We start from the raw sequence: 115,343 nt of genomic DNA, 5'->3' as shown, positions 1-115,343 counted from the left end.
AGCCTATCGGCCTGCGACGGTCTGACCGCCTGGAAATATAGCCCGGAGCCGTTCAGATCTCGGGCGCGCCCCGCCGACGGTGGGCGACAACCCGTGCCGGATTGCCGGCATAAACCGTCCAGGGCTCCAACGCCCGAACCGCGACGCCGCGCGCGCCCAGCACCGCGCCCTCCCCCGCTTCGGTTCCCGGCCCGACGAAGGCTTCGGCGGCAATCCAGGCCCTGCGACGCAGCACGATCGGCCGCGCCATCAGCGGAAAAGCTGTCTCATGGATATCATGCGTGCCGGTGCACAGATGCGCACGCTGTGACACGATGGCCAGCGCCTCGAGCGTCACCGGGGCGACATTGTAACAGATCACGCCCGGCCCCATCGAGGCGTTGCGTCCCATCGCAAGATTGCCCGGCCACCAGATGACTGTGCTGCCGTGCACGATGGCGGTCGGATCGAGTTTTGCGCCGAACAGGCGCAAGAGGAGGTTCCGCCAGGGGTGGAAGGGCGAAGGCGTCCAGGCTGCAAGGCAGCGCCAGGCGACGAGCCAAGCCAGCCGCATCAGCCGGAACCGCAGTGCGAATGTCGGACCACCAAGAAGCGGCGCCGCAAGGCCGGCAGAATCAAAACCGGGATCGTCATAACGGGACTTCATGAGTGCGCGATCCTCCCTTGCGCAAACGGATCGACACGGGCGTCAAGACTGCGCCGCCCGGAAACGACCGCCAGCGCCAGCGACGGCACGAGGAAGAGCACCATATGCACCCAGGCCATGACCACCCAGTCGGTCTGGTGCGACACGACGTGCATCGCCGGCACGACGGAAAGCATATAGACGAGCTGGCCGGCAGCCTGCCCCTCCTTGGCGCTGGCCCACAGGCGCGCCAAGAGATAGCTGACCAGGAAGAACTTCAGCGCGCCGAAATACCAGAAGGACTGGAACGCGTCGGCCATGCCGGTCTCCGTCGTCCCGGTCAGCGCATTGTAGTCGCGCGCCATGGCTGGCGTCTTCAGCATCAGGGACCGTTTGACCGTCTCGCCGACGAGCTGGGAGGGAACATAGTTGAACACCAGCCGGTTCCAGTGGAACTTGCCATAGTCGAATTCGAGCGTGTCAGCGGCATGATCGATGCGCAGGATCGCATTGCGCACCTCCAATCCCCCCTCATTCAAGGTCGCCCGGAAATTCGCGGCGACGTCGATCTGGCCGATGTCCTGCCAGATCGGGCCGGAATTCGCCCGCGTGATCGCCCGGTAGTCGCCCATGCTGTTCATCAGGAACGTGCCCAGCAGCACGCCGGCAAGCGCGAGCGTGCGGGGCGCCAGCCATCCCCGATGGAACCAGAAGGCGACGGCGAAGATCGCCACGAGCTCGATGGCTTCCGCCCGTTTTCCCGTGACGACGATGCGGTCGAGATAAAAAACGAGATCGAAGGCGACGATCGCGAAGGCGAAAAGCGATGTTCGTCTCGCAAGGCACAACACGCCAAGGGCAAGCCCATAGGTCATGAGCCGTGCGACGAACAGGTAGATCACCGGCACGCCGCTCATCTGGACGCCGACGACCATGTCGCCCGGCAGACGGCTCAGCTTGAAATAGAAATCGGCGCCGATGAGCGACAGCACCGCGGAGACGATCAGCAATCGTCGCTCACCGAAATTCCGGCGCAGGAAGGCGACCGGCCTGTGCGTCGAGGACCAGCCGAACCAAGTCGCCGCAAGGCACAGGATCGTGAACGCGACCATCCGTTCATAGGCGCCAGGCGGCAGGAACGGGTCATCCATCAGGCCGGGAAGCTGCGGCAAGAGAAAGCTGACGGCCATGACGCCGACGAGGAAGGGAAGCTGGTAGATCCGCCCCGGCGCAAGCATGCCCCACAGCAGCAGCAAGGCGACCGTCAGGCACAGGACGCAGGTCAACAACACGTTCACGGACAAGCCTCCTTGCCCTAGAAGGGCGGATCGCGAAGGGTCAACCGCCGGAAGGGGAAGCCTCGTATCCTCCCGCTTCCGACGGCGGTCGCAGGAAGGCAAGCGCTGCCCCCGACGAACGTTCAGACCGACAGGCCTACCTCCCGGCGCCGCAACTCTTCGGTCTTGATGACGATCATATATTCGTAGGCGGCAAGCAGCCGGCAGTAATGATACCCTTCCCGCCCATCGAGAAATCCGCCGCGCAGCACGTACATGTAGAGGAAACGCGCCGCCGGCCGGAACGGCAGGCGCATGGAAAGCTCCTTGAGGGCGCGTCGACGGACCTCCGGCACGCGGCTCGCGACGTCGCGCCACGGCACGCGCTTCTCGCGCAGGCTGATCACCGTTTCCCGCGCCTCCGAGGAGGAGTAGCGGTTGTGCTTCTCGTACCAAGCGTTCATGCCCTTGTTGAAGCTGTAGTGGATAAAATGCGCATTGAGGCGTCCTTCCGGCCCGTCGGCGAGGCAGCGCGAATGCGCGTCGCGCTCGTAGCGGACGCGATCGGGACGCACCAGCCGCGTGATCCAGGTCGGGTAGAGGCTGCTGTGCTTGATCCAGCGTCCCATGAACATGTTCTTGTAGCGGATGCGGAAGGAGCTTTCCGGCCGCGTCGGGTCACGGGCGATCGCCAACATCTCGTCGCGCAGGTCGGGCGGCGTCACCTCGTCGGCATCGGGCGTGTAGACCCAGGGATATTTGTACTCGATCGCCTTCAGCCCATAGGTGCGCTGGTGCGATTCCGTATCGTGAACCCTTTGGTAGACCCGGGCGCCGGCAGCCCGCGCGATCTCCACCGTCCGGTCGGTCGAATAGGAATCGAGCACCACGATATCGTCGCACCAATCCAGCGACGCGAGGCAGACGGGAAGGTTCTTCTCCTCGTTCAGCGTCATGATCAGCACGGAAATCGACATCGCGGTCCTCCTACGTCTGCAGCTTGACGGCCGGGCGGGCAGCCCCATGGGTCCGCCGATGTGCGGAGGTTTCGACGGCAAGAACGAAGATGCTGTGGGCAGCCGCGACGAACAGCAGGCCAGCCGCCATCACCGCGCCCGATACGCCAGACAGCAGGCCGATATAGCCGATGCCGCCGCACAGGAAGGAGATGAGAACAATGAGATAGCTGGTGGTCGCCGGTGTGAGGCCGCAGTCGATCAGCAGGTGGTGCAGGTGCCGGCGATCCGCCGACATGGGACTGCGGTGATCGAGCAGGCGGCGCACCATGAGGCTCAACGTGTCGACCACCGGAAGGATCACCAGCCATAGCAGGGAGGGGAAAGCCAGCCCCTGCGCGCCGTTCGACAGGCGCAGGATCAGATAGGCGATGATCGCGCCCAGCGCCGTGCTGCCGGCATCGCCGAGATAGACGGAGGCGCGAGCGCGCCAAGGGCTGCGCAGGTTGAAGAGGAGGAAGCCGCCGACCGCCGAAAGCAAGGCCGCGACCGGAAAGACGAGTCCGTCCTGACCGGCATGGAGCGCAAGAAGAAGAATCCAGACAAGGGTGGCGGCGGCACTGCCGCCGGCCAGACCGTCGATGCCGTCCACCATGTTCCAGGCGTTGATCAGTCCGACGACAAAGGCGATGGAGATGACAAGGAGGACCGCCTGACCGCCGAAACCTGCCACCGGCAACATGTCCCCGAACGAAATCCGCCCAAGCCCCTCGGCGGCGATCAGCGCCATGGCAATCAGAGCCTGGGCGGCAAACCGGAAGCGCGCTGGCAGGGCGAACCGATCGTCGGCAACCCCGAGCGTGACGACGAGCAGTGTCGCCGACCAGAAGCCCGGCCCGACATCCATCGTGTTTGCGGTGAACAGGCTGATGCCGGAAAAGGCAAGGAAGATCGCGATTCCACCGCACAGCGGAACGGCGCCCTCGTGGATCTTCCGGTGATCCGGCAGATCGAGAAGATGGAGCGGCGCCGACAGCCAACGTAACAGGACGACGAAAAAGGCACTCAGCGCGAGAGACACCGAGCTTTCGAGCAGCAAGACGATCATCTGAAGCCCCTGCTGTCGCGCCGATGCCCCAGCCATCAGCGGTCAAGGCTGCATGGGCGACAATGCAAGCATAGCGTTTGAAGCCCGGCTCCGACCATCTGGGCAAAAGACCGAAGCAGCGTGCGCGAAAGGAGGATTTCACCGGATGGTCACCGCCAACCTACCCCCTTTCCATCTCCCTCTTCTCCCTTTGGGGGAAGCCGCAAAACCAGGTGGTCTTCCGCCTGGGAACAAGCAACCGTCCGGAAGACGAGAAGCAGGCGCATTTCCGCAAACCCGAGCTCGGCATGATCTGCGACCATTGCGTTATAGGCGGCGGCATCGTGGGCCTGGCCACGACCATGCGGTTGCTCGAAACTGTTCGATTCTGCTCCCGCAGGTTACCGGGTTTCATGACAATGCAAACCTGGCGAACGGCAGACGTGCAACAAATCTCGTCATAAGCGATTGCTGTGGTCAAAGACGCACGAAGCCCCACACCGGTCGCGCCGGTGCTGAATTCGCTATCATGTCCCTAAAACGGCTTGGCTACCGCCAAGGCGGTAACACTTTATTTATGGAGACGAAAATTGGGATGGATGGTTCCGCCCTGTTGCAATGAGCCACCATCACCGGATTTCCGATCTTGCATCATGGCGACCCAAAACTCTCACCTGACTGGAGGACGTTTTTGGCGCGCAGAGAGCCATAAAACGGGGCGCCATCGGGCAAGCGGAACGAATGTCTGGATATCGCCCTACGCCGAGGCCTCACACAGCGAACGCCTCGCCCACCTGCTGCGTCCCTACCATCACCGCCTCAGGTCGAACGTATCCAGCGTCCTGAAGCCCTATCTACATTTTGTCCTCGGCATCGCCGCGATGATCGACGGCCGGTAGCTGCGCCGCGTGCTGATTGGGGAACTGCGGCTGCGTTGACGGGCCGTGACCAAATTACTCGTCGTTAACTTGGATCATCCCCGGCGACACACTTTGAAAGCTCTCGCGGCTGACGAGCCCGGCATCCTCCAGCGCCTCCATGTCGGGCAGATCGCGCAGCGTCTGCATGCCAAAGGCGGTGAGGAAGTGTTTCGTCGTGACATAGGTATAGGGCGCGCCCGGCGTCGGGCTGCGCGGGCCGGAGGCGAGGAGATTGGCGTTACGCAGGCTGGCGACCGTGTCGCGGCTGACCTCCTTGCCGAAAATCTTCGACAGGTCACTGCGGGTGATCGGCTGGAAATAGGCGATGGCCATCAGCACCATGGCCTCGAAGTCGGATAGCGCTGGCGCCGCACTCCGCGTCGACGCCTGCGACGCCCGGATCGCGGAAGCGTAGGCCGAGCGGCTTCGGTGCTGCCAGCCGCCGGCAACGGAGACGATCTCGTAGGGCCGGGAACGAAGTTCTTCCTGCAGATCGTCGATCAGGAGATCCACGCTGCAGTCCTTGCCGACGACACGCGCCAGCGTCTCGCGGCCGACCGGTTCGGCCGCGGCAAAGATCACCGCCTCGACACGCAACATCCATTCGCGCCAGCGCAGCTCCGGCGGCAGATCCACCAGTTCCCTATCCAGGAGGACTTCGTCCTCCGATGTCGATCTGCGGCCTCGTCGCGCGCTGGCCGTCTCCGGTTCGCTCATCATCACAACCCATAGATCCGGAACGAACTGCGGCCGGACAGTTCCCGCACGGCGCCAAAGCCCTCCAGACGGTCGAACAGCCGGGTCGCCGCCCAGCGCGAGAGATTGCTGCCGGGCGCCGAGGCGGCCACCGCGTCCTCATCGAGCAAGGCCTGGATGACGGCCCCGGCGCCTTTCGTGCGAACCCTTGGCGCGGCGGCACGCAGCGTCTCGGCGCGCCGCGCAATCTCGCTGGCGGTGCGCAGGGCCGCGCCTGTCGCCTCGGTGAGGGCAAGGCAGACGGCGCGGGCGAAGGCTGGTTCCCCCGGGCGCACACGGCCCCTGCCCCCCAGCGTCTTGAAGGCCGGCCCATAGCGCTCGGCCATCAGCAGCGGCACGGCAAAGTCCCATTTCAGCAGCGCAGCGATCAGCAGATCGGCCAGCGCCCAGGCGAGCGGTTCGGCATCCGGCCGCACCGCATGCAGGACCGTGACCAGGTCCCCCGCTGCAAGCGGCGCCGGGCGGCCCGATTGCAGCGCGTCGTCGGCGCGGGCGACAGCCTCGGCCAGCCGATCGTCCCAAGAAAGCCCCAACAGATCGGCAAGCTCAGCCACCGCTTTCGAGGAGAAAGCGGGTTTTCGGACAGAAAGCCTTTTGAAGGCTAAAAATACTCGACCGGCGGGGCCGGGATCGCCGCCGGCGGGCGTCAACAGAACGGCATCGCGCAGTGCCGCCTCATCCTCACTGCGGCCCACCAGCCGGACCGCGACGGCGGCACATTTCAGGGCCTGGCGCGCGCGCCAGCAGCCGGCCCAGACAGGCGCAGAGCGGACAAGATCATCGAGTGATTTCAACGCGATGCCGGCGGCGAAGGCGGCGGCAAGATCGTCCGGCTCGCGGCCACGCGGCAGGGTCCAGCCGGGCAAGGCGGCAATCAACGCCGGAGGGGAAACGGGGGAGTCAACGGTCGAATCCATGACCGATAGTATAGACCAAACGTGCGGATTGCGCCAACATTATGCGCAATAACCGCACGGCTCGTCTTTCCTATATAATAATCGATAAGATTGCATTATCGTTCGTTTTGTTCATTATAGAGGAATGACGCAAATAATCGACGAAAACAGCGAAAATCATGCTCTGGAGTGCTCTGCGCCGCCGCACAGCACGGCGGTTTCCGCGGGTGTTTCCCCGGCCGAGCTGTCGACCGACCTCCCCTCCCCTGTTCCGGCGAAGGCCGCCCTGCCGGCCCAGTTGCAGGACCTCACCGAACGCGCCCGCGGCTACGTCGAGGCCGCCAGCTCCGCCAACACGCGAAAAGCCTATGCCTCCGACTGGAAGCACTTTGCCGCCTGGTGCCGGCGGCAGAACCTGTCTCCCCTTCCCCCGGATCCAGAAATCGTCGGGCTCTACATCACTGCCTGCGCCTCCGGCAGTGCCGTTGGCACGGCGACGCGCAACAGTAAGCCGAACACCGTGTCGACCATCGAGCGGCGCCTCGCCGCCATCGGCTGGAACTGTGCGCAGCGCGGCACCCCGCTGGATCGCAAGGATCGGGCGATCGCCACCGTGATGGCAGGCATCCGCAACCAGCATGCAGCTCCGCCCCGGCAGAAAGAAGCCCTTTTGCCGGAGGACCTGATCGCCATGCTGGAAACGCTCGATCGTGGTTCGCTGCGCGGCATGCGCGACCGGGCCATGCTGCTCGTCGGCTTTGCCGGCGGGCTGCGCCGCTCGGAAATCACCGGGCTCGACCTCGGCCGCGACCAAACGGAGGACGGGCGCGGATGGGTCGAGATCTTCGACAAGGGCGCGCTGCTGACACTGCGTGGCAAGACCGGCTGGCGCGAAGTCGAGATCGGCCGGGGATCCTCTGACGCCACCTGCCCCCTCGTCGCACTGGAAACCTGGATCAGGTTCGCCCGGCTCGCCAAAGGCCCCCTCTTCCGCCGCGTAACCGGCAGGGGCAAGGATGTCGGACCGGATCGACTGAACGACCAAGAGGTCACCCGCCTCGTCAAGAAGACCACACTCGCCGCCGGCGTGCGGGGCGATCTTTCCGAGGCCGAGCGGGAGCAGCTTTTTGCCGGCCACTCGCTGCGCGCCGGCCTTGCCTCCTCGGCCGAGGTCGACGAGCGCCATGTGCAAAAGCAGCTTGGCCATGCCTCGGCCGAAATGACCCGCCGCTATCAGCGCCGGCGCGACCGCTTCCGCATCAACCTCACCAAGGCAGCCGGGCTATAGGCGTAGAATGCATCGAAGGGAAAAGCTATCGCGGAGCCTAGCGTAAGCGCGTCGCAGAATATCGGTGCAGATATGCCTCCGAAACTCGTGACTTTTGTCACAAGATGAACGAAAACTGCCACCTCTCACAGAACTACGGGGATTTTCATGGCAAGGATCGCGTCCTGTGTTTGTGGTAGCCTTCGCGTCACCTGTTCCGGAGAACCAAGCAAAATTTCATTATGTCATTGCCTGGCCTGTCAGAGGCGCACCGGCAGCAGCTATGGCGTCGCCGCGTTCTTTGCTCGTCATGATGTTCGGGTTGAGGGCTCGAGCACCTGCTATTCGCGGCAATCCGACAAGGGCTTCCCTGTGGATTTTCATTTCTGCCCTGAGTGCGGATCGACGGTCTATTGGGAACCTCAACGAATGCCCGACCTGATTGCTGTCGGAATCGGCTCTTTTGCGGATCCGAGCTTTCCCGCCCCCACCCAGACCGTCTACGGCGAGTATCGGCATACTTGGGTCAATACGGCTAACGTGTAGGCTTAGGCGATTAAGCGGTGCAACGCGAACATGCGGAATAGATATTCTTGGTGAATTAACTCGATCGATGTTGAAGCTGGTTCCTCCAATATGCTCCTGACGATATGGCTGGGTTTCATCAGGAAAATGAAGAGCGCGGTGCCCTGCACCGATCGAAAGTGAACGCCATGGATGAGACCACCGAGACGACAACAATCTCGAACCGTAGTGATTTCGCCCTTTGGGCCATCGAGCGAGCGAAGGCGATTGTCGCGGAGGAAGGCGGGAATCTCGCGATCGCCACCCGAGACCATGGCGACGACGAGATCGCAGCCTCGGCCAATGCGCTGGGCCAGGCGATCGTCAACGCCCTGCTGGAGGTCTTCGATGGCCTGATGGAAGAGTAGGTCCGAACGGCTACCGTTCGGCTCCGTCGTTGTCGTTGCCGCGTTGGCGTTCCTGCTCGGCGTGCCGGAGATTCTGCTCGCGCTGCTCGTCCTGAGCAGCCTTAGACCCAACAACGTGTTCCCGTGCCGCACGGGATGCGCGACCCGCGTCGATCGCTTGCTGCTGAGCAGCGATGGCGGGATCGACAGACGCTGGTTTTGGCCGATCGTGGGTATACGCCTCGTCGACGCGCGCCGGCGGCGGCGTGGCCCCTGTCCCTCCTGTATCGTTGACCGACCGCATGTGCTGCATCTGGATGTCACGTCGCTGTTCGGCAAACAGCGCAGAGATTTCCCGCCGCATCTCTTCTACGGCCTGGCGCTCGGCCCCGCTGTCGACCCTGGTTTCCAGCCGGTCCATGGATTTGTTTGCCCGCGCGACACGCTCTTCGAACTGCTCCAGCGATAGAGGCATGGTCTTTTCCTTTGGCTGTTGGATGTTGGCAATCAGGGATTTAGATTCGGCCAACAGGCCGCCGACCGGCCGCGCACCGGTTCTCGGTGCGAGCGCATCGAACCTGCTCTGCAGCCAGGGCGTCGGCGCGCCGTCCTTTTCTGAGCCAGCAGCCTCGACGGAGACATCGGCCCGCAACCCGTGTTTCAGCAGCCGGGCCTGCATGTCGCTGGTGACAGACCTAGTCTCAGCACCGGGGCCGAACTCATCATTTTCCTTGGCAAGCTCACGCTCGATTTTGCTGACGCTCGCTGTCGTGGGCATGAGAACATGAACCGTCTTGCTGTCGGCCGAAACGAGCTTGCTGTCCACGCCCACCACCCGCTGGACGATCGCGGTCATCGCGTCGCGGTCGACGGAATGCCCGATCACCACGCGAAGCAGGACGAAACCGTTGATGCGATCCATCGCGACCTGCACGGCATGGGCTTTGGCTGCGACCGCAAATCGGTCGGCCGCCGCGATCACCGATGACGCCGCCCCGGCCTTCTTTAACGTCTCTGCAGTTGCCTGCCATTTCGGGCCAAGTCCCAGGTTTCTGTTGGTGAGCGAGACGCGGTCGATGACACCAGCGCGTTTGCGCTCGACGCGCTTGCTCACGACCGGAGTCTTCAGATAACGAGGATCGTTCCTGCCGCGCTCATAGGCGCCGGCCTGCGCCTGACTGTACGGCCGGGTGGCCGCCAGGTCGGCGCGCTTGGTGGCGACCATCGCGATGCCTTGCTCACGCGCCTTGGCGGCGAACCGCTCGCGCCACTCGTACAGTTCCGGTTTGGTCAGCCGCAGCGCCTTGCCGATGTCATCGCGCGCCGAGATCATCGCGTGGACATGGACATGCTCGGTTTCCGGATGATGCGCGGTAATCCAGCGATGGCCTGCGACCTGCTCACTGAGGAAATCCCTTACTACCCGCTTCATCGCCTCCGGATCCGTTCCGGCCCGCGCCGAGAAGATGACATGGAAGGCATTGCGCGGCTCGACGGTGCGGATGTGGGAGGACCAGGCGCGCCAAACGCCATCCGCCTGTTCCTTGATATTGGAACCGCACTTGACTGCGTCGCCTTCACTGGTCGTCGCGCCCTTTTCGGTGCGCAGGAACTTTTCGAGGAAGTAGCGTCCGGACTTTTCCGAGACCGCGGCGCCGAGAATTCGTACCTCTGCGGAAACACCAGCGTCGGCCAGCCGGCGCCCAAAGTCGGCCTCGGCATTCTCAACTGTGCGGACCGGACCGGTCCCATTCTCACGGGCTTTGAGCGCATCGGCGATCTTCTTCGCCGGCAGGGCCGTCACCGCGTAGACCGAAACCATGCCGTACGGATGCCTGGAATAGAGGAAGGGTTTCGAACCAAAGGTAGCATTCAGGGCGTTGTGAAGCGCATCATCGTCGACCGTAGCGAGTAGGCTGATGGAAAGGGTCGCCAGCGCGTTGACCGCATAGGCTTCCCGGAAGTCCGTACCCCATCGGGCGAGCGCCGCCGCGCGATCCTCGCGACTGGCAATGGCGAGGCCATCCTGATCGTAGATCGGGATGTCGATCTTTTTCTTCTCGCCGCCTTCCTCCTCGACTTCCCGCATTCCGAGATACGTCATCAGGCCGGCAGCCGACGTCTGGCTCGACACGGTCGACGTCACCTTAATCACGACTGGCTGCGCCCCAGCGGCGAGCGCGGCACGGCTGGCGATCTCCGTTGCGGATCGGTCCAAGCTCATCGGTCTCACGGCGGTCGGCCGAGTCAGCCTGGAAACACCGGCATTTCCCCCTCCGCCGCCAGCGGATTTCGACATGTCCTCTTCCTCGTCCTGCTCCCGGTCGGCACCCAAAGCCCCCACCAGTGCGATAACGCCCCGTTGGGGTGCCTGTGGTACCTTAAGGAGAGACGCGATCGTCTGCTCGTTCGTTGCAAAGGGTCCTCGACGCGCCTTACTCGCGATCCCGGTTGGCGAAAATAGTTCTTGCGGCGCCCGCCTCCCCATTGCGATGCCCGTGGCCCGTCGCCGGCGATGTTCCTCTTCGTCGTCAATCAGCGACGATGCTCGATGGGCGGAGAACGCCTGGATTTTCCCGAGCAGTCCGGACCAGTCATGCACCACGGCCAGCCCTCCTCCGATCATGCCGACTGATCCGTAGCATCAGGTCGACGTCAGCCCTGAGCCGATACACCCGATCAAGGAGGCTGCGAAGCGCTGCGTCGAGATGCGGTTCATACCCGACGCGCCCTTCGTTCATCGCCCGGACCGCCTGGTTGAGGCTGATTCCGACACGTCGCAGCTCCTCATTGGTACCGCGCAGCATTTCAGCTTCGGCCGGTCCGACTGGGAGCGGAAGGCCCGCTTGATCGCGAAACAGTAGCCGGATCACATCACTCGCCGTGCGGCCATCCCCGCAAAGCGCGGCGAGCGCGTGCCGTTCTTCAGGCTTCAGGCGGACCCTGACCACTTCACTGCGCATCGTCCCCTTCCCACTTGCCAGTTTGCCGCAGGCGACCCGGAGCGCCAGAGGCGAGAACCCTAGCCCTGCCGGAGGCGGGGCGATGTCGAGTTTGTACCACAAACTTGACTATCCTGCCACAAATAAATAAACTATATTTTACTCCACACTCGCCTATATAGCATCAGGCTCTCCGGCGTGATCGACCTCCGCGCCGAAGCATAACTGAATCAACGTGGGCTGGCGTTCAGACCCCCAACGATTTCGATAACTCGGTCAATTAACCATTATGAACGGTTACTTAGCAAAGAGCAGCTATTCATCATCAACGCTCAATTGATGATTGCTCATTCATCGTTGTCCGTTGTCAGAAAGTGAGCGCCAGACACCTGCGGGTAACGGTTGTGTTGCAGAGGAAGATGATTGATGTAAACTATAGTTTATCTATCGAAGGAGCCACGATGATTGTCACTATCGCCAATCCAAAGGGCGGAACTGGAAAGACCACGCTGGTCCGGGCGTTGTCCGGAACCGCCGCCTACGCTGGCAATGACGTCTTCCTCATCGACGCCGACAGCCGCGCCAACACCATGCGCTGGGTCGCGATGTCGAAGCAGATGAACGTCTGGCCGGACCGGCTGGAAGCGGAAAGTTGCCTCGACCCTAACCAAATCTATGAGATGGCGCTGCAGCGCCAGCAGGAAGGCAAGTTCGTCTTTGTCGACATCGAGGGGACCACGAACGAAAACCTGTTCGCCGGTCTCTATTGCGCTGACATCGTGCTCATTCCGCTGCAGACGACCCAGGACGATGTGGTCGCCGGCATGCAGCTCGCGCTGAACCATATCCCGGTGGTCGAGGAAGACCAGAAGCGTAAGCTACCCTCGCTGATCGTCATCAACCAGCACGATCTGGTCACGGGTCGCGCCAAGGCTCACCAGCCGCTGCGCGAAATCTTACGGGAGAGCGGTGTCGCCCTCGCCTCTCGTCCAATCGCGCGGCGTGCGTCCTATCAATCGATCGGCGCCGCCGGTACGCTCCAGACACTTGCAAGACCCGATCCGAAGGCAATCGCCGAAATGGAGATGCTCCTCGGCGAACTGCTCACCCTCTACATTTCAGCAGTCAGCGAGGCAAAGCAATGAGCAGCGGACCGGACAGCAAGAACCTCGTCCTGGGGCTGATATCGACGGGCCGCGAGCGGCCATCGGTACGCGAAAAGGGCCCGCCGCCCACTTCCCCGGAAAAAGCCAAAGATGATAGCGGCCAGTCATCTACGCGCCCGGCGGTCCGGACACGGTTTCGCGACCTGGTCGCCAAGGGCGAGAGCCGCGATCCAATCGCCGGAAAGCGCATCCGGGACGCCGAGAAGGTCACGACCGGTATCCACATTCGGGCTGAAGTCCACAAGACGTTGAAGATCCTTGCCGCGATCGAGCGTCGCAAGTTCAACAGCTACATCGAGGAGGCGATCGACGACTATCTCGAGAAGATCGCAGACCGGATTCCGGACATCACGTAAGCTGGCGGATTTCGCGGCGATCATGCGCTTCGCTTCTCGCCTCCACCATTCGAACGCAGCGCGGCCATCAGCATCGGGCCGAGGCCGAACTCGCCGCGCGCGGCCTTGCGTGTAAGATCCCGGAGATAGCCGCCGGCCGAGTTGATGTGTTCGGCACGCTCAAGGATGCAGGCAACGGCGACCGCCGCGTTTTCCGGCCCCATCACCTCGCACGCCTCCTGATAGGCCGAGGGGCTGACGCCTAGCATCGACCGAACCACGACAGCCGCCGCCATAAGGTCGCGCCAACTGTGTACTTGGCCCCCAACGACATAATCGGCGATCTGCGGGCACGCCCTCAACACCAGTGGTAACGGGAATGCCTTCAGCGGCTCGGCAATCCGTCTCGATGTTTTGCTCGACATCTCGCCCTGCTCTTTTTCTGAGCGAGGTTCAAGTTCATGGGAGGATTCGGGATTTGAATTCTGTATGTGGCGGTCACCATGGTGGTCATTGACGCCCGCTTCTTCTGTTTTTAGCTGGATTTCCAATTGGTTGATGATCTCTTCGCGTAGAATCTCCATCTCATCGAGCACGGTGTCGACATCTTCACGGCGCGGCGCACGCGGAAGACGCGCCAGAAGCGCAAGGAACATCGCTTCGATCGTCTGCCAGTCGCCGTCGGCACCTTCTTCCATAGCTGCAGAGATGAGCTTGCGGACGTCGCGTCGGCAAAGCGACAACGCTTCCTTCGAACGTTTGAAGCGAAGGCGTTCTGCAGCAACCTGCTGCGCCAGGTTGGCGATCTCGGCAGCGCGCGCGAGTAGAGGGGCAAGGCTGAACCCGAAGGCGGACTCGATCTCCCCTCCCCTGCCGCGATGGGCATAACGCTTGCCGTTGGGGCTGTCGCGTCGCTCGATCAGGCCTGCATCCACAAGCGTGGCGAGATGCCGGCGCAGGGTCGTGCCCGTGATGCCATGCGCGCGCAACGACAGTTGATTGTTCGACGGAAAGACGACCAGGCCGCCACTCTCGTTGGAGAGTTCGTCGCTCGGATAGAAACTCAACAGCGCCTGCAGGACCGTAATCGATCGGTCTTGCAGACCGAAGACGTCCTTGGCCTCGCCAATGTCGTTGAAGACTTTCCACTTATTGACGGACTTACCCGGGGCGCGATCGGCCGTTTCGAGCTGACCTCTTACCAAGGCAAGCGTCATCGGCCGCCCGTGAGGCGTCGTTATACGTCCTGTCTGCATTTTCCTTCACCTCTCAAAAGGCAAAAGAAATCCACTCACCAAAACGGTGCCAAAGACTCTTGACTGTGATTCGTGGAAATGCGATTCTCTGGGTGCTTAGATCAGAGGAAGACTTCCACGGCGGTAACGCTTTGGGGGTCTTTTTCTTTTGCGGCGGTCTCTCCTTTCGACCGGTTGATCCTTTCGGCCGGCACTTCGCCTATTGCGAAGAGTCGGCCGCGTTAAACTCACGCATCAGCTCGGGCATGCGTTCTGCCAGCCACCGTGCAAAGCTGTTTTCTTTTTTCGGAATCGTGACGGTCGTTCCCGATGCAGTGGATTTCATGCGTACAAAAACGCGGTCGCCAAGCGCAAAATCGAGTGTTTCATCCGGAGCCTGCGCTTCCGCCTGAGACACCGGTGCGATGGCCGCGCGGACGGCAAGGGCGATGCGCCCCGCCCCATCCGCCTTCTGGAACTCCGCGCTGGCGATGATTTTTCGGACCGCATCGACGTTGCTCGCGTCCTTCAGCAACTCAGCAAACGCGGTCCATTTCGGGCGGCCGGCGGCCTGTGCGCGTCCGATTGCAAAGATGATGTCCTCCGGTACGCCCGACGTCACGCGGAACATCTGCGAAACCGCAACCTCCGAAAGGCCCATGATCGGCGCGATGTCACGCTGAGACAGGCCCGTGGCTTTCAATTGCACGGCCCACATCGCTTTTTCGATCCAGCTCAAATCCTCGCGCGGACCGTTCTCGAGCGTCTGCTCCTCAATGAGCTGGCGATCGGTCAGATGGCGCACATAGGCTTTGATCTTTATGGTTTCAGGGCGATCGGCCTCTGCCATGATGGCGAGAATGGCGTCGCGGCGGCGGCGGCCATACGCCAGCTGATAGTAATCGCTCTTGGTCGGATGCGGCCGGACCAGGACCGGGATCCTCTGTCCTTCCGAGGCTATCGATACTTTCAAGGCATCGAATTTTTCATCTGCTTCCGCATCGTACTCAAACCTGTCCTTGAACGGGGAAATCTCCACCTTCGTCGGGTCGAGGGAGACGATGACGTCTTCGTTGAGCTGCGACAGCGCCCGTCCCACATTGGAAATCACGGGCGACGAATGGCGTCGGATGAGGCCAATCGGATCTGTCCCTTCGCCGGCGGGTGTCGCATCGCCGCGACTTTCGGCATCTGCTGCCATTCGTTGGAGAATGCTTTTCTTCATGCGCTACGGCCCCAAACTTTGTGGATGAGTTCAAGGATTTCGAGATTGACACGGTCGGCGCTTTCAATGGCGCGCTTGAGCGCCTCCCGACCGACTTCGCCCGTTTCCAGCTCGTAGAGGGTCTTCTTGGCAACCGCCGCGCCCGCGATCGCGGTCGATTCCAACGCATCGGCAACGAGAACGTCGCTTCCGAACAGACGACGCATGACGCCCGCCATATACTTTTGCGGCCCGTCGTTGGGGTTTACGCGGGTCAGCAGGAAACGGAAGAAATCGTGATCGAACCGCGCGCCGAACTGCGCCAAGGTCTCGGCGAGATCGGAAATCATGATGAGGAACTGGTTGCACGACGCAACATCGAGCATGGCAGGATGCACGGTGATGATCAAAGACGTGGCGGCGTAAAGTGCTGCGAGCGTGGAGTAGCCAAGCGACGGGGGCGTATCGAGAATGACGATGTCATAGCGGTCCTCGACGCGCGCAATCGCGTTGTTGAGGCGCTCGAAGAAAAGTCCGAGATCGTCGCGATTTTTCTGCGTGAGATAGGACGGCGTGTCGAACTCGAAGTCCATCAGCTCGAGGTTCCCCGGCACCAGGTCGACGCCAGGAAAATAGGTGGTCCGGATAACGTCCGCGATTGAGCGCCGGTCGTTGTCGTACCGGATGGCGGCGTAGGCCGTTTCATTCTCGCCGAGGTCGAACTCGGGCTGGAGGCCGAACAACGCCGTCATCGACGCCTGTGGGTCGAGGTCAATGCAAAGAACCCGATAGCCTTGAAGGCCGAGGAAATGGGCGAGATGGATGGACGTCGTCGTCTTGGAGCTGCCGCCCTTGAAATTAGCCGTCGCGATGATCTGCAGTTTCTCGCTCCCGCGCCGGTGCGGTAGCAGGGTTTGCGCGTCGTCGGGGCGTAGCTCGGCAAGAAAGGCGCGCAGCTCTCTTACCTGCTCAACGGTATAGGTGCGCCGATTGTTGTCCGCCCGGTCGGGCACGGGCCCCTTCCCCTCGATGGTAAGCTGCCGCAAGGTGCTTTCCGGAACCTTCAGCAACCGCACGAGGTCGGTCGTCGAGAAGGTGCGCGCAAACGTCTTGCGCGCCGTCGGGGGATAGAAACCTTCGCGCATCTCATGCAGTTCGGCTGACAGCTTCGAGGTGTAGCTGCCAATCTTCGATGCGGTATCGTTGACGCTTCGAGAAGCCGGTTGAAGCATTTATTCCTCTTGACGGTTTTTGATGCGATACGCGATCATTTCCGTCATGGATGCCTGAGCCACTCCGATTCTACAAGGCGTTTTTCGTTAACGGAAGATTACGACGGAGTCGCGCGCGGTATGCTGCTGCCGACGGCTGGAGAGCCCGGCTTGACCGCGCTGGCAGTTTAACAGCTGTTAAGTCCCTCTCCTGCGCGCCCAACGATGATCGCCATCTTGAGGCCGCCTGACAGCAACTTAACAGCTGTTAAGCTCGCAATGGCACGACCAATACCCGAGTCGCATCTTGATTGGAATTTGAGTAGCCCCAACTCCCTGGGAGAGGGATAGGGGTTTGGGGAAAGGGAGGAGGGAACCGTTCCCTTTCCCCAACGCGTCCTTGGCAGCACCCGTCCTCTCGCCGCACCAGAGAAGCCTCCGCAAACTGTCCCACCTCGCACCATGGCGCCACCGGGCGGCCGGACCGAAAGACGGGTGTCAGCGAGCCATTTTCGGAGAAGGCCGGCCTGTCCTATCGACAGAGTGCGCCCGGCTTAGAGCAGGCGCAGTTGCCCCGCGCTCTCGATAACAGGTGTGGCGGAGGTGCTCGCACCGTCTGCCGAAGGTTGCGCGCCGACAGCGCGTACAGCCGCCGCCCTTGCCCCGTCGCTGATCTTTGTTTCCCCGAGCCTGGAAGACCATCCGCCCGTGACATGGGCAAGCGTGTGCCATTCCTCTCGAAACTTCATTGCCAAGGTGTCGCCCACAATGACGGCCGCAGGAATGTGCAAAAGGGAAAACTGGATATAGGCCATATGGACGGCACGAGGATCGATATCAACGGCGGTCACATGGAGAAGCTGTTGGTAGTTGACCCCTGCTTCCCGGATAGCCTCAGTGAGCGCGACGATCATCGCCCCGCTGCCCACGGCGGGGTCGTGCGCAAGCAGGAACCCGCGCGCCGAAATCGCATGCTGCATGTCTTGCGCGCTCCCGGCGATGACGCGGGCCATCAACTGGCAGACGGGATAGGGCGTATAGAATTGGCCCCTCGCCTTGTCATGCAGTTCCAAGGCGTGGAACGTCGCGCCCAAGATGTCCTGCGGCCCCTCCTCCAGCGCCATGACCACCTCTCCCATGATGTGCGAGAACGTCGCCATGGTTTCGCGCCCATATTTGCGGGCGATCTCAACGAACCGCGCTTCGCGGTTCGCAAACTGAAGCGGGTCCACAGCATTGCTCATGGTGATGGCAGTGCATTCGCACCAGTCGCCAAAGACGGTGTAGAGGTCATGCTTATAGCGGCAGGTTTCGAACAACTTGATGATGGAGTTGAGGCGGGCGGAGGTCATTGGGTACCTTTGACGGGCAGGGCCGCGGGCGCAGGGGACCCTTCGCAGCGGCACGCCCCTGCGCGTCAGCGCGGCTCATTTTCGAAAGACTGAGAGGAGAAAACAGGTCGCGCCGGAGACTGGCGCGACCCATCGCAGGCGATTACTCGGCTGCTTCTGAAAGCTGCGGGTCTTCGCCGTGGGGGTGCTCATCGACGTCGGACGGGCATTCGCCGTCATCATCGCCGATGACCCTTGCCATTTCGTGCTCCTGTTCGGCGCGCGCCGCGATCCGCACCGGCTTGGGGAGCCATCCGGTCCCCGCAATCTTCCGTTCGGCAAGCTCTACCGCCTCGGCCTTCTTCATGCCGGCAACGCCGAGTGCAAAGTCCTCGCCGACAGCTTGCGTGATCGCGTCCTTGATCCCTGCCTTGCTGATCCGGCCAAAGTAGTTTTCGCCGGTCGGGACGTACCACTGCGTCATGTCGACGTTGAGCGCCTGTGCCAGTCGTTCGGCATGGGCGCGCTGCGCCTTGCGCTCGAAGTGCGGGTGTTGCACAGCGTTGACAGATTTCGCAGCCGCATAGGCGAGGAGATCGAGAAGCGTCGATGACGGCTGCTCAAGGCACCATTCGAAAAGATCGTTCGGTCTGCCGGGAAGGATATGGCCGTAGTTTTCCTTGAGCTCGTCCAGAACTGTGATGCCCTTGCAGGCTGCCGGATCGGCAATGCTGTCCTCGAGCCGTTCGCTTTTCACCGTCAGTTCAAGCGACGTATAATCGTAGCCGCCAAAGTTGCCGAGGAGGCTCGCCAACAGGGTCTGCACCACAGCCGCGAGGGCGATGTCCGGATTATGGGCAAGCTCGGCCCGGATGGCGGCGGTCTTTTGCGCCGTTAGCTCCTGAACAAGGGGGGCGGGAATTTTGAAGGCCGGTTCGGGGTGCTGTTCCGGCGGCAGTGCAACCGTTGCCCTTCCGTCTTCCCTTTCGCCGCTCTCGCCTTCAAGCATTTCGCCGTCGGGCTCCTCGCCGTCGGCTTCGGGCCGAACAAGGCCACGCTCGATTTCGAGGTTGCCATAGTAGTCCATCGCCACATAGCAACCGGCGCTGGCGATGTCTTCCGACGTATAGGCTTCCTGTGCGGCCGTCAGCACCGCCAGCCGCGTCTGAATGGCCTTGATGCGCGGTTCGGTGCCGTCATCGCCCTCGCCGTCCTCGACTTGAGCAACCAAATCGTCATGTTCGGCTTCCAGCCGTTCCTCCTCAGCCCGTTCCTCGTCCGACAGCGACACAGCAACGGGATAGACCCGGTGCATATAGTGAGCATCGTGCGGGATGACCGGGCCGATCTCCACCCAACTCCAGCCCTCTGCGCGCAGCACCTCGGCCTCGGCTTCAAGCCGCTCGGTGACAAGCCGATCGACAAGGGCGACGTCTAGCGCATATCCGCCGTTGTGCTCATCGAACAGATCGCGCTTGACCGCTCCGCCGGCACCTTCATAGACGTCGAGCCCGCCGATGAATTTCATCCGCTTGTCCGTCGCTTTGACGGCTTCACCCTGCAACGCAGAACGAATGGTGCGCTGATCTCGGTTCCAGGACGGCAAACTGTTCCAAACATCCACCTGCCGTTCATGATCGTCGCACACGGTGAAGGCCGAAAGCTGCTGGAAGCTCATATCCTCATTTCGGTAGAGGTCGAGCAGGGTAGGCGAGACGCGCCCGAGCGCCATGCGCTTGCGGACCATCGTCTCCGTCGTTCCGAAACGGGCGGCGATGTCTTCGACGGATTTTCCAGCCTCGGCCATGACCCGGAAGGCCTCATATTCATCCACGGGGTGCATGGCCTCGCGCTGCAGGTTTTCGATCAGGCTGATTTCCGTGGCGTCATCGGCGCTGCGCTCCTTGCATTCGACCGGGTAGTCCTTTGAAATTTCGCCCGCCTCGGCCAGAAGGTTAAGGGCGGCAAGGCGCCGACCACCCGCGATGACATGATAGCGCCCGCGCTTGTCGCCCTTGCGGATGATGAGGTTCTGCAAAATGCGGTAGCCGTCCGCGCGGATGCTCGCGGCCATCTCCGTGATGCCGTCCGTGCTGTAAGTCTTGCGAACGTTCAAAGGGTCGCGGTCGAGCTTGTTCAGTGCCACGATAAGGGTGTCGTTTCCTGTCGTCGTGTTGGTCATGTTGATCTCCGTGATTTTTTGGTTTCCCGAAGGCAAAGCCCCTCGGGCGAAGCCTCCCGGTCTGTCCGGGGGTTGGCCTCTGCCATTCCCCGGACAGAGGGGGGAGGGCGTATGCCCGCCCCACGGCGGCGGGCGTACGGGTCAAGGGGTCGTGGCGGAGAAAAAACGGAAGGTTCGGCGCGCAGCGGTGAAAGCCGTTTATTTTCCGATACGACAAGCGGCTCGCCGCGCCTGCCCCTTGATCCGGACGGCCGGTGCTGTCAGGGCGAACCAGATCAAGCGGCCCGGCACGGGCCACGGCCATGGGTGCGCAGCGCCCGCCTCACAAGATCAAAAACGACCGAACCGCCGCGAAACCCGGATAGAACAGATAGGAAACAAACAGGCGCGGCATCCTTGATGCCTTGCGGGCTTGATCCGCCACCGCGCTGCTCTCGAAGAGCAGGCGACGCCGTTCGCGGAAGGGAGGGGAGGGGAGGGGAGGGGAGGGGAGGGGAGAGAGCATAGGCGCGCCGCCGCGATGTGAAACGAGCAGGCGCAGTCCTCGGAAGATGGAGAGCATCGGAGAAATCAGCATAGCGCCGCCCACGGGCGGGATTTCGGGAATTCTCGTCGCGCGAGAGCGGAGAGAGGGCAGCCGCAGGAGGCTCAGCATAGCGGCCCGCAGGGCGAGCCGGGACCGACTGCCCCCGCTCGCAGCGCTCCGCATGCAGGGGAGGGGAGGGGCGCGCGAGGGGTGGGGCTGCGGGGCACCCCTCGGCCTGGTCCGCGCCGCTCGACGCGGCCCCGACCAGGCAAATGACCGGGAAGGGCAATTTCTCGCAGGTGAGGGGAGGGAGCCTCTCTGCTGGCCTCGCGCCCTCTCAACGCGGTGCGACGTGGTCTCGGGCGTTCCCTAATCCTGCCTCTCGCCGGCCGTGTCTCTGTGCACGGCCTTTACAAAGCGAAGGCGGTTTGACCTTAGGGAGCGTGTCCCGCCGAAGGGGAATGGTCCCCCTCGGCAAGCTCGTGGTTCGGCCGCGGCCTCAATCCCACGGAATGACGGCGAGCAAGTCTTCGTCGTCCTGTCCCGGATAGCGGCCGAGATTGGCGTTAAGCCGCCAATGGCCGGTGTTGACGGAGAGGCTGAAATAGTCGCCCCCGCTCTGGTTCTTCTTCTTCCAGATGCCACCAATTTCGATGCGCCGTCCCCGCGGGGATGTGGCGAAGAGACGGTAGGCTGGTGCCCGTTCGTTGGTGCTGCTGTAGGCCTCGCCGGTGACGTCGAGATCGTAGGAAATGGAAGCGATGTTTCCACTGATGGTGTTGTCTTCATGGATACGGATGAAGTTCGCAAAGTCGGTCATGGCTTGTCTCCTGCGTTGCGTTTCCCGATGAGGAGGAGCCCCCCTCGGGCGAAGCCTTCCCGGTCTTTCCGGGGGAATGGCCTCTGACATTCCCCCGGACAGAGAGGGGAGGGCGGGAGCCCGCCCCGCGGCGGCGGCCGGGCGGATCAAGGGGTCGGGAAGGGGAAAAAACGGAAGGTTCGGCCGCAGGCGGAAAGCCGATTTTTCGCCGGCCCGACAAGCGGCCATGCCGCGCCTGCCCCTTGAGCCGAACGGCGGGCGATGTCATGGGCGGAGAGGAAAGTGCGGCCCGATGACGGGCCTCAGCGCCGGGCGCGCAGCACCCGGCCGGACAAGCGATCGTGACCGGTACCGGCGGAGACGGCCCAAGGCCGGCTTCGTGCGCGCATAGAGCGCGGCCGACCGGCCCGGGCGGTGGCCATGAGCAATCCCTTCAGGTGGGGCTAACGTCGGGGGCCGCGGAGGCGATGATCCATAGCCCCTACTAAGACGGAGCTCCGACACCAGCTGCAGCCGGTGCCGTTCGCGCGTGCCCTCTTCTCCGATACGCTTCTTTGCAGAGGACGTTTGTCCTGGATCCTCGTCCCGGAAGAGACGTCGAGCCTGATCTCGCGAACGGAGAGACAGGAGCACGGTCATGCAGGATATCCGGCCAGGCTAGGACAGGCGCTTCCATAGCGAAATCCTGAAAGAGGCGCCATCGAACCCGCATCCCGGCCTTTGTTGCACGATCCGCCCGGAAGAAATGGGTGCCAGCGCTGTTGGCGCGTTCGCTTGTAGCGATGCCGATATCCGCGATCGGTTCGGCGGAACGGGAGCCGGACGATTCCACCTTGATCGTCCGGGACCAGGGGCGGGAAGGGAGCGCGAGGGATGGGGCTCCGGGGCACCCCTCGGCCTGGCCCGCGCCGCTCGACGCGGCAAGGGCAGGCACCCGCCCGGCCAGCGCCGATCCCAAAAGAAGGGGAGGGGAGGGGGCGATGCGCCGCCGCAACCGACGGCGCATCCCGTTTTAGGTCACGCCTTCAGTGCGGCCATCCGTTCACCGAGCAACCACAGCGCTTTATTGAGTTTGATATCCTGATCGATGCCGTTGACGGCGCGGGACGTGACGCGGCGCGGCCTGCCGAGATCGTCGCGACCCACGCCACGCAATCCGCCCTTGATGGCGTTTTCCTGAACCACGTTCCAGGTCGTCCAGAGATCGTTGGCGCGATCGTCATGGCGGCGGGGTACAAGCAATTGCTCCGCCTTGATCGGTGTGATCGTCCCGCCTTCGTTGTCCGCGAAGCGCAGAACATGGGCGGCATCCGCGAGAATTCGCGCTTCCTCGGGACTCATGCGCAGGGTCGACCAATCCTGCGGGGCCGCTAGAGTGCGTTCGGCTTCACCGAGGACGCGATAGGTTCCCTCGATGACCTTGTGTTGCACGTCTCCGGAATGGCGGACCTTGATGGCGTCGATGGTGCCGGTCTGCGTCACCAGGGAATTGAGGCAGCGGATGCGGAAGAGCCCAGCCATCAACTCGTAGGCGCTGGTTCCGTCATTGGCGTTCTTCAGGAGGATTTCGCAGACGGTATCCCCGACATTGTAGACCTTGCCGTCATCGACACGGCGCAGGCGGATGAGGTGCTTGGTAAAATCGACCTTGCCCGCGATGCGGCTACGGGACTGCTTGGCGCCGACCGGCATGAAGCCTTCGCTCATCAGTCCGCGAAGCACCTCGATGGTGGGAATGGGCCTGAAGCGCTCAGACCGGCTCTCATGGGCGGTCACGGCGAAGATCGATGGCGCAATACGACGCATCTCTGCTTCGGTCAGGGCGCGGCCGGTGTCGAAACGGGCGGTCTGGGTGTAGATGCTCATTTTCTGTCTCCTTCTCCCGATTTCCCGAAGGGGAGCCCCCTCGGGCGAAGCCTTCCCGGTCTCTCCGGGGAATGGCCTCTGACATTCCTCCGGACAGAGAGGGGAGGGCGGGAGCCCGCCCCGCGGCGGCGGCCGAGCGGATCAAGGGGTCGGGCAGGGGAAAAAACGGAAGGTTCAGCCGCAGGCTGAAAGCCGATTTTTCGCCGGCCCGACAAGCGGCCATGCCGCGCCTGCCCCTTGAGCCGAACGGCCGGCGATGTCATGGGGCGGAGAGGAAAGTGCGGCCCGATGACGGGCCTCAGCGCCGGGCGTGCAGCACCCGGCTGACCAAGCGGCGTTCACCAGACCGGCTTCGTGGTCGCATCGAGCGCGGCCGACGTGACCAGCCGGTGTCGCTCAATAGAGGGAGGCCCGTTCGGCGCCAGTATCCGGGCGTGCCCGGGAGCAGCAAGGACCTTTCTTAACCGAGGAAAACGGTCTATCTGTTGAGAGTGAACCAATGCCGCTCGATCTGGCCTGAAGTGTCATTCTTGATGTCGAAATAGTAAGGCCGCGACCTGAGGGATCGGGACATGAAGATCTTTTGTATGCAGCCTCGCTGCCGCTCAGAGGTGTAGAGGCCGTGCTTGTTTTCCCGGCAAACATTGACCGTCTTCACACACAGATCGCCGCTTCTGGTGTCATCCTCGCGCTCCCTGCTGCTTGCGACCTTGTATCCCGTCGGGCATTCGGCATACCTCTCGTAGCCTGGCGCTCCCGTGCCTCCTTCCGGGCAGGTCGGCCAACCGAATCCCGGTTTCTTCATTGCGGAGATCAGCCGGTTCATGGGCGGATGACAGGCGGCAACGCTCCTCCAGGACGGATTGGAGGACGCAGCGCACAACAGGACTTCGCAACCCCACTGGCTTGCGGAAGCCGGGAACGGATGCGCCGCGGCCGTCAGAAGCAGTCCGACGATGACGGGCAGGGCTTTGGCGGACATGGGCAACTTTCTCTCACAAGCATTCCAATTCGTAAATTATAGTTTATTCGCCCATGACGAGCAAGCGCAAGAAACCGGACACTGACCTCGGGATGATGATCCTGCGAAACATGGCGATGGTCATGGAGCGCGAGCGGGAGAAACGCCAACTCACAAAAATTGAGATGGCGCGCCTTTGCGAGATCACAACCCCGTTTTATTTCGCGATCCTCAACGCGACTGCGAACCCGTCCCTGCAAGTCATCACGCGGATCAGCCTCAATCTGAAGGTTCCGCTGAAGGACCTGATGATGGACGCTAACGCTTCCAAAGCCTGAATTTAGTCTCGAAGCATCTCGCCGGCACGGTGATGCAACAGCGCACGCTATAAACTATATTTTATTTTCATTTTTATCGCCCGTAGACTAGCGGAAGATCGCGTTCGACATGGACCAGATAAATGGTCTTTCCGACCGACGACTGCTGGACCGTATTGAGGACCTTGGCACCGCCACCGCCAGCACTCACCGCCCCGCTAAAAGCCAGGTTGGACACAGTCGCTCGACACGTAGGCGCGCCATTTCCATTGTTATGCCGCACCGGCCCGACGCGGGTCTCAACCTCAGAAGCCTCTGTTTTTATTGGCATGTCGCACTTGGAAATAGAATGTACCCATTACACCCCGAAAATCAGGTAAGATAGCTTATGGAACTTTATGTTCGGGGTTGAGCTTTTGGTTGACCAGGCGCTCCCGACGTGGGGTGGAAGCGAGCGCACGTTCCCTGCAATCAAATCTTGCCAAGGACCGAGGTTGTTCCTAGCCTTTTCCTCAGCTTGCGCTTGAGGTGCCACTCCATGGCTACGGGACAGGCGCAGCAACGACCATGAGAAGGTGGACAGATGAACAAACTTGCATTGTTGACGATGGCATTCGCGTTTCCGATGATCGCCCATGCCGAGGTCATTGCCCCCAAGGTCCTGGTGATCACCATGTTCAGTGAGGAAACCAAGCCGTGGCTCGACAACTTGAAACTGCCCAAGCACATCACTGTGCCAGGGCTTGCCAAGAGTGCGCCCGACGTTGCCTGCAATGACGACCTCTGTGTCATGACAACCACGATGGGCTTTGCCAATGCGGCCGCGTCCACTGCCGCTGTTGCGCTATCGGACAAGTTCGATCTGTCGAAGACCTATTTCATCGTCGCGGGCATTGCCGGGATCGACCCTTCCAAGGGTACTCTAGGCTCGGCGGCTTGGGCCGACTATGTCGTCGACGGCGGCCTTTTCCACCGCATGGCTGCGTCCGAGGTTCCCGCCGGATGGACATCGACCGTCGTCGAACTCGGTGCGAAGGCACCGGGCGAAAAGCAGGTCTGGGGCGCCGGAACGGAGGTCTATGAAATGAACAAGGCCTTGCTGGATGCAGCACTTGCCGCAAGCCGCAATGTTGCGCTCGCCGACGGCGAGACCGCCGCCGCCTATCGCACACTCTATTCGCAGCCTGTCGCCAAGGCCAAGCCGGCGGTGACGAGTTGCACGACCGTCTCGGCCGATACCTATTGGCACGGTGCGGGCGTTGCGACCGAACTGGCCGCGCATGCAAAGCTCCTCACGGATGGAAAGGCGGACTATTGCACGAGCCAGATGGAGGACAATGCCACCCTGGCCGCGCTCAGCCGCGCCGCGGAGGCCGGACGGCTTGATTTCAACCGGATCGCAGTCCTTCGCACCGCATCGAACTTCGACCGACCGCACGAGGGCCAAAACACGGCGGAGTCGTTGACGGCGAAGTCCGGCGGCTTCGGTCCTGCCACCCAGAATGCCTTCCTGGTCGGCAATGCTCTCGCCCAGGACATCGTCGCCAATTGGGGCCGCTATCAGGCGGGGCTGACTGAATAGACGGCAATCCCTAGGCTGACTGGCGCAGGAGCGTTCTCGTTTCTGCGCCATTTTCTGGTCAGCTACCTTGTCCTATCAAGCACGCGCGTCCCGTATATGGCCCGGCAACCAATCCACACCGCGCGCGCGGAGCAGCGTAGTCAGGTGCGTGATTTGCGGGCGCAACATGCACGGCAAAGCAAAAACCTGCCGAAACCAAACTGCGAGGGTGCCGCAGACATTCGTCTGTGACCCTTGCATCCACACGTCTGACCGGCTATGACGCGCTATGTAATGTTATTACATTAAGACATAGATGCGGTATCAGGACAAAGGCAAGACCCATGGACAGAACGATCAAAACCGTCGGTAAGGTGCTGACGATTCTAGCGGCACTCGGCGCCATCGGTATGCAAGGCGCTCACGCGTCCTCGGCACATAAGCACACTCATACGCACGGTGAAACAGGCGCGGTCTACAAAGGCTATTTCAAGGACAGCGACGTGAAGCCGCGACTTCTTTCCGATTGGGAGGGTGACTGGCAGTCCGTCTATCCGTATCTCGTCGACGGAACCCTCGACCAGGTCATGACGGAAAAGGCAAAACAGGGAGAGAAAACGGCAGCCGAGTACCGCGCCTATTATGACGTTGGCTATAAGACCGATGTCGATCGCATCGTGATCGAGGGCAAACGGGTGACCTTCTACCGCGGCAAGCAATCCGTGAGCGGACACTACGAGAGCGATGGTCACGAAATCCTGACCTATAAGAAGGGCAATCGCGGCGTCCGCTTCATATTCCAGAAAATTGAAGGGGACAGCTCGGCACCTGACTTCATCCAGTTCAGTGACCATATCATCGCGCCGACCAGGGCGGACCATTACCATCTCTATTGGGGAAACGATCGTTCAGCGCTGCTCAACGAGGTGACCAACTGGCCGACCTATTATCCTGCCGACCTTAGCGGAAAACAAATCGTCGACGAAATGCTGGCGCACTAGCTATCGCACAGCGTGGATGCCCGCCCCTACCTGTCGAGACAAAATGGCGTTTGCCGGGAGGTTTCTGGGTGCGGGTGTCTATTCTCTTCGCTCTGCTCGATGCTTAGAGTCCCTGCTGCCAAGTGCCCTTGATTTTCTACGCGGCTTGAAAGCGAAACCGGCAAGCGCGCTCTCCGGCAGGAGGTTTCGCCCTGACATCACCACTCGAATAGCAGGCCTGACTGCTTCCAGGAATCACACGTATGGCCTGATCTCCCGGCAGGGGCTCCATTGACGCGCTACGAGACGAGCGAGACAGTCGAATATAAACCCGCAGCCTATTTCCAAAAGATCAGCGCCATTCCGGCCACGACAAGTGCAGCGCCAGCCCACGCACCGGGTGCGGGTGCTTCACGGGTCTTCAGCCAGAGCATCGGCAGGATGATTACAGGTGTGGTCGCAGAGAGCGTCGAAACGATGCCGACCTTGCCGCCTGAAAGCGCAAACAGAAGGAGCGTCATACCGAAGGCCAGAGCGATGATCCCCGTCAAGGCCGTTTGGACAAAAACGCCTGTGGTCAGCGGACCTTTTGGCCGAACCGCCTCGATCGGCAACTGGGTAAGTGCCGTCAGGCAGAGGGCGGCGACCGCAACGCGCAGCATCGACGCAGCAACGGGATCGACCCCAATCGCCATGACGGGCCTTGCGATCAGGGAGCCAACCGCCTGGCTGAGCGCGGCTAGAACGCCGACGAGCACGCCAATCCAGAGCGTTCCTTTCACGGTTTCCCATTCGTGCAGTTGCGCCTTGCGTTTGCCGAAGAGGATCGCGAGCAGCACGCCGCAGAGGGTCAGGGCTATGCCAACGACAGCACCACCGGACAGCTCTTCACCAAGCACCAGCCAGCCGAGAAGCGCGGCCATAGGAGCGTTGAGGGCGAACAGAATTCCCGAGCGGCGCGGCCCCAGCCGGTTCAGGCAGGTAAAGAGAAGCGTGTCGCCGACAAAGATGCCGATGAAGCCGGACAGGAGGAGAGGCCACAGCACGTCGGGCTGCAGTTCCCGCCATGTGCCCGACGCAAGAACGTAGAGGCCGAGGAGGCAGGCGACAAAGAGCTGCCGCGTCCTGTTGAAGGCCAAGGCTCCGAGATGACCGGCCGGTCTCGCAGACAGAAGTCCCGTGAGCGCCCAACAGGTCGCGGCGCCAACGGCTGCCAGTTCGTAGGTCGGCATGTCACCCTCGCCTTTTCCCCGGCCTTTTTGGCCGTACGTTTATCCGTGCTTGCGCGCCCATCGCAGATTCTGTGTCAGACCGCCATAGCCGTAGGCATCGCCATCGACCGCATGGACCAGGACGTAGCTCGCCTCATGCACTGGACCGACCAGCGCATTCATCTCGTCATAGACGCGCCGGACCCACACGGTCGTCTCGTCCTTGAGGTTCGTGTGCTCGGTGATCGAGACCTCGACATAGAACGTTCCGAGCTTCAGGTCGCCGACGCTCGAGCCGGCAATGATCCAGTCATCGGGTTCGGCGCTCTCGACGAGAACCGCGGTGACAGCGGGATCCTTATGGAGGATTTCGGCGGTTACACGCGACAGCATTGCTGCAACGTCGCGCTTGGGGTCGCGTCCGTCCTGGGGCTTCGTGTAGCGGGCTTTGATCATGGGCATGGGTCATCTCCTTGTTGCCCGAGGACCTTGCGCGCGCTCGATCATAATGAGAAGATGTCCATAAATATTCCATCCATAGTGATTTCTTATGATTGACCTCGAAAGCGTGCGTCTGTTCATTCTCTCCGTTGAGCTCGGCAGCCTGACGAAGGCCGCCGAGGCGGCAGGAACCGTGCAGCCGGTGGTGAGCCAGAAGCTGAAGACGCTGGAACATCGCATCGGCAGGCGGCTGATAGACCGCACGCCGCGACACCTGCGGCTGACGGAAGACGGCAAGGTCTTTCTGCCGAAGGCGCGAGAACTGCTCGCCAAGCACGAGGAAGCGCTGACCTTCGGCGACGAAACACCCGTGCATTTCTCACTCGCTGCCAGCGACCACGCAATCGGCGAACGCCTCTCGGCAGCCATAAAGGCAATTCGCTTGTCGCTTCCCAACAATGCGATGATCGACGTGAGCGTCGGCTTCTCGCTCGATGTGAAGGATGTATTCGCATCTGGGCGTGCGGACGCCGCGATTATCCGGCGGAACGGCGGTGGTTCCGACGGCGAGATCCTGCGCTCGGACAGGCTCGGATGGCGCGCGGCTCCCGGTTGGCGGCCGCGCTCGAACAGCGCCGTCCCGCTGGTTTCCCTCGGATCCGGATGCGGGGTTCGAGAAATTGCCGTGGCAGAGCTTCAAAGGGCCGGTGTGGCGTGGCGCGACGCCTTCAGCGCTGGCAGCTGTGCGGCGCTTCACGAAGGACTTCTTGCGGAGGCCGGCGTCGCCCCCATGGGAGATATCTGCGCCCGTGGTCTGCCCGACCGCGGCGCAGAGTTCGGTCTGCCGCCGTTGCCGGCTTCAGAAATCGTCCTTTTTTCCCGGGCACGCACACCGGCTCATGCCGCCGCGATAAGGGCGCTGGCCGCAGCCGTATCGGGCGCGGCCGTTCAGGCTGAAGAGTGAACGTGTCTCACCTCCGGCGACGTTCGTCCGGAAAGGACGTGATCCCTCGGCCTTGCGCCCACCAATGCCAGGACGGCAACGCATAGGGCCCCGACTGGGTCGAAGTCCCGCCGCGTGACGGCGGGTTCGTGTTTTCGAAGCGCGCCGAGGCTGACTCAGCGCTCGGTAAACCGCTCCGGGCGGAACGTCGCCAACATGGGGTGCTCGGCACCTGTCGCCACCTCGTAGGCGAGCAACTCGCCGACGATGAGTCCAAGCGTCGCGCCGCTGTGGCTGAAGGCCACGTAATAGCCGGGAATGTCTCGAAGGGCACCGATCACCGGCTCGCCGTCGCCGGGGATCGGCTTGCCGCCGACACCAATCGTTGCCACCTCCAGCTTCGGATTACCCTCCATGACCTTTGCCGCCTCATCCAAGAGGGCCGCAACGACGCGCTGGTCGATATCGTATCCGCCGTCTGGACGCGGCTTCACGCCCTCGTCGGCAGCCCAGTCCGCGTCGATCGAGAAGCTGCCGCCGGGCGCCGGGCGAACGGCAACACGCGGCGTGTTCAAGACGGCGCGCAGGGGGTGGGCAAGCGGCTTTGTCTGCACGAGGAGGGCGACCGGAGTACCGTCGGCGATGGTTTGCCCGTTCTCCGCCGCCATCCTCGGCACGGCGGGGCCCGTGGCCAACACAACGGCGTCGGCCAGGAAACGCGTGCCGTCCGCCGTTTCCGCGCCGACCGCCCGGCCGGCTTCGATGATGACCTGAGCGGCTCCCCGCTCGGTTACCAGCACACCGCCGCGCGCGGAAAACTCCTTGAGAAGCACGTCGATCAAGGTTGGCAGGTCCACCCAGCCTTCGCCGGGATTGAAGATTGCCCCCTGTGGCGTGATCGCCCGGGCGTCGAGCCCAGGGGTAATGCCGGCGGCTTCGGCCGGCGACACTCTTTGCGCATCATAGGCAAGCGAGACTTCGTGGCGATAGGCCGCGTCGATCTCGTTGCGGTCGTCATCCGCATCCCAGGTGAGACCACCTTCGAAACGGAGCCAGTCGGCGCCCGGGTGTTGTGCAGCGAGCGTGCGGTAACGGTCGATACCCGCCATACGCAGCCGATGATAGGGCTCCGAGCGCATCCGCGCCGAGTTCAGCCAGGACAGCGAGCGGCCGGAAGCGCCGTTCGCCGGCGGGCCGTCATTGACAATGGTCACGCGGACACCGCGTCGCGCAAGCTGGACGCCGGTGGAAACGCCAAAGATGCCGGCGCCAATGATGACGGCAGAGGAAATGGTAGTGTCGGTCATGATGGTGTCTTTCGATCGGTTGGGCATGCGGATGGTGAGGGAGATCAAGGCTCTTCCCAGCGACCGCTCACGGCGGAGCGGAAAAGCGCGTCAATCGCCTTCATGTTGGCGATCGCATCCTCCAGGCCTGCAACAAGCGGCGTGCCGGAGAGAACGGCTTGCGCAAAGGCATCGGCCTGCTCGCGGTACTGGTCGGCCGGTTCGATCAAGATTTCCTCGCGGCCTCCGCTGGCAAGATCGCGGCCGTCGTCGAGCACCAGCACCGTTGTCTGATCGGTGGGCGCGTTGAAGGGGGTCGGTATTTCCAGGCGCCCGCGGGTCCCGAGCACCGTAATCTTCTGGGTGAGCGCCAGCTGTGTCGAGCAGGTGAAGGCAAGCTGCCGTCCTTGCGAAAACGCGAGCAACCCGCTCGTCAGGCGATCCGTGCGGAAGACCGGATCCCGCTCCATCAGGGCGATTGCCCGCAGCGGTTCGGCGTCGAACAGAAAGCGCGCGGTATTGACCGCATAGCAGCCGACGTCGAAAAGGCCGCCGCCACCGATATCTGCCTGGTTGCGCACGTTCGCGGGGTCGTCGAGATAGTAGGCGAAAATCGTCTGGATGGCCCGCACCTTCCCGAGCCGGCCCTCAGCGATCAGCGCACGCGCCTTCGTCCACTGGGGATGATGGCGCACCATGAAGGCTTCGGCGACGGGTACGCCAGCCGCCTCCTGCGCAGCGAGGAGTTCTCTCGCCTGGGCGGCGTCGAGGGCGATCGGCTTTTCGCACAGTACCGGCTTGCCATGCGCCAGCGCCCGGAGTGTCATCGGGACATGCAGGTGATTGGGCAGCGGATTGTAGATCGCATCGATTTGCGGATCGGCCAGCAAGTCCTCATAACTGCCATAAGCCCGGTCGATGCCGAAACGGGCGGCCATCTGCGCTGCCCGATCCGCATCGCGCGAGGCGATGGCGGTTACACGGCCCAAGCGGCTGGACTGGATGGCGGGGATCACTGCTTTGGCGGCAATACCAGCGCAGCCGAGCACCCCCCATCGTATTCTTCGTGTCATTGGGTTCCTCCTAGCCCGGCTCAGAGCACTTCCGCGAGGAAGCGCTGCAGACGCGGGCTTTGTGGATTGTCGAATATCGCCTCGGGCGTGCCGGCTTCCACCACGCGCCCTTCGTCCATGAAGACGACTTGGTCGGCGACCCGGCGGGCAAAGCCCATTTCGTGCGTGACGACGACCATGGTCATGCCGCGCTTGCCGAGATCGGCCATCAGGTTGAGCACGCCCTTGACCAGTTCGGGGTCGAGCGCGCTCGTTACCTCGTCGAAGAGGATGACTTCCGGCTCCATGGCGAGGGCTCGCGCAATGGCGACACGTTGCTGCTGGCCGCCCGACAAACCGCCAGGACGGTGATGCTGGCGGCTGGCGAGGCCGACATCGGCAAGCCGCGCCTTGGCGATGCGCTCGGCCTCCGCTTTGGAAAGGCCTTTGATCTTCGTCAGCGAGAGCATGACGTTTTCCAGCGCTGTGTGGTCGGGAAAGAGATTGAAATGCTGGAACACCATGCCGACCCGCCGGCGGAGCGTCTCCGGTTTCATGGCGAGGATGCTCTCACCATCGATCAGGATGTCGCCGCTCTTCGGTTCGACGAGGCGGTTCAGCCCGCGCAGCAATGTGGACTTGCCGGAGCCCGAGGGGCCGATGATGCAGGTCACGCTGCCGGGTTTGACCGAGAGGTCGACGCCCTTGAGGACATCGAGCTCGCCATAGGCCATGCCCAGATTGCGCACATCGAGGCTGCCGCCCTTGAACGCGGTGCCGGAGGCGCGGCCGGCGCCGTCGAGTTCGCTGACTTCCTCCAAGCCGCTGGTGATGATTGCCGGGCGCTGCTTGCCGATGCGCAGGCGGTTGTCGATGGCGTTGACCACATGGGTGAGCGGCACGGTGACGACGAGATAGAAGACACCCGCCAGAAGAAGGGGCGAGAGATTGCCTGTGACGACGGCCTGGTCCTGCCCGACGCGGAAGATTTCGCGCTCGGACGCGAGCAGGCCGAGGAAATAGACGAGGCTCGAATCCTTGACGTTGCCGATGAACTGGTTGACGAGCGCCGGGAGCACACGGCGCACGCCCTGCGGCACGACGATGAGCCGCATGCCCTGGCCGTAGCTCATGGACAACGCGCGGCAGGCCTCCATCTGGCCGCGATCGACGCTCTGGATGCCCGAGCGGAAGATCTCGCCTATATAAGCGCCGGCGATCAGGCTGAGCGCGAGGATGCCGAGCGGGTAAGGCGACGGACCGAACAGTTCGCGCCCGATGCGCGCAAAGCCCTGGCCAATCAGCAGGATGGTGACGATCGCCGGCAGGCCGCGAAAGATATCCGTGTAGAGCCGCGCCGGAATGCGCAGCCAGGGTGACCTGGAAATGCCCATGATGGCGAGCACCATGCCGATGACGACGCCGAGCACCGTCGAGGCGGCGGCAAGGATAAGCGTGTTCTTCAGCCCGACCGTGATCATGGTCGGCAGCACTTCTGCCATCGCGTTCCAGTCGAGGAAGCTGCGGCGCAGGTTTTCAAGCCAGTTCATCGGGAGGTCCCTTGAGAGAAAGACCGGTCCGCACCGAGAGGCCGGACCGGCAAGGCGGCATCACTGCTTGGGAAGATATGCATCCGGCATCGGGGTGCCCGGGAACCATTTTTCGTGCAGGGTCTTCCAGGTGCCGTCCTGCATGGCGGCCTTGAGGCCCTTGTTCAGCGCTTCGCGTAAGGCGTCATTGCCTTTGCGAACGACGAAACCGGCGGGCGCGTCGAAGCTCGGGATGTTGACGCCGACCTTCAGCTCGGGATAGCGCGCCGCGTAGTCCTTGGCGGCCTCGTAATCGAGGAAATGCGCATCGACCGTGCCATTGTTGAGTGCGGAGACGGCGGAGTTGTTGTCGGGGAATTTGACGAGATCCGCCCCGGCGAAGTTCTTCTCGGCATAGATTTCCTGGAGCGTTCCCTGCACGACGCCGAGGCGCTTGCCCTTGAGGCCGGCGGGATCGGTGATACTGGCATCGGACGTCAGCACCGTCAGAAATCCAGCGAGATAGCCGTCGGAGAAGTCGACGGTCTCCTTGCGCTTTTCCGTCGTGCCGATCGCAGCGGCGGCGACGTCGAAGCGGCTGTTGGCGACCGACGGCATTAGCGCGGAGAATTCCTGCCCGGTAAAGATCACCTGCTCCTTCTTGTAACCCAGACGCTCCGCGATGTTCAGGAAAAGCTCGATGTCGAAGCCGGTAAAGCTGCCGTCGGCGGTCGTGAAGGCATAGGGCTTGGCATCGCCCATCGTCCCGACGCTGATGACGCCGGGATCGATGAGGCCAAGCGGATTGTCCTCAGCGAGCGCCGGCGTCATGGCGCCTGCCAGCACGCCAAACGCCATCGCGATAGCGCCGGCCCGCAACCGGGCGAAAGGGGAAATCAGAGATCTGGAAAATTGCATTTGGTTCGTCTCCTCTGGTGGTGTCTGCACCGTTTTCAAGGCACACGGAATCCCATCCTGACGGCGGTATGAACCACGCGTCCGGCCGTGCGCTTCGCTAGCTTGATTGACCGCTTCTTATGATTGAGACCGGTCTCAAATAAAAAGAGACCGGTCTCATTGGCTTTTGACAATTGTTATCTTCGCATTTGCCAGTCGTCAACATCTCTTGTAAGGCTAGCGCTCATGGATCAAAGCCCGCCTCGAAACACCTCAGTCACCGTGGCCGATGTCGCGCACATGGCGGGCGTCTCAAAGGCGACCGCCGCCCGCGTGCTCGGCGGCTATGGAACGGTCAGCGATCGGGTGCGCGAGGCCGTGACCGCCGCGGCGCGCGCGCTCGACTACCGACCGAATGAACTGGCCCGCAGCATGACGACTGGCCGCTCGGGCACGATCGGCGTCGTGGTCGGCGATATCGAAAACCCGTTCTTCAGCCTGGCCGTGCGCGGGATCACCGATGTGGCGCGCCAGGCAGGCTTTACCGTCATCCTCATCAATTCGGGCGAAGATGTCGCGGCTGAGAAGGCGGCGATCCGAACCTTGCTGGCAAAACGCGTTGACGGCCTGATCGTCTCGCCGGCCAAGGAGAGCGATGTCGAGCATTTGCGCGAGGCCTCCCGCTCCGGCCTCCCGCTTGCGCTGCTGGATCGGGGAAGCGACGAGCTTGAGGTCGACACTGTCATCGCCGACGATCGACACGCGGCTGAGGCCGTCACCCGCCGGCTCATCTCGCTCGGTCATCGCAAGATTGCTTATCTTACGGCGTGCGACACGCCCGATCACCGCTTCCGCACGGCAAAAGACATCAACACCGGATCCGTGCGGCGACGGATCGAAGGGTTTCTCGGCGCCTGCCGGGATGCTGGCCTCACAGGCATGGAGCAATGGGTCCATGTCGGCGCCATCACGCCGGAGCACACGCATCGGATCGTCACTGCAATGCTGCAATCGGGCCAGCGGCCGACGGCCGTTATCGCGTCCGACAGCGTGATCGGCCTTGACGTGTTCAAGGTGTGCCGGGAGCTTGGACTGGGCGTGCCGCACGACCTGTCGCTGGTGTCGTTCCACGACGCAGACTGGACGTCGGTGACGACGCCCCCAGTGACCGTGGTACGTCAACCCGTCTATGGTCTCGGTGAGACGGTGGCCAAATTGCTGGTCGAGCGGTTAAACGGTGCAATCCAGGACGCCCGCAAGGTGGTGCTCAAAACCGAAATCGTGGAACGCGCCTCCACAGGCGTACCCCTTCAAGGAGAACTGTAAGGTCGTGATGTCGGATTGCGCTGTTTCGGACGGCCCGCATGTCCTCCGCCCCCCTGCCCCACCCTTGCCTTGCGGCTGCCTGCCAACCACGCTAAAACTCCATGACATATCGCCAGGGACGGCACGGCCTCGATCTTTCGAAGGTCACATGTGCGACAACGTCCGGCCCTCAAGCCCATGTCAATCCATCGCCGGACGCGTTGGAGATCGATGTGTCGCGCGATATCAAGCTTCGGGATCTGAGAAACAGTGGTCCAGTGGAGGCCGTGGAGGCTCGTTCCGAGGCGTCCAGAATGACGGCCGGAGCGATCGAGATGTTTGGGCGCGAAGCGCCGACCGCCGTCGCCTATTGCGGGCTGGACGCGTGGCTGGAGGGGGATGAGAAACAAGTCGCGCTGTGGGGCGAGGTCTTCAACCGTCTGAAGACCTGACCTCGTCATCCTGGGTGTCCCCCGGCGCGCGAAGCGCGTAGCCCGCCCCGCGGACGGTTCGTATGAGATCTGGCCCGAACCGTTTCAAAGTCCGCCTGATATGGCCGAGATGAATATCGACGGTGCGCGGCTCCACCTCGGCGTTTTCCGGCCAGCAATGTTCGATGAACTCGTCCCGGCTGCAGGCTTCGGCGGGACGTTCCAACATATGCCGCAACAGCTTGAACTGAAGCGGCGTCAGCGGCACTTCCACCCCGGACCGGAGAACCTGCATTCGCGCCAGGTTCATTTCGAGATCCGCAAACGAGAACGCGCCGTCGAACCCCGACGACGATCCCGTTGTGGTGCCGCGATATCTCAGTCTGCGCAGGAACCGGACAAGCTTTGACGGATCGAACGGGCGCGTCAGGAGCAGGTCGTCGCAGCCGAGAATATTGTCAAAGCCCTGGTTGTCTTTGGACAGGACGACAAGCGCCGCCCGAGGGCACGCGCGGCGGATCTCGATGAGGCTTTCGGGCAAGGCGAGGTTCGCAGCGTCTATGACAACGGCAAGATAGTCCGCGTCTGTCGGCCGAACGCCGGCATCATTGTCGGCGGCGAGCACGACCTCAAATCCTTCGACCGCGAAGAGGTGTCGAACGAAGAGGAAGAGCTGCGCGTCGTCAAATCGGGCGAGCACCTTTTGGGTCATGACACACACTCCGTCAAAGGGGCGCGAACTCCCCTCCGTTCACATCGATAATCGCGCCGTTGATGAAGCCGGCTTCGTCGGAAAGCAGAAACCGTATGAGGGCGGCGACGTCCGCACCGGTCCCCAGGCGCCCAACGGGGATCCGTCTTAGCGCCTCGAGGTTCGTGGTGCTTGTAGGGTCGCCCGCCATGTCCGTGGCGATCCGGCCCGGCGCGACGATGTTGACGGTGATCGCAGACCCGTTGCATGTGGCGATCATCGACCTTGCAAGCCCCGCGAGCGCCGCTTTCGAGGCCACGTAAGGCGCGCCCGCAATCTTGGGAATTGTCCTTCCGGCCACCGATCCGATGAGGACGATGCGGCCGTGACCGCTTGGCTTCATGCGTTTCAGGGCGGCCTGGCAACACCAGACCGCCCCCGTGAGGTTGACGCTGAGAACGTCATGCCACTGCGCGGCGTCGACGTCTTCAAACGGCACGGCGCCATGGACGCCTTTTGGAGAAATGCCGGCGTTGCAGACCAAAGCGTCGATCCGCCCCCAGCGCGCGTCGACCAAGGCGAAAAACGCGTCCACCGCGGGCTTGGATCTGACATCGACGCATGCGGTCAGGATCGCTGAGCCGTCAGCCGTTGTTCGCAACGTGTCCTCGGCCTGTTGGATATGCGGCGCGTTCTGGCTGAAGAAGGCGACCTTGTAACCCGCGGCCAAGAGGGCCGTGACGGTCGAAAGCCCGATACCGGTGCTTCCGCCCGTCACGATCGCGACAGGTGCTTGTTGGCTCTCGATCACGCGGCCTCGTCCATTGCAGCAAAAAGGGAAAGCGGCGGATGCGCGTCAGGGTCGGTCACCACCTCGATAAGGTTAGGCCGATTTGATCCGATCGCGCGTTCAAGCACGGTCGCCAGCTGGCTTGGATCGCTCACATAGGCCGCATCGCACCCGCACGCTTGCGCGATCGCGGTGTGCTCGACCGGGGAAAAATGGCATGCCGTGGTGAAGCGTCCGAACTTGACGGTCTCGGCATCGCGCTGGAATCCGAGAATGCCGTTGTTGAGAACGATGATCGTCACCGGGATGTGAAGACGGACGATCGTCTCCATCTCGGCCCAGCTGTGCGCGAACCCGCCGTCTCCCACGAGCGCCACGACAGGGCTCCCCGGGCGAGCAAGCTTCGCACCGACAGCCAGCGGGAGGCCCCAGCCGAGGCCCGCAAGTCCCCGCGGCGTAATGAACCGCGCCCCCGCCTTCGGCGCGCGCAGCTGGCCGGTCACCCACATGGACGAATAGCTCGCGTCCGCGACCATCGTGAGCCCCTGGTCCAGCCACGGCTGCAGCTCACGCATGATCCGTTCCGGCCGGATCGGTGAACTGTCGGATTCATAGACGCTTCTGCGCGCCTCCTCGAACGAAGACCAGCATCTGGCGATCTCACGTTCAAGCTCGCCACGCCGTGCCCTTCTCTTGTCGAGGTCCATCGGCGCGATCGCATCGGCAAGCGCCTCGATCGTGATCGCCGCATCGCCGACGAGGCGGAGGGCCTCATAGGTGCGGCCGATCTCGCACGGATCCACATCGATATGGATGATGCGCGCGGTCGGGGAGATCTGACGCCAGCTATCGGTGCCGTTCTGGTTGGTCCGTGTCCCTACCAAGACGACCAGGTCCGCCGTTTCAACGAACGTGCGCGTGAAGGCGCCCAGTGACCGCGGCCCCGTCAATGCGCCGAGCACGCCTGCGGAGAGGGGATGATGCTCGTCGACGGCGCCCTTGCCCATATTCGTCGTGCACACCGGAAGGCTTGCGAGCTCTTGTAGACGCGAGAGCGCGGCAGCCGCGCCGGCGGCATGTACACCGCCGCCCGCGATGAGGATGGGACGCTCGGCCTCGACGATCCATTGGGCAGCCTGCCCCAGGGCCTCATCGCACGGGCGGGCGCGATCGAGCGGCCAGACGCCGAGGTTTGCGGTTCGGCGGCACTCGGGATGCCGAATTTCGGCGCGCAGCAGGTCCGCGGGCAGAAGGAGAGCGACAGGACCTGGGCGCCCGGATGTGGCCGCGGTGAACGCGGCATCGATATAGTCTTCGACACGCGCTTCGACCTGAACCCTGCGGACCCATTTCGTGCAGGATTGGAACAGCGCGACCTGGTCGAAATCCTGAAACGCATTCTTGTCCGTCTGGACCCGTTCGACGTCCTGCACGAGAGCCACGAGGGGTATGCTTGCCTTCAGGGCCTCGGCCAGGGGCGCGACCAGCAGCGTCGCCGCCGGCCCGTTCTGCGCCGCGACCACGCCGACCCTGCCGGAGATTCGCGCGTAGCCGTCCGCCATGGCGCCACCCATGTTTTCCTGCCGGTAGGCGATCTGGCGAATTCCGATGGCTTCAGCAGCAAGCACGACCGCAGACGGAAGGCTTTGCGCGAAGAGGGTATCGACGCCGTGACGCTTCAGGGCCCTGGCGATGCATTCGGCGACGGTTTCGTTGATGTTCGTGGTGGTCAAAGCTGAGCCTCCTGGCTTGCAAAACGATGGTTTGCGAGAAATTTGTCGAACGCTGCGGCCATCAGGTCGAGGTCCGCATCGGTCATGGGGGACGAGAGGCAAGCCGCCGCATCATGCGGCAGCAAAACACCTTCGTCTCGCAGGAACCGGCTGAGACTGCGCATTGTGGCCACCTCGCCGGGCGTTTGAACCGCCGCCGCCCAGGAGCGGGGCGGCTCAGGCTTGGGATGAAGGCGGAACAGGGAGGCCGCCCCGGTCACCGAAAACGGGGCGCGGTGCTTGCGGATGACTTGTGCGAGTTGCTCGCGAAGGCGGTCTCCCTGTTGCTCCAGCCGATCGAACATTTCCGGCGTCGCCGCCTCCATGGCGACGCGGCCCGCCACCATGGACACGGGGTTTGCCGAGAAGGTGCCCCCCTGCGACACCAATGGGGACCGTCGGTCGCCACCGAAGACCGCCATGACATTCGCACGGCCCCCGACCGCGCCGATCGGGAATCCGCCGCCAATGATCTTGCCGGCGACGAGGAGATCAGGCTTCAGGCCGTAGCGGGCAGAAGCCCCGGCAAAGCTCTGCCGCAAATTGAGCACTTCGTCCGCAATGATAAGGATGCCGTGCCGTCCGGCCACGGTCGTGAGGCGGTCGATGAAGTCCTGTGTTGGCGCGATGAGCCCGGCCCGGCTGGGCATCGGGTCGATGAGCACTGCGGCGAGGCGGTCGGCATTCGCCGTCAAGGCATCCTCGACCGCATCGGCATCATTGAAGTCCAACACCAGAACATCGCTCGCTACCGCACTGGGGGCGCCCTGATAGGCAAGGCGCGCCTTGCGGCGCCCCGCATCATCGGCTTCAAAACCGTTCTGGCCGGCCTCGGCCCAGTCGTAGGCGCCGTGGTAGGCGCCGGCGAAACGGGCGATGGCGGAACGGCCGGTGAAGGCTCTCGCCGCCTTGATGGCGAACATGACGGCTTCGGTGCCGGTATTTACAAATCGGATCCGATCGACGCTCGGAAGTCTTGAGGTCAGGAGTTCAGCGAGCGCAATCTCGTGCCGCGTCGGGTTGGAGAAGCAGGTTCCCGTCGACAGCAACGCGCTGACGGCTTCCATCACCGGGTCGTAACCGTGCCCGTGGAGAAGCGTGGTGAAGTTGTTGTTGAGGTCGAGGAGGCGCGCGTCGTCGACATCGACGAGATAAGCGCCTTCTCCGCGCGCTGCGTAGATCGGATGAGGATCCTTGTCGATCGTTGCGCGCGTCACCCCGCCTGGAAAGACGGCGTGTCCGCGCTGATAGAGATCGACGGACCGGGAGTGCACTAACTCCTCGTCGTCGGCCGGTTCTGTGAGCATCTGGCTATCCTTGCTGCAAAAAACGAGACTTTGTGAAAGCTTCGTATTTTTGTTGCAACAAAATAGCCGTGTGTCAATGCGATGCGACAAAAAACGTCGCTAGGCGGAGGTGCGCGCCCTCACAGCGCTTCGCAGCCGCAGATAACCGATGCGAATGTCGCTCTCGAAGGCGGCGCGCAGGGCGCGGCCATCCCCCTCCTCGATCGCGTCGATGACCATTTCGTGGTTGCGCACGCCGTACCGCTCCTCAGCGAATTCAGGATAGAGGCCGTAGAACGAGGGGCCCACGCGCAGCCACTGGGCCTCGATCAGGCCGACAAGCCGAGGCAGGCCCGCGCGCCCATAGACATGAAAATGAAACTCCTTGTTATGCCAGAGAACGGACGCGTAATCGCGCCGCCCCAATCCCTCGTTGATCTGGATTTGCAGGGCTTTAAGCCTCTCAACGTCTGAGGCGCCGCAGTTTTTGGCAGCCTCCTCCGCCGCCAACCCCTCAAGGGCTATTCGCACGACGGTCACCTCCCTCAGATCGAACTCCGACAGGACGGGAATGATCACCGTCTTGGGGCCCGCATAGACCAAAGCGTTTTCGGCCGTCAGCCTGTTGATGGCATCGCGCGCCGGGGTCGAACTGACACCAAGGGTCTCCGCGACAGAGCGGACGGTCAGCTTATCGCCAGGCCTGTAGACACCCCTGCTGATCCGATCCTTTAGCGCGTCATAAGCAGCCTCGCCGAGGCGCGGATTCACGGCGCTTTTCATGCCGTCGGTTTCATCATCAATCATTTTACATCCCAAGATGGTTGACACGGCCCATTTTTGTTGCAACAAAAAATGCATTGTGAAGGTTTTGCAAAGTTATGTCGCATCAACACTACCGCGTCGCGGACCTGATGTCACATGTCCAGCGCCCGCAGCCAGCCGGACGGCACGCAAGCGCGTCGCCGGTCGCCGCACGGGGCTTTCAGCACATCGATTGGGGGACAAGTTGATTGGAAAGAGTTTGACGCTATCGGGCATCTCGAAGGCCTATGGGGCTGTGGAAGCCGTCAGGAATACGACGCTCGAGATCCACGCCGGCGAATTCGTCTCCATTGTGGGGCCGTCCGGTTCCGGCAAGACGTCGTTGCTCACGATGATTGCAGGCTTCGAACATCCCAGCACCGGGACGATCCAGATTGCGAGCCAGGACATCACCTCGGCTGCGCCGCACCTGCGCAACATCGGCATGGTGTTTCAGCGATATGCCCTGTTCCCGCACATGACGGTGCGAGAAAACATCGCATTCCCCTTGCGCATGCGCGGCGTGTCCAAGACGCCGGACGGACGCCGACGCGTGGCAGAGATGCTTGACCTGGTCCAGCTGGAAGGCCTCGAAGATCGTTATCCTCACCAGCTGTCCGGCGGGCAGCAGCAGCGCGTGGCCGTGGCACGCGCACTGGTGTTCAATCCGCCGGTCATTCTCATGGACGAGCCACTCGGTGCGCTGGACAAGAAGTTGCGCGAGGCGATGCAGCTTGAGATCAAGCGAATCCAGGAGCGGCTTGGCGCAACCGTCGTCTATGTCACGCACGACCAGGAGGAAGCGCTCACGATGTCGAACCGCGTCGCGGTGATGCATCACGGCACGCTTCAGCAGATCGGCGCCCCGGACGAGCTTTACCAGGACCCGCGGAACGCTTTCGTCGCGGACTTTGTCGGGTCGATCAATTTCTTGCCCGTGACGGTCGTTTCCTGCGACGAGAACAGCGCCGTGGTGGTCCTCAGAGGATCGTCGGCGCCGATCTCCGTCAGCCGGCGGGCATCGGATCGTCCAACACCGGGGCAGCTCTACCAGCTTGCGCTCCGTCCGGAGCATCTGGAACTGCGGCAGACGCGATGGGACCGCAATTCGGTCATTGAAGGTGTCCTCGATACCGTCGTGTTCGCCGGCGCCACGCGCACCGCGGTCGTGCGAATCAGCGCCCTGGGCGACACCGTCGTGCGGGTCCAGGTCCCCTTCTCGCAGGCGATCCCCGAAAAGGGCGCTCTGGTTTCCCTCGAGTTCGCCGCTCAGAACGCTCGCCTATTTCCAGCGGAAAGCGAGGCGCGTCCGTGAACCAGAGCAAAACATTGAGCTGGGTTGCGCAGTTCCGGCGAGGACAGTCCGCGAAGTCCTATCCGCCGGCCGTATCCCTTGTTCTCGTCAGCCCGCTGATAGCGCTGCTGTTAATTGGGTTCTTTTATCCCGTGGCCCGGCTCATTGAGCTTAGCTTCGCCAATGGCGCCGAGCCATATGTCCGTCTGGTCAAGGGCGATCTCTACATCGGGGTCCTTACCGACACCATCGTGGTATCGGCTACCGTCGCCGCCCTTTGCCTCCTTCTTGGATATCCCGTCGCCCTCGCGATGGCCCGCCTCAGGCGCAAGGCGGCGCTCCTTGTCACCGCTTGCGTCTTCGTGCCGCTCTGGACCTCTATCCTCATCCGGTCCTACGCGTGGGTGGTGCTCCTGCAACGCAATGGCCTCGTCAACGACCTGCTGCAGGCCATTGGGCTCAGCGACGGCCCCATACGTCTTCTCTACACGCAAGGCGCGGTCATACTCGCAATGACCCATGTGCTCCTTCCCTTTGCGATCCTGCCCATCCAGGCAACTCTCAGGAGCCTGCCCGCCGATCTGACGCGCGCGGCATCCAATCTTGGCGCGACACCGATCCGCGCGTTTGTCCTCATAACCCTGCCGCTCAGCCTGCCTGGCGTCTTCGCGGGCACCCTGCTCTGCTTCGTCCTGGCTCTGGGGTTCTACATTACGCCTGCCCTCGTCGGCGGTCCCAGCTCGATGATGATGGCCACGCTTATCGGCCAACAGACCCTCGTCGTTCTCGACTGGCCCTTCGCCGCGGCCCTTTCCACCCTGCTGCTGACGGTAACCCTGCTCCTGGTTGCGGTCTTCCGGCGCGCTCTTGCTCAAAGCAAAGGATTCAGCAGTGCCCATTGATCAAACCACCGATCGGCGAGCGCAGGAGCGCTCCCTGAGCCCGGCCCGCGTCTCTCCGCCGTGGCGTCCGCGTCCGCTGCCCTTGCTCTGCGCGCTCATCGTGGGGCTGGTGCTGTTCTTTCTGATCCTGCCGACCGTGATCATCGTTCCGATGTCGCTGAATGCGTCCTCGCACCTGACGTTCCCGCCGTCCGGGCTAACCCTCGACTGGTATCGCGCGTTTTTCTCGGATCCGGACTGGATCGCCTCGACCCTGTTCAGCCTGAAGATCGCGATATGGACGTCGCTGGCGTCGACGATCATCGGAACGATGTCGGCCCTCGCGATCGTTCGTGGCGAATTGCCCTTCAAGGCGATGATCCAGGCCATGGCGATCGGGCCCATGATCGTTCCCCACGTGGTTCTCGGCGTGGCGCTCTATCTCGTCTTTGCACCCTTGGAGCTGACGGGCTCTCTCACCGGATTCCTGATCGGCCACACTGTCCTGTCAGTCCCCTTCGTCGTCATCACGGTCACCGCGTCCCTCCAGCGGCTCGATCCCGCGCTTGAGCTTGCGGCGGCCAATTGCGGCGCGACGCGCCTGCAGTCCTTCATCCACGTGACCTTCCCCAACATCCTTCCCGGGATCGCGGCCGGCGCGGTCTTTGCGTTCCTCGCCTCCTTCGACGAGGCGACCGTCGCCTTCTTCATCTCGGACATCGGCGGCAAGTCCATCGGCCGCAAGATGTTCGAGGACATCGACTTCAATCTGACCCCCGTCATCGCCGCGGCATCGACGGTGGTGGTCGCGGCCTCTCTTTGCCTGATCGGCATCGCTCATCTCCTTTCGTCTTCAGCTTCAACCGGAACCAAACAGGAGTAACCAATGCAGAATAGAAGCATCTTCATTCTCGCCATTCACTCGGCCCTTGCATCGGCCATGTTGATCGCGGCCGGCGGCGCGATGGCCGCGGAGCGTGTAATCATCGGGTCGACCGGCGGGGCCTACGATCGGGCGCTGAAGGAAGCTTGGTTCGATCCCTTTACGCAGGAGACCGGGATCGAAGTCGTCGTCGTCTCCGGAACGAACGCCGAGCTGCGAGCGAAAGCTTCAGCGATGGTCGCATCGGGGAACGTGACCTGGGATCTTTATCTCGACGGGGAAATCCAGGCTGCGTCCGAGGCGCATAAAGCGGTCACGGAAGACCTCACCGATTTCTGCCAGCGCTACAAGGGGCGGACGGATCTGCCGGCCAATGCCTGTCAGGCGGGAGGCGCTTGTCCAATCGACGGCCACCCTGCTGGCCTATCGATCGGACGCCTTCGGCGCCCAGGCGCCGGAGACCTGGGCGGACATGTGGGATACGACGCGCTTCCCCGGGGGGCGGGCATTCCCCAACTTCGACGATCCCTGGCGCGTGCTCGCTGCAGCGTTGCTTGCCGACGGCGTCGAAAAGGACAAACTGTTTCCCCTCGATGTCGATCGGGCGTTTCGCAAGCTCGACCAGATCAGGGACTCGGTCTCGCTTTGGTGGAAGACTGGCGATCAGAGCGTCCAGGGCTTTCGCAATGCCGATTACGACCTCGGTCAAATCTGGCTGACGCGCGCGAAGGCGATGGCGAACGAAGGCCTCCCGATCAAATGGTCCTATAAGGCATCGTTCCTCGTCGGCGACCGTGTCGCGGTCATCAAGGGTGCCCCGAACCCGGACAATGCGCGCAAGCTTATCGCTTACTGGCTCGACAATCCCGCGGCACAGGCCAAGGCCTGCAATGTCCTGTCCTGCACGCCACCGAGCGCAGAAGCAATCGCGCTGATGTCCGAAGAGGCGCGCCGCTCCATGCCGACGACGGCTGAGATCTCCGAGAATGTCGTGGTGCCGGACGCGGGATGGATCAATGCCAACGCTCCGGCCCTTCTCGAGCAATGGAACAACTGGGTGCGATAACGGAAGCCCGGTCAACCTCCACCAGCATCGAAACGACATCCAGACATTGGCAAGCACATCAAAGCATCCCGACTCTGCAGGTGACAGATCTCGGACACCTGCGGAGTCGACCATGGGCCCAATCGTACTCGTTGCGACGGAAGACGCTGATTTTTCGCTTTTCCTCACGCATATTCTTGTCGCCGGGGGCTTCCAGGCGATATCGATCGCCGTACGCATCGAGGAGTTGGAAGCACGGATTTCGTCGTCCAAGGCCCTGATCATCGACAGTACCGACATCGAACGGGCGCTCGAGCTTTGCCGGCGGGCGCGCATGCGTCAGCGGACGTCGGCGATCCCGATGATGGCCTTCATTCGCGCCCAAAACGAGAGGCACTACTTGAAGTTCCTGAAGGCTGGCGTCGATGAATGCATCTTGCGGCCGCTGTCCCCCGAGCTCATCTTGTCGGGGGTGAGAGGGATCATCGCGCGCCGCGATCAGCGCGCGCCGGCCCGGCACGCGAAAAACCAGAGCGAGCATAGTGGCGCGCTTCTCATCGACGGATCAACGCGCATCCTCGAGGGCGCGCATGGCAGGACCTGCCTCAGCCCGACCGAATTCAGGATCCTGCAGCGCATGCTCGCCTCTCCCGGGCAGGTGTTAAGTCGCCGCGATCTCGTCGAAGCGGCCTGGCCGCCGGGACGGTTTGTAGACGACAAGACAGTTGATGTGCACGTCTCTAAATTACGAAAGGCGATATATACCGTAACCGGAAAGAAGTTAATTCAGACCGTCCGCTCCAACGGATTTATTGCAAATTTTAGCGAGCAATAAGTACTATCTATCGGTTCGGATTTTCTTATTCTTTTCTTTCAGATTTGTTCGTCGCATTCGCCTCTTCCCCGTGGCGATCTCCCATTGCACAAGCATCGGGATGCAAACCATGACAGACACCAAATCCGACAAGACTATCCATCAAGCGCTTCGCAACACCTCGACAATGATCGACATGGCGTCCACGAGTTTCGACCATGCGCACTTTCAGGGCATCATGGCGATCTATGCGGCGCCGGCACGAGATCGCCTCGTGCATATCCAGCCGACCGGACAACCGGTGACGGACTTTGTCCGATGCTCCTACCTCGGTCTCGACAATCACCCCGAGATCCTGGAAGGCGCCCGGGAAGCCATCGCGCGCTCCGGCGCATTTCACTGGTCCTGCGCGCGCACCCGTCTCAACTTCGATGTGCTGGGACAGTTGGAGCGTGAGCTCTCCGGTCTCTTCAAGGCGAGGATCCTGACATTCACGACGGTCCTGGCCGCGAACATGAGCGCCCTTCCCATCCTGGCGTCCGGCCATCTGACCGGTGGACGCAAGCCCCTCGTGGTGTTCGACCGTCTGGCGCATGCCACGCTCGCCTATCACAAGGCGGCCGTCGCGCAGGAAACCGACGTCACGACAATCCCTCACAACGACATGGCTGCGCTGGAGGCCTTGTGCCAGAGCCATAGACAGGTCGCCTATATCTGCGACGGCGTCTATTCGATGGGAGGTCATGCCCCGATGGGCGATCTGCTGCGCCTGCAGGAGAAGTACGGGCTGTTCCTGTATATCGATGACGCGCACGGCATTTCCATCCATGGCGAGACCGGCGCCGGTTATGCGCGCACGGCGATCCCCGATCTCGGCGACCGGACGATCGTTGCCGCGTCGCTCGGCAAGGGCTTTGGGGCATCCGGCGGCATTCTCATGCTTGGGACGGCCGCGCAGGAGGTCCTGTTTCGCAGGTTTGCCATCGCCCACGCGTTCTCGGCGTCCCTGACGACGGCCGCGGCCGGCGCGGCGCGTGCGTCGGCGGCCATTCATGCCTCTCCGGAGCTTTCCCGCCGGCAGCAGCTGCTGCAGCAAAATCTCGCCCATCTGGACGGGCGATTAAACAGCACGGAGCCGCCTTCGAACCTGCCCATACGAACGATCCGTTTCGGCGATGACCTGCTGTCGGTCGCCGCGGCGCGGGAGCTGCTTCGGCGAGGCTTCTACACCTCGGCCATTTTCTTCCCGACGGTGGCACGGGGCCAGGCGGGGCTTCGCGTCTGCCTTACCGCATCTCATACGCGCCAGGATATAGACGCTCTGTGCGACGCGCTCGACGAGGTAAAGGCCGAGATCAATAGCAACCGGATCGACATTTTCTCGAACAGTCCCGAAGGGTAACCATCCCCCTGACCGACGCGAGGCCGTGCCAAGGTGCGCGGCCGCGCAAAATGCATGCCTCCTTAGAGAGCCCTCTTTTCGGAGCGTTCAGACCAGCGCTGCTTTGGCGCTGTCATCGTCACGAGCCGCCGCTTCCGAGAAGCGCTTCGTGAGCAGCACGGAAGGTATCCTGCAGCGCCTTGTGCTTATCGAGGCCTTCGAGGGCGTAGCTATTAAGAAACTGTCGTCCGGCAAACAGTTTGCGGTCGACGGTGCTGAGGCCTGCCTCGCCGCAGGTCTCTTGCCAGAGCTCGGCGATGGTCGTGATCTGGTGCTCGATCAGCGCCGCGGCCTCTGTCTCTTTCAGGTGATAATCCGGCGCGGCGGCGAGCAGCATGGCGATCGTGCTGGCACGGCCCTCGCCCTTGATGAGCATGGCTTGCGTGGCTTCGCTGCCTGTGCGGCTTTGCGGGCAGATGTCGTAGGCTGGCGTCATGGTCAGCATCTCGCCGTTCCAGAAGGCCGCATGGTTGCGAGCATGATCGTCTGTATTGCCGCACAACACGTTGAAGCAAATGCGCCCGTACAGCTCCTTGAGGGTCTTCTTGGGATTCGTGAAGCGGTGGCGGATGAGTTCGGCCAGATCCTCGTAGGAAGCGTAGCGGGCCATCATTTCGTCAAGCCCGAGCATGGTCAGGGCTGAGACCATAGCGCGTCGGATCCAGCCGTCCTTTGCGTGCGTGCGGTCAAAGCGCTCGATAAGCAGCACGTCTTTACGGGCGGCCCGGGTCATCGATACCTGTGCGGCGTTGAGCCCGCACGCAGATGCCAGCTTCATCGCGATGAATTCGGCCTTCACGACGCTGTAGGTGTCGTTCGCGGCCGAGAATTTGGCGATAAATTTCCTTGTGCCGTCGTCGATCAGGGCTTTGGGGCGCGCGCCGCCGATCGACGTGCCGTGATTGAGGGCCTGATCGAGGGCGGGGGTTAGGGGAACGCCTTTTTCGATAAGGGCAGCTGCTTCCATGAGCTCGTCGAGCGAGGCCTGCGCGGCGAGGCGGGGAACATACTCTGTGGCCGAATCCTGGAAATCTAGAGCGCCAATCCGGTCAGAGCCTGATTGCAGCAGGAAGGTTAGCTCGCCGATCGCAGGCACGCCGGCAGCATCAGGTTCCTTGCCCGTCAGCCTGTTGATGATGACCCGGCGGCCCCAAGCGTCCGGCGAGCCGTCGCGGATGCAGCTGGCCATCTGAAGGCCGTTGATCGGCGCAATGGTGCCTTCTTGGAGGGGGAGTTCGGGCTCGTAGATGGGAATGGCGCTCGTACGGCGGCGGTAGCTGGCGCCGTAAGTATAAAGCAGGCGCTCGCCATCCTGGTCGAGCCGTCCGGCGACCACCGGCTGCGTTGCGCCCGGCAGCCAGATCCAGACAAAGGCTTTGGTAGCGTCTGGCTTAGAAGTCATCATCGACCTCCTTAACTGCGTGGCGGACGCTCTTGGGCAGCAGTGTCAGTTTTTCATCGAGGCGGGCATTGTGCATCTGGAGCATGCGCTCGTCATAGTCGAACAGGCGCACGCCGACGAGTGCGGCAACCTCGAAGACGATGCCAATCTCAGGGCCCGGCGCGCCCTTTTCAATGCTGGACAACGTCGTGCGGCTGATGCCGGCGCGGTCCGCCAGTTCCTGTGCCGTCAGGCCGCGCTCGGCACGGCCGACGCGGATCAGCTTGCCAAGCATAGCGAGCGCCTGCTGCGTGACTCTGGAGTAGCTTCTCCGGCGGGGCACGGTTATACCTGCTTGTTCATTTGAGTGCTCATAAAGCCCTCACGTGTCCAGAATTTTGTACGTCTTGCCATGGTGCCAGCGCTCAGTCAAGCGTTGTTCATCTGATTGGTCATAGGGGCCCTTTGTGGCCAGAATTATGTACACATCTGATGGGTGCTCACTAGATGGAGCTTCCGCCGAACAGGTCTTCGAAGGAGATCACCTGCACCGGGGCGAAGCCGAATACGCCTTCTTAGGCGGTGGATAAGGCGCGTTCCTCTGGATCGTGAACGACCCCCGGGCGACGGGCGAGGTTTCGGCTTTGACTTCGGCGCGACTGAAGCTTGCGCGGATGGTTGTGCCGCCGCCGCGGTCGATGCGCTGAGGATCGAGACTGGCGATGCCGCGGCTAGCGCTGGTCATGATCCGGTCGAGTGTTTCGATGATGTCGGCGGGGCTGGCGGCGCGGTCTCACACCCGGAAGGAAGATCAGATCGATGTGCGCGCACAAGAAGACTTTGAGCACAGTCATCTCTCCTGGTGGCGGTACTTTACGATCAAGGCGACGATAATGCCCACTCAAAGGGAGGCCATCCCCTGACGTCTTGCCGCGGGACGATTTGGCGGCATTTGGGGATGAATTCGTCTTATGAAACGCGAACACGATCCACCTACAAGGGTATTGTGCTTTCGCCGAAGCCTGAACGCCTCGAGATGCCGGACGCCTCGGTGAAGAACATATCCCAGCGGAGTTTCAGCGACCATGACGCCAGTTATTCGCGCTGTCCAAGCCGACGCTATTGCGCCGGCCGCCCATCTCACCTTTCCGACCCTCGCCACTTTCTTCTCGCAAGCAACACCGGCTGAAGCTCCGACTGTCCCGCTTCGCATTGCTGCGTACGATGGCGCAACCCCGGTAGGCCTCGCATTAGCCCTTTATAGAAAGGATCGTCGCCAGGCAGAACTGTTGTCGCTGGCGGTCGATAAGGCTTTTCGTAGACGGGGAGTGGGGACGTCGATACTGCAATCTGTCGAGCATCATCTGCGCACAGACAACATATCGGAGATTTCCGCTCGCTTTTCAGATGCCATGCCCGGAGCATCGGCGTTCGGCGCCCTCACGGGCGGCGCAGGCTGGAACGGACCAGTGCCGGAAAGAATGCGCATTATGGGGCCGGTAGGCAATGCGCTGGAGGTGTTTCGCGACAGGGACAAGTTGTTGACGCGCGCCTCCCGAGACGGACTCGTGCTTGCCTCTTGGCGCGACTTTCCCCACGACGCCAGGGGCCATATCCTGCAGGAAATCGCGGAAGGACGGGCGCCTGGATGGAGCAGTGCCGGATTGTTCTCCGACACATTTGATCCCGATTTCTCGATGGTCCTGACCAAGGGCGCAAATACGATCGTCGGTTGGGTCATCTGCCAGTTTCATGCCAAGCCGCGACGCTGGAGTTTTCCAGTGGGCTGGATCGATCATGAATACCAGAAAAGAGGCTGGTTGCTCGTAGCATATGCTGATGGTGCCCGGCGCCTGGGCGAGAGGTTTGGACCCGACGCAGTCGCGGTCTTCGAGAGCACAATGGGCTTGCCGCTGATGTGGCGTGTCCTGGAAGATCGGTTTGCGCCCCACGCGCAAGTGGCAGACCGGATACTGAGAGTCGACACGCAACTCTGAACAAGCGGCTGGGACGAAACATCATTATTGAGGGACGGAATGAGATCACAGATCAATGGCGGTAAGTCACTGTTTTATATATATTAATCCAGCATCCTCAAAAACCAGCCCCCCGAAGCAATATCCTGCTTCGGGCGCTGAAACGAGGCCTGCTCGCTTACGCTAGAACGAAAGGACCTCTAAATTGGCCAATACAATGACGACTATCCGCAATCGCATCTCGGCTCAGTTGACCGAACGCGCAGAAACCGACCAAGCGTTCCGTGCTCTGCTCAAGACCGACCCTCATGCTGCGCTGAAACAGTTGGTGGGCGTGGACCCGGTTCCTGGCTTCAAGATCAACGTGATCGAGGAGCAGGCGGGTGAAATCAACATCGTCCTGCCGACAAGCATCGAGGAAGACGAATTGCCCGATGAACTGCTTGATCTCGCCTCTGGGGGGACCGGCTTTAGTGCATTCATCCTCTACGGACCCAATGACGCACCGCCGAAACCCCGTCGCTAATGCCAACTGACAACGGTCCGTTTCGAAAGCGGGCCGTTTTCGCCATCTCGGCCTTCAAAGGACGGGCGCGTCGCGCCGCCCGATCGCATCATCCCAGATGCCCTCGCGCTCAAGCATGAACCGGGCTTGGCAGTAGTAAAGGAAGACGGTCGTCAGGAGGCTCCAAAGATCGGGGCGCGTGTGCGCAGCCTTGTCGAGCACGCGGATGAGTCCATATTCACCCCTGCCTTTGGTTGCGAGGCGACGTGCCATCGCCGCAGTGATCCCTGAAAAGAACGGCTTGCGCTCACTTGGCTTGTGGTCTCCACAAATGTCCACGAAAGCAGCAACACGTTCGGCAACCAGATCCGCAGAAAAAACCCGGTTCAGAAGCCAGATCATTCCATTTCGCATGGTCTCTTCGCTCATGAGGAGCGGGCGGATATTCGTACCGACAACCGAGGCAGCGGATTGGCGGCCCTCGATGAGGCGCCCGGCAGCCGCCAGGCGGGCGTGCAGAGGCGTGGCATCCGGCGCAACCAACAAGCCGGGGCTGACGAGAGGCATCGGCATAGCCTGGATGAAAGCGGCTTGCCGTTCGAAGATATCCGGACCGTCCTGATCGAAGCCGACGACGATACCGCCGAAGGCCAGGATGCCGTGTTCCGCGATCGTCTTGATCCGACCGATCATGTCGGCCTTCACGTTCTGCCGCTTGCCGGCATGAGAAAGGCTCTCCTCGTTCGGCGTCTCGAGGCCGATGAACGTCATCGCAAATCCGCTCTCACGCAACAGATCGAGGATGTCGGCGTCGCGCGCAACATCGATCGACACCTGCGTGGAAAAGGCCATCCGCTCTCCTTCCGGCCTGTCGTTCCAGGATGCAAGTGCTTCAAGCAACGCGCGTGTGCGCCTGCGCATGACGGTGAGGTTATCGTCGGCAAAGAAGACCGACCTATATCCGTGGCGGTGCAGCAGATCGAGTTCCGCAATGACGCGCTCCGGCTCCTTCCAGCGCTGCTTGCGCCCGAGATACTGGATGACGTCGCAGAATTCGCACTCGAAGGGGCAGCCGCGCGAGGTCTGGACCTGAGCCGTCATAGCGTGCCCGGACGGATAGAGATCCCATCGAGGCAGAGGGCCGGCCCCGATATCGGGCTTCGTGCCCCGATATTCGGGCTTGTAGCGGCCGGAGGAAAGGTCAGAGAAGAGAGCGGCCGCGATCTCCTCGATCTCCCCGATGACGAGGACATCCGCGTATGGTCTGACCTCCTCGGGCGAGAGCGAGGCGTAAGAACCGCCAACGATGACTTTACGGCCGCGCCTGCGGAATTCGGTCGCCAGTTCACAGATGCGCTCGCGCTGCGTGATCTTGCCGGTCAACCCAACGAACTCGGCGGGCGTATCGAAATCGACCGGCCCCAAGCGCTCCTCGCACAGGCGGACATCCCAGTCCGCCGGCGCGAAGGCGGCGACGGTTGGCATGACGAGATCTGCCATGCCAACCGCCTGTACGCCCGCCCATGCACCCAGCACTTCGAGCCCAAAATAGCCGGGAACACTCTCGGCCGGATTGATGAGGTAGAGGCTGGGCATTTACGGGAGCCGAATGCAGGAGGCCATCAACCGATCCTTGCGCCCTTGGAGTAATCCTTGAAGCGCGGGGGCGAAACGATTCCGCCGGCGACCAAATCCAGATCGGAGTCCGAAAGCTCATCCGAGGTGACAGCATGCTGGGCAAGGGCGATCGTGAGTTCGTCTTCGGAAAACACGAACCCCTCGCGCGCACCGAGCGCCACGACTGCAGCTGGGCCTTCGCCAAGCGCTGTGCCGGCCTCGTTTTCCAGGGCCGAATCCGACCGGATCTTCTCATAGAACTGTTCAAGCGCGTCGATGCTCATGGGGTTTTCCTTTCCTGTTGAGCGAATCGGGAGTTGTGGCGCGGCCCGTGCTTCGGACGGCCAAAATCGTGTCGATCCTGTCGGCGATCGGTGCAAAGCGGCGGCGTGTCAGGGCGACCATGCGGGGGCGGGTCGAATTGGTGTAATAGGTCGCAATGGAATCCCGCCCGAGCAGGCAGGCTTGGCGTGCATAGCAATGATGGTAGGCCCCGATCGCGATGCCGCTGTGCCAATAGACAGGATCGAGGAAGGCCTCTTCGTAGCGTATGGAATGATCCGCCATCTCCGAAGCCAGCACCCAGCCCACAAGCACGCCCTCCCTACGGATGAGTGTGCTAAATGCAGGTGAGGTCCGATCTGACAGAGCAGCGGGTCCCAGCATGTCCACAGCAACCGGCTGTGCGAGATAGTTGGCAATCCTCGCCCTGTCCGCGTCTGTGAGTTCGACAGGTGCGTATTCGTAAAGGCCGGGTTGTGCCAGACGGCCGCCAATGGCGCGCCATGCACCGACCACGTCGGCCATGGCGCCTGCGCGCCCCGTGACCATCAGGCCATCCTCCACGGGCTCGCTCCATGCCGCGCGCCTCACCAGCGCCTCGAAGGCGGCACTGCCTGTATTCGTGTCGGTGTAGCGGGCGATCATCACCGCTGAACCGCGACGGGTCGCTTCCTCCCGCCATGTTTCGATCAGCGCAAGGCCGATGCCGGACCGGCGAACTGCCGGCGCAACGGCGACGGATAAAAGCTCTGCCCCTTCGCCTTTTCTACAGGTTCCAAGCGCGAGGCCCGCGGGGTGGCCACCGACGATAGCACCGATGGCGATCACGGAAGAGTCCATCGCCGCGAGCGCATGGCGGAAGCGGGCAAAGGTGAAACCGGCGAACAATGTCCCGTTTCCCGTCAACACGGCAACACGACGGGCAGGCATGGTGGGTCTACCAATTCCGTCCTTTGATCCGCTTGACGCTGTTTCAAGCGCACTGTTCACGATCCACCCCTCCCCAGCCGGCTCTCACGGCCCGCCACCATCGGCAGGCGTGTTTTTGGCGCTTGCCATTATCGAAAGGAAGAGAGGTCCCTGCGATTGGGACGATATGGGAGAAGATTGGGATGCAACGCGACCCGGACACTCGCGCTAAGGAATTACGGCGCGGCGCGCAACCTGTCGAGCCAGCCCTGCATCCAGTTGTCATCATTCGCGACGAGATCGCTCTTCAGCCGGATGCCGGCCTCCGCATTGCGGATGGCTTCGCTTGGCCGCAGACCAAATCGTTGCTGAAAAGCGCGGGAAAAGGCGTTCTCACTGGCAAACCCCGTCGTATAGGCGAGCTTGGCGACCGAGCCGCGCGAAGAGCCGACAGAGGTGAGTTTGAGATAGGCGAGTTTCAGACGGCGCTCGCGGATGTAGTCCGCAATGCCGCCGATCGGCTCGAAAAGGCGATAGAGCGCCGAGCGCGACAGGGCGAAATGGCGCATGATCATGTCGGCGGAGAGGGAGGGATTGGTCAAGTTGCGTTCGATGAAGATTTGGATGGTCTGGACGTTGACGTCCATCAGCGCCTCGCGCTCGGCCGCGACCGCCGCTGAGAAGCCACTCGACACAATGGCCGAAGCAACCTCGGCTGCCAGCTGTCCGTCGGGACCGGCGAGTTGCGGCGCAATCCTTGCCAAGGTCCGCATATGCTCACCGAGCAGCACACCTAGGGTGGAGGCACCATCCACCCGCGCGCCGTGCAGATCGTCGATCACCCGAGGCGTGAGACGGATCATGGAGCGCGGGAGGATGAGACTGACGATGTCCATGTCGCTCGCCTGGCTCTTCATGGGGCGGCTGAGATCGAAGCACACGATATCGCCCGCCACACCCTTGGCCACGCCCCCATCGGCGTTGTAGGCGCATTCGCCTTTCACATAGAGCTGGATAAGCAGATGATCGACACCCGTCGCCGCCACCCGCTCGCGGGAGCGGACGAAACTCTGCGCGCTCGCCGACGACGTGCCGATCAGAAAATGGCCAAGATTGAAGCTTGTGAGGTCTGCCCGGAACCCCTCCAGGTCCCCCTTTGGGGGAAGCGCCTCGAACAGGCTGGCGACACCCGTGCGCCAATGTTCGTAGTTCTCCTGGCGGCTCATTTGCGAGGACAGGATGCGCTGGTGTTCGATATTGGTGGACAAGTCGCGCTCCCCGATCAACGCGCTGACGATTCATATCTGGCAAATTTGGATTTCGGTGTCCCGGCCGGGCAGAACTTCAAGGGATTATCGCGGCCCACCGCCTCATGCAGTCGCCGCGCCAGCCATGAATGCCCAAACAACCTTGCAGGCGATGTGCAGCGCCTGATCCGAATGAATGGAAGTGATGCCACGGTTTTTCAGGCTGTCAATGACAAAATGCATAATAGTTTCAAGCACCCCGATCAGGAGCGAGCCCGTTGCTATTCCCGCGAGGCCGCCGTGGATGACGGAATGCGCGCCCAAGAGGTGATACCAGGGAACACCAGGAGCAGGCGTGCTCCAGTTTTTCCCGCGCGCCATGAAATCATTCTGGAGAGGGTAGTCGCCGAGCGCATGACCGAATACCAGAAGCGCAAGCGAGGTGAAGAAAGCCTCCATTACACCCCATGCTCCCGATGATCGGAAAGTCGCGCCAGAAGATGCTCAAAGCGCGCACCGGCAAGCGAGAGCGCATCGAGAATACCCTCGTCGAGCTCATCCTCCATGACGGCGCCGGCCGCGAGGCCGCCGCGGGCATTCATCCGTTGCGTCGTGTTGCGGAGGCGGTCTGCGAGGAAGATGGCGAGGGCCTTGTAGAAACGGCCGCTGAAGCCCGGATTGTCGTTGAGGCGTGCCTGGAGATCACGCTTGTCGACGCCGAGGATCAATGCGCCTGCCGCCGCTTCCACCGTCGCTGAGGGCGGCGCGGAATCGATCAGCGACATTTCCCCGACGACCTCGCCACGCCCCAGCCGCGCCACCTCGCCAATTCCGGAAACGCAAACGACCACCTCCCCGGAGAGCACGAAGAAAAGCTCGCCGACTGGCGTGCCCTCGCGGATAAGCGTGGCCCCGGGCGCCGGCTGGAAGCGACGGCCCTTGCGGGCCAGCCATTCGATGTCCTCGTCGTCGAGCTGCCCCAGAATGTAGAGTACCTTGCGCATCAATCTTCTTTCTCAAGCAATTGGCGGCAGGCGAGGGAATGGAATGGCCCACGAGCCGCCATCAAGTCGTCATACGTGCCGCTCTCCACCAGCCGCCCCTTGTCCATCACGAAGATTCGATCGACATGCATAATCGTGCTCAGCCGGTGCGCGATGACAATGCGGGTCACGGAAAGCCGCGCCAACGTGTCGGTCACGATGCGCTGCGTGCGATTATCCAGCGCGCTCGTCGCCTCATCGAGCAGCAGGATATTGGGTTCGCCGACCAGCGCACGTGCGAGGAGGATTCGTTGGCGCTGCCCTCCCGAGAGCGCATTGCCGCCGTCGTTCAGCACGGTATGCATGCCCATCGGCATTGCCTCGATATCGGCGGCGAGCGCGACGAGCCGCGCTGCAGCCCAAGCGGCGTCCAGCCCGTGGCCGGAAGCACCAGCAATGTTGTGATAGATCGAGCCAGGGCTGATGCGCCCGTTTTGCAGCACAACCCCGATCTCCGCGCGCAGTCGTGCAGGATCAAGCCGATCGGCGGGCTTCCCATCAAAAAAGACCGCCCCTTCCTCTGGCATGTCGAAGCCGAGCAGAAGCCGCATGATCGTCGACTTGCCGCTACCGGATTCGCCAACGATGGCGACATATTCGCCCGGTCTGATGGTGAAACTCAGATCACGCAGGACAAGGGGCGCGTCCTTTTCGTAGCGGAAATGCACGCGATTAAAGGCGATCTCGGCGGAAAGGCGTCCCGGCGCTTCGCGTCGGTCGGCGGCTTCCGGCTGTGCCTGAAGCAGCGGGAGCGTGCGCGCGACCAGTGGGCCGATTCCAAGCAGCTCCGATATGGCCGTTACGGCAGCCACGAAAGCCCCGGACGCCTGCCCGAAAGCGGCGGCGAACGCGACGAACATGCCGGCCGAGAGCGTGCCCGCGTCGTCGGGTCCGCCGGTTCCGCCCACCAGAGCGGCAACGGCGGCCTGCATCGTCTCGTAGCGGAAGACGAGGAGGAGGCAAGCGAAGAGGAAAAGCAGCGATAGTGGTGGAAGCACCGCGACCGCGACCGTCTGCCAACCACCGTAGACGCGAGCGCGCTCGAAGGCCTGACGCTCGGGCCTCGAGCGCCAGACCCATTCGGTGAAGGCGCGCATTTCCGCGGCCGCCGCCCGAAGTTTCGGCAAGCCGACCAGCACCTGCAGGAGGAAGCCCTCCACCTTGCCATTAAGGTGTGCGCGCTCCCGCTCGTGCCGCAGCTGCCGGCGAGAGATCCAGCCGCAGACGAGTGCCATAACAGCGAAGGGCACGAGCGCGAACAGCGCGAGCCGCCAATTGATGACCATCATGGTCAAGAGACCCGTGATCGTGCCCACGAAACCGAAAAGCCCGGTGAGGGTTGAGGCGGTCAGGATCTGCCGCACCTCCTGGAGTCCAAGCGCTCGCTGACCGAGATCGCCCACGGAAAACCCGTGGAAGAAGCGGACGGGCAGGCGCAGGAGACGCAGCATGATCGCCGCTTGCAACTTCGCATCCAGCGCCGCCTCCATGCGGGCGACGCTCATGGCGCGCGTCAGTTCGAAGAGCGACTGGCCGAGCGCCGCAGCGGTCAGCAAAAGGGCCACCTGCAGCAATCCCGCATGGTCGTTCATCGGCACGATGCTGTCGAAAAGAACGCCGGTGGCGACAGGAACAGCCGCCATCGCGGCTGCCGCAAGCAGGGCCGTCAGTGCGATCCGACGCATATCTCGGCCAAGGCCCCGTCCGGCGAAGCCGAGCAAGTCGCGAAGACCAAGACTGCGGTCCTCCAGCATTGGATAGACCTGGGTGGCGCCTGGCTTGACCATCGCTGCGAACGCAGCATCGACCTTGCAATCGACCGCGGGGCCGACGGCACGAAACCCGCCGTCACCCGTCGGCAGAAGCGCCAGCGGCTCGCCAGCCGTCGTCAGCGCCAGCATCGGCAGGCCATCGCGCTTCCACCAGCCGTCGCCCAACGCGATGGAGCGATGATCGAGCTTCACTTCGGTGAGAATCGGATCGAAGGCGTTGAGCTCGGCCGCTCGACGGCGGGCGGCCTCCGGTATGTTTGTCCAGTGCTGGCCGAAAGCCTCCAGGACGCTTTCGACCGCATACAGCCACGGATCCTGCGAACCCCGGTGGCCGGTGCGCGCATGCGTAAGTGCGCCCAGCGCCTCGGAGAAACGCCGGATGGATACCCGCTCCCTCCCCTCTTCGCGACTTACGACCTTGTGCCGCTCCGCTGCGAATTGACGTGTGGCCCAGAGGACCACGGCGTGCGCGAGCCGCTCCAGCCCCTCAGCGATCTCCTCAACCGTCGGCTCCTGAACGGGATGAAGCACCACCGACCCGGCCGCAACGACGAAGGAGGGCGAGGCGAGCGGAAATCGCGCGCCCTGTGGAAGGTCGATGCCACACCATGTCAGGCCCCCCGTTTCACCCACCACGTAACAAACCTCTCCGGAAGCGGAGGAGCAGGTCTCATTCTCGGAAAGCTGCAGGCTATCGCCTTCAACCACGCGATCGGGCCACGACCGCGACGGCACGGCTGCAGCGCTCAAATTCCGGATCCAGTCGCGAGCCCCGGCGCTGGCCTCTTCGAGGCAAAGGGCGCGGAAGCGCGCCCCGAGCCCACCGACGGCAACAAGCATGCCTGTCGCCGCCGGCGGCGTGGAGATGACAATCGCCCCCGCCTCCACCCGGAACAGATGGCAACGAGCCTCGCTTTGTCGGTCGAGTACGAAGATATCGGCATAGCCCTGCGCCACCTGATAGGCAGCATATCCGGCATCCAATGCCAGGGGGCGATTGCTGCCGCCCTCGATGAGCGTGTCCTTGGTGAAAGCCTGCTGCATCAAAGGCTCCCTTGCACGAGGGCGGCGTATTCGCCCTCACGCGCCATCAACGTATCGTGATCGCCGCGTTCGATGATGCGCCCCCGGTCGAGCACGATGATCTCCTCGCAGTCGCGGATGGTGCTTAGCCTGTGCGCAATGATAAGGCAGCCGCATCCCCGGCGGCGTAGGTTGTCGTCGATCTGCTTTTCCGTGATGGGATCGAGCGCCGCGGTCGCCTCATCCAGAACGATCAGCGCAGGATTGGCAGCAAGCACTCGTGCCAGTTCCAGTCTCTGACGCTGACCGCCGGAGAAATTCAGCCCCCCCTCGGTCACGGGCGTGTCGAGCTGGCCGGCACGCATCAGCACATCATTGAGGATCATCGCGTCTGAAAGCGCAGCGATCAGCGCCGTCTCCGGAAGGGAAGCGTCCCAGAGGGTGAGATTTTCTCGCACGGAGCCTTCGAAGAGAAAGACCTCCTGATCGACATACCCAATGATGCTGGACCGTCTCGCCTGGCTGAGCATCCGCCCATCGACGCCGCCGATGCGGATTTCTCCGGACCAAGGCGATTGCAGACCGGCGATCATGCGTCCGATGGTCGTCTTGCCGCTGCCCGAACCGCCGACAAGCGCGACGCGCGCGCCTGGCTTTAGAGACAGCGTGAAATCCTCGATGAGCGGAGGGTCAAGTGGCGAGTAGCCAAAGCTAACACGGTCAAGCTCGATGCGGCTTGAGGCCGGATCGGCCGCGGCGTCACCCCTCTCGACCGGCCGCGCACGCGTGACATCGGCGATCTTCACCAGGTCGGCACGGATCGCCTGGATCTGGCCGGCAAGGCCGATGAGGTCGAGCACGGGCGCGTTGAAACTTTGGGACAGTCCCTGAAACGCCACGAGCGCACCTATGGACAGATCGCCTCGCATGACGCTCATCGCGCCGAGGACGAGAACAAGCACGGCCGTCAATGCCTGGATAAATGCGGGAATGGCGTTGACGAGTGTCTGGGTCAGCGTCAAATCAGCCCGCGTCCGCAACACGCGGCTATGGTGACCTGCCCATTGCCGGTAGGCCTGCCCCTCCATATTTGAGGCCTTTAGCGTCTCGATGGCACGGATCGGGCCAAGAGTGGCGGCGAGCAGATTGCCGAGGTCGGAGGAAAGCTTGAGGCTTTGCCTGCGTTGCGCCTTCCCCCCCTGATAGACGACGAGGCCGTATAAAAGCTGCGTCGAAAGGATACAGGAGGCCAGGAGCGGACTGATCAGCCAGAGGATGACCGCGTAGGCGAGAAGGCTTGTCAGGTTGAAGACCGTCGAGGCAAGTCTGCCGGACAGCAGGTCCGCAATGCGCTCATTGGCATTGAGGCGGCTTGCCATCTCGCCGGGATGCCGCTGGGCATAGAATTCCGCAGGTAGGCGCAGAAGATGCCAGAGCAGCGTGCTGGCCGGTACGATCACCTGCTTCATTTCGAGCCGCCTGAGACCGGCTTGCTGCAGCGCTGTCGCGGTGCCACGCAGCAAGAGCACGGCCAGCATGGCAACCGCGAAGGCCAACAGCCAGTCGTGCTGTCGGTCGATCAGGATGTTGTCGACGAAGACACGCGTGAAGACCGGAACGGCGATGCCGGGGATCACCAGCGTCAGCGATGCAAGGAGAACGAACACAACTCCCTTGCGGGAGCCCTTCAGGCGCTCCAGCATCATCGGCAGGGCGAGCGGCGCTGCGCCGGCGCGTTCGAACGTCGCGGCTGGTTCAAAGGCGAGAGCAACGCCGGTAAACGCATCCGCGAGCTCCCGCCGCGTGATCGTGCGTCGGCCCGTGGCGGGATCGTTGATGAACACGCGATCGCCCCGCATGCCCTCCAGCACAACGAAATGATTGAAGTTCCAGTGGAGGATCGCCGGCCATGGAATATCCGCCAGCCCCTCCGCTTCCTTGCGAAATCCCTTGGCGACAAGCCCGAAGTGACGTGCAGCCTTGAGAAGATTGCTCGCCTTGGTCCCGTCGCGCGAGACGCCGCAGGCGATGCGCATGTCTTCCAGCGTCACCCACCGACCGTAATGGGCCAGCACGATGGCAAGACACGCAGCGCCGCATTCAACCGCCTCGATCTGCAGAATCTGCGGAGTTGCCCGTGGACGTGTCCACGCGGAAAGAACGCCTTGGAATCGGGTGACGCCGCTCACGCGCCGAGGGCCTTGTGCAGGAGTGGCATCAAGAACGAGGCCGGCGTACGGCTGTCTATGGTAATCCGGGCCTTGCCAGTGGTGCCGGCGCTCAGCGCTGCCGCCGCGCCAACACCGCCCGACCAGCGGTAGCCACTTGCCGTCGCCGCGTCGCGTTCAAGATCGACGACCACGGAAAACGGCGCACCGTCCTTGGAAAACCGCGCAACCAGCACGTCGTTCTGCAAGGTGGCCTGCATCCCCTCGCGCGTGGCGGGGAACTCGGAGACGGAAAGCACCCGGCCGACAAGAGTTCCCCATTGTTCCTTTTCAAGTCCGCCGAGCTCTACATTGACGGGCATGCCGGCCGCGATGCGCTTGCCCTCGGCCGGCGGCACGTAGAGGACGAACTGCAGGCTGCCCTCGCCTGAGGCAACGCTGGCGATGCGCGAGCCTGCAGAGGCGTAGGCCCCGAAAGGGGCCTTCCATTCAACCAGCGTGCCGTCAGCCGGGCTGGCGACCTTGCCGAAGAGCGAAAGCTGGAGATCGAGCTGTTTGACCTCGGCTTCGGCAAGCAACACCTTCTGGTTCTGCTCAAACTGGCGGCGCTGATCCTCCGATTGGGCGGCAAACTCCTCAGCTGAGATCGCCAGAAGGCCGGTGCGGGCCGTCGCGATGTCGAGCGTGGCGCTGGCGAGTTGTTCGCGGGTCTGTTGCACGGCAAGCGCGGTCATCGCCCCGCCGGCCGCCAGTTTTTCCTGGTTGCCGACGAGTTGTTCATAAGCCGCGCGCCGCTGCTCGGCGGCGCGCATCTGCGCCTCCAGCGACGCCTTTCGAGCCTCAGCATTCGCCTGCCGGGCAGCCGCGACCGCCGCCTGCTCGCGGCGTAGTGCCTCCAACGCACCGCGCGCCGCATCTGCTTGGGTCCTAGCGATCTCCAGACGGGCGGCCGCGTCCGGCTGCTCGATCTCGGCGAGAACGTCGCCTTTGCGCACTTTCGTGCCAACGCTACGCCCGACGGATATCAGCGTGCCGGACGCTGTCGAAATGGCATCTACCATTTGGCCGCCGCCGGAAAAGAGGATGCCCTGCCCTTCGATCCGCGTCGGAACGCGTGCGGTGAAGGCCCACACGAGCGCGGTGGCGATCAGGATCAGCAAGCCGGCAAGCGCGGCCCAATGGCCTGAACCTGTGATCACGATCGCCTCGTCGAGTTGTTCGGGCGAGGAGAGCCGGTCAAGCGCTTCTTGGCGGTACAGGCTGGGTTTGTGGTTGCTCATTGATGGCCCCTATTTCTCGCGCGCGACGTAAACGCCGTCCCACGCGCCATCCGGCGGATCGGCGATCAGGGCGGCGAGCCGTTCGGCATAAAGATCGTAGAGCCCGGTAAGCTCTGCCGTTTCCATGACCCGAAGCGTGGAAAGAACGTCGAGCGCCTGCGGGAAATGGCCTGCCCGATAGAGATCGAGAAACGCCTGGTGCCGCGATGCGAGTGCCGCGAACGCCTCGCTTGCCGCCATCGCCTCGTCACCGAGCAGCGCATAAAGCCGGACGGGCGCCGCCCGGCCCTTGACCCGCACGAAATCCGCCTCGAGGAAGGCGAAGGCGTGTACCGCCTGCCGCGTGGACTCGCTGACGGCGATCGTAACCCCGTATAGCTTCGTCAGGCCTTCGATGCGCGAGGCGAGATTGACGCTGTCGCCGAGCGCGGAATAGCTGAAGCGCTGGGCCGAGCCGAGATTGCCGACGCAGGCGTCTCCGCTGTTGAGACCGATGCCGACGCGGATCGGCGCGGTGCGGTCCACATTCAGGCGTTCGACGGCGCGCGCCATGTCCAGCGCTGCCCGGCAGGCCTTTTCCTCGTGCCGCTCGATGTCCAGCGGCGCGTTCCAGAACGCCATGATGGCATCACCGATATACTTGTCGATGGTCGCTTCCCGGGTAAGCAGTGCATCGGTCAGCGGTGTCAGCACGTCGTTGATAAGGCCGGTCAGGGTTTGCGGATCCATGCCTTCCGATAGGGCGGTGAAGCCGCGGATGTCGGAAAAGAGCACGGTGAGGTGGCGCGTTTCCCCGCCCAGCTCCAGCGCCTCCGGCTCACTGGCGAGGCGGTCCACCAGCGCTGGCGCGAGATAGCGGCCGAACGCATTTTTCACGAACTGCTTCTCGCGGTTCTCCAGCGCAAGCCGAAGTGGAGTGAGAACGAGGAAAACGACGATCAAGGTCACGATCGCGCCTACTGGATCGATCAACATGTGCGATTTCGCGAAGGCATACCATGAGGTGGTAAGACACAGGCCGACAAGGCCGGCGAGCACGAGCGCGCTCGTTTGGGCCGAACACTGGCTCGCGACCGCGACAAGCGCGAGGCCGGCCACGAGCGTCGCCAGCAAGATTGCTCCGCCTGCCCAGTCGGGTTCCTCCAGGAATACCCCCGCCACGATCTGGTCGATAATCTCCGCGTGCACGTTCACGCCCGGCGTGGCGCGCGAAACGGGCGTCGCCACGATGTCGCGCAACCCGACAGCGCTCGTCCCGACGAGGACGATGCGGCCCTCCAGCGCGGAAACGCCCGTTCTGTCTTCCAGCAAACGTGCCGCGCCGATGACAGGCATGGTGCCGAGGCCAGAGTAGTAGACGCGCATGCGCCCATCCGGCCCGGTTGGCACCGTAAGTTCGCCCACCCGCATGCCACTCATGCCGGAGCGCCCGCCACCGCCTTCGCCACTGGCGTCGTTGCTGCGAATGACGAAGCCCGGCGCGCCGAGCGCCAGTCTCAGCGTCTCCATGCCGAGCGCGGGATAAAGGCGTCCTCCAGTCACAGCCGCGAGCGGCATTGTGCGGATGACATGATCGTGGCTCGTTGCGAACGAGAAGAAGCCGGCCCCGCCGGCCGCCGCATGCAAGGTGTCCAGATTGCGCACTGCGCCGCGAAACTGCGGCAGGTAGCCGCGTGGATCGCCGCCACCGAACGCAAAACCCGCCTTGCCCTCCGGCGCCGGGTTGTCACTCTCATTCGTAAGCGCGAGCCCCACGGCCGTATTCACCCTGGAAAACGACCTTGCGAGCGCCGCATCGTTGTCGAGCGCGGCTGCATCGGCGGGCAGATCGATGCGTGCGCCGCGTTTGCGGAGTTCCTCAGTAGCCCGTTCGAGCGACAGGCGGTCCGGTTCCGAGAAGACGATGTCGAAACCGACAGCTGCAACCCCCGCCGCCGCCAGTCGATCCACCATGCGTGCGATGACATCGCGCGACCACGGCCACTGGCCGAGCTTTGCAATAGAGGCTTCGTCGATATCGACGACGGCCACCGGTGAAAGCGCTGTCGCCTGACGGGGCTGGGCGCGCTGATAGGCATCGAACAGGGGTTCGGTGAGCAACTCCGTGGCCGCGGGATAGGCTCTCAGCGTTGCAAGGCACAGCAGCAGAGCCGCTATGCCTGTCAGCACCGTCACAAGTCCCGATCGCCGGCGCCCGGCCCGCATGCCAATCCGCTCCGCTAACGGCCAGCGCCGAAGATGCCGGAAGCCGACCAGCCTCCGTCGGATGAGGAAAAGGCGCCGATAATGCCCTTCGCCTTGTCCGCACCGTCATTGACGAAGGAGCCGTCTATATTCGTCGCTCCATTGACACCCTTGAAGGTGGAGGTGGATCCGACAAAACTGACGTCGCCGCCGAAGCTGTGATTGTCGAAGTTGGCAATTGAGACGCTGCCCGTCCGTGCTCCGAAATCCATCGTGGCGTTCACGGTGCCGGTCGCAATGTACTGGTCGCCGTTGTTCAGCACAGTGCCGACTGCATTGCCGGCATAGGTCGCCGTGCCGCCCACTGGCATTTCAACATCCTTGGTGACCTCGCCCACCGCCCAATTGCCCATATGCGCGGACTGCACCCAGCTGTCGGCGCGGTCCGCGCTTCCCCACCAGCCCCAGCTGAGATACGAGCAGTTGCACAGGTCCGCGGACGTCCCGTTGTTGAAGATCTTGACCGGGGCAACCTTGGAGTTCACGACATAGCTGCGGTTGTTTTTCCCTGAGGACGCAAAATTGTCATCGTCCAGGTAGACAGCACCCCCATATCCATCGGTGAAGCCGATCTCGTCGTGCCAAAGCGGTGGCCCGCTATACCTGTCGAACTGCTCGAATATCGCGCTGAACGTCCCGGCGGCGGCATTGAAATCCATCTCAGCCGTACCGGCTCTGGCTGTCGTCATCCCGTTGATGGACAGAGCGACAGACGAAAAGCCATTCAGCGTCCGCCCGTCATAGCTGCGCGCGAGGTTCGTGTCCCGCGACAACAGGTTTGCGACATGACCGGTCGAAAACGCGCCCTCGCCCTCACCCGGATAGTTGGCCGTATCGCGGAAAGCGGAATCGTCGGGATCGTTCGTCAGCACCATATACCGACCGTCTGGCCCGAAAATCGAGGAGCCGCCGTCCCCGCCGCCGACGCTGACAATCTTGCCTTCATGGGCGATCACCGTCCCGGTCGACGGCTCGAACCTGTCCGTGCCGCCCCTTTCTCCTTCAAAGCCGTAGGAGACACCATCCTCACGCAGGGAAACGGCGCCGGTCATCAAACCCAAACCGCTTTTCTGCGTCGATCCCGTTCCGTCGATCACGATCCATGCCTGCAGGCCTCTTGCCACCGTGTCGGGATCGCTCCCTCCTGTCTTGCCTGCGACCAGGAAATCGCTGGAGGCAGCGCCTGAGAGGTCGACACCTGAAACGTTCGGCGCATAGGTGAAGGGGATGACGCCGCCGAGGCTGGTGGAAAGCGGACTGGTTGCATCCGCGGTCAGGGAGTAGCGACGGGTGCCGGGCATCGAGAAGACGGCCGGCAAATCGGCCGTCGGCCGGCCGGCAACGGCATAAAGCGGGTTCGTGCCGTCCGTCAGCATATAGGCGCGGAAGCCGTCGAGGCCGACATAGGCCTTGCCGGAGTAGGTCTTGTCGCCGAACGTACGACCCGAGACCGCATGCGCCGCGAAAGCGCTGTCGGCATAGACCGGCAGCGACAGGCTGCCACCGCCATCGAGCGTCACCGTGCCGTCCCCGCCTTCGGGTCCGGTGAGGGTTCCAGTGATATCGGTTTCGGCAGAGCCGCCGACAATACCGTTTCCGCCATCCTCGTCGATTGGGCGTGCGAGCAGGACGCGCACCTTTGCGGTGCGGATAACAGGGACCTCGCCACCCGGGTTGCCGTCGTCGGGCTCGATCAGGTCCTCCTGTTCGATCGTTGCGCGCGCCTCGTCGACGGACGCCTGCTGTGCGGTCTCACCGGGCCGCGGCTCGGGAATCGGAACGTTTGTCGGCAGACGCGAAGCGGAGTTGTGCTGCGCAATGCCGCTTTGTGTGACATCGCGCTCCTCCGGCTGACGCAGCGCGCCGCCCTGCGTTCCGTCCGAGCCGGCAAGGCGGCTTTGCATCGCAGAGAGGAAGGCGGGCGGGGTTCGCGTCACCGCGTGCCGGCCGTCGTCGACAACCACCGAGTAACCGGCTTTGAAGAGCCGGTTCGAGACGCTGCCCGCCGTGAGCGTCACCTCCCTGCCGAATATCAGGGACACGTGCGGCGGATTGCTGCTCTGTCCAGTCTTTTTGTCCTTGCGCGAGCGCGCCTTTCCAAGCCTCTGGCCGATCGCCCCGAGATCGATATCGACCACTGCGCCACGAATACCGGCCGTGCCGATCGGCGTGCGGATGGTGGCACCGCCGGCGGTCTTGGAGGTCCGCCCACCAATAAACCGCATGAACCCCTTGGTGAGGCTCGCCGATACCTTGGCCGTGCCTGCGGCGGGATCGTATACGAAGCTGTCAATCGTTAGGCTGGAATTTGGCCCGACCGTGAAGGCCGTGCCATCGGCGAGCAGTATCTGCACGAGCCCTTTTTCGTCTGTATTGATCACCTGATTGCGGACCACCTCGTCGCCGAGCGCGATGGTCTTCATGCCTTTACCGGCAACGGGCGTCCGGGCGTCTGGATTGACCGCGGTGGTAACGCCGACACGGGCCGCCGCGGCGGGATCGACGGCGGCAATGAGGGACATCAGGCCGGCGGCGGCAATGAGCGCGCTTTTCGAGCGTTCCATGTCAGAAGACCTTTCTGAGGCTGATGCCGAACGTGGCATTATCGAAGGCACTGGTGTCGTAGTTCGACCAGGATTTCTGGTAGCCGGCCTGAAACTGAGCGGCCCAATCGGGCGTCAGGGGGATGGTCTGGGTAACGGCGAGCGTCCATTTCGTCGTATGCTGCGCGATCGCGCTGACCATTGGATCGGGCGCATCGTGTTTGCGGCGGGAAAGCTGGCTGGTTACAGCTATGCTCCATGGCGACGACAGGCTCTCGAGCGGAGAGGCATACTGGACCGTCAGGCCCACGAGCGCGCCATACTGCCAATAGCTGTTTCGCGCGAATTGCGCCTCGAAGCGGTCGATCGTGCCTGCCGCATCAAGCGTCAACCGATCGGAGAGGCGCCAGGATGAAACATACTGCCCTTGAAGCCGGTCTCCGCTCTTTTCGCTCATCCGCGCATGAGCATCGGAATCGTAGAAGCGCTCGTGGCGGTATTCCGCACGCAACCCGTGGAACCAGTCGTTGGTCGGGCGTCCTCCGATGAACACGCCTGCTCCGAGGCTCGAGGTGAGCGGATCGCCGGCAAGAATGCCGCCGGCCGCAATGCCGTACAGATCGAGCGCATAGCCGTCGAGCCCAAACCGGTTGAGATCGAAGGAAGGCCCGGCAGCCACCTCTCCATAGACGAGGTTGAGATCCTGATGCTCCAGATAGCCTTCGGCATAGGTGCGAAGACTGACTTTGAACGCGACACCCTGCGCGGGCAGGTCGAAGAGCCCCGACACGTCCCCGGACAGGAACCCGTTGCCGTCGGCGGACTTGCGGGCATCGTCCGAGAGCAGGAAGTCCAGGCCATTGAGGGTCACGATGGTCGATGACGGACCGCTGTTCGCATTGGATTGATAGCGCACTCCCATGCCGAGCGAGCCGGAAAACATCGACGTCTCGCTTCGGCTGGCAATCGCCACCTGATATTGGGCGACCTTCTTGCGCACTTCCTCGGGAACGTTTGCGGCCGACACCGCCGCGTCGAAATACGTGGCCGCCGTACCATAGGCGCCGAGGCGGAAGTAGAGAACACCGAGTTCCAGCTGCAGCCGCGCAAGACCGGGTGCAAAGATCAGCATGCGCTCCAACGTGGCAATTGCGCCTTCGAGGTCGCCGACCTGCGAGGAGAGCGCCGCATATTCGAACGCCGCGTCCAGATTGCCGGGGTCATCCAGCATCGTCTGGAACAGGGCGGTCCGACGCGCCTCTATGCGCTCGACATCGTTTACCGCTGCACGGGGCGGGCGGTTGAAATCACGCGAGCCCGCTTGTGCGGACGGTGCGAGAACCGCAAGGGCGGCAAGCGCCCAAGCCAGCTCGCGCGCCGCGGCGGCCACGCGGAGCGACCACAATCCGGAGCGCACTTCAACTGCAGACATGTTTTGATCTCAGCCCCATTCCATCGTGGCGCCCAATTAACACGGCGAGCGAAGACGTGACGAGAAATCAATGGGTTATGATGGGTGCCAATCCGTCCCAGACTAGTCGCTTTTTGTCCCAAGCGGCTTTTTCCCCCTCCGTAGCGCGTCCCGTTCCGCTATCGATCCGATGGCGGAGAGCACATTTCCACGAATTGCGGACCATGGTTTTTTTGGCGAGAGAAGGCAGCTTTGCGGCAAGCGGGCAGAACAGGCCGTGGACACCCGACGTGCGGCAGGGCGAGCATGTCGAATGCGGCCTGGCGGCACTTGCCATCCTGCTCGGCCATCACGGCGTGCACATGTCCTTGGCGGACTTGCGCCTACGGGCTGGCACCACCCTTTTCGGCTCCACCTTGGGACAACTGCGCGACCTTGCGCGCAGCTACGGCTTCGATGCCAAAGCCCATCGCAGTGAGCCTGAAGAGATGCGCGCCCTTGGCTTTCCGCTTATCGCCCATATGCGTTTCATCCATTTCGTGGTGGTCGAGCATGTCGGCGAGACTGTCGTGCACCTGAATGACCCGGCTTGCGGCCCGGTTATCGTCGCGCGGGCCGAGTTCGATCGCGATTTTACCGGTATCGTCCTGACGATAGCGCCGAAAGCGGTCGTGAGATGCGGCAGGGCCTCTTCCGTGAGCCGCGCTGTCCTGCGCACATGGAAAGGTGAATGGGCACACTTTGCTCTTGCCGCGACGGCATCTGTGGTCGGGGGCACATTCGCCGCTGCCGGGATCTGGTGCCTTGCGTCTAACACCACCGAGGCCCCGGCGGGCCTCATGATCCTTGCTGTGGCCCTGGGCATGACAGGGCTTGCAGTGCTCCTTGCAGAACGGGCAGGCTTGAGCGCGCGGCAACGGTGGACCGACACCGTTTTCGAGAGGCTGGATAGGGCAAGCACCGAGCATTACCTGTTCACCCGGCCCGAGCAGACGCTGGCGCAGTTTTCCGCACTCGACGACCTTCAGAAAACGGGACTGGCTCACGCCATGCTCATGGGGCTCTGGCTGTCGGCAGCGCTCGGCGCCGGGTGTCTCGTTGCCCCCGCCACCGTTTTCCCCGTCGCGCTTCTTGTGATCGTTCAGATGGGTCTCGTCGTCCGTGCCTCGATTGCGCGGGGCGGCGATATCGCACGGCATGGCCATGCGGGCCTGGCGGCGTCAGGGATAGCAGCGGAGCATCTGGCCGATTCCGACTGGTACAGGCTGGGCGGTGCGCGCGACGGTCTTTTCTCGCATCTTGCAGGCATGCACGCGCGCGCGGCTCGCGACTACTTCAGAACTGAAATCGCGCAACGAACCTTACGGACGACGCTCTTCGCGCTGGACTTGCTGAAGGTCGCCCTCGTTCTTCGTTTTCCGGCCGGTGCGGGCTTGCTCCTGACGATCAGCCTTGCCGCGGGCAGCAGCGCCGTGATCCGGTATATCGGCGCACGTCTACCCTTCCAGCCGCTCAAAGACGCATTGCACAGGCTCGACGACCTGCCGCCACTGTCCGCACAGGGTAAATGGCCGCGCCTCAAGCCATCCGGCGACGGCGTGCTCAACCTGGAAAATGTCGGCTGGAACGCGGCGGGCCGTTTTCCTATCATCGACAACCTTTCCTGCACGGTGTCGCCGGGCCATGTCCTGGTCGTTCACGGGCCATCCGGTAGCGGCGCCACAACGCTCGCGCGGCTCGCTTGCGGGATGCTGGAGCCGACGACGGGCATCGTAAGCCTCGGCGGCCTGCCGCTCTCCACCCACCCGCCCGGCACGGCGATCCTGGTCGACCATTCCAACGTCATCACACCGGGAACCGTGCGGGACAATTTGAGCTTTGGGACACCCGGCATCAGTGAAAGCGCCATGTGGGCGGCACTTACTCTTGTCGGTCTGGACCAGACCATCGCCCGACGCGGCGGACTTTCGATCGTGCTCAAGCCGGACCAGCCGCGCTTCAGCGGTGGCCAGTTGCGGCGCATCGCTCTTGCCCGTGCGCTCTGTCGGGCGCCTCAGGTGCTGGTGCTTGACGAGGCGCTGGACAATGTCGAAACGGTGCTTGCAAGGACCGTCCTTGAACGGCTGCGCGCCAAGGGCCTCATCCTCATCGTCGCTACGAAGAATGCCGAACTGGTCAGTCGCGCGGATAAACTTGTGATCCTTGAGGCGCGCGATGCAGCATGACCGTGCCCTGAAGCGGCGGCGCATACGCTTTGCAGCCGCCCCCAAGCCGTCCGACGACACCGGCCCGCTGCTTCTGCGCGACAGGAACGGCGCGACGCGACTTGCACGGCGCGGCACTGACCTCGCATCGGGCGATACCGCTCATATCGACATGCTCTACCCCGCCGCGCCTCCGGGCGGATTGACGGCGCAGCATTGGACTGCACCCTGGCCGCTTGCCCGCCCCGGCTTCGCCGCCATGGCGGATCGGACGCTGGCGGCGTTTCCGACCCTGGCGCTCCTCCTGCCCTACGTGCTGCTGGCGGCGCCGGACGATCTCATTCGCGTCGGGCTTATTGTCGGCGCAACTTGCCTTTTCTTCGCATCCTGCTTCGCCCGCCAGCGCCTGGAGCGGGACGCCTCCATCCGCATCCATGCCCGTCTCTGGGACCGGATCATCCAAACGCCTCTCCCCCCGGCCGATCCGGACGATGGGACCGACAACGCCATGCATCGGGCGCTGCTGCTCGAGCGCGGGTTGGAAGGCGCACTTACGCTCGCCACCTGCAGGGGGAGTCTGATCGCGCCTATGACGATCGTCGCAACCTCAGCAGCCCTGATCCGACACGACATCACGCTGTGGTTGCTGTTCAAAATTCATGTCCCCTTAAGCCTCGGCGTGGCCTTTCTCCTGGAATGCGGCAGGCATGTCCTGGACGATCGCCTTGCCTACGCACGGCACGAGGCTGCCCGCCTTGAAAGACACGTGGCCCTTTGCACGCCGAGCCTGCGGCAGTTCGGGGCAAGCCTGCGCAAGCAGCGCGCATTGGCGATGCTGCTTGGGGAAGCAGCCAGGGCAAGGCATGCTGCTGGCTTGTTACGCGCCACGGCCGGCACATCTCCCCTCTGGCTGACCGCCATCGGCCTAGCGTTAGCACTGGCTATGGAATCTGCCTTGAACGAGAATGTCCTTTGCGGGCTTCTCCTTCTCGCGCCGGCCATTTGGTGCGCGGCCGTGTCCGGCGGCCATCTCGCCGCGATTCGAAACGCGCAACAGCGGATCGAAGCGCTCGCGTCCCTCGGATTGGCCGAGCCTTCACCGCCATCGCTGAACCCTTCCATCGACAGGATCGAAACTGTCCGGCTGGAAGGCGTACACTACCGCCACGACCCGGCAATGCCCGATGTCCTCACAGAGTTCTCGCTGGCGATATCCCGCGGTGAGATCCTCGCGCTCACCGGCCCGTCGGGCAGCGGAAAGTCCACCGCGCTTGACATCCTCATGGGGCTGAAAGCACCGCACAGGGGGCGGATTGTCATCAACGGGACTGAGCACGCCTGGCATTCGCTTTGCGGCTATCGCGCCCACATTGCCGGCATTTTCCAGGATAGCGCGATCGGCCTTGCCACCATTCGCGGCTTCATCGGTCAGAACGCGCCGACGGCGCGGGAGACCGACATTCTGCAAGCTGCAACCGACGCAGGGCTCGCCAGGGCTGTTGCCGCTCTACCGATGGGCATGCAGTCGCTGGTCGTCGAAGGCGGCTTTCCCAAAGGCCTCTGCCAGCAGCTTCTGGTCGCCCGCGCGCTGGCGCAGCGGCCTGACCTGCTCATCCTGGACGAGACCTTTTCGAGCCTCGACCCGCACATCGTCGAAACCATCATCGCCGCTGTTCGCCGGCGCGGTGTCGCGCTCGTCTTCGCCACGCACCGGGCCGATCTCGTCGCCCTTGCTGATCGCGCAATACCCATCGAGGCGCACTGCCGCCGCGCCAGCCTCCCGGACACACAGCAAGCCGAGTTCGCCCGTTGACCCGTCCCATTCTCCCCGCCGCCATGTTCGGGCTGATCGCCGGAATAGACGGCCTCGGCACCAGCGTTGCTTTTGCCGCCCTGATTTTTTCCGGCGCTCTTGCGCAAGGTTTTGCGACAGGCGTCAGCGTCATGCTGCTCAGTTCCGTGGTTTTTGCAGCCTATGTGTCACTGCGCAGCCGTTATGCAGCAAGCGTCGCCCAGGTCCAAGAGACGACCATCGCGATCCTCGCCTCCGCCGTCGCCGCCGCCACTATGGGCGCGGCGGGCGGCGAGGAAAAGATTGCCACGGCCTTCGCCATTCTCGCCGCGAGCACGATGGCAACAGGGGTCTTCTTCTATCTTTCAGGCCAGTTCCGTTTCGGCGCGCTTGTCCGCTTCCTGCCTTACCCCGTCGTTGCGGGGTTCCTTGCGGGTTCCGGCTGGCTCCTCATCGAGGGTTCGCTGATGATGATCGGCGATGCGGACACGATCATCGGCATGCTGCGATCCCTTGAGTATCCCGCCGTTATAGGCCTGCTGCTGCCGTCCCTCGCCTTCGCGCTGGCGATGGCCTCAGGCCTGCGCCTCACGCCAAGTCCGCTCGCGGCGCCCGCGATCATGCTTTCGGCCATCGCCATCTTCCATCTATGGCTCTGGGTGGCGGGTGTTCCGGTGGAAACGGCGCGCGGATGGGGCTGGCTGCCGAGCTTTTCCGGCTCCGGCGGATTGCAATTGCCGTCTCCGGTTACGATCGTCCGCGACGCTGACTGGAGCGCGGTGCTCTCCGTGCTGCCCATGTTGGTGTCCGTGCCCTTCATCGCCATGGCCGGTCTTTTGCTCAACGTCAGCGGACTGGAGCTGGCGGCCGGGAGGGAGATAGACGCCAATGCGGAACTGAAAACGACGGGGCAGGCGAACATCGCGGTTGGACTTCTCGGCGGCGCCTCCGGATTCACCGGCCTCGGCATGACACTGCTGGCCCGCCGGCTTGGTGTCAGTGGTCGGTCGGCCGGCCTTGCAAATGCTGCCGCGATGGCGCTCGCCCTGCCCTTCGCCACGCAGCTTGCAGCCAGCGTCCCCCTCTTCCTCGCGGCCGGGCTGATGATGATGCTGGGAGGAGAACTGCTGCGGGACTGGGCGCTTGCGACCCGCAAGACCCTGCCCCGCCTCGAATGGGCCGTGGTGCTCGCCATCGTGTTGGCGATGATGGCGTTCGGCTTCATGACGGGCATGGCCGTCGGCCTTGCCGCTTCCGTCATCACCTTCGTCTTCAGCTATGCGCGCTTGCCCGTCATCCGCCTTGCGGCGAGCGGCCGCGACCGGCGCAGCAGCACCGACCGCTCGCCCGCCGCCCTCCAGGTGCTCGACGACAATGGCGGGAGCATCCACATCCTGGAACTGCAGAATTATCTCTTTTTCGGCACCATGGAGCAGGTGGTCGCTACGGTGCGCCGCCGCTTTGCCCAACACGGTCACCCACGGTTTCTGATCCTCGATTTTCACAATGTCGGCGGCGCCGATTCCGCGGCCGTCGCGGGCTTCGCCAAAATCTTCAACACGGCCGCGGCCGAGGGTGTCGACGTCATTCTATCCGCTCTTCCGGCTGCGGTGGCGCGCCTTCTGGCGCCGGCGATGGAGGACGCGTTGGCCAAGGGCTCCGTGTCGATCGCGGCCGATCTCGACCATGCGTTAGAGATCTGCGAGGAACATCTGATTGCCGCGACCGGGACCGTGCATGAAGCAGAAGATATAGCGGTGCAACTGGTTCGCGCGCTCGGCGCGCATGCGCGGCTGGCGGACCTGATTTCCGTCATGCAACGCACCGACCATGTTGCTGGAGAGGTTCTCATTCGCGCCGGCGAGGAAGCGGACGATATCTTCGTCATCGGCGCAGGGTCCGTCAAAGTCCAAGTCCGTCTTTCGACCGGGCGCATCCTCCGCCTGCGCAGCATGACCGCAGGCGCCGTGCTCGGCGAGGTCGCCTACTATCTCAGTATCCCGCGGACAGCCGACGTGATCGTTGAGAGAGATGCAACGCTCTTCAAGCTGACGCGCACTACCCTGCAAAGCCTAGAAACCGCCGATCCCGAACTTGCCGTCCTCGCGCACCGCCTCTTCGCGCGTGCCCTCGCCGACCGCCTCGCCATCGCCAATCGAATGATGAGCGTGATCAAGGGTTGAACGCCTTTCCTCGCGGCGTGCAATGCGTGTTTCCGGTCGTCGTGCTGTTTTTCTCAGAGCCTGCCTGTATGCGCGAGCCAAAGACATAGCTTTCGGCTCGGTTGCGCACAGGTAGATCGGTCAGGTCGATGTCGACACCCCGGCGTAATTCCTCAACAATCGCCGCGAAGGATTTCTCGGCGAACTCGATCTGGCAGACCAGCATGTTCAACGGATCGTCGCACTCGGCGAGGTTCTGGAAGTGAGCACATTGATCCTCAAACAGACGCAACGTCGCCCCCAGCCAATGCCTGTACATCGCCATTCCGATTTCGAAGTGTGTCAAAGGAAGCGGATCGGCGATGCTTGTGAGGAAGGCCGCCGCGATCCGCTCTGCATTCATCACATTGCCCGCAGACATAACGAACTCCAGTCTCCCGTTGCAACATGGCCTCATTCTAGACGGCTCCTCGCAATGAAACTTGATCTGCGTCAACGGAGGGTGAGACTGCGCTGTATAGGGTGAGGCAAAGGTGACGGACCGATGGATGACTTTCTCCGAAACAGGACCTTTGACGAGATTCAGACCGGCGATACCGCCTCGATCGTCCGGCTCGTCGGCCACGACGACATAGACCTGTTCGCCGCCGTCTCCGGCGACGAGAACCCGGCTCATCTCGACGCCGCCTTCGCGAAGACCGGCCTCTTCGGCCATGTCGTGGCCCATGGCATGTGGACGGCCGCCCTGGTTTCCGCCGTGCTCGGCACGCGGCTGCCGGGGCCGGGTACGATCTATCTCGGCCAGGAACTCCATTTCCTCAAGCCCGTCGCCCCCGGCGACACGATCACCGCCACCGTCACGGTGAAGGAGAAGCAGTCGCAAAAGCGCATCGTCCTGCTCGACACCGTCTGCACCAACAGAGCGGGCGACGTGGTGTTGAAGGGAATGGCAACGGTGATCGCGCCGGACACGCCTATCGAATGGCCCCGCACGCGACTCCCCGACATTTCACTCAGACGGCACGACCGATACGAGGCCCTCGTGAAGCGGGCGCGCGACCTTCCGGCAATCCGCGCCGCCGTCGTGCATCCCTGTTCAGCCGCCGCCATCACCGGCGCGCTGGAAGCGCGCGAGGCCGGCCTGCTGGAACCGATCCTCGTGGGGCCTGAGGCCAAGATCCGCGCCGCCGCCGAGGCCGCGCAGGTCTCGCTCGACGGTATCGAGATCGTTCCCGTCGCGCACAGCCACGCCGCGGCGGACCGTGCCGTCGAGCTTGCCGTCTCCGGCAGCGTTTCGGTGCTGGTCAAGGGCAGCCTTCATACGGACGAGCTTCTCGGCGCCGTCGTCGCGCCCGGCTCCGGCCTTCGCACCGAGCGGCGCATCAGCCATGTCTATGCCATGGACATCCCGGCCTACGACAAGCCGCTCATCGTCACCGATGCGGCGATCAACATCCAGCCGACGCTGGAGCACAAGCGCGACATCTGCCAGAACGCGGTCGATCTCCTCAACCGGCTCGGCATGGAGAAGCCGAAGGTCGCGGTGCTCGCTGCCGTGGAGACCGTGAACCCCAAGATGCCGGCGACACTCGACGCCGCGGCGCTGACCGTAATGGCCGCGCGCGGGCAGATCACCGGCGCGAGCGTCGACGGCCCCCTCGCCTTCGACAATGCCATCAGCGTGGACGCCGCCCGCACCAAGGGCATCGTCTCCCCCGTCGCGGGCGAGGCCGACATCCTGCTCGTGCCGGATCTCGAAGCCGGCAACATGCTGGCCAAGCAGCTCATCTACTTCGCCGGCGCGACGGCGGCCGGCCTCGTGCTCGGTGCGCGAGTGCCCATCGTGCTGACAAGCCGTGCCGATCCGCTCTCGGCCCGCATCGCCTCGGCGGCGCTCGCCAAGATGGTCGCGGCGCCCCATCCGGTGGAGGGATTGCCGGCATGAAGACCCTGCTGACCTTTAATGCCGGCTCCTCCACCGTAAAGATCGGCCTGTTTGCACTTCGCTCGGGCGCGCCCGTCCGGATCGCCCGGGGCGTGATCGATTTCCACCACGACCCGCTGACCTTGCTGATGAACGAGGGGGAGCAACGGATCGAGGTCGCGCTGGAAACCCCGCAGGACGCAGACCTGAGCGGCATCCTGTCGGAAACCGTCTCCGTCCTCGGCCGCCATTTCGATCTTGGCGAGGTCGCGGCCGTCGGGCATCGCGTCGTGCATGGCGGCGACCATTTCGCCGGGCCTGTTCGCCTCGACGTTGAAAGCATCGCAGCCATCGAGGCGCTGACGGTGCTCGCCCCGCTCCACCAACCGCAGAGCCTGCGCCTCATCCGCGCAATCGGAAACGTGTTGCCGGACCTGCCGCAGGTCGCCTCCTTCGACACCGCTTTCCACCGCACGAACGACGCGCTGGTGCGCCGCTTCGCCCTCCCGCGCGCGCTCCATGACCGGGGCATCAAGCGGTACGGCTTCCACGGCCTCTCCTACAAATATATCGCCACCGAACTCACTCGCCTTGCGCCGGAAAAGGCCGGCGGCAAGGTGGTGATCGCCCATCTCGGCAGCGGCGCGAGCCTGTGCGGCCTCGAAAAGGGGATCAGCCGCGACACCAGCATGGGCTTTTCGACTCTCGACGGCATTCCGATGGCGACGCGCTGCGGCGCGCTCGATCCGGGCGTGCTGCTGCATCTCCTCGGGCAGGAGCGGCTGGCGCTGCACGAGGTGGAGGACCTCCTTTACCACAAATCCGGGCTCCTCGGGGTTTCCGGCATCAGCGCCGACAGCCGCTACCTTCTGGACAGCGATGCGCCCGAAGCAAAGGAGGCGATCGACCTCTTCGCTCTACGGATCGCCGGCGAGATCGCCCGGCTGGCCGCCACGCTCGGCGGTCTCGACGCCGTCATCTTCACGGCCGGCGTCGGCGAGAACCAGCCGGCGGTGCGGGCCGGCATCTGCGACCGGCTGGGCTGGCTCGGCCTCGACCTAGACCCCGTTGCCAATGCTGCGGACGCGCCGCTCATCAGCACATCGGAAAGCCGCATGTCCGCCTTCGTCATCCCCACCGACGAGGAACAGGTGATCGCCGAGGAAACCGTCTGGCTGTTGGGGAACGCAGGGAAATGACCGTCGCCGTCGTAGTGCCCTGTCGATCCCGCGGAAAGGCAAGGCCTTCCGTTCATTTGCCTTGCGTCAATGTGTCGGAAGCCGAAGAGGAAGGAAATGACACTTGTTCGCCCACGGATCGAAGGAGGATTTCTCGATGATGATCCGCGAAATGACACACAACGAATGCGTGGCGACGATTGCCTGCCAACGCCTGGCGCGATTGGCTTGCGCCGAAAACAACAGTGCCTATGTCGTCCGGATCTGCTACGCCTATTCGGCGAATCGGTTCCTTGCATTCTCGATGCCGGGTAAGAAGCTCAACATCCTACGCACCAATCCCAAAGCATGCCTGCTCATCGACGCACTGGAATCGAGACATCGATGGAAAGCGTCATCGTGGACACGCTGTTTGATGACCTTCCCGATACAGACGAACTGCACGACGAGCGTGTGAAGGCTTGGGCGTTCCTTGCAAGAGACGTCGATTGGTGGGAACCAGGCGGCCTCAAGCCTCAGCCGCAACCGATCGTGGCCACCTCGCCCCACGTTTTCTTTGAACTTGAGATCCTCGCAATGAACGGGCGCGAAGCCATGAGCGAAACAAGCGAAATGTCACACTGAGGATACCGGCGGGGATTTCAGCCGCACATCATCGAAGGGCCCTCAGTGCATTGAGAATCACGGCCACGTCGATCGCCTCCTGGAGGATCGCACCTTCGACGGGCTGAAGATAACCGCAGGCCGCCGCAACCATCGCTCCGACCGACAGCGTCAGTCCCACCGAGACGCTCTGCAACGCGATCCGGCGGCTTCGACGCGCAATGGCGATCGCCTTGGCGAGCGGCGCAAGCTCGTCGACAAGGAGCACGACACCGGCGGCCTCCGACGACGAGGCCGTGCCGCGGGCGCCCATGGCGACACCGATATCGGCCGCAGCGAGCGCAGGCGCATCGTTAACGCCATCGCCGACCATCATCACCGGGCCGCTGCCGGTCTCCTTCCTGACGGCGTCCACCTTGGCTTCCGGCGTCAGATCGCCGAGCACGCTATCCATGCCAAGTGCCTTGCCCACCGCTTCAGCAATCTCCGTGCGGTCGCCGGACGCCAGCACGAGCTTTCGGATGCCAGCGGCGCGCAGGTCACCGAGAACCTGCAGCGCGTCCCTGCGGACCTGGTCCTTCAGCACGATCATGCCCGCGAGCGCGCCATCGATGGCGACGGCCACCGTCATTGCCGCGCGCATTTCGGGCGCGATCAATTGATGCGGATCGTCGCAGCCGGACGTGCGTTGCACGAAACCGCTGCCGCCGACGACAATTCGCGTTCCGTCGACATAGCCCTCGATACCCGTGCCGGGCACTTCCCGCACAGCCTCTGGCTTCGAGAGACGAAGGCTCCGTTCGCTTGCCGCGCGGACCAGCGCAGCGGCAACGACATGACCGGACGCCTGATCGAGGCTTGCGGCCGCCTTCAGCACCGCTTCCGCCGTAAAGGGCGCCATCGTCCTGATCTCGACCACCGCTGCCTGGCCATGGGTGAGCGTGCCGGTTTTGTCGAGAACCGCCGTCTGCACCCGCGCCAGCATTTCGAGCATGCCGCCGTTCTTCACGAGAACGCCGATGCGCGCCGCCTTCGACATGCCGGAAATGATGGCGACCGGGACCGCAAGGATAAGCGGACAGGGCGTCGCAACGACAAGGACGGCAAGTGCACGGATCGGATCCTGCGAAAAGGCCCAGGCGGCGCCCGCAATGATGAGGGTCAGGACCAGGAAGCCCATCGCGAAACGGTCGGCCAGGCGCACCATGGGCGCCTTGCTCGCCTGTGCGGCCTCGACAAGCCGGACGATCCCGGCATAAGTGCTTTCGGCCGCCGTCCGGTTGGCGACCAGATCGAACGCCGCGCCCACGCAGGTCGAGCCGCTGAGTGCTTCGGCTCCAGGTGGAGCGGAGTGCGGTAAAGGCTCTCCCGTCAAGGCGGCCATGTCCAGTGTTGCGCCATCGCTGGCAATGATCCCGTCCACCGGCAACACTTCGCCATGCCGGATCAGCAGCCGGTCTCCCAGCCGTATCTCGGAGATGGCGACCTCCTCGAGCCCGGACGGGCCGTGGCGCATTGCAAAATGCGCAATGCGCCCCATCAGCGCCGTCATCTCGCGGCGCGCGCGCCCTTCGGCGAACGATTCCAGGAGCTGGCCGCTCGCATACATCAAGCCAACGACGTTTCCGGCAAGCGGCTCGCCGAACACAATCGCAGCCGACATCGAAAGCGCCGCAACGATATCGAGGCCAACATCGCCGCGGCGCAACGCTCTGAAAACCTGCCGAAGCAGACTGGCAAGGATGACGAGTGTCGCTGCGCTCCAGACAAGAGGGGCGTAGCGGGCTGCCTGCCATGACAAGGCCAAGCCGATCACCAACCCACCAGCGGCGATTGCGACCAGGATCACGCTCGAATGTCGTTGCCAGAGACCTTTGTCCGCTTGTGGCACGTTCCCTGCTCCTATCGGCCGAATGCGAAGACAGTAAGCCCAAAGACCGGCGCACTCGCCTTGCGCAAGATCAATTCCGGGAGCGGCAATTCCTCTACAGTAAAATAAGCGACCACCGCGACTTGGCCGGCTGGTTCCATTCCTGATGGTTCTCGAAATGGATATGCTCATAGCCCGACTGGGTCTCGCGCCATCGATCGGTCTTCTAGTCGGACTCGAGCGTGGCTGACAGGAGCGGGAAGCTCCCGAGGCCAGCAGAACCGCCGGCATGCGCACGTTCGGGTATCGGGACTTCTTGGCGGCGTGCTGGCGGCCCTCGCTATGACCCTCAACTCTCCGATGCTCTTTGCGGTCGGCTTCGTGGGGTACGCCGTGACGCTGGGCGTGTTCAAGCTGCGCGAGGCGCGCTCGGATTCCGATTATAGTGTCACAACCGTCATGGCGGGGCTTGGCGTTTTGGCACTCGGCGGTCTGGTGATTGCCAGCGATGCCCAGGCTGCGGCGGCCGGAGGCGCGGCCCTTGCGGCCACGCTTGCAAGTCGGAACGTCCTGCATGCATTCCTGAAGCGCCTCACCTGGATGGAACTGCGCTCTGCATTGATGCTTGCCGTCATGACGGCGGTGGTCCTGCCGATCCTGCCGAATGAGACCATCGACCCATGGGGAGGGCTAAATCCCTGGAAGATTTGGTTCTTCACCGTTCTGACCGCGAGCCTCTCGTTCCTCGGCTACATTGCCGTCAGGATGTTCGGAGCGAGCAAGGGCTTCGTGTTGAGTGCGCTTGCCGGCTCCCTCGTCTCGTCCACCGCCGTCACTATGGTTCTGGCGCGCACCGCAAAACCCTCTACCGATCCGCTTCTGCTTGCAGGTGCCGCCGCGCTCGGCGCAGCGGTTTCAATCCTGCGTGTGATGAGTCTCATTTTGCTTATCGAACCGGCAGCGATCATTGCCATCGGCCCGGCCGCAGCCACGGCCGCAATCGTCTTCGTTGGATCTGGGCTCGCTATTTTCTACTGGGGGCAGGACAAGCCGCTCGCGGACGTTCCGGCCAGCAATCCCTTCGAGATCGGTCCGCTGCTGATCTTCGCGACGATTTTTGCGGCAGCTGCGATCGCAAGCGCTGCTCTGGTCTCGCGCTTCGGGAGCTCCGGACTTCTGGCCACGAGCGCATTGACAGGCACGGTCGATGTCGATGTCGCCGTGCTGGCCGCGTTGCAAGTGGGCCGGGGCTCCATACCGATCCACGTGATTGGAGAGGCAATCCTTATCGCCATGGCGACGAATGCCCTATGCAGTGCCGGCATCGCAGCCGTCCTCGGACCATGGACCTTCAGCAGGCCCATTGCCGGCCTCACACTCGTTGCCGGCGCGGCAGCGTTTGCAGCTCACACCATCATGGCCGGCACGTAGCCGTCGTGCTCAGCGGCGTAGCCGCCAAGCACAGGAAAGGACGATCAGCCGATCGTCATCCGCCGAAGCACATTGGTCTTCCAGTAGAACTGGTGCGCCAGCGCGCCGAGAACATGAAGGCCGACAGCAGCCCACAGGACGGCCTTGAGGATGTCGGCATGAAGGTCGCCCGCGTCCTCGTACCCGAAATAGTACGCCGCGGCGCCGGTAACCGGCATGGCAATAAGAAGGATGTAAAGAATCCATTCGGAGGCCTTAGCAACCAACCTGAACATCGGTGGCTCCTGAGTTGGCGCATCCGGCACGCCCTGGATACGTCTGAGCAAAAGGCGCGCTGCGACAAGAACGAGAATCGCAATGCCGGCATAGGCATGGATGTTGGCGCTTGCCACCTGGTCGGCGCTCGCCGCACCGGTTTGTTTGATGCTCCGGTTCCACGCATTCATGCCGTCCGGAAAGAGCAGGTTGAAGAAGACGAACCCCGCTGTGAGCCAGTGCAAGACGCGCTGCGGCAGGGAAAAGGAGAGCGATGCGGTCGTAGCCATGGGCGTGGTTCGCCTTGTTTCGTGTGATAGCATCAGGAGGAGAGGGTTAGTTCGTCACTGTCAGCAGGGCGTGCATTCCCGCCTCGTAGTGCCCCTTGATGTTGCAGAGAAGGAGATAGGAACCAGGGGCAAGTTTCGCCTTCAGCTCCCCGCCCGTACCGGGCTTGAGATCCGCCACTTCGCCGAGACTTTTCAACTGCTTCTCGTCCACCCGGTGTCTGGAGGCAATCACATCGATCTTCTGATCGGCCGACTTCAGCTTGACCAAGACCATTTCGTGCTCCTCGGTTACCGCGTCGTTGTGCACCACGAACGTCGTTTCTCCAGCCCTTATCGTGGAGTGGTCGAGTGTGAGCGTCATCGGACCGCCGCCTTCGCCACCTTCTATGACCTTGACGGTGTTCGCGGCCCATGCAGGCGAGGTGATTGCGACGACGGCGAGCGCGGTGAGGATAGTGCGACGGATGTTCATGTCAGCGTCCTTTTGGGTGGAACTCCATCGGGAATAGGTTGTCATGCTGACAGATGCCTGAACGATAACGAGAAACGCGAGGGCAATCAGGATGAGCGTCCCGTTGCGATATGAGCGTTGGGACGCTCCGGCTTCTACCGCACCATGAAGACCGGCACGTCGCACTTATCGAGCAGCGAAGCGGTGACGCCCCCGAAAACGCGCTCGCGCAGCCGCGAATGGCCATAGGCTCCCATCACGATCATGTCACAGCCGAGTTCGAGCGCATGTTGGCGGATGACGTCTTCCGTGGGCCTCTGGCCGCTCGCGATCTGCTCGATCACGACCTTTGCGCCATGACGCGACAGGAAGGCCGCCATGTCGGCGCCCGGCTCTCCACCATTCTCGAAGTACGACGAATCCGGATCGACGACGACGAGACGGACCGTATCGGCACCTTCCAGCATCTCGATAGCGGCTTTTGCGGCGCTGGCCGCCTGCGGACGCGAATTCCAGGCCAGAAGAACGTTCTTCGGCTTCAAGGTCGCAGACCCTGCTTTAGGCGTTAAGAGCAGAGGCGTACCGGCATTGAACGCCGTCGCCGCGATTGCAGCGTTGCGAAGCTGGGTGTCTGAGCGGACACCTTCACCGGCGACGACCACGTCTGCGTACATGGCCCGCGTGCCGATGTTGCTCTCGATAATGAAGCGATCGTCGTAGATATGGTCGACATCGAAGGATACGCCAGCTTTCCTGCAGCACTCATCAGCAATGCGTCGAGCATCGACGACCTCGTCGATTTCCCTTTGACGCTCGTTCAGCCAGGCGGCCGCGGCCGGATAGTCGGCCCCGAACGGCGTTATCGCCGTTCTCAGCGCCAAGACGGAAAGGTGCGCGTCGCATTCTTCTGCCAGCGCTACGGCCTTGTCAGTATCCCCCTCGGCGTTTGTCGTGCCGATGAGCGAAAGTATGGTCCTGAACGACATTTCTGAGCTCCTTCCCCTGATGGTCTTGCGATGAAGGAGAGATTGCTCCCGGCGCGTGCGTGCCGCGATGATCTACGTCAAAAGACAATTCCGAGCCGACCTCGCTTGACCGGGGTCAACGCGCGGGGCGCGCTTAGCGCTAGTCTCGTGATATTCCAACTTTCGGCGGAGGCGAGAGCCGTGAACTATCGTACCATTCTCGTGAACCTGGACATCGATCGGCCAGTCAAGCCGATCACCAATGCTGCGGTCGACCTGGCATCGCAGGTGGGTGCACGGCTGATTGGTCTGTGTGCTGCCCAGCCGCTTGTTTCCCCCCTTGCCATGCAAGCGTCCAGCTATGCGGCAACCAGCACGGCACAGCAGATGTACAAGGACCTCGAAGACCGTATGAAGGAGGTCCACCACGAGTTTCGTACCGTCGCGGCCGGTAGGGTCGAACTCGAATGGCGTGAGGAGATGAAGGCGCCCACCGAGGCGATCGTTGAATTTGCCCGCGCCGCTGATTTGATAGTCATGGCAGCGGCGGACGGTGCGCATTCCGGGGATTCCCATAGAACCGTCGACCCGGCCAGCGTTGCATTGCGCGCTGGCCGTCCTGCGGTCGTCGTGGGAAGCGCGGCAAATGCCATACCGGCAAACAAGGTCGTGGTCTGCTGGAAGGACACGCGCGAGGCGCGCCGCGCCGTGGCCGATGCCATTCCTTTGCTGTCGCTGGCGACGGACGTGACTGTCATCTCGGTCAGCGCCGAACCCGACGCTTCGCTGCGACAGAGCAACGCGGACGTTGTTTCGTACCTTGCCCGCCATAACGTGAGAGCCAGATCCCATATTTCCAAAAGTGCAGATGAGACGATCGGCCTGCTGCAATATCTCGACCAGAGTGGGGCAGATCTCATCGTGTCGGGCGCATATGGGCATAGTCGCCTGAGGGAATGGGTGTTTGGGGGGATCACTCGATTTCTTCTCGATGAAAGCGGCCGGAATCGCTTCATGTCGAGCTAGACGGTCGTGATCTGGGCGGATAGGAAATCGGTTTGGCTCGCGGAGTCCGCGCGGGCCAGCACAAGGCTCGGTACCGTTTGGCCGGACGGCTTCACTCCGCGCGCGCGCCAAGGATCGGCGTCATCAGACTTACATGTGTATCGATACGCTCGAGCACCTTCGCCGGAACGACACTCCGTTCCGGCAGCGACCACCAAACGTCGTTGACGCGCTCGACCGTATCGACCACCGCTTTAAGCACGGCCGCTTCCGGCAAGCGCGCGCGATTGGCGAAGGCTTTCCATCTTTGCGCATTCAACGCCTTGAAGGACCGCTCGCCGGCAAGCGACAGCGCCATTGCGTCTGCCGGGATGTAAGGGATCGTCGAGAGCACGTCATAGACAGGCGCAAACTCCGGTTTGTCGCCCGCGCCGCGATAGATCAGCGACCAGTTTTTCAGGTGCATGTCTCCATTGCCGGTTATGGCAGCCAGAGCGAGTCGGCGGACGAACTCGAGCGCAGCGTCGGGCGAAACGGCAACGTTCAAGGCTGCGGCGATATCATGATATGCAGCTCCTACATATTTCCGCGAAGGATAGACGCCGAATACCTGTGCGAAATCCTCGATATGGATCCGCTCGCCGTTTGCGCCACGATCGAAACGTTTGACGAGCAGGACTCTGCCGTCCGACAGCGTCTCGAACTCCTTCGGGATACCTTCGAACTCGGATTGCTCGACGAGTTCACGCTCTGGAACCTCCATGCCGATCGCTTCAGCCAATGCAAGATTGGCATATTCATTTTCCGACACGCCTGGAAACGAGGTCGATGGAAACTTGGCGATATAGGCCCCCTGCTCGTCGCCGATTGGCAACGTCAGTCCACCGCCCTTGCCCGTGTTCTTGATGACGGATAGCTTCATCTGGACGCCGGCGAGCGAAAACCGGGCTTTCGGCTTGGTCGCGGGCAGATTGTCGAGACGGGCAATCGTCCTGTCGCTCGGTGCCACGCGGACGGCGCCTGGCAGATCCGAACCCAGTGCGACGAGCAGGTCGAAATCGTTTCCCGCGCGAACACTCCCCGCGTGGTGTTTTTCCATTGCCTCGCGCAGTTTGTCTTCCGGGAGCAGATTGGCGAAGAACGCCGGCAAAGCTCTGGCGACGGGTTTCGGGTCCTTGCGCAAGCCGCCAGTGGCTGCTCGAAAAGACAGGCTGAGCACCGGGAAGCCGCCCGTTGCACGATATCTGTCCTCGAAGCTGAAAGCGCTGAACTCGCCAGGCGTCCTGACGATCGTGCCGACCTTCATATCGTTCAGCAGCACGTCGAGCGACGAGATCGTTCTCGGATCGGATGAAGCTTCAGGCATTCTCATCCCCGTCCGGATGAGCCATGAATGCCGGGAGATCGTCGCGATCATCCTGCGGCCGCAGCAGCGCGCCGACGGCCGGCACCATGGCCTGCGGTATAAGCATCAGCTCAAGTCCGAGAGCGCGGGCGATGTTAATCAGGGTCGTCGTGCGCGCAGCACTGCTTCCGGCTTCTATCTCGCGATAGCGGGGACGCGATATCCCCGCCATGTCGGCAACCTGCTCCTGGGTCAATTGCCGGCCCTTACGGGTAGCCTTCAGCAACCGTCCGATTTCCAGCAAGGCATCCGACTGAGACCGTGCCATCCCACCTACCCGAAAGTTCTCCTTGGAGCAGGGTAAGTTATCTCAAACATTTTGAGACCGGTCAACAGAAAAGATATGAATAAGGATCATATCGCCTTATTTGAACTGTTTACATATCATCTATGCTGTTCTATGAGCAGCCGCATAATGGCCAGCGAAACCCCGTCCCTACCCTGACTGGGAAACGGCAGAAATGAAGGCCGCGAGGGTAGCGGAGAGGTGCGGTGAAACATACCCCCCTTCCTGGACGATAACGGTCGGGACCCGCACCTCTGCGATAACCTTTGCTATGCGGGCGAAGTCCTCGTCGTCCACCCTCATGCAGGCGAAGGGATCGTTCACGGACGCGTCAAGGCCGAGGGCAAGCACCAGGAAGTCGGCGCCGAACTGTCGGACTTCGTCACATGCTGCCCTCACTGCCGCCAGGTAGACCGCGCCGTCGCTGCCGAGCGGAAGAGGAAAATTGCGGTTCTTTCCAGTTCCTGCGCCGACCCCACATTCATCAGCGTAGCCCGCGTAATAGGGGTAGAGCGATGCAGGGTCTCCATGCACCGACAGCGTCAGCACGTCACCGCGATCGTAGAACATCGTCTGCGTCCCGTTGCCGTGGTGCACATCGATGTCGAGGATTGCGACGCGCCGCCGCGCCAGGACCGCCCGCTCGGCGGCAAGGGCGGAATTGTTCAGGTAGCAAAAGCCACCGGCCTTGTCGCGATAGGCATGGTGGCCGGGCGGCCGGCACAAGGCGTACACCATGCCGTCGCCGTCAAGCACGCGCGCCGCGGCATCAAGCGCGGTCAGCGCGCTCGCCCGTGCGGCCTGCCAGGTTCCTTCCACCAGAACGCAACCGGCATCGGCCTGATAGAAGCCGGCGCGGCCGAGAAGATCGTCGGGGCGCCGGGTCATATAGACGTTCGGGTGAACGCTCGACCGCAGCTCCGGGCCATTGCCCGGGATGGCGCGCCAGGCGGCAAAGCCGTTCTCGAGGAAATCGAGGTAGCCGGGGTCATGCATCGCACGGATCAGGCTGGTATCGTTTGCGGCGGGCGCGACGACATCGACACCCGCCAGCGCCAACCCCTGCCGCAGCAGCACGATGCGTTCGGGCACCTCGAGATTGGGCTTCAGCACGCCGCCCGCAATGCGCGTCAGGGGCCGGTGTAGCGCCTGCCGTTCGTCATAGATCGCCAGCACGACGGCCTCCCCTCAGTCGCCGAGCCGGCCGCCGCCGGCGAGGTAGGCGTCGAGCGACCTGTCGAGAGCGTCGCGGAACCGCGAGACGACCGCATCGATCTGCTCTGGCGTGCTGATGAGCGGCGGCGCGAAGGCGATCGCCGTGCCGAGCGAACGGCAGACCAGTCCGTTCTCGAAGGCGCGGTTCTGAATGCCGATCCCGAACTGCATCTCGGCAGGAAAGGCTTCGCGCGTGCGCTTGTCGCGGACGATCTCGACGCCCCACATCAGGCCGACGCCGCGCACCTCGCCGACGAGCGGATGCTCGGCAAGCGGCGTCATGCCCTCGGCCATGCGCTCGCCGAGCGCCGCGACACCGTCGATGATGCCATCCTCCTCGTAGATCCTCAGCGCCTCGACGCCGACGGCGCATGCAACGGGATGTGCGCCGTAGGTGTAACCATGGCCAAAGACGCCGATCTTTTCGCTTTGCGCCTTCATGCCGGCATAAAGCCTTTCGGAAAGCAGCACAGCGGAGAGCGGCATATACGCGGCGGTCAGCGCCTTTGCGCAGGTAATCATGTCCGGCTCCAGCCCGAAGGTCTGGCTTCCCCACCAGGCGCCGGTGCGCCCGAAGCCAGTGATGACCTCGTCGGCGACCAAGAGGACGTCATGTTTCTTCAGAACCTTCTGGATCTTCTCGAAATAGGTTTTCGGTGGGAGGACAACGCCGCCCGTCCCCATAGCCGGTTCGGCGAAGAAGGCCGCGACCGTCTCCGGCCCCTCCGCCAGGATCAGCGCATCCAGTTCCTCCGCAAGACGCGTGGCGAAGTCCTCCTCCGTCTCCCCCGGCCGGCCCTCGCGATAGAAATGAGGGCATGTGACATGGAGAAAGCCCGGGAGGGGGAGATTGAACTCGCGGTGCAAGTGCGGCAGACCGGTAATGCTGGCCGAACCAATCGAGGTTCCATGATAGCCGCGGTTGCGCGCGATGATCTTCTTCTTCTCCGGCTTGCCTTGGGCGTGGAAATAGTACCAGGCGAGCTTGACGGCGGTGTCGTTCGCCTCCGAGCCGGAGCTCTGGAAGAGCACCTTGGACATCGGAACCGGCGCGATCTTCAGGAGACGCTCCGAAAGCTCGATCGCCGGCTCCGTCGCGCGATGGGCAAAGTTCTGGTAGTAGGGCAATGTGTTGAGCTGACGCGTCGCCGCATCGACCAGCCGCTTCTCGCTCATGCCGAGCGCCGCGCACCAGAGGCCGGACATACCCTCGATGTATTGCTTGCCGTCGTCGTCATAGACATAGGCGCCTTCGCCGCGAGCCATGATCGTCGGCCCGACGGTCTCGTGGGCGGCAAGATTGGTCTGCGGATGAATCTGGGACGCGATGTCGCGCATGCGCAGCGAATTGTACATGGTTTCCTCCTGAAATGTGATGCGGGGCGCATCGAATGGGCGTCAGACGTCCTTGCGCTTCATGAACTGGGCAGCGATCAGGACGATGATCGACAGCGCCACCAGCATCGATGAGATGGCGGCGACGGTCGGATCGACCTGGTCGCGGATGTTGGCGAACATGCGCTTGGTCAACGTGGAGTTCGCGCCGCTCGACACAAACAGCGACACGACGACTTCGTCGAAGGACGTGACGAAGGCGAAGAGCATGCCGGAGAAGACCGAGATGCGGATCTGCGGCAGCGTGACCGTGAGAAAGGCCGTCACGGGCGAGGCCCCGAGGCTGCGGGCCGCGCGTTCGAGATTAGGGTCGAAGCTCTTCAGCCCGTTGCCGACGGCGATCATGACGAAGGGGATAGCGAGCGTGGTGTGCGCCAGAACGAGGCCGGTGATGGTGTTGTTGAGCCCGAAGCGAGCGTAGACAAAGAACACGCCTATGGCGACGAAGATCAGCGGGATCATCATCGGCAGCATCAGCAGGCCGCGTGTGAGCGGCGTGAAGAGGCTGGTCGCCTTGTAGAGCCCGTAGGAGGCCAGCGTGCCGAGCACGGTGGCCAGCACCGTTGTGAAGCCTGCAACCTTGAGCGAGACCACGGCGGACTGGATCCATTCCGGCGACGTGAAGAAGGCTTCGTACCAGCGCAGGCTGAGGCTGCGTGGCGGAAACTCGAGATACTGCGAGTCCGAGAAGGACATGGGTATCACGAGGATGCAGGGAATGACCAAGAAGGCCATGACGAGCGCAACCGTTGCATAGAGCCAGAGGCGCTGGCCATGGGTGATCTGGGTGGAGGTGGCGGGCGTCTTCAGCATCACATTTTCCCCGCGGAAAAGCTCAAGGCGTCGGTCAGTCTGCGAACGCCCCAAAGGACGACGGCCGTCACCACCAGAAGCGCCACGCTGAGGGCGCTCGCCGCGCCCCAGTTGGAGAATTTCGAGACGGCATCGGCGATCTGCGTCGACCACATGGCGACACGTCCGCCGCCCAGAAGCGCCGGCGTCAGGTAGAAACCGAGGCAAAGCACGAAGGTCAGCGCGCTGCCCGAAGCAAGGCCCGGCATCGACAACGGCAGGAAGACCTGTCGGAACGCCTGGCTCGGCGAGGCGCCGCAATTGGCCGCCGCGCGCAGGAGCACCGGATCGATCGCCTTCATGGATGCATAGAGCGGCAGGATCAGGAAGGGCAGCATGACATGCACCATGCCGATGATCGTGCCCGTCAGATTGTGCACCAGCGCAAGCGGTTCATCGACCACGCCCGCTGAAAGCAGCCAATCGTTGATGACGCCGTTGCGCTGCAAGAGGACCAGCCAGGCATAGGTGCGCACCAGCACCGACGTCCAGAACGGCAGGATGACGAATACCAGGAGGATCTGCGCGGCGCGCGCGGGAAGCTGCGACAGGAGATAGGCGACCGGATAGCCGAGCACCACGCATAGCGCCGTCACCAGGCCGGCGACCTTGAAGGTGGTGAGGAAGCTGCCGACATAGGCGGGCCGCAGCAGCCGGGCATAGTTCTGGGTTGTGAGATTGCCGGCGGCGTCGAACAAGGAGAGCCAGGCAAGCCATGCGAAGGGAATGAGAAGAATGCAGGTGACGAGCACCAGCGCCGGCAGGGCAAGCCCGCTGAATATACGCCGCTCCCGGCGCCTTGCGCTCTTGAGCATGGCGCGATTGAGCGGCATGCCGGGCGCTCCATCGATGGCAAGCGTCATGGCGCGGCGCTCCCGATGACGAGGCTCGCGTCCGCAGGCAGCCACAGGGCAAGAGTATCGCCAGGCTGCGGCAAGGGTTGCTGTTCCGCCCCTGCGTGGCGGATCGCGACCTCGTGCCCGCCGGGCAGCGAGACGGACACCTGGTTGCAGTCTCCCCGATAGACGACATCGAGCACCCTGCCCTCAATGCGATTGTCGCGGTCGGCATCGCCCTGCCAGCGAAGCCGCTCCGGGCGGACCATGAGCCAGGCCTCACCCGTCGATGTGAGGGCCCTCGTATCGGCAAGCCGGAGCGGCCGTCCGTCGAGCACATAGGACTGATCGCGGCGCTCCACGGGCAGAAAGCGGGTCTCGCCCATGAAGCCGGCGACGAACTTGCAGTTCGGGCGATCGTAGACCGTCGCGGGAACGTCGAGCTGGATAATTCTTCCCTTGTCGAGAACCGCGATGCGGTCCGACATTGTCAGGGCTTCCTGCTGGTCGTGCGTGACATAGATCGTCGTCATACCGAGCTTCTTGTGCAGCCGCTTGAGTTCGATCTGCATGTGCTCGCGCAGATTCTTGTCGAGTGCGGAGAGCGGCTCGTCCATCAGCAGCAGGCGCGGTTCGAAGACGACGGCGCGCGCCAGCGCCACGCGCTGTCGCTGGCCGCCCGACAGCGCGGTGATGCGCCGCTCGGCAAGGTTCTGCATATGGACGATCTCGAGCGCGTCCATCACCCTCTTGCGGATGGAGGCCCTGTCCACCTTTCGCAGCTTCAGCGGATAGGCGACGTTCGAGAAGACGTCCATGTGCGGGAACAGCGCATAGTTCTGGAACACCATGCCAAGGTCGCGCTTGTGCGGGGGACGCGTGATGAATTCGACATCATCGACCAGCAAGCTGCCGAGATCGGGCCGCTCGAAGCCGGCGATGACGTTGAGAAGCGTGGTCTTTCCCGAGCCGGAAGGACCGAGAAGCGTCAGGAACTCCCCCGCCTTGATATCCAGGGAGACGCCGTCGAGCGCCCTGAAGCTGCCATAGGCCTTGTGGACCTCGCGAAGGTTGACTCTGCCCGAGCGCATCCTGTCCTCCCGGCTCGTTGATCAGTTCGACATCAGGAGGCTGTAGTCCTCGCGAACCAGCTCGTTGTTGTCGCGCCACCAGTTTGCGTCGAGGAAGGTCTGCTTCTTGACGTTTTCCGGCGACATGTTGGATTGCGCCAGCACCTCCGGCGAGAACGCTTTCACCTCGAAGGCCAGGCTGTTGGTCGGACCGTAATAGGGCATCATTTCCGGAATGCGCGCCTGAACCTCAGGCGAGACCACGCCGGCGATGAACTTCTGAGCACTCGCCGCGTGCGGCGCGCCCTTGAGGATGGCCAGGCAGCCGTAGCCGAGGATCGCATCCTGGTAGGTGAACTTGACGGGCGCGCCGTCCGCGATCACTGACGCCACGCGGCTGCCCCAGATCGCCATCATGTCGACCTCGCCATCCTTGAGGAGCTGGGCGGATTGCGCTCCGGACGACCACCAGACGCCGACATTGGCTCTGATCTTCTCGAGCGCCGCGAGCGCGCGCTCGGTGTCGAGCGGATAGAGCTTGTCCTTGTCGACGCCATCCGCGATGAGCGCGATCTCCATCATTTCCTGCGGGTAGGTGCTGAGGGCGCGACGGCCGGGGAAGGCATCCACATTCCAGAAATCCTGCCAGCTTGCCGGCGCCTTGTCCTTGTAGACGTCGGTGCGCCAGGCCAGAACGACGGAATAGGTGTTGGTCGCGATCCAATGCTCGCCGTAGCCGCGCGCGTCAAAACCCTTCGTGCTGATTGTGCTGTAGTCGAGCGGCTCGAAAAGCCCCTCCTTGCCGCCGACCGCGCATTCGTCCGCCCCGAGATGCACCACATCCCAGGTCGGGGAGCCGGACTGCACCTGTACCCGCACGGCGGCGAGCCCGTCATGGGTTTCCTCGCGCAATTCAATGCCTGCGGCATCGGCCGCCGGCTGCCAGATCGTCTTGCGCAGGTCGGTCTGAAGGTTGCCGCCAAAGCCGGCGACGGTGAGGACATCCTGCGCCGCAGCGGCGCCCGTGAAGGACAGCACGCCCGCTGTCGCGGCGATGGTCAAGAATGCGCGATTACACGATGCCATTACCAAGTTCCTCCTCAGGTGATGCTCGGCTGGAGCCATCCTCCACAGCCCGATTGCATGATCGACAATCCGCTCCCTGCGTGCCAATCTAGTTAATGGAATGAACTATATTGTTCACCTTGTCAACTAAATTCCTGCGCATGGGATCTCCATGCGGGACCTGCTTGGAGCAACCATTTGAATAAGAAAGTCGAACACATCGCGGATCGCTCCGACGGCAATTTCTTTCGTGGGCACCTGGCACCCCAGAAGAGCGAGCCGGACATACGGGACCTGTTCTCCTTTGAGCTGCAGCGGCTGGCCGGCCTTTCCACCCGCATCGCAGCCCTCTCGATCCGGCCGAAATACGGCATCACGGCCCGAGAATGGCGCGCGCTCGCCGTCCTCAAATATCTCGGCGAAGTGCCGCTGCAGGAGCTCGCAAAACACAGCGGACTCCTGAAAAGCCAGATGAGTCGGACCGTTTCGTCGATGATCGAGCGCGGCTATATCCTCAAGACCGCAAACCCCGAGGACGGGCGCAGCATCCTCTTGAAGCTAAGTCCGGAGGGTCTCGACCTGTCGCAGGCGATCCTGGCCGACGCCTTCGAGCGCAACGAGAACATGCTCTCCACCCTCAGCCACGCCGAGCGACAGATTTTGATCGAGCTCCTGCAACGGGTTGGACGCAACAGCGCGCACTATTTCCACGACCTTAAAACCCGCGCATCCCAGGAGGATCTGCGCGAGCTGGACGAGGAGTGAAGGCCGCCAGCAGAAATTATAGTTGACAATATGAACTAAATTTCGCATCACTACCTCCAAGGAAACCGGGAGGATCGAGATGTCGGACGCGCTGACGATCTGCGAGTGTTTTGCAAGGGACGGCTTGCAGCACGAAACGACAGACCTTTCCACGCAAACCAAGATCGCCCTGATCGACGCCATTTCCGAGGCCGGGTTCCCGCGCGTGGAAGCGACGAGCTACAGCAGCCCCCGCCATGTGCCGGTATTTGCCGATGCCAGCCTGGTCCTGGCCGGCATCCGCCGCCGGCCGGGCACGGCCTACAAGGCGACCTGCCCCAACCTCCATGCGGTCACACGCGCAATCGAGGATCATGAAGGCGGCTGTGGCCCGGAGGAGATAAGCCTGCTCGTGTCGGCGACAGAGGCGCACACCGAGAAGAACCTGCGGACGACGCGCGCGCAGCAATGGCGCAACATTGCCGAGATGGTCGCGCTGGCAGATGGCGGCTTCCGCTTGATCGGCGTGATCTCCATGGCGTTCGGCTGCCCCTTCGAGGGCCGGGTCGAGCCGGCATCCGTGATCGGCGACCTGAAGGCGTTTGCCGACCTCGGCGTGCGCCACGTCTCCATCTGCGACACGACCGGTCACGGCACGCCCGGCAGCGTTCGCCGCCTCTTTGCCCGCGCCATGGCCGAGGTGCCCGGCGTCACGCCGATCGCCCATTTCCACGACACACGCGGCACAGGCATCGCCAACTGCATGGCCGCCTATGAGGCCGGCTGCCGCTGGTTCGACAGTGCCATCGGGGGCGTCGGAGGTCATCCCACCCAGATTCGCTATGGCGGCGGCTATACTGGCAATGTCGCGACGGAAGATCTCGTCAATCTCTTCGAGGCCGAGGGCGTTGCGACCGGCATCGATATCGAGAAGCTTCAGGCCGCCTCGTTGCAATGCGAGCAGGCGCTTGGGCGGGAGTTGCAGAGCAAGGTGGCCCGCACCGGTTTCAGCCATCTGGCAGCCTAGGATTTTTCATGACACAGAGTGACGCTTCACCGATCCTCATGAGCGAAGACCGCGGCCCGGTCCGGATCCTCTCGCTCAACCGACCCGACAAGCTGAATGCCCTCGACACGGCCCTGACGCAGGCGCTGCATGACGCGCTTCTGGCCGCCGACGCCGACGATGCCGTGCGGGCCATCGTGCTGACGGGGCGTGGACGGGCGTTCTGCGCCGGAGCGGATTTGGCGGAGTTTTCCACGCTGACGCCTGCCAACCAGGACCTCGTGGAAAAGCGCGCCGACCTCACCTGCCGGACCCAGGCGATGATGCAGCGCCTGTCCAAGCCGGTCGTTTCGGCCGTGCGCGGCGCGGCCGTCGGCGGCGGCGCGGGCCTCGCGATCGGTTGCGACATGATGGTCGCCGGAACGGACCTGAAATTCGGCTATCCCGAGCTCAAGCATTCCATCGTGCCCGCCCTGGTGATGACCGGCCTGCAACGCTCGCTCGGCCGCAAGGCGGCCTTCGAGATGGTCAGCCTCGGCCGCCTCATCGGGGCGGAAGAGGCCCGTGCCCTCGGCCTCGTCAACCGGATCGTCGCGCCGGAGGCGGTCGTCGAGGCGGCCCTGGAGATCGCCGGTCAATGGGCGGCTGCGCATCCCAAGGCGATGGCCGCCGTTAAGTCGCTGTACTACCGCGTCGCCGATCTGCCTTATGATGAGGCCATGGCCGCCGGGCGCACCGTCAACGCGCAGATGCGCAGCTTCCGGGAGGAGCGCTGATGAAGCCGCTCGAAGGCATCCGCGTCCTCGACTTTTCCCGCGTTCTCGCCGGCCCCATGGCGACGCAGATCCTCGCCGAGCTCGGCGCGGAGGTGACGAAGGTCGAGCGGCCGGGCACGGGCGATGAATCGCGCCTGTTCGAGCCACGCCTGCCCCGCGGCGAAAGCGCCTATTTCTTCGCATTCAACCGCGCCAAGCGGTCCATGACGCTGAACCTCAAATCGCCGGAAGGACAAGAGATCGCTGCCAGGCTTGCGGAGACGCACGACGTCGTTCTGGAGAACTTCCTGCCCGGCGAGATGGACCGCTTCAATCTCGGCTATGACGCGCTCTCCCGCCGCAATCCCGGCCTCGTTTACGTCTCCAATACTGGCTTCGGGCAGACCGGGCCCTATCGCCTGCGCAATGGTTACGACACGATCTTCCAGGCGCTCTCCGGCATCATGCATCTGACCGGCCATCCCGACGCGCCGCCCGCCAAAGCCGGCATTCCGGTCTCGGACATGACCTCGGGCCTGTGGATCGCAATCGCCATCCTGACAGGGCTGGTCGGGCGCGGGCGCAGCGGTCGGGGCTGCCATATCGACTTGTCGATGATGGATGTCCAGACCAGCCTGCTTGCACTTGCCGCCGCCCGGCTCTTCGCGCTGGACGAGGATATCGGCCGCTCGGGAACGGAGCATCCGGGCCGTGTTCCCTCCGCGGCGTTCCATTGCGCCGACGGCGGATGGCTGCATATCAGCGGCAGCGACCAGCACTGGGACGCGATCTGCGCGGTCCTCGGCCTCGACGATTTTGCCGCCGATGCGGCCTTGAGGAAGAACGCGGCCCGCGTCGCGGCCCGCGAACGGGTGATGGCGGGCATGCGGCAGGCGATCGCACAGCGCGACCGCGGACCGCTCGCCGAGGCGTTGCGAGAGCGCGGCGTGCCGGCGGGTGAGGTGAATACCGTCCGCGAGATCCTGAGCGATCCCCACAGCGAGGCCCGCGGCGTCGTCGGCACCTTCGACCACCCGGAAGAGGGCGCCGTGCGCGCCTTGCGCACGCCGCTGCGCTTTGTGGGCTACGAGGATCCCGCGATCGGCTGCCCGCCGCCGCTCGGTGCGGACACGGCGGCGCTGCTTGCGGGGGAGCTGGGCATGGCGGCCGAGACCATCGATCGGCTGAGGAATGAGGGAGTGATCTGATGAGCAAAGCAAAACCCCCGGTTCTCCTGCGGCGCGAGGAGGGTGTCGCCCATGTGGTGCTCGACCGCGCGGAAGCGCGCAACGCCCTTAACCTGCCGATGTGCCTTGCCCTGAAGGAGATGTTCGAGGCGCTCGATGCCGACGCCGACATCCGCGCCGTCGTGCTTTCGGCAAACGGCCCCGTCTTCTGCGCGGGAGCGGACCTGAAGGAGCGCAACGGCCGGGACGAGGCCTGGGTGATCGCCCGGCGTCGCGCCTCCTTCGCCACCTACGACGCCATTGCCCGTTGCCGCAAGCCGGTCGTCGCGGCAACGCAAGGCCCCGTGGTCGGCTCCGGTGGCGAGATCCTGATGAGCTGCGATTTCGTCATCGCATCCGACAAGACGACCTTCCGCTTCCCCGAGCCGCAATGGGGCACGGTCGGCGCAACGCAGCGCCTGCAACGCACGATCGGCAAGATGCGGGCCAAGGAACTCCTGTTCACCGGCCGCACGATGCCGGTCGAGGAGGCCTACCAGCTTGGCCTCGTCGCGCGCATCGTGCCCGCAGAGGCCCTGGCCGAAACCATCGCCGGCATCGCCGAGGCGATCGCCGCGGCGCCCCCGCTTGCCATGGCGCTGACCAAGCAGGCGGTGGATCTCGGCAGCGAAACCGACCTCAACAACGGCATCCGCGTCGAAATGGCCGCGATCGAACGGTGCCTGGCGGACGGCGGCTGGCGCGACGGCCTGAACCGCTTCGCGAACAGCGTCGGCGGCAAGGAGAACCCCGATGTCTGACCATGCCGCACCCTTCGACATCGGCGCGCTCTGCCCAACGACGATCTCCGCGGCACTGGCACGGGCCGCAACGCTTGCCGGCGATGTCGAGGCCGTCGTCGCGGCGGACGGGCGGCTGACCTATGCCGCGCTCGCCGCGGAGGTCGCCCGCATCCGCGATGGACTGGCGGCGCAGGGCGTGAGGAAGGGCGAGCACATCGGCCTTTGCCTTGGCAATTCCACGCGCTGGGTGGCGATCTTTCTGGCGATCGGCTCGCTCGGCGCGGTGACCGTGCCGATCAACACCCGTTTCGTCGCCGACGAGATGGCCTATGCGCTTTCCCAGTCGAAGGTCTCGCGCCTCATTCTGTGCGACCGGTTCCTCAAGATCGATTTCATCGGCCTGCTGCGGCAGATCGACCCCGCGCTCATCGACCGGCTGCCCGCCCCCGGCCTTCCGGACCTCAAGCAGCTGATCGTCATCGGTGACACCGCGCCGCCCGCGGCCCTCGCCTGGGAGGGCCTGCTCGCAAGCGGGACCGCGCCCGCGCAGGCGCGGGACGAGGCCAACGACCCGCTGCTCATCCAGTATACGTCGGGCACCACATCCTTTCCGAAAGGCGTTCTCCTCACCCAGCGCAGCATGCTGGGCAACGCGTTCGTTTCCGGTCATCGCATGGGCCTTCGCGTCGGCGACCGGTTCCATAGCGCCCGACCGTTCTTCCACGTCGCGGGCACGACCCTCTCCATCCTCTCCTGCCTCCAGCACATGGCGACGCTCGTCTCCATGGACCGGTTCGAACCGGGCGAGGCCCTGCGCCTGATGGAAGCCGAGCGCTGCACGCATTTCTCCGGCAACGACACGATGGCGCTGATGCTGCTGAGCCATCCCGAGCGCCCGGCGCGCCGCCTCGTTCTGCGCGGCGCCTGGCTCGCCGCCTCCCCGACCATCGTCGCCCGCGTCATCGACGAGCTCGGCGCGCACGAATGCGTCGTCGGCTACGGGCTTTCGGAAGCTGCACCCAACGTCGCGCAGTCCTGCTGGTGGGAGCCGGAGGCCGTCCGCATATCGGCCGCCATGCGGCCGCAACCGGGCATCGACGTGCGCGTCGTGAAGGAAGACGGCAAGGATGCCGCTTGCGGCGAACCGGGGGAAATCCGCGTACGCGGCTGGAGCGTGATGCGCGAGTATTTCGACAAGCCCGCCGAAACGCGGGCCGCGCTTTCAGCCGACGGGTGGCTGTCCACCGGCGATCTCGGCGCGCTGGACCAGAACGGCCGGCTGACCTTCCTCGGCCGCGTCAAGGAGATCGTGCGCGTCGGCGGCGAGAACGTCTCGCCGGCCGATGTGGAGAACGTCCTGCATCGCCATGCGGCGATCCGCCAGGCGGCGGTGGTCGGCGTGCCGGACGAGCGCCTCGTCGAGGTGTGTGGTGCCTTCGTCATCCTGAGGGAGGGTACCAAGGCCGAACCGGCGGAGATCATGGACTGGGCGAAATCCAACATGGCCGGCTTCAAGGTGCCGCGCCATGTCTGGATCGTCGAGAGCTTCGAAGCGATGGGCATGACGGCAAGCGCCAAGATCCAGAAGAAGCAGCTCGCCGAACACGCCCGCAAGCTGATCGGAGCGTAACCTATGCGGATAGAAACCGATGTGACGCGGCTCCTCGGCATTGACCTGCCGATCATCCAGGCCGGCATGTCATGGGCATCGTCCAACGCGGCCCTGCCGCTTGCCGTGTCGGCCGCCGGCGGTCTTGGCGTGATCGCCGCAGGCCCCATGTATGCGCACGACCTCGCCGCGGCGATCGATGCGGTGCGGGCGGGCACGGACAGGCCGTTTGCCGTCAACCTGCCGCTCTATCGCAGGGGCGCCGACGAGATCATGGACCTCCTTGTCGAAAAGCGGGTGCCTGTGCTCATCGCCTCCCAGGGCGGACCGAAGCGCTACCTTGAGCGCTTCAAAGCCGTCGGCACCGTCTGCCTGCATGTGGTCGCCGGTGCGGAGCATGCGACCAAGGCGGCGGCGGCCGGTGTCGACGGCCTGATCGCCGTCGGCGGGGAAGCCGGCGGCCACCCGCCGCCAGACCTCGTCTCGACGCTCGTTCTCGGCCGCGCGATCGCAAGGGCAGTGCCCGGCGTGCCGCTCATCCTCAGCGGCGGCTTTGCCGATGGATACGGCCTTGCCGCCGCGTTGGCGCTGGGGGCGGGCGCCGCGCAGTTCGGCACACGCTTCATGCTGTCCTGCGAGGCACGCCTGCACGCCGCCTATAGCGAGCGCCTGCTGTCTGCCTCCGTCACCGACACGATGGTGGTCGGCCATGGCCTCGGCATGATCCGCGTCCTGCGCAACGGCTTTGGCGAACGGATGCAGGCGGCGGAGGCGGAAGGACGGGAATTGGAGGAGCGCAAGGCGCTCTTCGCCACCGCCTCGCTCAAGGCCGCGGCCTTCGACGGCGATGTCGAGAACGGCAAGGTCGAGGCCGGCCAGAGCGCAGGCCTCGTCGACGAGATCCTACCGGCGGCGGACATCGTCGCCGCAATCGCACGGGACTACGCGGCGGCGCTTGCCGCCCTGCCCCGCCCCATGACACGCTCTCATGAAGGACTGAGCCATGCTGGATAAACCGCTTCTCATCAACGGCGAATGGCGCGCGCCCGCCGGCAGCCGATCGGCCGATGTCCACAATCCGGCAACCGGCGAGGTGATCGCGCAGCTGGCCTTGTGCGAACGCGCCGACCTCGACGCGGCGCTGGAAGCGGCGCAGCAGGGTTTCGAAACCTGGCGCCGGACCACTGCGATCGAGCGGGCGAAGATCCTGCACAAGGCAACAGCCCTCGTGCGAGAGCGTGCCGAAACCATGGCGCAGCTCATGTCCCGGGAGCAGGGAAAGCCGGTCGCCGAGGCGCGCGGCGAGGCGAATGCCGCCGCCGAGCACATCGAATGGCACGCCGAGGAGGGCCGGCGCGCCTATGGCCGCGTCATCCCCGCGCGCGTGCGCGGCGCACGCCAGGTCGTGCTGCGCGAGCCCGTCGGCCCGGTCGCCGCGTTCACCCCCTGGAACTTCCCGATCAACCAGCTCGTGCGCAAGGTCTCCGCCGCGCTCGCCAGCGGGTGCTCGATCATCGCCAAGCCGCCGGAGGAAGCACCGTCCGCCTGTATCGCACTTGCCCGCGCGTTCCAGGATGCCGGCCTGCCGCCGGGCGTGCTCGGCATCGTCTTCGGCCCGGCGGCCGAGGTTTCCGAGCACCTGATCGCCTCGCCGGTCATCCGCAAGATTTCGTTCACCGGCTCCGTTCCGGTCGGCAAGAAGCTCGGGGCGATGGCCGCGGCCGGGGTCAAGCGCGCGACGATGGAGCTCGGCGGCCATGCACCGTATATCGTCGCGAAGGACGCGGATATCGACGCCGCCGTCAAGCTCGGCCTGATGCTGAAATTCCGCAATGCCGGCCAGGTCTGCGCAGCGCCTACGCGCTTCTATATCGAGGAAGACGTCTATGACGCCTTCCGCTCGGGCTTCGTGGCCGGTGCGCGCGCCATCAAGGTCGGCGACGGCCTGTCGGACAGCGTGCAGATGGGCCCCCTCACGCACGCCCGGCGGCTCGATGCGATGGCGCGCTTCGTGGACGACGCCGTCTCGCATGGCGCACGGCTGGACTGCGGCGGCAAGCGCATCGGCAACAGCGGCTATTTCTTCGAGCCGACGGTGCTGAGCGACGTGCCGGAAGACGCAGCGGTCATGAACGACGAGCCCTTCGGCCCGCTCGCGGCGCTCGTGCCCGTCTCCAGTATCGACGAGGCGATCCGGCGGTCCAACCGCCTGCCCTTTGGCCTTGCCGCTTTCGGCTTCACGCGCTCGCTCGCGACGACCGATCGTTTTTCGACCGAGCTTGAGGCCGGCATGGTCTCGATCAACCATTTCGGCCTCGCTGCTGCGGAAACGCCCTTCGGCGGCCTCAAGGAGAGCGGCTACGGCAGCGAGGGCGGGAGCGAAACGCTGGATGCCTACCTGACGACGAAGTTCGTCAGCCATATCGGCCTGTGAGCGCCCGATGAAGAGCTACGACTACATCATCGCCGGTGGCGGGTCGTCCGGCTGCGTTCTGGCAAACCGCCTTGTGACGGCAGGCAAGAGCGTCCTGCTTCTCGAGGCGGGGCCTGCCGACAACACGCCCTATATCCACATCCCCGCCACCTTCGTGAAGGTTCTCGGCACCCGGCGGACGTTCATGTACGCCACCGAGCCGGAGCCGGGCGCCAACAACCGGGTCCTGCTCGTGCCGCAGGGCAGGACGCTCGGCGGCGGCTCGTCCGTCAACGCGATGATCTACATTCGCGGCCAGGCCGAGGACTATGACACCTGGCGCGATCTCGGCTGCGAGGGCTGGGGATACGAGGATGTCCTGCCGGTCTTCCGCCGTTCGGAGGACAACGAGGTTCTCGCCGACGAGTACCACGGCACCGGCGGCCCCCTGAAGGTCTCCGAGCCCCGCTTCCGCCACCCGATCAGCGCGGCCTTTGTCCGGGCCGCGCAGCAGGCCGGCCTTGCCTATTCGCATGATTTCAACGGCGCGCGGCAGGACGGTGTCGGCTTCTACCAGACGACGACGGTGAATGCCCGCCGCGGTTCCACGGCGGTGACCTACTTGAAGGCGGTGCGCCGCTCCCCTCTCCTGGAGATTTCCACGGAGAGCATCGCAACGAAGATCATCCTAGAGAACGGCGCGGCGGCCGGCCTTGCCTATCGCCGGCGGGACGGCAGCATTGTCGACGCGCGGGCAAAAGAAGAGGTCATCCTGTGCGCCGGGGCGCTCGCCACGCCGAAAATCCTGATGCTGTCCGGCATCGGCCCGGGCGAGATGCTCGCGCGGCATGGCATTCCGGTCGTGCGCGACCTTCCCGGTGTCGGCGAGAACTTCCAGGACCATATCGCCGTCTCCGTCTACGGCATCACCAATCGGCCGATCTCGCTGAAGGACCAGGACAAGGGCCTCAAGGCCGTCGCAAACGGGCTTCGCTATCTGTTCGGACGGTCCGGCCTGTTGTCGTCGAATGTGGTGGAAAGCGGCGGGTTCATCGACACGAGCGGCTGCGGGCGGCCCGACATCCAGATCCACGTCACGCCGACCCTCGTGGGCGATGCCACGCGCGGCCAGATGGAGGGCCACGGCGTCTCGATCAATCCCTGCATCCTGCGTCCCGTCTCGCGCGGCAAGGTTTCGCTGCGCAGCGACAGGGTCGAGGACCCGATCCATTTCGTCGGCAACAACCTAGTCGCCCAGGAAGACGTCGACACGCTGGTCCGCGGCATCAAGCTCTCGCGCGAGATCCTCGCCGCGCCCGCCATGAAGGCGCTCGGCTTCCGGGAGCTAGCTCCTGGGGACCAGAAGTCGACCGATGCGGACTTTGAGGCGCATGCGCGGGCCAATGCGAAAACCGTCTACCACCCGGCCGGGACCTGCCGGATGGGCCGGGACAAGCTCTCGGTCGTCGATAGTCAGCTCCGGGTGCGGGGTATCCCACGCCTGCGCATCGCAGACGCCTCGATCATGCCGACGCTCGTGAGCGGCAACACGAATGCCCCCTGCATTATGATCGCAGAGCGCTGCGCAGACTTCCTGTTGTCGCGCCCTTGAGGGGAGCCGAACCGTCAAGCTGCCAAGTCGAAGCCAGTTGGAAGATTTAACGATCGGCTTGAGCTTCATCCGCAATGACTCGGTGGACTGGTGACGACCTGCATTGCCTTCCATTGCCAGAGTGTGCGGAACGTTCAGCGATCATGTTGATCTACCTCCACTTGCGAGGCTTTCTGGCGAGGCAGTCGAAGACCACCTCGCCAAGTCTTGTTACTTGCCGTGCCCGATCGCAAGCGCAAACAGCCTGGCTTGCCGGTGAGCAAACGCGCGTGGGTTGGCTGGCTTGTCCCCATCAAGAATGCGTGCTTCGTCGAGCAAAAGCCACGCCGCATCCTCGCGAAACGTTTGATCGCCCACCGATGCGATGCTTTTAACAAGCTCGCTTTGCGCATTGATCTCAAGGATCGGCTTCGATGCTGTCTGCAACCGCCCTGCCCCTTGGAGAAGTTTTTCGAGCTGGCGATCGAGGCCATGTTCCGATGCGACAAGGCAGACCGCGCTTTCGGTCAGCCGATCGGAAACCCGTACGTCAGCGATTTCCTCACCAAGGGTGCTTCGAGCGAAATCGATGAAGGCGGTAACTTCGGGAGAAGCGGGCCGCACCGCCTCAACGGTGCTGCCCTCGCCTGTCACCGCGTTCAGATCGGCAAGACCCTGGGTGACCGATTTAAAGGGCTTGCCCTCGAAATCAGGGGCGTTGGTCGGCCAGAAACTGTCTACGCCATCTGTAAGAAGAAGGACTTCGATACCCTTGGCCCGAAAACCCTCTAGTTGCGGCGACGATCTCAGTTGGTCGAGACTGGAGCCGGTAATGTAATAGATCGCCGACTGCCCCTCCTTCATTCCGGCTAGGTAGTCGGCAAGGCTCCGGGTTGCCTCGTCGGAAACGGTACTACGGAAGCGCGCAAGCTTCAGCAACTGCGCGCGACGCTCGAAGTCGTCGTAGATACCTTCCTTGAGAATCGCGCCGAACAGATCCCAGAACTTAGAGAACGTCTCGGCTTCGCCTTCGGCCATCTTCTCCAGGGCGGAAAGAATTCGGCTCGTCACGCCCTTTTTGATAGCGGCAAGCACGGGACTCTCCTGGATCATCTCCCGGGAGATGTTAAGCGGCAGATCCGAGGTGTCAACGATACCACGGACGAACCGCAGATAGCGTGGTAGCAACTCAGCTTCGTCAGTAATGAAGACGCGCTTTACATATAGCTTCATCCGACCGTGTCGGTCTGGATCGAACAGGTCAAATGGTTGAGCACCGGGAATGAAGGCAAGCGTCGTATATTCGTGGCGTCCCTCGGCGCGGAAATGCACGTTCGCCAGCGGCTCCTCATACTGTCCCGAAACACTACGATAAAAATCGTCGTATTCCTGTTTGGATATCTCGCTCTTCTGCTTTGTCCAAAGCGCTGCACCATCGGAAACCTGTGACGGCTCGGCGCCCTCTTTTTCAACGAGACGGATAGGAACGGGCACGTGGCCGGATTGATCACGAATGATCTTTTCGACTGTCCATTTGCTGGTATATTTTTTAGCATCCTCCATGAGATGCAGAATGACACGCGTTCCCCTCGCCGGCGCGTCAGCGAGATCGACGGCTACGACGTGATAACTCCCCTTGCCGTCGGAAGACCATTTCCAGGCCTCGCCCTCGCCGGCGCGGCGGGATATGACATCGACCCGATCGGCGACCATGAACGAGGAGTAGAAGCCGACACCGAACTGGCCAATCAGTTCGGCCTTCTCCCCAGCTTTGGCCGCCTCAAGCCGCTCCATGAATGCTTTTGTCCCCGAGCGCGCGATCGTGCCAAGCGCGTCGATCATCTCATCGCGGCCCATACCGATGCCGTTGTCCTCGATAACGAGTGTCTGCGCCTCCTCATTGAGCGACACGAGAATTTCCGGCTGGACTCCATCGGATGAGAGCTCGGGCTTGGAAATAGATTCATACCGCAACTTTTCGCAGGCATCCGCCGCGTTTGAGATCAACTCTCGGAGGAACACATCCTTATCTGAGTAAACCGAATGCACCATCATATGCAGGAGCCGGCTGACATCGGCCTCAAATACGTGTTGCTCGGGCTGCCGCTCTTGTACTGTCGTCATTGATACCTCCGTCCGTACAGAAATCGCCGGTCAAATGGTTTTTCTGGGATAAGAATTCAAGCGCCGTATGCCGCGTGACAAGCGTCGGAGTAACGTCTTTGGAAAGGTTTTGTCACCCTCTCCAAAAATGTTGATCGGCAGCTATCCACATTTCTTCAGGTTGGCCAAAGTCTGTGCGTAACAGTAGGAATCCTCGTTCAGTGGCGGCTTTAAAGGATTAGAACTCGCGGCCCTCATTTAATGTCGGGACCTTCTGCCGAAGATTCAGCGAGATCGATTGCATCAACCGAAATTTTGAGGATTTCCGCCTAAGGGTTCAGCGCGTTATTGAGGTCCTGCAGTCCGACCATCAGCATCATGGGTTCGGAAGGAGAAGACAGGAAGCCGACGGCCTCGTAGAAGGCTCGTGCGTCATCTGAAATCGCATGAACGAGCATACCACGAATGCCAAGTACTTCCGCGGCATTTAGCAGGCGCAGGCCCGCGTCGCGCACCAACGCCCTGCCGATACCGCGCCCTTGGTAGGATTGATCAATGGCGAGGCGACCAAGCACAGCGACCGGAATTGGATCAGGCATATTGCGCCGAAAACGGCCAGGCGCTTCCGGCTGTTTGACGGCGCCGGAAGCGAGCGCGTAATAGGCGATGACGCGGCTCTCCTCGCAGACGACGAAGGTCCGCGATGCGCCGCTCGTTTGATTAGAACGGGCGCGACGTCGCAGCCAGTCGTCCAGCTCAATGACTCCAGAATTGAAGTCGGCCAGTTCATGATGATCCGCCAGGGGTGCCGGTACGCTGAGGGTCACGCCTCATCCCACGGTGCTTTGGTCGACATGGTGCGCGCTAAACGCTCATTGGGCTGCGTGGGTGCATCGAGCCGGGCAAGGTATTCAGCATAGATTTCCGCGCTTACCGTGAAGACAGTGCGGTCGAGCAGCACTTCCTCGGCTCGGCGCTCGGAAGCTTCCAACATAAAATCCGTTCGCGTCTTACCAAGCAACTCAGCGGCGCGATCGATCAAGTTGCGGGTCGCGGGTTTGATGCGCATATTCAGCGGTACACTTGCATCCGAGCTTTTGCTCGTGTGTGAGGTCGGCATCGCAAACTCCTATTTGCGCCTATATAGCGTAACGACCATATCTTTACAAGATTCCGTAAAGACATCGTCGTTACGCGTGCGCAAGATTCGCGGCATTAGTTCATAGAAGCACTTGATGGGGTACGAACCGATGGCCCGCCAAGCGATTGGCGGCGGTTATCCGACATCAACCATTAAATTTAAACAGATAGCAGATGCCCGTTAATTACGATGGGGAACAGTATGCTACGAAATGTCGTGACCTCCGAGAAAACTGCCTTCTTGGCACATTGACTAAAGTTTAGATGCTCTCATCCTTTGAAGGCATTTGGGGAGAAAAGAGGCCTTCTAGATTGTCGCTAGGCTAAAATCACAGTACTGATATAGCGCAGACAGCTACTCCATGAGGATGATTTGATACGGGAAAATGACGTAGAAAACGGTCTTCGAGACGACGTGAAACCGACGTACCGTGCTGTCTCCACCGGCTTGGAAGAACTTCTCCACAAGACAATCCCCGTGCTCGACCACGGTTTCATCCGCGTGGTTGACTACATGGGAGACGATGCAGCGGTGGTGCAGGCCGCGAGAGTGTCCTATGGTCGCGGGACGAAGAAGGTTAGCGAGGATCGCGGCCTCATTCGATATCTGATGCGCCACTCACATACGACGCCATTCGAGATGGCCGAAATTAAGATTCACGTTAAACTGCCGATCTTTGTAGCTCGCCAATGGATACGCCATAGAACTGCGAGTTTGAACGAGTACTCTGCTCGGTACTCTATTCTGGACAAAGAGTTTTATGTGCCCGATGCCGCGAATTTGGCCGCGCAGTCGGCCAACAACAAGCAAGGGCGCGAGGACGCGCCTCTCGCCGACAACGGGTGGGTGCTGAACCTTCTTCGTGAAGAGGCTGAGCGCAGCTACGCGGGCTACAACGCTCTTCTGAATGTTTCCGAAGAAGGCAAGATCATTGACAATGGACGTGTTGGCATCGCGCGCGAGCTCGCCCGCATGAACTTGAGCCTCAATTTTTACACGCAGTGGTATTGGAAGGCAAATCTACACAACCTGTTGAATTTTTTACGCCTGCGAGCTGATCCTCACGCTCAGTACGAGATCCGCGCATATGCAGAACGGCTGCTTGGAATTACCGAAAAATGGGTCCCTCTGACCTATGATGCATTTAAGGAGTACAAGCTAGGCGCCGTGACACTCTCGGCTTCCGCGTGGAAGGTTGTGAAAAGCCAATTGGCCGGTAAATCGATCTCATTCGATGAGAGCGGTCTTTCCCAAAGGGAATGGACCGAGCTCATGTCTGCGCTTAAAGATGAATGAATTTCTTCGTCCCCTTCGCGCTCGATCTCTGACCGACTCTGATCTAACCGCAGGGGCAGCGCCGATTAGCACGCAAGTTAAAACACGCGATCTTAAGACCTGGAACTTCGATGCCGACGTTCAGAGTTTGCAAGAAGCATACGACGCCAACGGTTCGCCGATCTCGGTCAATTTCCGCGCCCTTGTTCCACTCGGGTCTGGTGTGGATCGAGCCACACACCTCTTTCATTCCTACCCTGCGAAGCTGCTGCTTAACATCCCGCTATTTTTCATAAATTGCACAAAGTACTCGCGACCAAACGACTTGGTCTATGATCCCTTCTCGGGGTCTGGCACTGTTTTGGTTGAAGCCCTACTTGCTGGACGGCGGGCTATGGGTGCCGATGCAAACCCGCTCGCAAGGCTTATTGCTAAAGCTAAGACGACACATATAACTTCCAATGTAATAACAGCAGCACTTGATGCAGTCATCTCTGGCGTCGACGCGGCGCGGCAAGTTCCCTTTACGACTACAATCAAAAAGGAAATTTGGTTTTCTGAAGCTGTCATTAGGTCTCTAGGCTCTCTACTTTATTCAATACGAAATAACACAAACGGTTCCGTTCTCGACTTTCTTGAGGCCTGCTTTTCCGCCTGTGTGAAAAAAGTGAGCGTCAGCGATCCCAGACTTTCTGTTCCCGTTCGACTAAAGGGAGAGGCGCTCGAAAAGCACATTATAGACTCTCCAGACCTTATCGAGCACTTCAAAAAAGTTGTAATGGCGAACTGTGCTCGCTTGGGTAAGATGCCGGAAGGCTGCATTTCGAAAATTTACACCGATGCGCGGCAACGTCACCTAGATGGAGAAGCACAGGCCGACCTCATCATCACCTCGCCGCCTTACGCCGGGGCCCAAAAATACATTCGAGCATCGTCTCTAAGCATTGGATGGTTGGGAATGGCCCCCGCCAATCAGCTTCGCGAGCTAGAGAAACTTAATATTGGCAGAGAGCACTTTTACAAATCTGACTACAATGCGGAGAGCGCTTCAGTGTCTAGCGCCGCGGAGGTGATAAAAAAAATCAATGCTGTGAATCCTTTGCGTGCTCATATTGCGGTTACTTATCTTCGCGAAATGGACGACGCGGCAGAAGGTATCGTTTCGCGACTTCGGCTGAACGGTCATCTAGTTCTAGTTGTTGGGGATAATATGATCTGCGGCCATAATTTCTCAACTAGTCAGTTTGTGAAAGACATTTTTTCGCGCAAAGGTCTGACAACGACGCTTGAACTAGTAGACGATATACGATCCCGTGGGTTGATGACGAAGCGCAACAAAACCGCTGGAACAATTGAACGAGAGCACGTGATTGTTTTTCAAAAGCGCTGAGGGACAAAGGGTTCGGTAATGCGACAGAGACTGGCGGATGCGATAAAAGAAATACGTTTGATGACAACGGGGCAAAGGCGCTCAGAAGCCATCACTAAACACTGGATGTTGGTCCATAAGCTGCCGGTGTAAGTGCGATGAGCCCGTTGGACGAAATCCGAAGCCTGCTTCCGCTTGTGGAGGACGAAGGTGCCGAAAGCACTTGGGACAGCCTTCGCCGACGCATTACCGTGTTGAATTCCGCCTTGTGGGAAGGCCGAGTTAGCTGGCCACTTGTCGAGCGGTGGCTAGAGAATTTCGACGGTCGGAGCGGCCATACCAGTGAGGTGGAGCGACTACACGCATTATACCTCCTCGCCCAGTTTCTGTACTACGGTAGCACGGAAATTCGTGTTCTACTTCGAGCCCAATACAGAGATCTGTTTCTTATACCTCTTATTCAAGAGGTCCGAAAGGCGTCTGGCGACACTCGCGATCTCGATGTGATTCGAGCGAGACTGTCCGAAGAATTGAACCGGACGCGGTTTCTCGGGGTGGGAAATCCGTCTGAGAGCGGCGTTCATCTGCTGTACTTTTTCAGGCAGGAGAACGGGCTAACTAAGTCGATTTTTCTAGACAACGCGGAAATCACTGAGAGATTTGTGGGCCCTGGGGGCGTTGTCTCGAGGCAGCTACAGGACACATCCATCAGACGATATGTTTTTTTGGATGACGTATGCGGCTCGGGGGATACAGCCCTCAAATACTCCAAGAACATCTTGCAGGATATTCGGGCGCTCGATCCGGATATCGAATTTTCTTACTTTTCAATCTTCGGAACCGCAGCAGGTATGTCGAATGTGAGGGCGAACACGTTGTTCAACGCTCGATCGGCCGCTCTTATCGAGCTGGACGCCAGTTACCGGTGCCTTTCTAACGATTCTCGATACCTTCGGGTGGTACCGGAGCATGTATCTGAGGCAATTGTTCGCGACGTTGCTCTGCACTATGGCAACCTGCTGGCTCCTGGCCACGCGGGAGGCTTTGAAGACAGTCAGATGTTATTCGGATTTCATCACAACACTCCAGACAATACACTCCCAATAATATGGCGCGAGGTCTCAAACGGCTCTCCGATACCTTGGACACCGATATTTAGACGGTATCCGAAGATTTAGGATTAGAAGCATGGCAATTCGACTAGACGAAAACCCGTTTGACCTAGTTAAGGCATCCGATTTTTCTGCGGCAGAGATCCTTGATTATTGGGTTGATATTGCCGACGAACATGGAGGTCTCGTTAACTTCCTTCAACCTCGACTTTTGATGCCGATGATCCTTGTTGGCGGCAAAGGAAGCGGCAAGACGCACTTGATGCGCTATTGCTCTGCACCGGTGCAAGCAGCCAGAGCGGGAACCATAACCGATGCTGTCGTAAAAGATGGCTACCTCGGCATCTACGTGCGAGCCGAGGGACTTAATTCGCAGAAATTCTCGGGCAAGAAGCAGACTGAAGACCTGTGGCTGGCGATCTTCAGCATGTATTTTGAGCTTTGGCTTGTCGCCACTTTTCTGGATGTCCTCAAAAGCTGGCTCAACGAAAACGAGGAATGCGACTACGATGCAAGCGGCTTCGTTTCGGATATCCACCAACTTTTCGACATCAATGTGAAAAGTGAATTTTCGACCATCGACGAGCTCATCGAATATGTCACACGGTTACGAAAACATATTGACTATGCGGCTAACAACGTAGCGATCACGGGAACCATGGACCCGGTGGTGATATCTTTCTCGCCTGGAAGTCTTTTCTACGGTCTCCCTCGTATAGCAGCGCAACGGATCCGTGAATTCGAAAAGACAGTATTTGTCTATCTTATCGACGAGGCGGAAAATTTCACTGCCAGCCAACAACGGTTCCTGAACAGTTTGGTCCGATACCGATCCGGAAATGCTACGGTTAAGGTGGGCGCCAGATTGTACGGCATTAGAACATACGAAACGCTTGGATCGGGAGAGCCCATAAAGCGGGGCTCGGAATACGAGCGCGTAGAACTCGATTCCTTCCTACGTGATGAGTCGTCAGCGTATGAAGTCTTTGTTGAAAAATTGGTATCGAAGCGGCTTGACCAAGTCGGACTAACATCGCGGCGTAACGGAGAACTCCGTGATTGCTTTCAAGAACTAAACAAGGCCAATTTTTACCAGAAACCGACCCTTGAGGCGGTTTCGGGCCGAGACAAGAAGGGAGCCGACAGAGCGCATATAGCAAAGCTACGGTCAAATCTTACAAAGGGGTTCGACGCGCCATCGTCATGGGTGGAACAAATCGTAACGTTGTTGACAATGAAGGATTATCCCCTACTCGAGAAGGTGAACATCCTCCTGCTATACCGAGCATGGGCTGACACAACCGGCGAAATACGCGCGGCTGCAGAATCTATCTCAGAGAAAGCTGATGCCTTCGTGAAAGGTGGGAAAGCTGCCGCACCCGACTACGAGGATGTCTTAAGCCACTTCGGCTCCGATTTGCTCGCTCAACTCTACAGAGAATGCGGAAAAACCATCCCTTACTGTGGATGGGAACAGCTAGTGCATTTGTCACAGGGGATCCCGCGGAATTTACTTGGTATTCTGAAGCAAATCTACCGTCGCTCTTCGTTCGCGGGGGAGAAGCCATTTGCCGACGGCGTCATCAGCGTCGAATCCCAATCACTTGGTGTTCTCGACAGCGCCGCTTGGTTTTGGGAGGATGCACAGCCCACGGGAACAGGGGTGGACGTAAGGGAAGGGGTGGAAGCACTGGCCGTGCTCTTCCGGACCGTGCGATACAGCGACAAACCGAGCGAATGTGACGTTGGGACGTTCAGCGTTGATGAAGAGAAACTAACCGAAAACGCACGCAAAGTCCTGCAAACCTGCGAGAACTGGTCATACCTCATCAAAATCCAGGCAGGGAGCAAAAACAAGAACTCTCACGCCGTCGATGCCAAATACCAGCTTGGCCCTATGCTTGCCCCTAGATGGGGAGTATCTATCCATAGGCGGGGAACGATTGAACTACAGCAAGAACTCGCGAACGCGATCTTAGATCACACGAAGCGGGCAACGCTGGCGTCTCTGATGCGAGGTCGGGTTCAAAACATGTTCATCGAAGTCTCGCGCAATGCCACCGTAAAACAACCAAAACTTCTGTGATCAATGATGCTGCAATTTTTGATTGATTCAAAGCGTCTTCTGTCAGCCGATGAGAAACAGCGTAATCGAGACGTTTTTATCTCGGCGTATAACGACAATGAACGAGTGAAATCTACATTTGATGAGGTAAATGCATCTCGGAAGGTTTGGTGGATCTTGCCCGATTACGGATACACCACCGATGAATATCCTGCAGGACCTCATCTGGTGGATTCGCTACCTGAGAATGAAGCGGAGCTAGTTGTTGAGGGCCTTCGCCAAAGCGGCCTGGCTGATCCGGACATCAAGAGCGTGTGCGTCGACATTACGGGATTTTTGCACCCCCATATCCTTTTGCTTCTGAAATATTTCAAAGCTAATCCGGTCGAAGAACTAGAGTTCATATATACTGAACCAGGACATTATTCGCGCAAGGTCGAAACACGCTTTTCTCTGACAGAGACAGTCAGTGTACGCCAAGTCGCTGGTTTTGAAGGATTGCACAATCCGGAGATGGACCATGACGTTGTCGTGGTTGGCATCGGTTATGATCATAGCTTGATTGGCCAAGTAATAGCGAATAAGGAAAGCGCACGAGTCGTGCAGTTGCATTGCTTTCCCTCTTTGAGTGCAGACATGTACCAAGAGAGCATTTTACGGCTTGATCGCGTATCCGCTGTGTCGACCCAACATGCCGTGGATCTCAACTTTTTCGCGACGGCTAACGACCCCTATGTCACGGCCGCTGTCTTGGATGAGGCAGTGAGTCTGCTAAACAGCAAACAACGCATATCTAACCTATATTTGAGCCCCTTATCAACAAAGCCACAGGCTCTGGGTTTCGGGCTGTATTATTTATCCAGGTTAGAGGGCCGTGCTGCTAGCATGATCTATCCCTTCACGGAGAGGTATTCGCGCGAAACCAGCACCGGTGTTGGGAAGGGATGGGTTTATCCAATCGTTTTCAGCTAAGAAACTGCCGACACCTCCTAGAGCAAGAATCTGATACTTTGCCGCGCCGGCAGCGCCGTGGAGTCGAGCGTATCCCCCACCATCCCGGCCAGGAATAACGGCCGCACAGGCGCCGCCGACGCATCTCGCCTTGGATGCCTGGGGGAACCAACGTTGTCACAGCACAAACCGTGATTGGGTACCGGAGCCTAGCGGAGAAGAACCTCACTCAGGATTCTGGCTGTAGACCGCACTTGGGATGATCTGGACGTTTAGTTCCGGCAAGCGGACGGGTGGGAACAGCTATGGGAAATGAAACATGCTTCTCAAGGTGCCGAGTCTTAGATTGGGCATTTCAATAACTGATGTTTTGCTCCCAGTTATCCTCGTCGGCAGCAGCAGCGTCAACACTAAAGATTTGTTATGCAAATAAAGTGAGGATGACCTGCTGCCTTAACTTCCGCTCGTCTCAGTTTCTTGTTATCGATTTGCGAGGAGATTTCGTCATGAAACTGGTTCGCTTGCGGCTTAAAAACTTTCGATCTTTTGGTCCAACAGCAACCGTTATTGACTTGGCCGACATGACTTTCTTTCTTGGTCCTAATGGCTCCGGCAAAACCGCTGTGCTGCAGGCTCTGGCAAGGATGTTCAGCCTCGATCCGGCTCAGCGAAAAGTCCGCAAGTTGGATTTTCACGTTCCCAATGACGAGAAGGGGGCGCCACTGGATCGGCGCCTGTGGATCGAGGCCGATTTCGACTTTCCTGAACTGCTGATCGACGACGGTGTGCCCAAGCCTGCGGTGCCTAGCGCATTTGCGCATATGCAGCTTGAGGCGCCGCAAGGCCCGGCACAGGTTCGCTTTCGCCTGAGCGCGACGCTCGATCAGGATGGCGAAGTCGAAGAGAATTTTACCAACGTCCTGAAGGTCGACGCTAACGGCGAGCCGAAGGCCGAGACACGCGTTTCAAAGCAGGAACGGGGGAGCATCCAGGTCCATTACCTGCCGGCGCGCCGCGATCCCGCCGACCACATTTCCTATTCGGCAAGTGCCTTGCTCGGGCGGGTGCTCAGAGCCGCAAACTGGACAACGGAGAGATCGACCGTCGATGGCCTGACCGAAAAGATCAGCTCAGCGCTCGCCGGCAATGCCGCAATGGTCAGTGTGACACAGGCACTCGGCAAGTCATGGGAGGTCCTGCACACCGGCCGTCACTTCGCGAGCCCTTCGGTGTTCTTCGGGCGCAACGAGATCGAAGCGCTGCTACGCCACATGAGCGTCGTCTTCACACCCGGCCACGACGAACCGAACGTCGATTTTTCAAGGTTGAGCGACGGCCAGCAGTCTGTCCTTTATCTTTCGATCGTGCTCGGCGTCCACGAGCTCAACCAGCGGGTTTTGCGAGGCGAACTCAAGACCGAGTTCGATATCGACAAGCTGCGCCCGGCGGTCTTCACG

Annotated in this window: 99 protein-coding genes and 1 pseudogene (1 of these 100 running past the window's edge); 43 read left to right on the top strand and 57 right to left on the bottom strand. The window is 62.3% G+C overall.

Translation table 11 applies throughout. The features are described from left to right. Positions 1-25 carry the 3' portion of a glycosyltransferase gene (locus V8U06_RS14050; RefSeq protein WP_427141186.1) on the top strand. 1,145 nt of this gene lie to the left of the window's left edge, so only the last 25 of its 1,170 coding nucleotides appear in the window; its start codon lies beyond the left edge, outside the window; it ends in the stop codon at positions 23-25. Positions 26-52: 27 nt separating this feature from the next. Here V8U06_RS14050 and V8U06_RS14045 read toward each other — a convergent pair whose 3' ends face one another. The 6 genes from V8U06_RS14045 to V8U06_RS14020 all read right to left on the bottom strand — a co-directional run bounded on the left by V8U06_RS14045 (position 53) and on the right by V8U06_RS14020 (position 6,538). Then, a complete protein-coding gene (locus V8U06_RS14045; RefSeq protein WP_427141185.1) occupies positions 53-646 on the bottom strand; it encodes a putative colanic acid biosynthesis acetyltransferase in 594 nt (197 codons plus the stop codon). Next, a complete protein-coding gene (locus V8U06_RS14040; protein ID WP_427141184.1) occupies positions 643-1,923 on the bottom strand; it encodes a hypothetical protein in 1,281 nt (426 codons plus the stop codon). The genes V8U06_RS14045 and V8U06_RS14040 overlap by 4 nt, the downstream gene beginning before the upstream one ends. A 122-nt stretch (positions 1,924-2,045) precedes the next feature. Next, the gene (locus tag V8U06_RS14035; RefSeq protein ID WP_226923011.1) at positions 2,046-2,879 is read right to left on the bottom strand and encodes a glycosyltransferase family 2 protein; all 834 of its coding nucleotides are present in this window, start codon (positions 2,877-2,879) and stop codon (positions 2,046-2,048) included. A gap of 10 nt (positions 2,880-2,889) precedes the next feature. Further along, positions 2,890-3,966 carry an MraY family glycosyltransferase gene (locus tag V8U06_RS14030; RefSeq protein WP_427141183.1) on the bottom strand — a complete coding sequence of 359 codons (1,077 nt, stop codon included), beginning with the start codon at positions 3,964-3,966 and terminating at the stop codon, positions 2,890-2,892. 932 nt (positions 3,967-4,898) lie between these two features. After that, on the bottom strand, positions 4,899-5,582 hold the full coding sequence (gene scpB, locus V8U06_RS14025) for an SMC-Scp complex subunit ScpB (RefSeq protein ID WP_427141295.1): 684 nt from the start codon (positions 5,580-5,582) through the stop codon (positions 4,899-4,901). 2 nt (positions 5,583-5,584) lie between these two features. Continuing rightward, positions 5,585-6,538 (bottom strand): DUF1403 family protein, encoded by a 954-nt coding sequence (locus V8U06_RS14020; RefSeq protein ID WP_427141182.1) that lies wholly within the window; start codon positions 6,536-6,538, stop codon positions 5,585-5,587. 124 nt (positions 6,539-6,662) lie between these two features. Between V8U06_RS14020 and V8U06_RS14015 the strand changes: the two genes are divergently transcribed. The 3 genes from V8U06_RS14015 (at position 6,663) to V8U06_RS14005 (ending at position 8,716) form a co-directional block, all read left to right on the top strand. After that, positions 6,663-7,805, top strand: coding sequence for a tyrosine-type recombinase/integrase (locus V8U06_RS14015; RefSeq protein WP_427141181.1), 1,143 nt, complete (start codon positions 6,663-6,665; stop codon positions 7,803-7,805). A gap of 147 nt (positions 7,806-7,952) precedes the next feature. After that, positions 7,953-8,330, top strand: a complete 378-nt coding sequence (locus V8U06_RS14010) for a GFA family protein (protein WP_427141180.1) — start codon at positions 7,953-7,955, stop codon at positions 8,328-8,330. A gap of 167 nt (positions 8,331-8,497) precedes the next feature. Further along, complete coding sequence (locus V8U06_RS14005) at positions 8,498-8,716, top strand: hypothetical protein (RefSeq protein ID WP_427141179.1); 219 nt, start codon at positions 8,498-8,500, stop codon at positions 8,714-8,716. Between the two features lie 10 nt (positions 8,717-8,726). Here V8U06_RS14005 and V8U06_RS14000 read toward each other — a convergent pair whose 3' ends face one another. Both V8U06_RS14000 and V8U06_RS13995 read right to left on the bottom strand, forming a co-directional pair. Beyond that, positions 8,727-11,300, bottom strand: a complete 2,574-nt coding sequence (locus V8U06_RS14000) for a relaxase/mobilization nuclease domain-containing protein (RefSeq protein WP_427141178.1) — start codon at positions 11,298-11,300, stop codon at positions 8,727-8,729. Continuing rightward, on the bottom strand, positions 11,290-11,658 hold the full coding sequence (locus V8U06_RS13995) for a hypothetical protein (protein WP_427141177.1): 369 nt from the start codon (positions 11,656-11,658) through the stop codon (positions 11,290-11,292). The genes V8U06_RS14000 and V8U06_RS13995 overlap by 11 nt, the downstream gene beginning before the upstream one ends. 440 nt (positions 11,659-12,098) lie before the next feature. Between V8U06_RS13995 and V8U06_RS13990 the strand changes: the two genes are divergently transcribed. Both V8U06_RS13990 and V8U06_RS13985 read left to right on the top strand, forming a co-directional pair. After that, complete coding sequence (locus V8U06_RS13990) at positions 12,099-12,782, top strand: ParA family protein (protein WP_427141176.1); 684 nt, start codon at positions 12,099-12,101, stop codon at positions 12,780-12,782. After that, positions 12,779-13,159 (top strand): hypothetical protein, encoded by a 381-nt coding sequence (locus tag V8U06_RS13985; RefSeq protein ID WP_427141175.1) that lies wholly within the window; start codon positions 12,779-12,781, stop codon positions 13,157-13,159. The genes V8U06_RS13990 and V8U06_RS13985 overlap by 4 nt, the downstream gene beginning before the upstream one ends. 20 nt (positions 13,160-13,179) lie before the next feature. On the opposite strand, the gene repC is transcribed toward V8U06_RS13985, so the two are convergent. The 8 genes from repC to V8U06_RS13945 all read right to left on the bottom strand — a co-directional run bounded on the left by repC (position 13,180) and on the right by V8U06_RS13945 (position 24,495). Next, on the bottom strand, positions 13,180-14,394 hold the full coding sequence (gene repC, locus V8U06_RS13980; RefSeq protein WP_427141174.1) for a plasmid replication protein RepC: 1,215 nt from the start codon (positions 14,392-14,394) through the stop codon (positions 13,180-13,182). A 199-nt stretch (positions 14,395-14,593) separates the two neighbouring features. Then, positions 14,594-15,598, bottom strand: a complete 1,005-nt coding sequence (gene repB / locus V8U06_RS13975) for a plasmid partitioning protein RepB (RefSeq protein ID WP_427141173.1) — start codon at positions 15,596-15,598, stop codon at positions 14,594-14,596. Continuing rightward, positions 15,595-16,809 carry a plasmid partitioning protein RepA gene (repA, locus tag V8U06_RS13970; RefSeq protein WP_427141172.1) on the bottom strand — a complete coding sequence of 405 codons (1,215 nt, stop codon included), beginning with the start codon at positions 16,807-16,809 and terminating at the stop codon, positions 15,595-15,597. Before repA ends, repB begins: the two co-directional genes overlap by 4 nt. Positions 16,810-17,342: 533 nt before the next feature. Beyond that, positions 17,343-18,140, bottom strand: a complete 798-nt coding sequence (locus V8U06_RS13965) for an N-6 DNA methylase (protein ID WP_427141171.1) — start codon at positions 18,138-18,140, stop codon at positions 17,343-17,345. Between the two features lie 142 nt (positions 18,141-18,282). Continuing rightward, on the bottom strand, positions 18,283-20,301 hold the full coding sequence (locus tag V8U06_RS13960; protein ID WP_427141170.1) for a ParB/RepB/Spo0J family partition protein: 2,019 nt from the start codon (positions 20,299-20,301) through the stop codon (positions 18,283-18,285). A 1,025-nt stretch (positions 20,302-21,326) separates the two neighbouring features. After that, a complete protein-coding gene (locus V8U06_RS13955) occupies positions 21,327-21,647 on the bottom strand; it encodes a DUF736 domain-containing protein (protein ID WP_427141169.1) in 321 nt (106 codons plus the stop codon). A gap of 1,017 nt (positions 21,648-22,664) precedes the next feature. Further along, the gene (locus V8U06_RS13950; RefSeq protein WP_427141168.1) at positions 22,665-23,513 is read right to left on the bottom strand and encodes a DUF932 domain-containing protein; all 849 of its coding nucleotides are present in this window, start codon (positions 23,511-23,513) and stop codon (positions 22,665-22,667) included. Between the two features lie 478 nt (positions 23,514-23,991). Then, entirely contained in the window at positions 23,992-24,495 is a 504-nt protein-coding gene (locus V8U06_RS13945; protein ID WP_427141167.1) for a hypothetical protein, read from the bottom strand. Positions 24,496-24,548: 53 nt separating this feature from the next. Between V8U06_RS13945 and V8U06_RS13940 the strand changes: the two genes are divergently transcribed. The 3 genes from V8U06_RS13940 to V8U06_RS13930 all read left to right on the top strand — a co-directional run bounded on the left by V8U06_RS13940 (position 24,549) and on the right by V8U06_RS13930 (position 27,353). Next, complete coding sequence (locus V8U06_RS13940; protein ID WP_427141166.1) at positions 24,549-24,812, top strand: helix-turn-helix domain-containing protein; 264 nt, start codon at positions 24,549-24,551, stop codon at positions 24,810-24,812. A 604-nt stretch (positions 24,813-25,416) separates the two neighbouring features. Continuing rightward, entirely contained in the window at positions 25,417-26,373 is a 957-nt protein-coding gene (locus V8U06_RS13935) for a purine-nucleoside phosphorylase (RefSeq protein WP_427141165.1), read from the top strand. 323 nt (positions 26,374-26,696) lie between these two features. Beyond that, positions 26,697-27,353 (top strand): ZinT family metal-binding protein, encoded by a 657-nt coding sequence (locus tag V8U06_RS13930; RefSeq protein ID WP_427141164.1) that lies wholly within the window; start codon positions 26,697-26,699, stop codon positions 27,351-27,353. A 317-nt stretch (positions 27,354-27,670) separates the two neighbouring features. On the opposite strand, the gene V8U06_RS13925 is transcribed toward V8U06_RS13930, so the two are convergent. After that, positions 27,671-28,564, bottom strand: a complete 894-nt coding sequence (locus V8U06_RS13925) for a DMT family transporter (RefSeq protein ID WP_427141163.1) — start codon at positions 28,562-28,564, stop codon at positions 27,671-27,673. Between the two features lie 39 nt (positions 28,565-28,603). Then, a complete protein-coding gene (locus V8U06_RS13920; RefSeq protein ID WP_427141162.1) occupies positions 28,604-29,005 on the bottom strand; it encodes a tautomerase family protein in 402 nt (133 codons plus the stop codon). 88 nt (positions 29,006-29,093) lie between these two features. Between V8U06_RS13920 and V8U06_RS13915 the strand changes: the two genes are divergently transcribed. Beyond that, on the top strand, positions 29,094-29,948 hold the full coding sequence (locus V8U06_RS13915; protein ID WP_427141161.1) for a LysR family transcriptional regulator: 855 nt from the start codon (positions 29,094-29,096) through the stop codon (positions 29,946-29,948). Positions 29,949-30,103: 155 nt separating this feature from the next. Here the strand turns inward: V8U06_RS13915 and V8U06_RS13910 are convergent, their stop codons facing one another. Genes V8U06_RS13910 through V8U06_RS13895 form a run of 4 tightly spaced genes read right to left on the bottom strand, consistent with a single transcriptional unit; the run spans position 30,104 to position 34,712 of the window. Then, positions 30,104-31,234: an NAD(P)/FAD-dependent oxidoreductase gene (locus V8U06_RS13910; RefSeq protein WP_427141294.1), complete on the bottom strand. Its 1,131-nt coding sequence runs from the start codon at positions 31,232-31,234 to the stop codon at positions 30,104-30,106. 44 nt (positions 31,235-31,278) lie between these two features. Next, a complete protein-coding gene (locus V8U06_RS13905) occupies positions 31,279-32,286 on the bottom strand; it encodes a Gfo/Idh/MocA family protein (RefSeq protein WP_427141160.1) in 1,008 nt (335 codons plus the stop codon). 20 nt (positions 32,287-32,306) lie between these two features. Beyond that, a complete protein-coding gene (locus V8U06_RS13900) occupies positions 32,307-33,815 on the bottom strand; it encodes an amino acid ABC transporter permease/ATP-binding protein (protein WP_427141159.1) in 1,509 nt (502 codons plus the stop codon). 60 nt (positions 33,816-33,875) lie between these two features. Then, positions 33,876-34,712, bottom strand: coding sequence for an ABC transporter substrate-binding protein (locus V8U06_RS13895; protein ID WP_427141158.1), 837 nt, complete (start codon positions 34,710-34,712; stop codon positions 33,876-33,878). Between the two features lie 225 nt (positions 34,713-34,937). Here V8U06_RS13895 and V8U06_RS13890 point away from each other — a divergent pair, with 225 nt between their 5' ends. Beyond that, positions 34,938-36,017, top strand: a complete 1,080-nt coding sequence (locus tag V8U06_RS13890) for a LacI family DNA-binding transcriptional regulator (RefSeq protein WP_427141157.1) — start codon at positions 34,938-34,940, stop codon at positions 36,015-36,017. Positions 36,018-36,118: 101 nt separating this feature from the next. Then, positions 36,119-36,448 carry a hypothetical protein gene (locus V8U06_RS13885; protein ID WP_427141156.1) on the top strand — a complete coding sequence of 110 codons (330 nt, stop codon included), beginning with the start codon at positions 36,119-36,121 and terminating at the stop codon, positions 36,446-36,448. Here the strand turns inward: V8U06_RS13885 and V8U06_RS13880 are convergent. The 5 genes from V8U06_RS13880 to V8U06_RS13860 form a co-directional block, all read right to left on the bottom strand. Beyond that, on the bottom strand, positions 36,429-37,139 hold the full coding sequence (locus tag V8U06_RS13880) for a winged helix-turn-helix transcriptional regulator (RefSeq protein ID WP_427141155.1): 711 nt from the start codon (positions 37,137-37,139) through the stop codon (positions 36,429-36,431). The two genes, V8U06_RS13885 and V8U06_RS13880, sit on opposite strands and share 20 nt — an antisense overlap. Before the next feature lie 13 nt (positions 37,140-37,152). Beyond that, complete coding sequence (locus tag V8U06_RS13875; RefSeq protein ID WP_427141154.1) at positions 37,153-37,929, bottom strand: SDR family NAD(P)-dependent oxidoreductase; 777 nt, start codon at positions 37,927-37,929, stop codon at positions 37,153-37,155. Beyond that, positions 37,926-39,641 (bottom strand): acetolactate synthase catalytic subunit, encoded by a 1,716-nt coding sequence (locus V8U06_RS13870; protein WP_427141153.1) that lies wholly within the window; start codon positions 39,639-39,641, stop codon positions 37,926-37,928. The genes V8U06_RS13875 and V8U06_RS13870 overlap by 4 nt, the downstream gene beginning before the upstream one ends. Continuing rightward, a complete protein-coding gene (locus tag V8U06_RS13865) occupies positions 39,638-40,987 on the bottom strand; it encodes an aspartate aminotransferase family protein (protein ID WP_427141152.1) in 1,350 nt (449 codons plus the stop codon). Before V8U06_RS13865 ends, V8U06_RS13870 begins: the two co-directional genes overlap by 4 nt. A 99-nt stretch (positions 40,988-41,086) precedes the next feature. After that, positions 41,087-41,773 carry a GntR family transcriptional regulator gene (locus V8U06_RS13860; RefSeq protein ID WP_427141151.1) on the bottom strand — a complete coding sequence of 229 codons (687 nt, stop codon included), beginning with the start codon at positions 41,771-41,773 and terminating at the stop codon, positions 41,087-41,089. A 217-nt stretch (positions 41,774-41,990) separates the two neighbouring features. On the opposite strand from V8U06_RS13860, the gene V8U06_RS13855 reads away from it, so the two are divergent. The 6 genes and pseudogenes from V8U06_RS13855 (at position 41,991) to V8U06_RS13830 (ending at position 48,089) form a co-directional block, all read left to right on the top strand. Continuing rightward, positions 41,991-43,085 (top strand): ABC transporter ATP-binding protein, encoded by a 1,095-nt coding sequence (locus V8U06_RS13855; protein ID WP_427141150.1) that lies wholly within the window; start codon positions 41,991-41,993, stop codon positions 43,083-43,085. Further along, positions 43,082-43,966, top strand: coding sequence for an ABC transporter permease (locus V8U06_RS13850; RefSeq protein ID WP_427141149.1), 885 nt, complete (start codon positions 43,082-43,084; stop codon positions 43,964-43,966). Before V8U06_RS13855 ends, V8U06_RS13850 begins: the two co-directional genes overlap by 4 nt. A gap of 151 nt (positions 43,967-44,117) precedes the next feature. After that, entirely contained in the window at positions 44,118-44,828 is a 711-nt protein-coding gene (locus V8U06_RS13845; protein ID WP_427141293.1) for an ABC transporter permease, read from the top strand. 57 nt (positions 44,829-44,885) lie between these two features. Next, a pseudogene (locus tag V8U06_RS13840) lies at positions 44,886-45,894 on the top strand (extracellular solute-binding protein). Positions 45,895-46,006: 112 nt separating this feature from the next. Further along, positions 46,007-46,708 carry a winged helix-turn-helix domain-containing protein gene (locus V8U06_RS13835; protein ID WP_427141148.1) on the top strand — a complete coding sequence of 234 codons (702 nt, stop codon included), beginning with the start codon at positions 46,007-46,009 and terminating at the stop codon, positions 46,706-46,708. Between the two features lie 109 nt (positions 46,709-46,817). After that, positions 46,818-48,089, top strand: coding sequence for an aminotransferase class I/II-fold pyridoxal phosphate-dependent enzyme (locus tag V8U06_RS13830; protein WP_427141147.1), 1,272 nt, complete (start codon positions 46,818-46,820; stop codon positions 48,087-48,089). A 118-nt stretch (positions 48,090-48,207) separates the two neighbouring features. On the opposite strand, the gene V8U06_RS13825 is transcribed toward V8U06_RS13830, so the two are convergent. Together V8U06_RS13825 and V8U06_RS13820 are read right to left on the bottom strand one after the other, a co-directional pair. Further along, positions 48,208-49,530, bottom strand: coding sequence for a type II toxin-antitoxin system HipA family toxin (locus tag V8U06_RS13825; RefSeq protein WP_427141292.1), 1,323 nt, complete (start codon positions 49,528-49,530; stop codon positions 48,208-48,210). After that, entirely contained in the window at positions 49,520-49,804 is a 285-nt protein-coding gene (locus tag V8U06_RS13820) for a helix-turn-helix transcriptional regulator (protein ID WP_427141146.1), read from the bottom strand. The genes V8U06_RS13825 and V8U06_RS13820 overlap by 11 nt, the downstream gene beginning before the upstream one ends. Before the next feature lie 790 nt (positions 49,805-50,594). Here V8U06_RS13820 and V8U06_RS13815 point away from each other — a divergent pair. Together V8U06_RS13815 and V8U06_RS13810 are read left to right on the top strand one after the other, a co-directional pair. Beyond that, complete coding sequence (locus V8U06_RS13815; RefSeq protein WP_427141145.1) at positions 50,595-51,506, top strand: GNAT family N-acetyltransferase; 912 nt, start codon at positions 50,595-50,597, stop codon at positions 51,504-51,506. A 196-nt stretch (positions 51,507-51,702) separates the two neighbouring features. Continuing rightward, positions 51,703-52,011, top strand: a complete 309-nt coding sequence (locus tag V8U06_RS13810) for an NHLP leader peptide family natural product precursor (protein ID WP_427141144.1) — start codon at positions 51,703-51,705, stop codon at positions 52,009-52,011. A gap of 54 nt (positions 52,012-52,065) precedes the next feature. On the opposite strand, the gene V8U06_RS13805 is transcribed toward V8U06_RS13810, so the two are convergent. From V8U06_RS13805 to V8U06_RS13750, 12 genes are all read right to left on the bottom strand, one after another. Next, positions 52,066-53,586: a B12-binding domain-containing radical SAM protein gene (locus V8U06_RS13805; protein WP_427141143.1), complete on the bottom strand. Its 1,521-nt coding sequence runs from the start codon at positions 53,584-53,586 to the stop codon at positions 52,066-52,068. A gap of 26 nt (positions 53,587-53,612) precedes the next feature. Beyond that, on the bottom strand, positions 53,613-53,891 hold the full coding sequence (locus V8U06_RS13800; protein ID WP_427141142.1) for a Nif11-like leader peptide family RiPP precursor: 279 nt from the start codon (positions 53,889-53,891) through the stop codon (positions 53,613-53,615). Further along, complete coding sequence (locus V8U06_RS13795) at positions 53,872-54,879, bottom strand: GNAT family N-acetyltransferase (RefSeq protein ID WP_427141141.1); 1,008 nt, start codon at positions 54,877-54,879, stop codon at positions 53,872-53,874. The genes V8U06_RS13800 and V8U06_RS13795 overlap by 20 nt, the downstream gene beginning before the upstream one ends. A 155-nt stretch (positions 54,880-55,034) precedes the next feature. Continuing rightward, positions 55,035-56,066, bottom strand: coding sequence for a helix-turn-helix domain-containing protein (locus tag V8U06_RS13790; protein WP_427141140.1), 1,032 nt, complete (start codon positions 56,064-56,066; stop codon positions 55,035-55,037). Between the two features lie 102 nt (positions 56,067-56,168). Beyond that, positions 56,169-56,504, bottom strand: coding sequence for a DUF3307 domain-containing protein (locus V8U06_RS13785; protein ID WP_427141139.1), 336 nt, complete (start codon positions 56,502-56,504; stop codon positions 56,169-56,171). After that, the gene (locus V8U06_RS13780; protein ID WP_427141138.1) at positions 56,504-57,049 is read right to left on the bottom strand and encodes a cyclic nucleotide-binding domain-containing protein; all 546 of its coding nucleotides are present in this window, start codon (positions 57,047-57,049) and stop codon (positions 56,504-56,506) included. Before V8U06_RS13780 ends, V8U06_RS13785 begins: the two co-directional genes overlap by 1 nt. After that, complete coding sequence (locus V8U06_RS13775) at positions 57,049-59,904, bottom strand: NHLP bacteriocin export ABC transporter permease/ATPase subunit (protein ID WP_427141137.1); 2,856 nt, start codon at positions 59,902-59,904, stop codon at positions 57,049-57,051. Before V8U06_RS13775 ends, V8U06_RS13780 begins: the two co-directional genes overlap by 1 nt. Beyond that, positions 59,904-62,072, bottom strand: coding sequence for an NHLP family bacteriocin export ABC transporter peptidase/permease/ATPase subunit (locus V8U06_RS13770; protein ID WP_427141136.1), 2,169 nt, complete (start codon positions 62,070-62,072; stop codon positions 59,904-59,906). Before V8U06_RS13770 ends, V8U06_RS13775 begins: the two co-directional genes overlap by 1 nt. Further along, a complete protein-coding gene (locus V8U06_RS13765) occupies positions 62,069-63,331 on the bottom strand; it encodes an NHLP bacteriocin system secretion protein (protein WP_427141135.1) in 1,263 nt (420 codons plus the stop codon). Before V8U06_RS13765 ends, V8U06_RS13770 begins: the two co-directional genes overlap by 4 nt. Positions 63,332-63,340: 9 nt before the next feature. Then, the gene (locus tag V8U06_RS13760) at positions 63,341-65,506 is read right to left on the bottom strand and encodes a CHASE2 domain-containing protein (RefSeq protein WP_427141134.1); all 2,166 of its coding nucleotides are present in this window, start codon (positions 65,504-65,506) and stop codon (positions 63,341-63,343) included. Positions 65,507-65,550: 44 nt separating this feature from the next. After that, positions 65,551-68,139 (bottom strand): FecR domain-containing protein, encoded by a 2,589-nt coding sequence (locus tag V8U06_RS13755; RefSeq protein WP_427141133.1) that lies wholly within the window; start codon positions 68,137-68,139, stop codon positions 65,551-65,553. 1 nt (position 68,140) lies between these two features. Then, on the bottom strand, positions 68,141-69,550 hold the full coding sequence (locus V8U06_RS13750; RefSeq protein WP_427141132.1) for a tetratricopeptide repeat protein: 1,410 nt from the start codon (positions 69,548-69,550) through the stop codon (positions 68,141-68,143). Positions 69,551-69,753: 203 nt separating this feature from the next. Between V8U06_RS13750 and V8U06_RS13745 the strand changes: the two genes are divergently transcribed. From V8U06_RS13745 to V8U06_RS13735, 3 genes are read left to right on the top strand one after another with little or no spacing between them, the layout of a single operon-like run. Then, complete coding sequence (locus V8U06_RS13745; protein ID WP_427141131.1) at positions 69,754-71,754, top strand: cysteine peptidase family C39 domain-containing protein; 2,001 nt, start codon at positions 69,754-69,756, stop codon at positions 71,752-71,754. Further along, complete coding sequence (locus tag V8U06_RS13740; RefSeq protein WP_427141130.1) at positions 71,744-73,546, top strand: ATP-binding cassette domain-containing protein; 1,803 nt, start codon at positions 71,744-71,746, stop codon at positions 73,544-73,546. Before V8U06_RS13745 ends, V8U06_RS13740 begins: the two co-directional genes overlap by 11 nt. Continuing rightward, positions 73,543-75,708, top strand: coding sequence for a SulP family inorganic anion transporter (locus tag V8U06_RS13735; protein ID WP_427141129.1), 2,166 nt, complete (start codon positions 73,543-73,545; stop codon positions 75,706-75,708). The genes V8U06_RS13740 and V8U06_RS13735 overlap by 4 nt, the downstream gene beginning before the upstream one ends. On the opposite strand, the gene V8U06_RS13730 is transcribed toward V8U06_RS13735, so the two are convergent. Next, complete coding sequence (locus V8U06_RS13730) at positions 75,698-76,108, bottom strand: hypothetical protein (protein WP_427141128.1); 411 nt, start codon at positions 76,106-76,108, stop codon at positions 75,698-75,700. The two genes, V8U06_RS13735 and V8U06_RS13730, sit on opposite strands and share 11 nt — an antisense overlap. A 123-nt stretch (positions 76,109-76,231) precedes the next feature. Here V8U06_RS13730 and V8U06_RS13725 point away from each other — a divergent pair, with 123 nt between their 5' ends. The 3 genes from V8U06_RS13725 to V8U06_RS13715 all read left to right on the top strand — a co-directional run bounded on the left by V8U06_RS13725 (position 76,232) and on the right by V8U06_RS13715 (position 79,413). Then, on the top strand, positions 76,232-77,632 hold the full coding sequence (locus tag V8U06_RS13725; RefSeq protein ID WP_427141127.1) for a bifunctional enoyl-CoA hydratase/phosphate acetyltransferase: 1,401 nt from the start codon (positions 76,232-76,234) through the stop codon (positions 77,630-77,632). Next, positions 77,629-78,810 (top strand): acetate/propionate family kinase, encoded by a 1,182-nt coding sequence (locus tag V8U06_RS13720; protein WP_427141126.1) that lies wholly within the window; start codon positions 77,629-77,631, stop codon positions 78,808-78,810. The genes V8U06_RS13725 and V8U06_RS13720 overlap by 4 nt, the downstream gene beginning before the upstream one ends. Before the next feature lie 363 nt (positions 78,811-79,173). After that, complete coding sequence (locus V8U06_RS13715; RefSeq protein WP_427141125.1) at positions 79,174-79,413, top strand: hypothetical protein; 240 nt, start codon at positions 79,174-79,176, stop codon at positions 79,411-79,413. 28 nt (positions 79,414-79,441) lie between these two features. Here the strand turns inward: V8U06_RS13715 and V8U06_RS13710 are convergent, their stop codons facing one another. Next, on the bottom strand, positions 79,442-81,454 hold the full coding sequence (locus V8U06_RS13710) for a heavy metal translocating P-type ATPase (RefSeq protein WP_427141124.1): 2,013 nt from the start codon (positions 81,452-81,454) through the stop codon (positions 79,442-79,444). A 150-nt stretch (positions 81,455-81,604) separates the two neighbouring features. On the opposite strand from V8U06_RS13710, the gene V8U06_RS13705 reads away from it, so the two are divergent. Further along, the gene (locus V8U06_RS13705; RefSeq protein WP_427141123.1) at positions 81,605-82,693 is read left to right on the top strand and encodes an MgtC/SapB family protein; all 1,089 of its coding nucleotides are present in this window, start codon (positions 81,605-81,607) and stop codon (positions 82,691-82,693) included. A 44-nt stretch (positions 82,694-82,737) separates the two neighbouring features. Here V8U06_RS13705 and V8U06_RS13700 read toward each other — a convergent pair whose 3' ends face one another. The 3 genes from V8U06_RS13700 to V8U06_RS13690 form a co-directional block, all read right to left on the bottom strand. Then, entirely contained in the window at positions 82,738-83,238 is a 501-nt protein-coding gene (locus tag V8U06_RS13700; protein ID WP_427141122.1) for a cytochrome b, read from the bottom strand. Between the two features lie 46 nt (positions 83,239-83,284). Then, a complete protein-coding gene (locus V8U06_RS13695) occupies positions 83,285-83,710 on the bottom strand; it encodes a copper resistance protein (protein ID WP_427141121.1) in 426 nt (141 codons plus the stop codon). A gap of 134 nt (positions 83,711-83,844) precedes the next feature. Further along, entirely contained in the window at positions 83,845-84,675 is an 831-nt protein-coding gene (locus V8U06_RS13690; protein WP_427141120.1) for a universal stress protein, read from the bottom strand. Positions 84,676-84,855: 180 nt separating this feature from the next. Between V8U06_RS13690 and V8U06_RS13685 the strand changes: the two genes are divergently transcribed. Then, positions 84,856-85,680, top strand: a complete 825-nt coding sequence (locus tag V8U06_RS13685; protein ID WP_427141119.1) for a universal stress protein — start codon at positions 84,856-84,858, stop codon at positions 85,678-85,680. A 91-nt stretch (positions 85,681-85,771) separates the two neighbouring features. Here V8U06_RS13685 and V8U06_RS13680 read toward each other — a convergent pair whose 3' ends face one another. The 8 genes from V8U06_RS13680 to V8U06_RS13645 form a co-directional block, all read right to left on the bottom strand. Then, complete coding sequence (locus V8U06_RS13680; protein WP_427141118.1) at positions 85,772-87,025, bottom strand: type II toxin-antitoxin system HipA family toxin; 1,254 nt, start codon at positions 87,023-87,025, stop codon at positions 85,772-85,774. After that, the gene (locus tag V8U06_RS13675; protein WP_427141117.1) at positions 87,018-87,332 is read right to left on the bottom strand and encodes a helix-turn-helix domain-containing protein; all 315 of its coding nucleotides are present in this window, start codon (positions 87,330-87,332) and stop codon (positions 87,018-87,020) included. Before V8U06_RS13675 ends, V8U06_RS13680 begins: the two co-directional genes overlap by 8 nt. 168 nt (positions 87,333-87,500) lie before the next feature. Further along, complete coding sequence (locus V8U06_RS13670) at positions 87,501-88,526, bottom strand: histone deacetylase family protein (RefSeq protein WP_427141116.1); 1,026 nt, start codon at positions 88,524-88,526, stop codon at positions 87,501-87,503. A gap of 12 nt (positions 88,527-88,538) precedes the next feature. After that, entirely contained in the window at positions 88,539-89,921 is a 1,383-nt protein-coding gene (locus V8U06_RS13665; RefSeq protein ID WP_427141115.1) for an aminotransferase, read from the bottom strand. Positions 89,922-89,963: 42 nt separating this feature from the next. Further along, the gene (locus V8U06_RS13660; RefSeq protein WP_427141114.1) at positions 89,964-90,773 is read right to left on the bottom strand and encodes an ABC transporter permease; all 810 of its coding nucleotides are present in this window, start codon (positions 90,771-90,773) and stop codon (positions 89,964-89,966) included. Further along, positions 90,773-91,675: an ABC transporter permease gene (locus V8U06_RS13655; protein WP_427141113.1), complete on the bottom strand. Its 903-nt coding sequence runs from the start codon at positions 91,673-91,675 to the stop codon at positions 90,773-90,775. The genes V8U06_RS13660 and V8U06_RS13655 overlap by 1 nt, the downstream gene beginning before the upstream one ends. Beyond that, complete coding sequence (locus tag V8U06_RS13650) at positions 91,672-92,739, bottom strand: ABC transporter ATP-binding protein (protein WP_427141112.1); 1,068 nt, start codon at positions 92,737-92,739, stop codon at positions 91,672-91,674. Before V8U06_RS13650 ends, V8U06_RS13655 begins: the two co-directional genes overlap by 4 nt. A gap of 21 nt (positions 92,740-92,760) precedes the next feature. Then, on the bottom strand, positions 92,761-93,804 hold the full coding sequence (locus V8U06_RS13645) for an ABC transporter substrate-binding protein (RefSeq protein ID WP_427141111.1): 1,044 nt from the start codon (positions 93,802-93,804) through the stop codon (positions 92,761-92,763). A gap of 177 nt (positions 93,805-93,981) precedes the next feature. On the opposite strand from V8U06_RS13645, the gene V8U06_RS13640 reads away from it, so the two are divergent. The 9 genes from V8U06_RS13640 to V8U06_RS13600 all read left to right on the top strand — a co-directional run bounded on the left by V8U06_RS13640 (position 93,982) and on the right by V8U06_RS13600 (position 103,891). Continuing rightward, positions 93,982-94,548, top strand: coding sequence for a MarR family winged helix-turn-helix transcriptional regulator (locus V8U06_RS13640; protein ID WP_427141110.1), 567 nt, complete (start codon positions 93,982-93,984; stop codon positions 94,546-94,548). A gap of 79 nt (positions 94,549-94,627) precedes the next feature. After that, entirely contained in the window at positions 94,628-95,554 is a 927-nt protein-coding gene (locus tag V8U06_RS13635) for a hydroxymethylglutaryl-CoA lyase (protein WP_427141109.1), read from the top strand. 8 nt (positions 95,555-95,562) lie between these two features. After that, on the top strand, positions 95,563-96,309 hold the full coding sequence (locus tag V8U06_RS13630) for an enoyl-CoA hydratase/isomerase family protein (RefSeq protein ID WP_427141108.1): 747 nt from the start codon (positions 95,563-95,565) through the stop codon (positions 96,307-96,309). Beyond that, a complete protein-coding gene (locus V8U06_RS13625; RefSeq protein ID WP_427141107.1) occupies positions 96,309-97,496 on the top strand; it encodes a CaiB/BaiF CoA transferase family protein in 1,188 nt (395 codons plus the stop codon). Before V8U06_RS13630 ends, V8U06_RS13625 begins: the two co-directional genes overlap by 1 nt. Next, positions 97,496-98,275, top strand: coding sequence for an enoyl-CoA hydratase/isomerase family protein (locus V8U06_RS13620; protein WP_427141106.1), 780 nt, complete (start codon positions 97,496-97,498; stop codon positions 98,273-98,275). The genes V8U06_RS13625 and V8U06_RS13620 overlap by 1 nt, the downstream gene beginning before the upstream one ends. Then, a complete protein-coding gene (locus tag V8U06_RS13615; protein ID WP_427141105.1) occupies positions 98,268-99,887 on the top strand; it encodes an AMP-binding protein in 1,620 nt (539 codons plus the stop codon). The genes V8U06_RS13620 and V8U06_RS13615 overlap by 8 nt, the downstream gene beginning before the upstream one ends. 3 nt (positions 99,888-99,890) lie before the next feature. Continuing rightward, on the top strand, positions 99,891-100,880 hold the full coding sequence (locus V8U06_RS13610) for an NAD(P)H-dependent flavin oxidoreductase (RefSeq protein WP_427141104.1): 990 nt from the start codon (positions 99,891-99,893) through the stop codon (positions 100,878-100,880). Then, positions 100,870-102,300, top strand: coding sequence for an NAD-dependent succinate-semialdehyde dehydrogenase (locus V8U06_RS13605; protein ID WP_427141103.1), 1,431 nt, complete (start codon positions 100,870-100,872; stop codon positions 102,298-102,300). The genes V8U06_RS13610 and V8U06_RS13605 overlap by 11 nt, the downstream gene beginning before the upstream one ends. Positions 102,301-102,307: 7 nt before the next feature. Continuing rightward, positions 102,308-103,891, top strand: a complete 1,584-nt coding sequence (locus tag V8U06_RS13600) for a GMC family oxidoreductase (protein ID WP_427141102.1) — start codon at positions 102,308-102,310, stop codon at positions 103,889-103,891. 210 nt (positions 103,892-104,101) lie between these two features. Here the strand turns inward: V8U06_RS13600 and htpG are convergent, their stop codons facing one another. The 3 genes from htpG to V8U06_RS13585 all read right to left on the bottom strand — a co-directional run bounded on the left by htpG (position 104,102) and on the right by V8U06_RS13585 (position 107,093). Then, positions 104,102-105,994, bottom strand: coding sequence for a molecular chaperone HtpG (gene htpG, locus V8U06_RS13595; RefSeq protein WP_427141101.1), 1,893 nt, complete (start codon positions 105,992-105,994; stop codon positions 104,102-104,104). 308 nt (positions 105,995-106,302) lie between these two features. Beyond that, positions 106,303-106,800 (bottom strand): GNAT family N-acetyltransferase, encoded by a 498-nt coding sequence (locus V8U06_RS13590; RefSeq protein WP_427141100.1) that lies wholly within the window; start codon positions 106,798-106,800, stop codon positions 106,303-106,305. Next, complete coding sequence (locus V8U06_RS13585; RefSeq protein WP_112345467.1) at positions 106,797-107,093, bottom strand: DUF1778 domain-containing protein; 297 nt, start codon at positions 107,091-107,093, stop codon at positions 106,797-106,799. The genes V8U06_RS13590 and V8U06_RS13585 overlap by 4 nt, the downstream gene beginning before the upstream one ends. A 435-nt stretch (positions 107,094-107,528) precedes the next feature. Between V8U06_RS13585 and thyX the strand changes: the two genes are divergently transcribed. From thyX to V8U06_RS13555, 6 genes are all read left to right on the top strand, one after another. Next, entirely contained in the window at positions 107,529-108,410 is an 882-nt protein-coding gene (gene thyX / locus V8U06_RS13580; RefSeq protein WP_427141099.1) for an FAD-dependent thymidylate synthase, read from the top strand. Continuing rightward, on the top strand, positions 108,403-109,779 hold the full coding sequence (locus tag V8U06_RS13575; RefSeq protein ID WP_427141098.1) for a DNA methyltransferase: 1,377 nt from the start codon (positions 108,403-108,405) through the stop codon (positions 109,777-109,779). Before thyX ends, V8U06_RS13575 begins: the two co-directional genes overlap by 8 nt. A 137-nt stretch (positions 109,780-109,916) precedes the next feature. Continuing rightward, a complete protein-coding gene (locus tag V8U06_RS13570; protein WP_427141097.1) occupies positions 109,917-110,936 on the top strand; it encodes a phosphoribosyltransferase-like protein in 1,020 nt (339 codons plus the stop codon). Positions 110,937-110,946: 10 nt separating this feature from the next. Continuing rightward, on the top strand, positions 110,947-112,956 hold the full coding sequence (locus V8U06_RS13565; protein ID WP_427141096.1) for a hypothetical protein: 2,010 nt from the start codon (positions 110,947-110,949) through the stop codon (positions 112,954-112,956). A 3-nt stretch (positions 112,957-112,959) separates the two neighbouring features. Continuing rightward, positions 112,960-113,907: a hypothetical protein gene (locus V8U06_RS13560; protein WP_427141095.1), complete on the top strand. Its 948-nt coding sequence runs from the start codon at positions 112,960-112,962 to the stop codon at positions 113,905-113,907. Between the two features lie 485 nt (positions 113,908-114,392). Continuing rightward, positions 114,393-115,343: AAA family ATPase (locus tag V8U06_RS13555; protein ID WP_427141094.1), on the top strand; the 951-nt coding region annotated here is incomplete at its 3' end.

It is taken from the genome of Shinella sp. G-2 (assembly GCF_050172695.1).
Taxonomy (GTDB): domain Bacteria; phylum Pseudomonadota; class Alphaproteobacteria; order Rhizobiales; family Rhizobiaceae; genus Shinella.
The sequence above is the reverse complement of the archived record's forward strand: the minus strand, read 5'-3'. Positions and strand labels throughout refer to the sequence as shown.

What these genes read in the sequence shown, in the direction of transcription:
- V8U06_RS14045 (WP_427141185.1), bottom strand. Translation starts at nt 646, where the DNA reads ATGAAGTCCCGTTATGACGATCCCGGTTTTGATTCTGCCGGCCTTGCG.
- V8U06_RS14035 (WP_226923011.1), bottom strand. Translation starts at nt 2,879, where the DNA reads ATGTCGATTTCCGTGCTGATCATGACGCTGAACGAGGAGAAGAACCTT.
- V8U06_RS14030 (WP_427141183.1), bottom strand. Translation starts at nt 3,966, where the DNA reads ATGATCGTCTTGCTGCTCGAAAGCTCGGTGTCTCTCGCGCTGAGTGCC.
- scpB (WP_427141295.1), bottom strand. Translation starts at nt 5,582, where the DNA reads ATGAGCGAACCGGAGACGGCCAGCGCGCGACGAGGCCGCAGATCGACA.
- V8U06_RS14020 (WP_427141182.1), bottom strand. Translation starts at nt 6,538, where the DNA reads ATGGATTCGACCGTTGACTCCCCCGTTTCCCCTCCGGCGTTGATTGCC.
- V8U06_RS14015 (WP_427141181.1), top strand. Translation starts at nt 6,663, where the DNA reads ATGACGCAAATAATCGACGAAAACAGCGAAAATCATGCTCTGGAGTGC.
- V8U06_RS14010 (WP_427141180.1), top strand. Translation starts at nt 7,953, where the DNA reads ATGGCAAGGATCGCGTCCTGTGTTTGTGGTAGCCTTCGCGTCACCTGT.
- V8U06_RS14005 (WP_427141179.1), top strand. Translation starts at nt 8,498, where the DNA reads ATGGATGAGACCACCGAGACGACAACAATCTCGAACCGTAGTGATTTC.
- V8U06_RS13995 (WP_427141177.1), bottom strand. Translation starts at nt 11,658, where the DNA reads ATGCGCAGTGAAGTGGTCAGGGTCCGCCTGAAGCCTGAAGAACGGCAC.
- V8U06_RS13990 (WP_427141176.1), top strand. Translation starts at nt 12,099, where the DNA reads ATGATTGTCACTATCGCCAATCCAAAGGGCGGAACTGGAAAGACCACG.
- V8U06_RS13985 (WP_427141175.1), top strand. Translation starts at nt 12,779, where the DNA reads ATGAGCAGCGGACCGGACAGCAAGAACCTCGTCCTGGGGCTGATATCG.
- repC (WP_427141174.1), bottom strand. Translation starts at nt 14,394, where the DNA reads ATGCAGACAGGACGTATAACGACGCCTCACGGGCGGCCGATGACGCTT.
- repB (WP_427141173.1), bottom strand. Translation starts at nt 15,598, where the DNA reads ATGAAGAAAAGCATTCTCCAACGAATGGCAGCAGATGCCGAAAGTCGC.
- repA (WP_427141172.1), bottom strand. Translation starts at nt 16,809, where the DNA reads ATGCTTCAACCGGCTTCTCGAAGCGTCAACGATACCGCATCGAAGATT.
- V8U06_RS13965 (WP_427141171.1), bottom strand. Translation starts at nt 18,140, where the DNA reads ATGACCTCCGCCCGCCTCAACTCCATCATCAAGTTGTTCGAAACCTGC.
- V8U06_RS13960 (WP_427141170.1), bottom strand. Translation starts at nt 20,301, where the DNA reads ATGACCAACACGACGACAGGAAACGACACCCTTATCGTGGCACTGAAC.
- V8U06_RS13955 (WP_427141169.1), bottom strand. Translation starts at nt 21,647, where the DNA reads ATGACCGACTTTGCGAACTTCATCCGTATCCATGAAGACAACACCATC.
- V8U06_RS13950 (WP_427141168.1), bottom strand. Translation starts at nt 23,513, where the DNA reads ATGAGCATCTACACCCAGACCGCCCGTTTCGACACCGGCCGCGCCCTG.
- V8U06_RS13945 (WP_427141167.1), bottom strand. Translation starts at nt 24,495, where the DNA reads ATGTCCGCCAAAGCCCTGCCCGTCATCGTCGGACTGCTTCTGACGGCC.
- V8U06_RS13940 (WP_427141166.1), top strand. Translation starts at nt 24,549, where the DNA reads ATGACGAGCAAGCGCAAGAAACCGGACACTGACCTCGGGATGATGATC.
- V8U06_RS13935 (WP_427141165.1), top strand. Translation starts at nt 25,417, where the DNA reads ATGATCGCCCATGCCGAGGTCATTGCCCCCAAGGTCCTGGTGATCACC.
- V8U06_RS13930 (WP_427141164.1), top strand. Translation starts at nt 26,697, where the DNA reads ATGGACAGAACGATCAAAACCGTCGGTAAGGTGCTGACGATTCTAGCG.
- V8U06_RS13925 (WP_427141163.1), bottom strand. Translation starts at nt 28,564, where the DNA reads ATGCCGACCTACGAACTGGCAGCCGTTGGCGCCGCGACCTGTTGGGCG.
- V8U06_RS13920 (WP_427141162.1), bottom strand. Translation starts at nt 29,005, where the DNA reads ATGCCCATGATCAAAGCCCGCTACACGAAGCCCCAGGACGGACGCGAC.
- V8U06_RS13915 (WP_427141161.1), top strand. Translation starts at nt 29,094, where the DNA reads ATGATTGACCTCGAAAGCGTGCGTCTGTTCATTCTCTCCGTTGAGCTC.
- V8U06_RS13910 (WP_427141294.1), bottom strand. Translation starts at nt 31,234, where the DNA reads ATGACCGACACTACCATTTCCTCTGCCGTCATCATTGGCGCCGGCATC.
- V8U06_RS13905 (WP_427141160.1), bottom strand. Translation starts at nt 32,286, where the DNA reads ATGACACGAAGAATACGATGGGGGGTGCTCGGCTGCGCTGGTATTGCC.
- V8U06_RS13900 (WP_427141159.1), bottom strand. Translation starts at nt 33,815, where the DNA reads ATGAACTGGCTTGAAAACCTGCGCCGCAGCTTCCTCGACTGGAACGCG.
- V8U06_RS13895 (WP_427141158.1), bottom strand. Translation starts at nt 34,712, where the DNA reads ATGCAATTTTCCAGATCTCTGATTTCCCCTTTCGCCCGGTTGCGGGCC.
- V8U06_RS13890 (WP_427141157.1), top strand. Translation starts at nt 34,938, where the DNA reads ATGGATCAAAGCCCGCCTCGAAACACCTCAGTCACCGTGGCCGATGTC.
- V8U06_RS13885 (WP_427141156.1), top strand. Translation starts at nt 36,119, where the DNA reads ATGACATATCGCCAGGGACGGCACGGCCTCGATCTTTCGAAGGTCACA.
- V8U06_RS13880 (WP_427141155.1), bottom strand. Translation starts at nt 37,139, where the DNA reads ATGACCCAAAAGGTGCTCGCCCGATTTGACGACGCGCAGCTCTTCCTC.
- V8U06_RS13865 (WP_427141152.1), bottom strand. Translation starts at nt 40,987, where the DNA reads ATGCTCACAGAACCGGCCGACGACGAGGAGTTAGTGCACTCCCGGTCC.
- V8U06_RS13860 (WP_427141151.1), bottom strand. Translation starts at nt 41,773, where the DNA reads ATGATTGATGATGAAACCGACGGCATGAAAAGCGCCGTGAATCCGCGC.
- V8U06_RS13845 (WP_427141293.1), top strand. Translation starts at nt 44,118, where the DNA reads ATGTCGCTGAATGCGTCCTCGCACCTGACGTTCCCGCCGTCCGGGCTA.
- V8U06_RS13835 (WP_427141148.1), top strand. Translation starts at nt 46,007, where the DNA reads ATGGGCCCAATCGTACTCGTTGCGACGGAAGACGCTGATTTTTCGCTT.
- V8U06_RS13830 (WP_427141147.1), top strand. Translation starts at nt 46,818, where the DNA reads ATGACAGACACCAAATCCGACAAGACTATCCATCAAGCGCTTCGCAAC.
- V8U06_RS13825 (WP_427141292.1), bottom strand. Translation starts at nt 49,530, where the DNA reads ATGACTTCTAAGCCAGACGCTACCAAAGCCTTTGTCTGGATCTGGCTG.
- V8U06_RS13820 (WP_427141146.1), bottom strand. Translation starts at nt 49,804, where the DNA reads ATGCTTGGCAAGCTGATCCGCGTCGGCCGTGCCGAGCGCGGCCTGACG.
- V8U06_RS13815 (WP_427141145.1), top strand. Translation starts at nt 50,595, where the DNA reads ATGACGCCAGTTATTCGCGCTGTCCAAGCCGACGCTATTGCGCCGGCC.
- V8U06_RS13810 (WP_427141144.1), top strand. Translation starts at nt 51,703, where the DNA reads ATGACGACTATCCGCAATCGCATCTCGGCTCAGTTGACCGAACGCGCA.
- V8U06_RS13805 (WP_427141143.1), bottom strand. Translation starts at nt 53,586, where the DNA reads ATGCCCAGCCTCTACCTCATCAATCCGGCCGAGAGTGTTCCCGGCTAT.
- V8U06_RS13800 (WP_427141142.1), bottom strand. Translation starts at nt 53,891, where the DNA reads ATGAGCATCGACGCGCTTGAACAGTTCTATGAGAAGATCCGGTCGGAT.
- V8U06_RS13785 (WP_427141139.1), bottom strand. Translation starts at nt 56,504, where the DNA reads ATGGAGGCTTTCTTCACCTCGCTTGCGCTTCTGGTATTCGGTCATGCG.
- V8U06_RS13780 (WP_427141138.1), bottom strand. Translation starts at nt 57,049, where the DNA reads ATGCGCAAGGTACTCTACATTCTGGGGCAGCTCGACGACGAGGACATC.
- V8U06_RS13775 (WP_427141137.1), bottom strand. Translation starts at nt 59,904, where the DNA reads ATGCAGCAGGCTTTCACCAAGGACACGCTCATCGAGGGCGGCAGCAAT.
- V8U06_RS13765 (WP_427141135.1), bottom strand. Translation starts at nt 63,331, where the DNA reads ATGAGCAACCACAAACCCAGCCTGTACCGCCAAGAAGCGCTTGACCGG.
- V8U06_RS13755 (WP_427141133.1), bottom strand. Translation starts at nt 68,139, where the DNA reads ATGGAACGCTCGAAAAGCGCGCTCATTGCCGCCGCCGGCCTGATGTCC.
- V8U06_RS13750 (WP_427141132.1), bottom strand. Translation starts at nt 69,550, where the DNA reads ATGTCTGCAGTTGAAGTGCGCTCCGGATTGTGGTCGCTCCGCGTGGCC.
- V8U06_RS13745 (WP_427141131.1), top strand. Translation starts at nt 69,754, where the DNA reads ATGGTTTTTTTGGCGAGAGAAGGCAGCTTTGCGGCAAGCGGGCAGAAC.
- V8U06_RS13740 (WP_427141130.1), top strand. Translation starts at nt 71,744, where the DNA reads ATGCAGCATGACCGTGCCCTGAAGCGGCGGCGCATACGCTTTGCAGCC.
- V8U06_RS13730 (WP_427141128.1), bottom strand. Translation starts at nt 76,108, where the DNA reads ATGTCTGCGGGCAATGTGATGAATGCAGAGCGGATCGCGGCGGCCTTC.
- V8U06_RS13725 (WP_427141127.1), top strand. Translation starts at nt 76,232, where the DNA reads ATGGATGACTTTCTCCGAAACAGGACCTTTGACGAGATTCAGACCGGC.
- V8U06_RS13720 (WP_427141126.1), top strand. Translation starts at nt 77,629, where the DNA reads ATGAAGACCCTGCTGACCTTTAATGCCGGCTCCTCCACCGTAAAGATC.
- V8U06_RS13715 (WP_427141125.1), top strand. Translation starts at nt 79,174, where the DNA reads ATGGAAAGCGTCATCGTGGACACGCTGTTTGATGACCTTCCCGATACA.
- V8U06_RS13710 (WP_427141124.1), bottom strand. Translation starts at nt 81,454, where the DNA reads ATGAGCATATCCATTTCGAGAACCATCAGGAATGGAACCAGCCGGCCA.
- V8U06_RS13705 (WP_427141123.1), top strand. Translation starts at nt 81,605, where the DNA reads ATGACCCTCAACTCTCCGATGCTCTTTGCGGTCGGCTTCGTGGGGTAC.
- V8U06_RS13700 (WP_427141122.1), bottom strand. Translation starts at nt 83,238, where the DNA reads ATGGCTACGACCGCATCGCTCTCCTTTTCCCTGCCGCAGCGCGTCTTG.
- V8U06_RS13695 (WP_427141121.1), bottom strand. Translation starts at nt 83,710, where the DNA reads ATGAACATCCGTCGCACTATCCTCACCGCGCTCGCCGTCGTCGCAATC.
- V8U06_RS13690 (WP_427141120.1), bottom strand. Translation starts at nt 84,675, where the DNA reads ATGTCGTTCAGGACCATACTTTCGCTCATCGGCACGACAAACGCCGAG.
- V8U06_RS13680 (WP_427141118.1), bottom strand. Translation starts at nt 87,025, where the DNA reads ATGCCTGAAGCTTCATCCGATCCGAGAACGATCTCGTCGCTCGACGTG.
- V8U06_RS13675 (WP_427141117.1), bottom strand. Translation starts at nt 87,332, where the DNA reads ATGGCACGGTCTCAGTCGGATGCCTTGCTGGAAATCGGACGGTTGCTG.
- V8U06_RS13665 (WP_427141115.1), bottom strand. Translation starts at nt 89,921, where the DNA reads ATGTACAATTCGCTGCGCATGCGCGACATCGCGTCCCAGATTCATCCG.
- V8U06_RS13660 (WP_427141114.1), bottom strand. Translation starts at nt 90,773, where the DNA reads ATGCTGAAGACGCCCGCCACCTCCACCCAGATCACCCATGGCCAGCGC.
- V8U06_RS13655 (WP_427141113.1), bottom strand. Translation starts at nt 91,675, where the DNA reads ATGACGCTTGCCATCGATGGAGCGCCCGGCATGCCGCTCAATCGCGCC.
- V8U06_RS13650 (WP_427141112.1), bottom strand. Translation starts at nt 92,739, where the DNA reads ATGCGCTCGGGCAGAGTCAACCTTCGCGAGGTCCACAAGGCCTATGGC.
- V8U06_RS13645 (WP_427141111.1), bottom strand. Translation starts at nt 93,804, where the DNA reads ATGGCATCGTGTAATCGCGCATTCTTGACCATCGCCGCGACAGCGGGC.
- V8U06_RS13635 (WP_427141109.1), top strand. Translation starts at nt 94,628, where the DNA reads ATGTCGGACGCGCTGACGATCTGCGAGTGTTTTGCAAGGGACGGCTTG.
- V8U06_RS13630 (WP_427141108.1), top strand. Translation starts at nt 95,563, where the DNA reads ATGACACAGAGTGACGCTTCACCGATCCTCATGAGCGAAGACCGCGGC.
- V8U06_RS13625 (WP_427141107.1), top strand. Translation starts at nt 96,309, where the DNA reads ATGAAGCCGCTCGAAGGCATCCGCGTCCTCGACTTTTCCCGCGTTCTC.
- V8U06_RS13620 (WP_427141106.1), top strand. Translation starts at nt 97,496, where the DNA reads ATGAGCAAAGCAAAACCCCCGGTTCTCCTGCGGCGCGAGGAGGGTGTC.
- V8U06_RS13615 (WP_427141105.1), top strand. Translation starts at nt 98,268, where the DNA reads ATGTCTGACCATGCCGCACCCTTCGACATCGGCGCGCTCTGCCCAACG.
- V8U06_RS13610 (WP_427141104.1), top strand. Translation starts at nt 99,891, where the DNA reads ATGCGGATAGAAACCGATGTGACGCGGCTCCTCGGCATTGACCTGCCG.
- V8U06_RS13605 (WP_427141103.1), top strand. Translation starts at nt 100,870, where the DNA reads ATGCTGGATAAACCGCTTCTCATCAACGGCGAATGGCGCGCGCCCGCC.
- V8U06_RS13600 (WP_427141102.1), top strand. Translation starts at nt 102,308, where the DNA reads ATGAAGAGCTACGACTACATCATCGCCGGTGGCGGGTCGTCCGGCTGC.
- htpG (WP_427141101.1), bottom strand. Translation starts at nt 105,994, where the DNA reads ATGACGACAGTACAAGAGCGGCAGCCCGAGCAACACGTATTTGAGGCC.
- V8U06_RS13585 (WP_112345467.1), bottom strand. Translation starts at nt 107,093, where the DNA reads ATGCCGACCTCACACACGAGCAAAAGCTCGGATGCAAGTGTACCGCTG.
- V8U06_RS13575 (WP_427141098.1), top strand. Translation starts at nt 108,403, where the DNA reads ATGAATGAATTTCTTCGTCCCCTTCGCGCTCGATCTCTGACCGACTCT.
- V8U06_RS13570 (WP_427141097.1), top strand. Translation starts at nt 109,917, where the DNA reads ATGAGCCCGTTGGACGAAATCCGAAGCCTGCTTCCGCTTGTGGAGGAC.
- V8U06_RS13565 (WP_427141096.1), top strand. Translation starts at nt 110,947, where the DNA reads ATGGCAATTCGACTAGACGAAAACCCGTTTGACCTAGTTAAGGCATCC.
- V8U06_RS13560 (WP_427141095.1), top strand. Translation starts at nt 112,960, where the DNA reads ATGATGCTGCAATTTTTGATTGATTCAAAGCGTCTTCTGTCAGCCGAT.